The sequence below is a fragment of the Glaciecola sp. 33A genome, from assembly GCF_002836745.1.
Classification (GTDB): domain Bacteria; phylum Pseudomonadota; class Gammaproteobacteria; order Enterobacterales; family Alteromonadaceae; genus Glaciecola.
This window is the reverse complement of the sequence record NZ_PJAR01000041.1, coordinates 173015-263837: the sequence shown is the minus strand read 5'-3', so window position 1 is coordinate 263837 and position 90823 is coordinate 173015. Positions and strand designations below refer to the sequence as shown.

The following is a 90823-nucleotide window of genomic DNA, read 5'->3' as shown; positions in this document are numbered from 1 at the left end:
AATACCTCATAAAAACGAGAACTAATTTACCTGTTCTTGAGTTTGAAAAAGATGAACTTCCTTTTAAGATCGAACTCAAATTGGCGATTACCAAGTTGCAAATGCCTGAATTAGTTTTAAGGTGATTGTTACTTTATGGTGCGCCATTCGATAGCATTACACATGATGACAACGGCAATATGACCAATGATGGTTTAAGAACGTTTGCGTATGCTATTGAAAATCGAATGATATCATCTGACCTGGCAAGTCTCGGCTGCGACCCAGCAGGACGCCTAAATCGGTATTCTGCCTATCCAAACCCAACATAAACTCTGATTTATGATGGTGACGCACTTATAGCAGAATACTCAGGCAATGTGTTAACCAATCGATATGTGCATGCTGTGGGTGCAGATGTGCCATTGGTATCCTACGCGGGTAATACTGTTTCCAGCAGCAATAGGCGGTAGCTGCATACGAATCATCAAGGCTCGGTGATTGTGGCATCGGATAGTAATGGTAACCTTGATTATATTAACAGGTATGACAGTTACGGGGTGCCCAGTGCCAGTAATCAAGGACGCTTTGGCTACACTGGACAGCAATATCTCCCCGAGCTTTGTAATAAAATAATCGTAATGATAGACAACTGTAATCAAGGGTAGCTTGATACCTTCTAAATTTTTAACTTTTGAAAGACCCAGTTTAATATTTTAATAGACAGCATATACATTCCGACAACTGTCGAGAGAATGACAAAAAAACAATATAAAACTAAACTTTGGTCATACTCTCTTATCGGTACATTTGTATCGATACCGAACAACGGAATAATAATAACATGCGATAATACCATTGTAATACTGGTGACAATGCATCCATTTAAAATATGAAAAAAGGCTCTTGCATTTTTTTCTCGATTACCTCTACCATCGGAGATTTTTGCCGATTTCAATTTAACATCCTTTTGACGAAGATTTGTCACATACCTGTTCTGCTGCGGCCATTCCCGTTGCCGAACCGGCGCCGTAGCCTGCTCCCACTTGAAGTTTTGCCGCAGCTCCCTTTTGAGTAGCATTGGTCATCGATTGTGAAGCAGCCAAAACTCGTTGTGAAGTAGAAGATGTCATATTATGGGCAGCACTTGATACACTGTTATCAGGAAGACCTTTATTCAAAGCACTTACAACTTTGCCTGCGGCAAGTTTTCCAGCGGCTCCGCCTACAAGACCAGTTAAGCCTGCCGTTACTACTTTTGCTCCGTCGTAATCCCCAGTGGCTACTTGGTTTATCAGTTCACCGCTAGCATTAGCAGAGCCACCGAACAATGCAGCAGATAATACCCCTCCCCCCATAGAGGACACGAATCCCACTCCAGCACCGACAATTGTAGCTCTAGCAATGTCGCCCATTTTTGCATCTGGATTAGATAGATATTCTGCCGCTCCTCCAATAACACCACCAACCACAAGCGCCGCCAATTGTATCCATTTACCAGTTGGATCAACCATATTAACCGGATCATTACCTACATAAGCATAAAGATTCATCTGGTCTTCATAACCCACAGGGTCAGTTTGAAGGAATCGACCTAGCTTTGGATGATAAACCCGTGCTTTGTAATAATATATACCAAGCTCAGAGAGATATTGCTGTCCTGTGTAGCCAAAGCGTCCTTGATTACTGGCACTGGGCACCCCGTAACTGTCATACCTGTTAATATAATCGAGATTACCATTACTATCCGATGCCACAATCACCGAGCCTTGATGATTCGTATGAAGATACTGCCTATTGCTGCTGGAAACAGCATTACCTGCGTAAGATACCAATGGCACATCTGCACCCACAGCGTGCACATATCGATTGGTTAACACATTGCCTGAGTATTCTGCAATAAGTGCGTCGCCATCATAAATCATGGTTTTTGTTGGGTTTGGATAGGCAGAATACCGATTTAGGCGTCCTGCTGGGTCATAGCCAAGACTCGCCATATTAGATGATGTCATTCGATTTTCAACATCATACCCAAACGTTCTTAAACCATCACTGGTCATATTGCCGTTGTCGTCATGCGTAATGCTTTTGCCACCGCTACAATTTGTAGCACCCGTGTTGGCTCCTGCACAAGTATACTGGTTCAGGCCGTTAACCTCATAATCGCCAGTATGACCCACTACATTATCGTCTTCGCGATAACGGTCATTACTCAACGATAATTTAGTCATTTGGTTAGCGGGGTTATATTCGTAACCATAGGTTACTTTGTTCCCACTGTAGTTAAAGTCATGCTTTATTTCACTAAGGCGAGAGACGTTATCATAGTCATAAACGGTATCCACATTGTTTGCACGCTCAATACCAATTGGCCGCCCATAAAAATCATAGACATGCGTAGTCATAATGTTACTGGAAGAGTTAGAGTTTTCACCAATAGTGGTTAAGCGGTTTAGTCCATCAAAATCGTACAAGAAATATTTACCGTCTGGATGAGTCAACTTCGTGCGATTGCCATTTTGGTCGTAATCGCTTTTCACTACAAAACTTGTACCTGAGGTGGTATTGGTTTCTTCCTTTAGCTGTCCAAAACCATCATACTTGCGGGTTATACCTAATCCTGTGACAGAGCCATATCTAGCCTTAAGTTGTAGGCCACGCAAATCATTTTTGTAGACAACGTCCTTACTCGCAGTCCCCGGCCAGTCTTTTTTGATTTGTTGATTGATATCGTTATAGACATAGGTGATGATATTGACATCGTCGCGTTTTTTTAATGTCCGCAAGTTACCATTATTGTCATAGGTGTACTCTTCAAAGTCGCTTGTACTATATCCTCCCACATTAACCTTATCGGGAAAGTACCATCTTTTTAATCTGTTAAACTCGTCATATTCCATGTGAGCACGATTGCCGTTGGCATCGATCGTATCGGTTTTCAAACCACCATCGTAGATATTTTCGACATAGACCTGTTCGAGTGGCGTATCGACTGCTTTCTCAATCTTGACTACTTGGTCAAACTCGTTGTAGGTGTACCGCGTTATTCTGTCTGTGCCAGCACTATTACCTTGACATACATTGGTAATCGGATAAGAAAAGGCGGCCCAAAATCCCGCTTTGTTCATTTCAACAGATTTACATTTTACGCGACCATATTCGTCATGGCTGTATAGTGTTAACGTTTCCTTTACGTCAGAAAGAGACGTAGTGGATGCTAATACCTTCCAACCTAAATCGTTGTAACGATACCTCTGGACCGTAATCACCTTAAAATTGTAAGTTGACCAACTTTCTGGCTTTACATTCTCATTCTGCCAATATTGTAAAGTACCCTGTTCTACTTTTATCAGTAACCCTTGACTGTTATATGTGTTGCGCGTAGCGGGATGCTTTAAAGGACCTCCCTCATCGGGGTCGGAGTCAATAGTACCCGTTAATTGTCCGGCAAGGTTATAGCGCATCGCCGATGTATAAGACGCTGAATTTTGAGCACTTGTTGCGCTAAAGCTGATGGCAGTCATTAATATCAGAGACAGTATCCGGCATTGATGAGGTATAATGTTTAAAAATAATGGTTTCATTATGAGTGTCCTTTCTCTAATAAACGCAGGTAGATGGGTTTGCTCTGGGCTGCGTTACACCAATTTTATTGCCATAAATGTCGTATCGGTAGCAGGTTCGTCGTGTTGTACTTCCCGAAGTTACTGACTGCTCTATCAGAAATAGGTTGGCAGAATCATAAGCATAGGTAATTTCGACCTCGTCATTACCAGTACAACTATCGCCATTGGTGGCGCTATTAATGCAGGATTTTTCTGATGTTAATAGCCAAATGCCGTCCGGTGAAGTTGATGGACTAGCACTATTAATTTTGTAAGTGGCATAGTGCTTCGTGTATGCATAGCGCGTTACCTTAGATATGCCATCTTCATTGGGTGGTAATGTGACCTTCTTAATTTGACCCGATGGTTGGTGATACTGATAAAAACTAGTATTACCATTTCCATCGGTAATTGACGTCGCCTTGTTGCAGAATTTGCGATTATAAGGATAGCAATAGCTGGGGTAAACCGCCGTTTGCGTGATTGGCGACGATGAACCCGGCGCTTCCGTAATAGATATAACATTCCCACGCGGCGTGACATTCCCAAGTTCGTCGTCATACTCATATGCGAAACTGACTCCTGTCAATTTATCAGCGAACATAAACAGCCGGTTTTTATAATCAACACTAAGGTTAGCGTACGTTTCTCGTGTATCTACCGTTTCAGGCACTCCGAAATGAGCGTTAAACTTAGTATAATTAATGCCTTTGTAGCCACCACCACCGTTAACCATTCTCATTATTACATTGCCGTACGTGCGCTCAGCACTCCCTATGGTATAGTCTACTTTTACGTTATTATTATGCGCAGCAGTTAAAACCGCATATCCATATGACGTCCAAGTGGGTCTAAAGTCATTCACGCCGCCGCCGGGCACTCCTTTATTTTCATATTCATATTTCATCCTCGACACGTTAGCCGTTGCATCTTTGATTTCAACAATCCGCGGCACAAATCTTTCAGTTGTGGGGCCGTTAACCGACGAATCACCAATCCACACAGCCGCGTCTATTGCGCTATGTTTGTATTCAGTGACGCTACCCATTGCATCTGTTACTTGAAACACATTATCACCTACCCAAAAAGCCTTAGGCATCCCAGCTGGCCATTCGTATTCAACTGTCGGCCAGTCTTCAGTTAAATTGCAGCTAGCAGTGGTTGGCGTGCAGTATTCTATTGCATTATTAATACCCTTGATGTGACTCGGCATCAAAGCGTGCCAATTCACAGTATCAACATTTATTGGAACACCACCCACAGTTTGCGCAACTGCATTGACCACCGAACTTGGAACAGGTCGAGTGTCAGGCTCATAAAAATATTTCAATTGAAAGCCGGTGTTGGTATTGACGCTATAGACAGCACTGTCTATGCTCCCACCGCGCTTCGTAATGGTAATGGTAAATCCATTTGGGTAAACAACTTTCGTTAAACTCATTCTCACTGGGTATCTTGCGTTTGTTATTGGGTTGCCATCACCAGTACCATAATGATTTTCTACTCCGTCTGAGGTGGTAAATAAGTATCCCTGTCCAGGAATAAACGTTAGCGTGTTTCCAGCGACATTAACGTCCTCATATGAGCCATCAGGGTTAATTCTAAAATCTGCACCTCCACCTGGGCCAAATGCACGCAATACATAAAAGTGATTATTCAAGCCAGAGCCGGGGCTACGTATAGCATTATGGATGCCGCCTCGGAACTTTTCGACGGGGCCCCAATTGCCAGGGGCCTCAGTACCAAAATTCCCTGCGGTCGCTGAAATAGTGTGTGTAAGACCCATGCTTCCGCCGATACTAATATCAGTTAACGTTGGGGATACATGACCAGAGATAACGTTGACACCGTTATTATCCATCGTTTTATATGGTGCGGGGGACAATTGCTCGGCAAGGCCATAACCACTTACAAATACAATACATAACGATAATGCTTTAAAAAGATGTGTTGTTTGCATAATTAGATTTTCCATAATTTATATGCTTCAAGTTCACAGGCGTTTGCTTTGCTGCGCGATAATCCGTCATTCTGAGCGGGTTAATTGTTTGCGACCGCTTTCCTGTTGCCAACTGCGTCGTACTCATAAATGACTAAACCATTCTCATAGTCATCTACTGTGACTAAGCGGCCTAGAACATCATATCGATAGAGAGTTTCGCCTTGTTCTGCATCCTTAATAACGGTGACGGTTAGACTGTTGGAATTTGAAGAACAACCACCAGGGCTGCAATTCCTGAGGTAATATGAGTAAGTTCCTGCTGGCTTGTTAACAACGTCCAGTTTAGCGTTGGTTGTTAAACCAATGTACGTTCCGTTTTCATAGACACTTAATCTGCCAGTAATATAAACAGGGTCATTAGTTATATAAGATAATGTAAAATCACCACCGGATAGAGCAGCGCTGACAGATAGTACAGTGGTTCCGCTTTCTGTCACTGTTACAACTACGGAATTCGACAGCGTATATGAAGAGGGATATGCACACCCAAAACTATAACAGCCGTCTACCCGATAGGTATAGGTGCCAACATCCAGATTCGAAAGTGCATGAGAAGTTACCCCTCCCATAGACACCTTCACACCATTGCTATAGAGAAAAAATTGAGTATTACCATCCGCCGTCCAGGACAAAATAAAATTACCGTCATTATTTGCCGAGTTGGTGGTTAGGGTGATTGCGCTTTGCGCTATGGACGAAAATAGAGTGAATGTGAGTAGCAGGAATAATTGTTTAAATGGAGTAGAAAACCGAATGGTTAATCCGGCATATCTTCTGTGTATTGTCATATGTAATATCCTTATACCAAAAAAACTTTGCACGACGTCTTGTCTACAAAGATAATAACACGTATTTACATTTTTGCAACAAGTGGCCAAAGTATAGGAACATTAATGCTGTCGACGAGCCTTTGTGACAGCTGTTTTCGAGGTTTGTTTTGTGGTTAGTCATTTGTGGTATTAAAAAAATTTGAGGAATGTTTGGCGCTAAGGTAAGTGAGTAAGCTGGCCTTGGGTGCTGAAATCTGGATAATGAAATGCGTAGGGCCTTGCCTCAACAGATGGTATGTTCAAGCATCATTGCGTTGTTTCTGGTCAGTGGCGTTTATATTGCTCACTATGTTGTACTGTCGACACATTCATTCTTGAATTGTGTGCAGACTAGTGTTGCAAAAAGAGGCGTAATTAACGACTGGCTGAATGACTGGTTTGGAGGTTCAACAGCCCATCAAAATTTACAATCTCAAGGATTGCTTGTGACACAAACTTCTCACACAATTTTGAATGGCTTACGACCGCTTATGCCGTGCACTTGCCTCTCGCAAAATGGAGCATGAGCCCATTAGATTAGATGATCGCACTTCTGTGGAAGAGGTGCGACTTTCAAGCTTTTATTACGAATCAATTCCCTCCGATACCTCTAGTGCATCATCAACCTCTATACCTAGATATCTAACAGTACTTTCAAGTTTTGTATGACCGAGTAATAGTTGGCAAGCTCGCAGATTCTTTGTCTTTTTGTAAATTAGAGAAGGTTTTGTTCGTCTCATTGTATGCGTGCCGTATTGAGTCGCGTCTAAGTTTATCGATTCGACCCAATGGTCAACAATACGGCTATATTGTCGAGTTGATATATGATCAGATGCTTTCACTCTCGATTTGAACAAGTAATCACTTAACGTCAATTGGTCGTGTTGAATTAACTGTGAGATAGATTCACGTGTGTTTTTCGTAATTTCAAACTGTACCGGTTGCCCAGTCTTTTGTTGTACTACCATTGCTCTGGATTGCACACTTAGTCCATGAGCAATGTCACGTAGCCTCAGAGAAACTAGGTCACAACCTCTCAACTTACTGTCAATAGCTAGGTTAAATAGTGCTAGGTCTCTAACATTACCTGATAGCTCAAGTCGAATACGAATAGCCCAGATTTGCTGAAGTTTAAGTGGGAGCTTTTGACCAACAAGCTTATTTTTATTCCAAGGCTCCTTTTTCCTATAAACTGTAATTTGATACATGGTGTCACCTCTTTCATATTTAGTTGGTGTGGATGAATGACCACACATACTAAAGATGGGCTACATATCATGTTAAAGACAATTTTTCGCTCTACACATGGTTCCGAAAAAATAGCCAATAAGTCCATTTACCGAAAGCCGACTGTCGCCAGAGTTGTTCATCGGTCGGCTTAGAGCGATCAGCGGTCGTTGAAGTCAGATTTAATGCGATTGTTATGTTTTTTAAGTTCACCAACTCAGCTCTTCTTTGGATGCTTTATTTTGTTCGTTATACATCATTAGGATAGTGTTGTAATTGCACATACCTATATTGCAATATTGCTGAATCACACCGTCAAGTAGTTTTCGATTTTCAACTTTAGTTAGTTTCTTGAATGAATTTAGTTCTTCTTTTTCCATCATTCTCAATGTTGCTGGGTCGTCCATACCAATTTGACTATATGTTTGATTGACACTTACTTTGATCTGCTCGATAACTTCTGCTTTCTCTTTCTGTGCTCCCTTGAAATCCAGAGGGTGTATCAAGTCTGTTGCTGTGCTACTTAGCGGAAAAAGAATGACTATCAAAAAGACTATAATTATTCTCATTATCTACTCCTTAGTATGATTTAATATTTTCTTCTTTTCCAACTCAAATTCTTTTTGGGTAAGAACTCCGGTATTTAATAGCTCTCCCAGTTTTTTCAGCTCATCCAAATTACTTCCCTCTTTTGAGGTCGACTGGCTATTACCTTTGAGCGTGTTGAGCTGCTTCATGGCCTTTTCATACAGTGAATCGCACTCTGCGGATACTTTTTTATTGAATGATCTCAAAACAACTGTATTGGGGTCTTTAATGCTATCCACTGACGATCTCAGAAGCCCAACTTTCGCGTTCACCTCACTTGTGCCGCCAGCTATAATTTTGAAATATCCATTAGACATCATCGATGGGGTTTTATACTCGATAGCATTAATGTCGGAATAATAGAAACGCCTATTTCCTTTGGAACCCTGGAAAAAAAATCCCCCGAAAGATTTTCTGGAAATTTCAATATATTCTTCATAAATGATCAATATACCATTTTGCCCTTTAAACTCTGCTATCAACTCCATTGTTGCCTCCTGAAAACATAACTACTTAGTGATTATACGGCACGTAGTGTGTGACGAATAATCACCTTGTTGGACAAAGCCTAGACTCTGCCCGTAAATTTATTGATACTTTTTATGCTAATGGAATTTGCATTTGAAAGGAATAGCTGATGTCGTATGAAGGGCAAGTTTATTCGCGTACATATCTGCCATCATGGGCGATATAGTTATGTTAAACACGTTACAATCTGTGGGGGCAGAGACGCTTAAATATCGAATCGCGAACGTCCCTGAAGACACAAAGCGCCAATTGACTGAAGAGCCCTGACAGTCGGCTTAGAGCGAAAAACAGACACACAGAAAATTATCTGGTAGTGTGGGATTAGGTCAGTTTTCGACCCAAAGCGGACTAAATAATTTGACTACATTTGCGGAAAAAAATGAGTTACTCCATTTAATTTGGATCTGACCCCTTTTATACTTATTAGGTTCCCGAGTACTATGAATTACAGGAGTAGGAATGGCCATTAAAACAAGGGACTTACGATCAGCATCTAATCGCTCGGGAAAAGTTGTTGTAGCTAAATCGCTCAATGAAGCTTTAGCTAAAAATCAGCAAACGGCCTTTTTATGCCACAGCCACAAAGACCATGAGCTAGCTAAAGGTCTTCAAGTTCTAATGAAAGAAAATGGATGGGACTTGTACATTGACTGGGAGGATAGCGAAATGCATAGCACTCCCAACAAAGATACTGCAAACAGAATTAAGACAAAAATTAACACTACAGACTGGTTCTTGTTTTTAGCAACAGGCAATTCAACTCAATCACGTTGGTGTCCTTGGGAAATTGGTTTTGCAGATTCAGCTAAAGGCTATGATAAGATTTTAATTATTCCAACAGAAGATGATTACGGAACTTGGTATGGAAACGAATATCTTTAGCTGTATAAGAAGATGGATGAAGGAAACGATAAACAGACGGGCAAGACTGGTTATGCTGTGTTTGGTGCAGGTACGGATACTGGAACTTGGGTAGAAAATCTATAAAGGAAACTAAAAATGGCTAAAATTCCTGTTTTTTATAGCTTTCATTTTGACAACGACGTAATGAGAGTCCAACAAATACGTAATATTGGTAGCATTGAGGGTAATCCACCGACCACTCCAAATGAATGGGAAACACTAAAGCGAACTGGTAAGAAAGCTGTTGAGAATTGGATAAATCAAAATATGAAATACAAACGATGTATTATTGTTTTGATCGGTAGCGAAACCGCTTCAAGACCGTGGATAGAGCATGAAATCATCAAGGCATGGAATGATGGGAAAGCTCTGTTAGGTATTCATATTCATAACCTAAAGTGTCCAAGAAACGGGACTAGCAGGAAGGGAAAAAATCCGTTTGATCTGATAAAATTCGACGATGGTAGAGCATTATCAAGCGTTGTACCTTGTTATGATCCTAATTCCTTAAATGCTTACCAAGGCGTAGCAAATAATATCTCAAGCTGGATTGATCATGCCATTCGACATAAGGTAAATTGAGACAGCTAGTGAATGCATTGAAGTAACATCAATTTGAGCACATTCAGGTATCCTAGTGATTTCATCGGAGATTACTTGGGTATACTTATAAATCACCCAATGTCTGACAGGCTCGTATTATACGACGAGCACTGACAACATATTCCAAAGTGAACAGCAGTCGCTACGGAGAGAGGGGGTTGTCAACGAAACGAACTGGAGCAAGGGATGTCACGTAGAACGTTTTTTTCATTTCATTATACGGAAGACGTCTGGTGAGCATGGAATGTCAGGAACTGCTGGGTCGTAAACGACGATCAAAAGTCGGTCGGATTCTTCGATGGCAGCGTTTTCGAAGCCTCCAAGAACGAAGGCGATGTTGCACTTAAGGCCTTCCTTCGAAATGGGCTCAAGAATACTTCAGTGACGTGCGGGCTTTCTGGCGAGTACACAGCTTCTAGGCGATGGGTGCGTTACGAGATAGTGCACAGCGTGGTGAAGGGAAATGGGCTTCTCACGGTCGATATCCATGGCGTAAAAAATAATGCGGAGAAGCTTGGAGTGAAAGGCACAAACCCACTGGCTGAAGTGGGTGTCTATCTATCCAACGGCAAAGTTTATTTCGCGGAGCTCAAGGAGGGTAAATGGTTGAAATGCTCGGACTACACTTTAGACATCCCTGCCTCTCATCTGTGGTTTGAAGCCCCTACCAGCAACACGGTTGTTAAGCTATCCAAGTACTACAAGAGATACGACTTCGCAGCTCTAAATGGCCGAGAAAACATCGCAGGCTGGATTGAAACTGCAGCTAATTTGGCTGGTCGTTGAGAACGCGCCCGTAGACGTATTAGTCGGCTGAACTCGAAATTTCATATAATTTAGGTACTACACATGGCAACCATACAGCGTCTGTCCGGAGTCAGGGTTCACCTGTCTGGGTCAAACAAAGAACTGCAAGCTGACATTGCTGATTTCGTGCAGAAATTTGCAGTGAAAGTCTTCAGTGAAGGGGGCTCCATTGTCCATGGGAGCCATCCTTCGTTCATTGAGCCACTGCGCAAAGCTGCTGAGGGTTTCATCCAAGCAGGTGGTAGCAAGGGGGCACTTACACTAGTACGGGCAAAGAGCTACTCAACTGACGAGTACACTGCTGAAATTGACGAGCAAAGAGCATTTGCTTCCGTAGAGATTGTGCCTGCAGATAACAGCGATGGCTTGGCCGCAGAAGGCCTGACCCCAATGCGTGATTGGATGGCTGATCGTTCCGATGTAGTAGTCTGCGTAGGCGGTGCATGGTGGGACGTCAACAAAGTAAGCGCAGGCGTTCCCAATGAGTTGGGGACGATGCTTGATCTCGGAAAGCCAGGTTTTGTCGTCGCTGGCTTTGGTGGGGCTATCGCAGGCTATCTCAAAGAAGATCCTTCGTTGTTATCTCGTCTGCGAAACGGGCTATCTCACGAGGTGAATGAAACCATTGCCAACAGTACATCGGTTGAACAAGTCGTAGGTCTGATAGTCGATCAGCTGAAAAACCTACCGCTTACTCGCCGTAATATATCGCGAGGCCGTAATTTCCGTATCTTGGCGCTAGACGGAGGAGGGCTTAGAGGGACTTTCACTGCGGCAGTATTGGCTAAGTGGGACGACATGCTAAAGGCCGGTGGTGGGAACAACCTGATTTCTCACTTCGACTTGGTTGCTGGTACATCCACGGGGGCGATCTTGGCAATTGGGCTGGCCATGGGCTTGAAGCCTCATGAAATCCTTGAATTTTACGAGAAAAAGGGCTCTCAGATTTTTCCGAAGGATCGGAAACTGCGTCACTGGCTCAAATCCAAGCATGACTCAGCCACACTTCGAGACCTGTTGACAGAGGTGTATGGAGACAAAACGTTGGGAGCAAATTCCCTCTGCCGCCTAGTGATTCCAACTGTGAGAGCCAAGCAAGGTCAGGCAGAGGCGATCGTTACCCCGCATAGCCCAGACCGAACAGCTTACCGAGATATTTCAGCCGTCGACGCTGCACTGGCGTCCTCTGCTGCACCTACTTATTTTGATGAAGTTACCTTCGATGGAGCTATTGCATTAGAGAAATTCCTAGATGGTGGCGTCTGGGCCAATAACCCTATCCTCCCGGCTCTGGCGGAAGCGGTCCGACACCTTAAGATCCCTCTAGACAGAATCGATGTTCTGAGTATTGGCACACTCAGCAGCGAATGCGACTTCACCGAACAGCTCGGGAAGGGCAAGGTAGGTTGGGCTCCTCACAGCGTGGATCTCTTTTTTGCAGCCCAAGAGCATGGTGCTCTGGTACTAGCGGAGAGCTTCCTAGGTCCGACGCGTCACGTGCGAGTTAACCAGCAGACCTCTGACGAAATCAAAATGGATGACGCAGAGGCTATCCAAGATATGGTTCAGCGTGGGAACGAGGTTGGCAAAGATCACTTTGCGGAGGTACGTTCCAGATTCTTTGACGGTCAACACGTTGATCCGTGGGAGCGGTTTTGAGAATGCACGGGCGCTTGGGAGATAGTCTCGGGCCCCCATTTGGTTACTAGAGTTTTAGCGAAACTGATAACGAGGCTGTTATGTCATTCATTTATCATCTTACTGTCCTAGGGGCACCCTCGGCTGAGAAAATCTCTGAGCTTTAAACCAATCTGCGGGGCAGGTTAGTTGAAACGTATCATTTTTCATCAAGTTTGCCTTACTACTTATTAGGCTATTTGGTCCGCTATGGGCGTGAAGCCGAAGTAACCATCAAAGGTGCCCAATGACCGCAATTGGCACAAAGCTCGCACACGAATTTGAACGGCGAACGGCAGGTTTTGCCGTATTCAAGGCCGAGTTGATCAGGCAATAAATGGCAGTTTTATGCCCGTTGTCAAAATAGATTAAAGAGGTGCTTCGAGAGACCAAGCACCATCCAACAGAAGGTTATTGTATGCTTGCATTGGCGCGCAAGCAGATGATCAAAACTACATACTAATGACATTTTAGTCGATACTAGCCAATATTATCGTTAAATCCACAGCATTGACGAGTGCAAATTTACGCTTAAAAATTTTACCGCTTTTATCGAAGAACAAGAGCTCTGCACTTTCTGCCTTGTAATTTTGCATAAATTTATCTGTTGCAAGATAGCCTTTGCGTGATACTAAATAGTTCACGCTATCACCAAGCTCCGCCTTAGCATTATTAATTTCAATCGTCTGTTGATTACTGACTACTAAATTGAGATCGTAAATAAAAACCACCGACTTTTTGCCATTGCCAATTTGATTCAAATCGTTATCGATTGACGCCGGTAATGACCAGATAAATGCAGCAACGAAAACTGCAATGAATCCAAATATCAGGAGCGTCTTTTTCATAGCGTTTAACTTCTCATTATACTCTGCTTAGCATTATACCAAACACGAGCTATATTTTAGACAAATATAATATCACTTCTGCTGCAAGCAATTATGGCATGGAGCCGCCTGTCGTCAAAATTGATTAAAGACCGGCTTAGAGCTGTGAGCTCAATTGATCGACGCAACACATTGGCTAAATCTCTCTGCTTATGTCTCATAGTCTAACTTAACGCAATACCTCTTGTGAGCATTAAAAGTAATTCTTTTATTACCCTTTCTTTCCACTATTTTGCTATTTTTCTAATTTGGAAAATCTTATCAATAAAAAACAAAACCCGCTCAAACGCGGGTTTATCATAAAAGGGGCAGTTCCAAACTTTAATTAGATCGCACATAACTTTAAACCTTAAAGTGCAAATAGCCATTTGACGGAAGAAGGCAGATGTTCGGAGTAACATTCCGATGCTATGACTAATCGATCATAATCAAGATCAGCGTACATAATTCATCCAAAACACCTGCCGGCTTTTTTACCCTCAAAAAATCAACGCCGCTCTAGCCACTCATTTATTACATCCCGATGCCAACCAACAAACCTAGGCCCCAATTGCACCGGTTCCGGTAGATACCCCTGTCGCCTCCAATTCCATAACGTTACCACGCTAACACTCAAAGCTTCAGCAAGCTGATGCTGTCTCACAAACGGTTGTGTAAAATGCATAAATTAACCTCCATATTATTAAGTAAAACAAATTTAATGCCTGCTTAATATATCTCTTTGTGCTAGTTTATCCATTAGTATTCCACGCTTATCTATTTACTTTTTAACTGAGTAATAAAGAGTACTTCATGGTCACACAACCCTTAAATATAACCCTTCCAAGATACTGTCCTTGCTGTTGGCGACCGGTTACAGAAAAGAACAAAAAAGGCAGCCCAGCAAATTACTGCGCTATGCATAAGCCAGAAGGCAGCACCAAACACAACTATATGAGGGCTCGTAGAACAATCGAGAAAGTACTGGCAGATGAACTAGGCTTGACAGAAATCCTGAAAATGAAATTTGGGGACACTGATAAGTTAAATAAAATAATCTCGACTCTTGCAGCTGATCCAATCTCTTTAAGTTTCGCTGATATAAATAGTGGTAAGAGCCTTATTAAAGAGCTGCTTAATATTACAAGTAATCATTATAAAATTGCATTTGAGAAGCTAAAAGAACTAGGTGACTACGTCGAGCAATCAAACTTATCTGTTGAATTAGTGCTGTTGGCAATGCATGTTGCGATGGGCACCCATAAAGTGGACCAGGCAAGATCTGAAATTAGCGTTTACGACACCAAAAAAGTAAGCAAAATCTGGTTCATTCAGTTATTATTTACCATAGCCAGATACGAAGCTTTCGCTATCATCAATGAACGAGCTTCAGTAAGGCGCCCAAGAAAAGATAAAGACCTTAAGTTGCGGGCATCAATCAAGAAAGAGGTCGATTTAGCTAAAAGCAGCAATAAAAAGCCAAATCAGACTGCAATAGCGAAAAAACTGAACATCAGCAAACAAAGGGTTGGCAAGTTAATTAAAGAGTTGTACCCGGTTCCGAAAGGTGACAGAAAGTGTGACATACACACTGCTACAAACTAATAAACCATTTAATTTCAGAGACCTACAACGCTATCCGATAAGCAGATCCACAATATAGAATAAGGACCTTAAGGTATCTAGAACCAACTAAATCCCAATAGAAACCGCAGAAAGTGCATCCCAAGCTATCACAAGATACTTGGAGATATCACAAAAAGTGATTAAACCGCAGGTTGCAGTATCCACTTTTTTAATGGGCGCGTGGATTTAAACGATTCTTGTAACCTTATTGGATTGCCACATGCTGAAATTAAATACTAAATAGTTAAGCGCGCTGGCGAAAAAAGGCGAGCCTTGTCGTATGCCGCTGGGAGAAAGCCTCTATTTCAGGGTCAACAAATCAGGCGATACAAGTTTTGAGGTGCGTTACACTATTTTTGGTAAACGCAGGTTTATTGCGCTTGAAAACCCTTTCCCTCAGCTGTCCATTGCTGAAGCTCGGAGTAAAGCGGCTGCAATCAAACTACAGACTAGAAATGGCAAAGATCCCCTTGAGCAACCAAAGCTAGAAGAGTCAAAGCCATTTAATCAGTTTTGAGATCTGGCCGAAGACTGGCTGGCAGAAAGATCAGGTAACTCGTGATAACTACTTGGCTATCGAGCTATTGATATGTCTTGCGTGTCGCAAAATGGAATTACTCGCAGCTCAATGGACTGAATTCAAACTAGACGAACGTATCTGGAGCATTCCAGCTGAGAAGACCAAAACAGAAACAACAATAAATATTCCATTAGCCTCGCCGGTTGTTGAATGGTTAAATGAGCTGAAAGTAAGGTCTGCTGGATCTGCCTATGTTTCCCCAAGTAGGCGGCGTAGTAAACGAGAGTATGTGTCTCCTGATACGCTAAATGCGACTGTTTCTAAATTATTTTCGGAGGAAAAGTTAGTAATTACCCACTTTACCACACATGACTTAAGACGTTCAGCACGCACATTACTAGCTAGCCTAAAAGTTCCGCCTCATGTTAGCGAGCAATGTTTAAATCATAAATTAAAAGGTGTTGAAGAAGTTTATGATCAGTACGACTATTTTGACGAACGAAAAGACGCATTATCTCAACTCGCCAACTTAGTTGGTCCCTTGGTCAATTTTTAAGGAAATATAATGTCAGAACTTACTGTATTAAAACTCAAGCCAGAGGCACTGCAAAAATGGCAGCTACCAGAACAAGAATACTATCTGCCAACTGAAGCACTTTTCGCTAGTGTCGGTGAAAATACCAACATGCCACCAGAGTTATTACTACATGGTATGCAGTTAAAGTTATCAGAACCTAATGCTGATTTCAGATTAATTCACACTGCAATGTTTGCGTTATTCAACACGCTTTATGAAGTCAGCTTAGAAACCGAAACTAAGACAGAAGGTAATAACTGGAGTCTTAAATACGGTGACATAGATCTGGGCAACGATGAAATTGTGACCATACAGCGTCAAAATCGGCTGCTAGCAGCATTTCGTCAGGAAGGTCCTGATTTAATTATGTGTGCGTATGAGCCCTTGGATGATCAAGCATTGAGTAAAGTTAAAAGTATTTGCCAAGATGTTGATAAGATGGTTAATGAAACCATTGCAGAAAAAAAACTTCAATATGCAGCTCATCTTTCAAGCGGTTTTCGTCAAATGTACGCTGCAGATGCAGGTAGAAGTTATTTAAGTTATTGGCAACACGGTTTAGGTGTTTGCAATGACGGTACTTTGGCTGAAATTTGGCATCAACAAACCGGCTTAAAAACTGTACCTCACATGCACATAGGTACGCAGTTGCAAGTACATGAATTCTTCGATCATCTTGAATTTAACTATGCAGCTTATATGCGCCCTCTGCGTGACTCTGGATCTTGGCCTGCAATTCAAGACGAAAAATTGAATAGTGAAGAACGCAGTAAATTTATCGGTTGTTTGCTTGGTGGTGCAATAGGGGATGCTTTTGGAGCGCCAGTCGAATTTATGTCTCGTGCAAGCATACTGGCAAAACATGGTAAGAATGGTGTGACGTCGCTGCTACCTGCATACGACAAAATTGGTGCAATTACCGACGATACACAAATGACTTTATTCACCGCCGAAGGTCTTTTAAGAGCCTATGTCAGAGGGTGCCATAAAGGAATTACTTCATGGGTAAGCTGCATTGGCCATGCTTACCAACGTTGGTTACAAACTCAATCTTGTGATTCACCGCGACATCTCAATGTGTTTAACGACGGGTTACTTTGGAATGTTAAAGCATTGCATAGCCGGCGTGCACCAGGAAATACATGCTTAAATGCACTTTCTTGCGCTAATAGTTTTGAAGAGTATGCGTTGAACGATAGCAAAGGGTGTGGTGGTGTTATGCGTGTTGCTCCTGTCGGCTTAATGTGTTGGCGGCTAAAAAGTTCTTTTACTGTAGCTGATTGTTTTGACTTAGCGAGCGATGCAGCGCAATTGACTCATGGACATCCAACTGGCTATCTCGCAGCTGGCGCATTTGCCGCCATTGTATATCAGTTACTAGAAGGACAAACTTTAGTTGAGGCGACGCAACATATATTGCAGGTGTTAAAAGATAAACGAGACTCAAAAGAAACCATAGAAGCGCTTAAACAAGCTTTAGCGCTCTCAAAGACTAAGTTAGATACATCACTGGCCATTACAAAAATGGGTGAAGGCTGGATAGCTGAAGAAGCGCTAGCCATATCGATATATTCAGTATTAGTGGCGCGAGATTTTAATCAGTTAATGAGCATATCGGTAAGTCATGACGGTGATTCGGACTCCACCGGCGCAATTGCTGGAAATTTATGGGGCGTTATACACGGCTTGAACAGCATAGATAGAGAACTTATTGAACAAGTTGAGCTGGCGGATTTAATTACTGACGTTGCAAGTGATTTGTTTGATTTTCCAACTTGGGATATAGGGCTTTATTCGACTGACAAAGAATTTAATAGTCTTATTTCACAAAAATATCCTGGAGTTTAAATGTTCAGATCATATAGTAGTATGCATAATTACTTACCAATTCGCGATGTCAAATGGTTTGATGAAAATTTGGGGGTGCTTTTATACGAAAGTTATAGGAGCGTTGAGTTATCACATATCGCAGTACTCGACTATTTCATCTGTAAGACAGATAATAAAAGCGAAGTTCCTCCCCAAATATTAACTTACATATCAAAAGTGCTATCACTAGGTATAGAGGGAAATTTTGCGATGTAAAGGGAATAAGGCAAGAAAAAAAACCAGACTTTCGACTGATTTAATCTCTGCCGTAGCGCTCTTAAAAGGCGGAGTTGGTGATTTGAAGTCTTTTTACGAAAAACTCTCAAAACACCATGGACTTGTTGGTTACATCTCCCCTGATACGATTGAACAAGAACATAAGAAAGAAAGGAAAAGAGTCAAAAGATTGCTAGAAACAAAAAGACTACTTGACGAATTTATAGAAGTTTACATTATGCTAAATACTTTGAAGCCTTTAGTATTAATTTGCAAGAATTATTGCCCAACATTTGCACCCAAAATGTGACCCATTTAATTAAGCTTCATGGCAGTAAGCTAACGTGTTTCGCCAAGTCATACTAGGGTCAATATTCTGTGCAAATCTTAACTAATAATGGATCAATCTGGGTTGCAATTTAACATTCTTGGACGAGGTGTTTATCAAAATCAAGGGTGTTCAGCACTATCTTTGGCGGGCAGTCGACCAAGACAGCGATGAGTTGGACATTCTGATGCAGAAACGTCGCAACAAAAAGGCTGCCATGAAGTTCTTCAATAAGTTATTGAAGGGTCAGCGACAGCAACGTTGAAGATAGTCACCGATAAATTGCGCAGATAAGCCGAGCATTCTCTCAGTACTTAAGCAACATCGTAATGTTCTAGTCTATATTCGAAATAAATCCATTCGAAATACGTCTATTTAGCATAGTCTCTAACTAACTGATCCATAAATCGAACACCCCAACCTTGGCTGCCTTTTGGTGCAACATCAATGTCAGCTTCCAACCAATCGACACTAGCAATATCTAGATGCACCCACGGCAAGTCTTCATCAATAAAAGTAGCCACGACAGCAGCGCCGATGCTTGCACCCGGATTACCTGCGCCGGAATTTTTAATATCAGCAATGGGTGATTCTATTTGTTTAAAATGGTTGGCATGCAAAGGTAAGGGCCATACCAATTCTCCTGAGCGCTCACCAACATCCATCATTTGTTGGGATAACTCAAAATCTCTGGTAATGACCGCAGCGTATTCGTCACCCAATGCTCTGCCGGCTGAGCCTGTTAGTGTCGCTATATTCAACAACATTTTAGGCTTATATTTTTGTTGAGCATAATAAACCGCATCGGCGAGAATTAAACGTCCTTCTGCATCGGTACTGATAACTTCAATACTCACACCTTTCATGGTTTCTAGTACATCCCCAGGGCGAATTGCATCTTGGCTTGGCATATTTTCAGCCAGTGGCATAAACCCAATCAAGTTGATATTTTCACCACGTTGCGCACTAGCATAAAGGGTGCCTGCGACTGCTGCAGCGCCTGACAGATCTGACTTCATAGCCCACATGCCAGTATTCGGCTTTATACTGATGCCGCCTGTATCAAATGTAATTCCTTTACCAACAAGTGCGATGGGGGCGTCCGCCTTTTGTGAACCACGATAATTGATAACTAATAAACGCGGATCATTAATAGAGCCCAAGCCGACACCTTCTAGCGCGCCCATTTTTAACTTTTTAATATCACGCATATCAAGCACGTCGATATCTACATTTTTAATCCCTTTGAATTTAGCTTTCACTACGTCAACAAAGGCCTGGGGATACATGTTTTTACCCGGTTCAGTTGCCAAGTCACGAGTTAAATGTACACCTTGTGCTATGAACGCCAAATCAGAGTGATATAAATTTGCGGCATTCGCAGCATCATCAGCACTGCCAGTGACAAGTAACACGTCGGACTTACCTTCACTCTTTTTTGTTTTATAACGGTCAAAACTATAATGCCTTAGATGATAACCGTAAGCGATGTGCGCACTTGGAAGCGCTTCAGTGGTTTCCAAATTTTGAACATGTACAGCAATATCAAGCATGTCTTTAGTTGAATTTAACGAGCTGGCTATTTTACCCCCTAAATCTTGCAGCTCCGGTGCACTTAATCCGTCTTTGTCATACGTACCCACAAGTAACAGAGATTCTGCTGCACCGATCATCTGCAAATGCAGTGTATTACCTTTTTCCGCGCTAAATTTATTGAGCTCTATCAGTTTACTTAAGTGCTCAACTGAGCCTTGGTCTAAAATTTGTGATATGCCATCCAAATTGTTAACGTCATTGATAAAAACCACATGACTTTTTTTATCCGCAGAAGCTGAAGTGGCAAACTCAAAGGAAGAGGTTGCCAAGAGAGGAGTACTAAATCCTACCATGGCGATTGAAAGCAGTGCTAAGTGTTTAAATTTCATGTTACGTTGTATACCTATTTATCAAAACAAAATGAATCTTATAGGTTTATAGTCAGTAATTAAATACTGTTAAAGTTACACTAAGCATCGTTTTTCTCGATGATATTAAACATTATTTTTTATTTTATGCTAACTGCTGCTGTGAAACGATTTGAGACAGTCAGCTTAGTTAACAGGGGAGGGATCCATTCAATTGCTGACCTATTTTAGGCGCAGGGGCGAATCAGCATGTCTTTAACGACCAGCACTTATTCAAAGGTAAGGTAGACACAGTAATATAAGGGCGGCAATCCACAGCGTTTCAATGACGAGTAACAATATGGGTTTAATACCGACAACCAGTATCTTACGTAAATTCGATTTCATCCCAATCGCAGCGATAGAAATAACTAAAGAAAAACGTGAAATATCAGTCGCCGAGTCGGTGATCACTTGCGGCAAACTCACCAAGCTGTTGATAGCCATCAACACAGTAAACGCGAGTAAAAAAGCGGGGACTCCTGGCGGTTTTGCATTTCTATCACTGTCAAGATTGAGCTTGAGCACAAGTAAGATACACATTACCACCGGCATTAAAAATGCCACTCGCACTAGCTTTGTTAGGGTAGCTAGATCCCCTGTTTGTTCTGAAACAGAGTAGCCGGCACCGACCACTTGTGCAACGTCATGTATGGTTGCCCCCAGAAAAATGCTGGTTTGGGTTTCGGTTAGTTGCAAATATGCGGCGACAATGGGATATACCACCATGGCGATAGTAGAAAGTGAGGTTACGCCAATTATCGTTAACAGCGTATCGCGGTCGTTTTCTGGGCTTTGAGGAAGCACAGCGGAAATAGCCATGGCGGCAGACGCGCCACAAATGCCGACCGACCCACCCGTTAGTAAACCAAAACGTTTATTTAAGCCAAAAACCTTTGCAAGCAATATACCGACAAGAATAGTGCTTACCACTGCGACAACAAGCAACATTCCGGTTTTCCAGCCCATTGCAGCAAGGTCACCAAAAGCGATCCGCAAGCCTAATAGCGCTACGCCAATACGCAGTATGTGGCAGGCAGTAAATTCGATGCCTGCTTTGCAATTAGAGTCGTCATAAATAAAGGACATCGCGATACCCAGGAGCAAGGCAAACAGCATCGCTGGAGCACCATAATGGCTGCTTAAAAAAAGCGCTGCCAAACCGACAACGACAGAAATAGCGATACCCGGCAGAAGAACCGTTATCGCTTTACATTTACTGACTTTAATAGACAATTGACTAATTCATCGCAAGTGCAACAAGTACTTCTCGCTTACGCTCACCTGAATAAGGTTTACGGCCGTGCATGGCCATGTAATTATCGACCAAAGCGACATCACCATCCTGCCAAGGTAAGTCAAAAGTAAATTGGCCTGCGATACTCGTAACGAGCTCTAATGCTGCGACTGGAATATGACTACCATCGCCAAACGTTATGGCGCTCGCTGGGTTTTCTTTTACACCCTTCCACCCCATGTAAGCAGCAATAAGCTGGTTATAAAAGACCTTAACATCATTGCCTAAATCAACAACCGCTGGCAGCATCGGTGTGGTCGCTTGTAAACTGCCATCAGGCATCCATTTCCAGCTATATTTAAGTTCGGCGAGTTTGTGCTCAGCCTGCTCTTTTGATTCTACACTGAGCGTACTCATCCAACTCCGTCCTTGACCACTGCGAAGATCGTCTTCAGCAGGCATGTGTGTTGTATACTTTAGCCCTTTTGATGCGAATTCTTGAGCAACCTCGGGGGCTTGCTTGCGCAGTTCTGCAAATAACATGTCTGAACGACAAAGAGGCGTAGCACCGCCTTCATTGGCTGCACTTTTACAAAAGAAGAAGATCTTACTAGGCGATATGGGCGTTTGCGCCATTTCGTGATGTAAATATATTTCAACTTCCTTTGGCGCCTCATTAGCGGTAAAAACGCGTTCCGTAAAGTTGATCCTCACCGCATTTGACAAAGACTCTTTATACGTAAAATTAGGGTAAGCAAACGCATTTGAAAAAGTATCGAAGGTTTCTGCCGAATTTACTGGAAAACCACGAAACAGTATTGCGCCAGAACTTTTTAACGCATCCTCTAAAACGTCAATATTGTCATTAATCCAACGTTCACATTCACGTAAATTGGTGACACTACCATCGTTCACAATCACTCTTGGGAAAACAGAATCTCCGCACTGGAGTTGATGGGGTACTTCTACATAGTTTATTGCCGTTTTCATCAGTTTTCCTAATCGTAAATTGGATTAAAAGTATTAAAGGCTGCTTCGCAGAAGTCGCCAGGGTCATTAAAACGGCGATTAATATTCAATGCAGAAATAGCAGTCATTTCTTCTTCGTTTAGCTCAAAGTCAAAAATATCAATGTTTTCAACTAACCTTTCGGGCTGTGTGGTTTTTGAAATAATCGCTGTACCGCGCTGCACACCCCAGCGTAATACAACCTGCGCAGCTGTTTTCCCAGTGCGTAGGGCTGCTTTTTTCACAATTTCTTGCTCGATCACCGACTCTGCCGCACCCGCCATATCAAGTTCTAAATATGAAAGCGCACCTAAGGGTGAAAATGCGGTCACTGCCATATTGTATTGTTTGGCTAAACGGATCAGTTTTTCTTGGGTTAAATACGGGTGTGATTCAATCTGTAGCATGCTGGGTTTTATTGTCGCATACGACATTAGGTCATGCAGTAAGCCGCTATTGTAATTACAAACACCAATTTGTTTTGCTAACCCTTTCGCGTAAACAGCTTCCATTGCTTGCCAAGTTTCCATAAGAGGAACTGACGCCAATTCAAGTCGTGGATTTGGCCCATCTGGATCAGCTATCCACTCTGGGGGATAACGAGTTTCAATCGGTATGAACTTAGACGCAATAGGAAAATGAATTAAATAAAGGTCTAGATAATCTAGTTGTAAATCGTCCAAACTTTTTTGCAAGGCCAGCTCGACATGCTCTTTAGCATGAAACGAATTCCACAACTTAGACGTTACCCATAAATCTTCGCGTGAACATAAACCATCTTCAATAGCGAGCTTAATGCCCTCTCCTACTTGCTTTTCATTACCGTAGTCAGATGCGCTGTCTAAATGACGGTAACCCTCTTTTATGGCATTATAAACCGCTGTTGCGCAGTCCTCTTGAGAAATTTTCCACAACCCGAAACCCATACTTGGGATAACTTTATTGCCTGATATCATCTTAAATACCCCCTTACTTTCTTTTATTAGGTCTTATATAAGATATAAGTTAAGGTACTGTTTAAATTTTGTCAACACGAACGCTTAAATGAGTCATTAAATTTAATTTACTGACTTACGCCTAAAACAGTTTTCGCGTGACTAAACGACCGTGAAAATAGCGTCGATTTATAAAAGTGAGTATCTTACTGCTCGTCTATCAATGACTGATAAACCGTATTTTTAAAGTCGTGCCTAATAGGGTAGAAAGCAGAAGGAACGAACTGTGACATCATGATCACAATCATATTTTCTTTAGGATCTATTCTAAAATAAGTTGATGCTGCACCGCCCCATCCGTAATCACCGTCTGAACCCATAAGCAATGCGTCGCCGCTATCAACGGTAACCGACATAGCCAAAGCATAACCTTCTCCATGAGAAGTAGGTGAAAAGGGAATTAAGTTTGCAGGTAAATGATTAGAGGTTAAGTAGTCGACGGTTTTGCGGCCTAGTATTCTTTGCCCTTTATACTCGCCACCATTTAACAACATTTGGGTAAATATGTAATAGTCACCAATAGTCGACACCAAACCACCACCACCATTATGCACAGAAGGATCTGATAAAAAATCACCTACTGGAGGCGGATCAAGTACGCTTATTTCGCCATTTTTTCCGGGGCTGTATATTTGCGCGAGCCTGTCAACTTTATTGGAAGGAACATAAAAAGCTGTATCCGTCATTTCTAAGGGGGTAAAAATCACTTCCTGCATATAGTCGCCAAGCTTCATACCGCTAATACGCTCAACCAAAAAACCAATAATGTCGGTATTTATTCCATAGTGCCATTGAGTGCCGGGTTGATGATTTAACGGTAATGTGGCAATGCGTTTTAAGACAGTATCTAGGCTGTCTGCTTTGGACAACGGGGGTAACGCTTTGTATAGTTTGTCAACGGCACTATTTGTGAACCCGTATGAAAACCCCGCAGTGTGTAAAAATAAATCAATGATACGTATTGGACTTTTAGCGGCTTCTAGTTGAATGTTATCGGCCTCACCACCGGCATATACTTTCAGCCCAGCTAATTCTGGTAAGTATTTTTCAATCGGATCATACATGTGGAATTTACCTTGTTCCCATAAGGTAAGGGCCGCGACCGCAGTAATTGGCTTGGTCATAGAATATATGCGAAAGATAGTATCGGTGGTCATCTCTTCTGCACGTTCAAGGTCTCGCATACCATTTGCCGACAAATGGATAATTTTTTGGTCCCGAGCAACAAGCGTTACGGTGCCGGCGAGCTTGCCAGTGTCGGTATATTTTTGCATCGCGCTGTCAATTTTACCAAGACGCTGTTGCGAAAAACCGTGGATATTTACGTTTTTATCCATCGCAGAGGTTTGTTCTTTTTGCACCGCAGAACACGCGGTCAATAAAATGCTGCTTACTAGTAAGACATATAATTTCATTCTGATCTCTCTGCAACGACGATGTTGATAAGCTCAACAGTAGCGGATTTTTTACCTAATATTACAAAATATGGCATCATTACCTAGCTTGACAACTCACGTCGACTCTACTAAATAATGATAATTGTCACTTCTACAACGGCTAATTCTAAACTCAATGGCTTTTCCATCAAGCGAATGTGCTATGCGCTGCACTTCCAAAAGTGCATCGCCTTTTTTGACCCCCAGTAATCGTGCATCTTCCGCGCTAGCAATATCCGCTTTAATTCTGTCAGTCGTTGTTTGCACTGTGAGGTTAAATTGGGTTTGATAAAAATGATACAGAGTATGGGGCAGCTCTTGAGTTCCCTCTAATGCTTTAAAATAGGTGTATGGTAGGTAGATCTTTTCAAATATACAAAATTCATTATTTAGGATCCTGCGCCTCAACACCTCAAACACCTTCATATTCCCTTCAGTGCCAAATGCAGCAAGTACATTTTTAGGTACCTTTATCAATTCCAATGACAACAGCTCAGCTTTAGGAAGCTCTGGCGCTTTGCCGTCACCAATAATCGGATAATAACGATACAAACTGTCCTGATTTGTGTGCTCTGACACAAACGTTCCCACCCCTTGGCGTCTGCTGAGTATTTTTGCGCTAGTTAATCCATTTAACGCCTTACGCACAGTTCCTTGACTCACACCAAGTTCTTCCGCCAATTGAAATTCATTAGGCAGCATTTCACCGGGCTTCCAGCGCTGTTCAACAATTAACTGCTTAACGTGGTTTTCAACTTGCGTGTACAAAGGCTGAAATACGACCCCTGTTTGACTGAGCTTGTTATCAAATCTATTGTTTTTCATAAATTCACTAAAAAATGAAATTATTGATGAGAATAATATTAATAGTACATAAATATCAAGCTTTCTTATGTTAATACTGTCTTGAAGGGCATATTGTTTGGCCTAATATCGTCGCACCTTGTCGTTACAAAACCTCAACATTATCGCATCTAATAAATGTAATCGTAATTTTAAACACAGAACGTAATTGACAACAATTTAACATTATAATAACTTATGTCTTATATAAGACAGGAAAAGTTAACTCATTAGATAAGTAATGAGGCGACACAATCGCGTTTAAATATTCTATTTTCATGTCGCGTGACAACGGACTGATACTAAACTTACTTATTCATCATTTACTATAAAGGATTTGAACAACATGTTTGAACTTTCTACTCCCGACTGGAACAGTGTTGCACAAACTGAAATTACAGGTAAATGTCAATTATTACCCAGTGGAAAGGTATTGATCCCGACCAATCACGGTGAGCTAACATTAAGTATTACCGAAATGGGTGTCAGAATACAAAATGAACATCAATTTACGGTCAACGATTACGGCATACTGGTAAATCAGCCGTCGGTCTTTGCAGCCTCGATCACATCAAGTTCAACACACACTCAAATTATCGCTCAAAATCATAGCATTGATATACAGCATAGACCTTTCGCATTCGAATGGAAAAAATCGGGTGAAATCAAACAAAAAACACCTAACGACGGTCACTTTGTGCGCCAATTCAGATTACCCCCGATGGCAAAAACACCGCAAGGCTGGCTATTTAGTGTGGATTTGGGTGCGGAAGAAGCCGTGTATGGTTTGGGTGAAAAGTGGTCTGGATTAAATAAACGTGGGCAATTAATTAGGTCTTATAACCACGATGCTTTAGGAGTGAATGCTGAAATTTCTTATAAAAACACCCCGTTTGCATGGAGCCCTAAAGGCTGGGGTCTTTTTGTGCATACCCCCTCACCAGTAACGCATGCTGTTGGTTATGCTGCTTGGTCGCAGCGTGGTTACTGCGTGCTAATTGAAGATCAAGCCCTTGATATTTTTCTATTAGACGGCGAAAACGGGGCACAAATTATTGAGCAATATACCCATTTAACGGGTCGCTCCCCCGTGCCGCCATTATGGAGTCTGGGCCTGATCCTTTCTAAAGCCTATTACAAAGACGTTCCTGAATTATTGGCAACAGCGAAAGCGGTGCGCGACAATCATCTGCCTTGCGATGTGATCACGTTAGATGGCAGGGCTTGGCAAGACACCGACACTCGATTTGCATTTGAATGGGATCCTAAACGCTTTGATAATCCTGCCGCCGTTATAGAGGCATTAAAAGAACAAAACTTTAAGGTGTGTATTTGGGAATACCCATTGGTTTCTGTACAAAACAAGTTGTTTGATGAAATGGCACGTAAAGGTTGGTTACTGAAAGACAAGAGAACCGGCGAAGCTTATCGTTACCAATGGGATATGAGTGCCTTTGCGGAGGTGTTAACACCGCTCCCTGAATCAGGAATAGTTGATTTTACTCACCCTGAGGCGTATCAATTTTGGCTAACATCGCACAAGCCTTTGTTTGATTTAGGCGTTGATATGATAAAAGCCGATTTTGGAGAGCAAGTTGAAGACGACAACATGCTTGCGCATAATGGTGATAGTGGCAATAGACTGCACAATGTCTATAGTTTGCTTTACAACCGTTGTGTTTATGAGGCAGCAGAAAAATATAGTAAAACGGGTCCATTTTTATTCAGCCGCTCAGCATGGACCGGCTCACAACGTTTTCCCAGCCAATGGGGCGGAGACCCTCAGGCAGATTGGGGTGGGTTGATAGGCAGTATTCGAGGCGCGCTGTCATGGGGTATGTCTGGTGCACCTTTCTTTGCGACCGACGTCGGTGGATTTTACAAAGATACACGCGACTCGATCTTGTTCGCGCGATGGACTCAAGCTGCTGTGTTTTCAGCACACATAAGGTTACACGGTATTGGTCAGCGTGAGCCGTGGAGTTACGCCACCGATGCTGAGAATGCGGCCAATAAAGCAATCATACTACGCTACCAACTCATGCCGTATATTTATAACACGATGAAGCAGTCGAGCAAATCAGGCTTACCTGTTATGCGAGCAATGGCACTCGCATTTCCAGATCAACGCCTTGCCCATTCGTTCGAACTACAATTTATGTTTGGTGATAGCCTGTTGGTTGCCCCCTGCACTAATCCAGAGGGAAGAGTAACGGTTTATTTACCTCAAGGTAATTGGACTCGTTTTCCAAATAAACAAAAATACGCGGGCCATCAGTTGCTCGAACTGACACTAGAGCTGGATGAGATAGCGGTATTTGTTCCTGAGCATCATTCGATCCCGATTGGTGCAAGCGTAGAAAACGTCGAAATGCTTACCGGCGACTACGAACATACTGACAACCTACCGCATTGGCCAGATCATGATATTAACCAGTAGATCAGAATATATTAATAATACGATGCCAACAGGAATGAGCGTTTCATGATGTCATTTATCACACAGTTGAACACCGCTTTAGGAGTGCTTAATTTCCACATTGCAAGAAGTGCTAAGTACCTTGCCGGTTTTTTATTAGCGCTAATGGTAGTCATGATTTTGGCACAAGTTGTTTTTCGCTATGTGTTAAACGACTCATTAACCTGGACCGAAGAGCTTTCTAAATTTGCGATGGTATGGATTGCCTGTTTGGTCTCCCCTTGGGCATATAGAGAGCATTTAAATGTGTCGATTGAAATGTTCCACGATGCTTTACCCGTATTACCAAAACGAATTGCTGAAATAGTAATTACGATCCTGATTATGCTTATTAGCGGAATATTTTTTGTGCAGAGCATCAGTTTTGTTGCCGCTGGCATGACTATCACAGCCGCTTCTGTTCAGGTTAAGTTATGGTTTTTTTACCTTTGTATGCCGTTTGCTTTTGGCTCACTGTTTTTAGTAGGCATTGAAAGGATCATTCAACAACTCAGTTCACCACTGATCCCTCATCATGGCGGCACGCCCAAAAGTCCAGACTCAAAGCAGGGAGCACAATAGTATGTCGTTAAGTTATATTTGGATATTCATTCTCTTACTTACGGCCGGAACCCCCGTTGTGTTTGCTCTACTGGTAGGCCCCGGCGTAAGCTTAATGATTGATGGCAACGAGGTGTTTTTCTCTGCCCTCTTAAACCGATTATTTTCAGGAATGAATTCCTTTCCTCTAATGGCAGTGCCCTTTTTTATACTTGCTGGTGAGTTGATGAATCAAGGCGGGATCACGCAGTCTATTGTGCGCTTTTGCCAAAGTCTTATTGGACACTACCGCGGTGGTTTAGCGCAAGTTAATATACTCTCCTCAGTGCTGTTTGCGGGTTTGTCGGGCTCTGCAGTAGCAGATACATCAGCGCTAGGAAAAATGTTGATCCCCGCAATGGAACAAAATGGCTATAGCCGCCGGTTTGCCGCTGCAGTTACCGCAGCATCTTCCGTAATCGGACCTATTATTCCGCCCTCTGGAATTATGATTTTATATGCATTTATTATGAATGTATCGGTTGCAGGCATGTTCTTGGCAGGGATATTACCCGGATTAATGATATGTGTTGGCTTAATGATAGTAACCAATCGTATAGCCAAAAAACGTAATTACCCAATCGCTAACAAAAAAGCGTCATGGGCCGAGCGCGGTTCTGCTTTTAAGGTATCTTTTTTACCATTATTAACGCCTATTATTTTATTAGGTGGAATTATTGCTGGCGTATTTACACCCACCGAAGCTGCTGCTGTGGCGGTAGGCTATGCATTTATTGTTACTTTATTTATCACCAACACACTGCGCATTAGCCAGTTACCTACAATTTTAGTGAATGCCGCAGTTCAGTCCGGTACTATTTTATTATTGGTCGGCTCAGCTGTAACCTTTGCCTGGATCATCACAGTCTCAGGCTTAGCCGATTCATTAGCTGCCAATATAATAGGTATCACCTCAAACGTGTTGTTGCTGCTGCTAATTATCAATCTGTTCTTGTTCGCTATTGGCATGTTTCTCGATGCTGGCCCAGCCATTCTAATTTTAGGGCCTGTGCTTGCGCCTATCTTTATATCATTGGGCATCGATCCCCTGCATTTTGCGGTTATTATGTGCGTAAACTTAACGGTGGGCTTAGCCACACCACCAATGGGATTAGTGTTATTTGTAGCCGCTTCGGTGTCGGGCGAAAAAACCGAGAATATCGCCGTCGAAATGCTTCCATTTTTAGCGGTTGAGGCCCTCGTTATTTTCATTATCACGTATTTTCCTGCGGTCACTATGACCCTTCCTCGCCTATTTGGATTTGCCTAAGGATCTATCATTATGAACACTAAACGTAAGGTACTTTTGGGAATTTATGCACTGGTGTTTGTAATGAGTATTACTGGCATAATGCGCTCCACCAGCTCGCAAGCAGAATTCACCATAAAGGCAGCTATTCAAGCCTCAACACAAGATGAAGATTACGTCGGCTTGGTTGCCTTTAAAGAGTATGTTGAATCCAAGAGTGAGGGCCGCGTCAAGGTTGATATTTATACCTCAGGTCAGTTTTGTGGAAGTGTGCCTGAGTGCATTAGTAACTTGCAGCAAGGCGTACTAGAGATGTTTCCAAGCACCGCTGGCGGCACCGGTAATTTTTTCGCACCTGCTCAGGTGTTAGACTTACCTTATGTATTTACAAGCGATAAACAAGCGATATGTGTACTGAATGGTCCAATGCTAGACAAAATAAGACAAAGCGTATTGGAGCGCTCATTGAAAATTCGACTTATCGGTATTGCCAACACCGGTGGCTGGCGTAATTTTGCCACCACTAAAAAGCCGATACACACACCAGAGGATTTAAAAGGCCAGAAAATTAGGACCACACCAGCGGAGATCCAACAACAGCTGGTTAAACAATTGGGGGCAAATCCTACGCCAATTTCATGGGCTGAGCTTTATACTGCATTGGCAACAGGCGTAGTAGAGGGCAGCAAAAATGGAATACAAGATATCATCGGGGCCAAGCTGCAAGAGCATTTGAAGTACATTATACTCGATGGCCACTCATACATGGCGACGTTATGGTGGTTTTCAGAACCAGTTTGGCAAACGCTACCAAGGGATATTCAATCTATTATTCAAGAGGGCTTTAAGAAACAACAGGCTGCGGCAAATAATCTAGTTGCAACTGAGGAAGAGAATTCTTACAAAATCTTTGAACAGGCAGGCGGTACTATTTATCGCCCTTCGGTAGCTGAAAAACAAGCCTTTAAGAATGCGGCTAGTAACATGCGAGGCTGGTTCATCAGTGAATTCGGTAGTGAATGGCTTAACCTATTAGAAAGCTCTGTGGCAACCTGTGACGCTCAACAGTGATCCCGCTCACCTCGGCGCTCCTCTGCCCACCTTTGCTCACCTCTGCGCAACGCTGCTCACCTCTGCTCTCCTCTGCTCTCCGCAAGCCCTATTTCACAAATGTAACGATATAAACTTATATTTACATATTTAAATCACAATTTTATAACAAAACAGTTGCATCTAGTTTACTTATTGGGTAGTTTTAACTACATCTTCTATCTTATATAAGACAGACCTAAAATAGTCTTAATAAAAATAAGCCGTTTGCAGATAGAAGTTGCACAGTTGAGCCTCTCAACTTGCTACACATCACTAAATGTTGCGCCGAATTATCTGCTTAATTGCGTGAATAGTCTCCGGCAAAATAAGACATACTGTAAAATTGGAGAACACAATGAAATTTAAACCAAGCTCTTTGCAACAAAGCATTGCAAAAGCCTTAGCGCTGACAACCTGTTTGTCGTTAGGCATGACAGTTAACGCTCAAGAAGAATCGAAAGACACTGACAAAGGATTCGAAACTATTACCGTTACTTCACAAAAACGTGTTGAAAATTTAAATGAAGTTCCACTTGCTGTTACTGTTTTGCGTGAGAACCAAATCAACGCCGCGTTCTCGGCCAACATAGAAGGACTGCAAGCACTTGTCCCGTCCGTTAGCTTTAGAAAAGGTAACACCACCCGAAATTCTGCTATTACGATTCGTGGTATTGGGACTATATCCTTTAGTGTGGCTGCAGAACCAAGTGTTTCCACGGTAGTGGATGGCGTTGTGCTTGGCCGGTCAGGACAAGCCTTTGTCGACTTATATGACCTAGAAAGAATTGAAGTACTGCGTGGCCCGCAAGGTACGCTCTTTGGTAAAAATGCATCTGCCGGTGTTATCAACATGACCTCTAAACGCCCAAGTGAGGAATTTGAGGGTGTGTTTGAAACGACGCTTATGCAGGATAATGAGTATCGTCTTAAAGGCAGAGTATCAGGGGCACTCAATGACAATGTCAACGGCAGTCTAACGGTATTAAAATCGCAATTTGATGGCTATATAAAAAACGTATACAACAATGAAACTACCAGTGGATATGATAAAGAAGGCGTTCGCGCGATGCTGGATATTGACGCATCAGGTGACACCGACATTTTGTTTATTTTTGAAACTGTCAGTTCTAACGACTCCTGTTGTGCCGATCTTGAACTAACACCCAGTGGTCGACATAACTCTGAAGCATCACCGAATAGCACAGGTGTGGGAGACTTAGATTTAAATCAACGTCAAATTGATCATGACTTTGAAACTCGTACTATTGACGACCATACTGCGTTTTCGGTTCAAATCGATAAACCTATTGGCGATCATGAGTTCACCTCTATTACCGCTTATAGAAGCTGGAATAATACAGAGTTTCGAGAAGGTGACTTTACTTCAACAGCAGGCGATCTGCCTTTCCCAGTGTTTGGTGTGCCTTTTCAATTGCATGATATTGGACCACAAGAATGGGATCAAGTATCACAAGAGTTCAGAATAGCCTCACCTTTAGGCGGTGATTTTGATTACCAAGCTGGATTTTTCTGGTGGAATCAAACCTCTGAAAGAAACTTTACACGAGATGCTTCGTGTCAAGATAATAACGGTCAATTCCCTGCTGCTATTGGTGCATACCTGAGCGACACGCTAGGTGTTGCTAATCCCAGTGAGACAGATATTAACGACTTCATCGCGGCGCAGGGGCTTAGTTGTAATTCAAACGACATAGTAGGTGCCACTGCTTATATGGAAACTGAGTTTGATAACTGGGCTGTGTTTGCAGACGCTAAGTACCATATTAACGAAAATTTGCGCCTCCTCTTTGGCATTCGTTACACCGACGATGAAGTCAGCTTTTCACATAACAGAAAAAGCAATGACCCGTATAAGAGAACAGGTGTTGGTGTACGTGGATTCGAAACTGACTATAAAGGTGGTACTGATAAAAGTAATACGTCATCGAAGCTTGGCGTGCAGTATGATATCAATGATGACAGCATGGTGTATGCCACATTCTCACAGGGCTACAAAGGTCCTGCGTTCAACGTGTTCTACAATATGGCAGACAACGACACCTTACCCATTGGCCCCGAAACTTCGGACGCTTACGAACTCGGCTATAAATATGCGACAAACAATTTAATTGTTAATATTGCCGCATTTAGAACCGACATAGATGGATTTCAAGCAAACAACTCCGAACTTTTAGACAGCGTAGTTATCACTCGTTTAACTAACGCAGGTTCAGTTACCACTGAAGGGTTTGAAGTTGACTTTATGTGGCAAGCTACAGAGAACTTTGTGTTAACTGGAGGTGTTTCTAGCGTAGACGCCGTTGTTGACGAATTCAGTTGCCCGGTTGGATTAACCACTTGTGATGGGCGCTCAGGTGCCGATTTACCCTTCTCTCCAGACTTAAAGTATTCAGTTACCGGTGAATATGTGATGGAAATGGATGGTATGGATGTTTATTTTAACTCGTCTTACGTCTACACCGACGATATTTTTGCGGGCGCGCCGGGCAGCACAGCACAAACTAACCCAGAAGCGTTTTTACCTGAATACAGCATCGTCAATGCGAGTGTTGCATTTTCGTTTGATGACGACGCTTACAGAATTTCGCTTATTGCTAAAAACCTCACCGATGAGAAATTTGTGACTACCTACAGTGGTGATAACTTCCGTTATCAAATACCACGTGATGCAGACCGTCACTTTGGTATTCAGTTGCGAGTGAAATTCTAAAAAATCCACAAAACGTAACTCGTTTAGGCGCCTCTTAAGGCGCCTTTTTTATAAGATATTTTACTATGCGGATGTATTTTTTAATCCTAAATAATTAAGTGAATAGTCGTATCCAGCTAATTCAACTGCAGCAATCCCAGACCTATTCATCCTTTATTCATAAAGTAAGCAAGTTGAAATTTTTTTCTAACCTTGCGCCTTTTTGGGCCAGATTTTCTAACACACCACGCAGTACTAACTGAGTGCGGTAATTCATGTTTTTTTCTTCATGAGTGGCTAAGTAAACCGATTGTCCTTCATTGTGGTCTGAATCAACCGCGAGCATTAACTTACCTTGTTTAATATCATCTGCCACCTCTACAGTGTCAGCTAATGCGATACCCATGCCAAGTCGAGCGGCTTCGATGGCTTGATAAGCGTATTCAAAATAAGTATGTTGTGCTGCACTTTGTCCATCTAATTTGTGATGATTAAACCACTTAAACCATTGCGCCAATCCGTCGTGTAATAGTGGATAAGCAAGGAGTTCTTTAACTGTTTTTATCGCCTGTCCTTTCAGTAATGCAGGATGACACACGGGCACATAATATTCATTATACAGTTTAGTAATTGTTCTGCTTGGATCCTCAGGTAAGCCTAAGCATAAGGCGATGTCGAGATCAGGCGGCAAGGATTTTTGATGCGGTTCCAGCGTTTTTAACTTAAATGAAATTTCCGGAAATTGACGCTGTACATTCGCCAATACTGGCAATAACCAATTAAGCATGATGGTGGCTGTAGTGCCTATGACTATTTCGCCCGCGACTAAGGTGGGGTCAAGCATATGCAAACCTTTGTTCAATTCAGCGAAAGCAATTTGGATGGATGATAGTAATCGGCTGCCCGGCGCAGTCAATCGCAGCTTGTTATTTTTTCGCTCAAAAAGTTGTGTACCTAATCGTGCTTCTAGTAGTTTTATGTGTCGACTTAGTGCTGAATGTGACACGAACATTTCCTGCGCCGCTTGACGCATATGGCAATGTCGACCGGCAGCTTCAAAGGCATGTAAGGAATTTAGCGGAATTTGCCGTAAATCCAAATAAGGGCTTTGTTTCTGTTTCATTGATATCGCTTCCTTCAAAACCATGTGTTTTTGTAAAAAATAACAGCTGCGGTGCAATCACTCCTTTTCGGCTGTATTGCCGACACGGCTTGTTTCCGACGAGTTTTTATTTTTTATCTAGGGTTAGTGAATATAGTCAACAGCCAGCCTGGTCTCATTATGTGACCAATTTGGTCAATAACCTTTGCTTGATTATTAATTAGGTAACCATAAACTAAACGGATAAATTCTGATAGAGTAATTTACGCATGCAAGACCCTTTTTTCCGTCGTAACGCGCAAGGAGCCACATCTCGTCTAGATTATTGGAGCATGGACTCTGAATATGGTGAGCTGCAAGATGTATTGATTGGACCCATGGAGCATTATTCATGGCAAAAAGGTAATGCAATGTCGCTGCGTTCAATTCGATTGGGACGCGAGTTTGACAAGCATATAGCGCAACAGCAATACCAAGAAATGTTAGACGTTTATCAACATTGCGGAGTAAAAACTCATTTTCTTAAGGCGGATGAAAACTTGCCTTATCAAATATATGCTCGCGATTCTTCGGTATTAACGCCTTGGGGTCCTATGATCACCCAAATGTATAGCCCATGGCGACGCGGTGAGTGGGTAGCGGTATCTAAATTCTATCAAGAAAACAACATTCCGGTTTACGAGGCTGTTACCGCAGGTGCTTTTGAAGGCGGTGACTTCATGGTTTTAGAGCCAGGGGTTATATTGTGTGGTTATACTGGCGAACGTACAAGCGAAGCCGGACTTAAGCAAGTCCGTAGCTGGGTTGAAAAAGAAGGATGGGAGTTTAAATCTTATCAATTTGACCCGTACTTTTTACATTTAGATGTAAAATTTGCCATGTTGTCAGAGAAGTTAGCTGCCGTTTGTACTCAAGCCGTAGAAGATGAATTACTCGATTGGTTGAAAAGTAGAGGGATTGACATTATTGATATTTCTTATCGGTCGGTATTAGAGCTTGGGGTGAATGTTGTCGCTTTAGGTAATGATAGAGTATTAATACCCCAAGCGAGTAAAGAGCTAGTGGGCAAAGCAAAAGCCCATGGTTTGGAAGTGTATCAGCCAGATATGTCAATGTTCACTTCTGGTGGTGGCGGTGTGCACTGTATGTGCCAACCTTTAAGTCGAAAAGACGCGTAGGAGAATTAATATGACACTAAAAATCAATGGCGAAAGATTATGGTCTAGTTTAATGGTCATGGCTGAAATTGGCGCGACGCCAAAAGGCGGTTGTAATCGTCAAGCCTTAACTGACTTGGATAAAGCCGGTAGAGATTTATTTGTAAGCTGGTGTAAAGAAATAGGCTGTGAGCTTAGAGTCGATCAGATGGGCAATTTATTTCTGCGCCAAAAAGGGTCTGATAACAACTTGCCTCCCGTCATTATCGGGAGTCATTTAGACTCGCAACCGACAGGCGGCAGATTTGATGGCGTATATGGCGTTTTAGCTGGCTTAGAAGTATTACGCACCTTAAATGATGCCAATCAACAAACCTTGCATCCCATTGAAGTAGTGGTATGGACGAATGAGGAAGGAGCTCGTTTTTCTCCGGCCATGATTGGCTCGGGTGTTTGGAGTGGGGAGTTTTCTATTGATTATGGTTGGCAGCGTACCGATAAACAAGGAGCGACAATCAAACAGGAGCTCGAACGTATAGGTTATTTAGGCGAGACTCCCTGTGCACCATTCCCTATAAAAGCGGCATTCGAATTACATATAGAACAAGGGCCTATTCTGGAATTAATTAATAAACAGATAGGCGTGGTTAAAGGCGTACAGGGAATGCGCTGGTACGATTTAGTGATACACGGGCAACCGGTGCATGCAGGCCCGACCCCTATGGACCAACGCAAAGACCCAGTGAAAGCAGCAACGCAAATTATTGCTCAACTGTATGCGCTCGCAGATGAATATGCACCTCAAGCCAGGGCGACCTTTGGTGATATCAACGTCACTCCGGGTTCGCGTAACACAGTACCTGAAACATTAACGTTAACAGTCGATCTACGTCATCCTAATCAGGATATATTGCAACAAATGGATCAGAAATTTAAACAGATTTCTGAGCAAGTTTGTGCTGCTTGTGATGTCGATTTTGACATTTTGGATGAGTGGAATTCACCTGCAGTTGAGTTTGATAAAACCTGCATTGATGCAGTTCGAGAAGCTGTTGAAGAAATGGGCTTAGCCTACGAAGAAATGTTCTCTGGCGCGGGCCACGATTCTGTCTATGTCTCTCGAGTTGCCCCTACATCGATGATCTTTGTGCCGTGTGAAAAGGGAATTAGCCATAACGAAGCTGAAAACGCCAAACCCGAAGACATTGCTGCAGGTTGTCAGGTTTTATTAGGCGCGGTATTAAAATTAGCTGCTGAGTAACGGTAAATATGGTGTTAAATGAAAAAATTTGAACAGCTCTATATTGATGGTCACTGGGTAAATAGCCACAGTGACGCACGACTTGAAGTGATAAATCCGGCTAATGGTGAACTCTATGCGAGTGTGCCATCTGCCGATGTGCAAGACGTAGACAGTGCCATCCGAGCTGCAAGTAGGGCATTTAGCTCTTGGTCTGAACAACCTGCTGATTTCAGAGCTGCGATTATTAACGAAATAGCCGACGGCATGCAAGCACGTATCGATGAACTCACAGAAGTGATAGTAGCATCGATGGGTTGCCCCCTTTCTTTGGCTTCTGAAATACAAGTACAGGGCTCTATTGATGCATTCCGCAGCTTCGCACCGTTAGCTAGTGAAATGGATAAACAGCAGGTACACGCTAATCATATTGTTGTTACTGAGGCTGTTGGCGTTTGTGTATTAATCAATCCTTGGAATTACCCTTTATCGCAATTAGTAGGTAAGTTAGGTCCAGCACTAGCTGCAGGTTGCACTGTGGTAGTTAAGCCCGCTGAACAAACACCGTTGCAAGATTTGATTTTAGCTGAAATTATTCATCAAAGCAGTTTACCACAGGGTGTATTTAATTTATTGACCGGAGTAGGCAGTGAAATTGGTGAAGCGTTATGCAGCCATGCGTTAGTCGATATGGTGTCTTTTACCGGCTCAACCTTGGCGGGCGTAAAAGTGGCGCAAGCAGCCGCACCAACGGTAAAAAGAGTCTGCCAAGAGCTGGGTGGGAAATCACCTTATATCATCGCTCAAGGTGCCGATTTGCCTGCCGCTGTGCGTTATGGTGTAGAAGACGTGATGCTGAATTCGGGGCAAACATGTTGCGCGCTTACGAGAATGTTAGTGCCCGCTGAACAACTAGCTGAAGTTGAAGAGATAGCCAAATACGCTGCTGCAGAATGGCAGTTAGGCGATCCGATGTTAGCCGCCACCAATATGGGGCCACTTAGTTCCCGGCAACAGCAGCAACGGGTATTGAGCTATATCGAAAAAGGCATAGAAGAAGGCGCTAAATTACTCTGCGGTGGCACGCAACTACCTGCAGCATTGCGTAAAGGGGCTTATGTGCTGCCGACAATTTTTTCGGATGTCAGCAATGATATGATTATTGCTCAAGAAGAAATATTTGGTCCCGTGTTATGCATTATTCCTTACCAAAATATTCAACAGGCAATTGAACTAGCAAATGAGACGCCATTTGGCTTGTCGTCCGCCGTGTTTGCCGCCGATCAAGCTGCGGCAATTAAGATTGCCAGCAAATTACGAGCTGGTCAGTGTTATATACAAGGTGCCCTGTTCAATACCGATAGTCCTTTTGGTGGATATAAACAATCGGGTAACGGTCGAGAGTGGGGTATTGAAGGATTAAAAGAATACACAGAAACTAAAGCCATGCTTATTAATGCTGCCGATTAACCTCTATTAGCTTCTATTGGCCTTCATCAGCTTCTATTAGCTTCTATTGGCTTTTATTAGCTTCTTTTAGCCTCTATTGTCCTCTATTGGCCTTTATTAGCTTCTATTAGTTCATATTTATTGTTGTCGCTTCGCCTTAACAAAATCACTATTACTTGCGATAAACAGGAATACACATTATGCGTTATGCGCCACTCACTCTAGCTATTCAAGGCGACACTGTGGATGCTTGGGACATCCATTTTAAAGCAACTTCACTTAAAGAACGCGATCCAAGCGTTATTATTTTAAGCATTGGCGATCCCGATTTCGACACGCCTGTCTGTGTGGTCGACAGTGCAATAACTAGTTTACGCAGCGGCGATACACATTACGTTGAAATTGAGGGACGTGGCTGTTTACGTGAAAAAATTGCCGCTAATCATCAAGCGAGTTCTGGTCAAACAGTCACCAAAGACAATGTCATCATGTTGGCAGGAGCGCAAAACGCGCTGTTTGCTAGCTCTTTATGTATTTTAGAGCCGGGAGATGAAGCCATTGTATTGCAGCCCAATTATATTACATACGAAGCGTGTATTGAGTTAACTGGCGCCACATTAGTGCCGGTTGCTATGGATACGCAAAATCATTTTTGTTTAGACAAAGCTGGTTTGAGCGCAGCCATAACGACGCATTCCAAAGCTATTTATTTTGCAACGCCAAGTAATCCAAGTGGCATGATGTTGCGCAAAGATGAACTGAAATTTATTGCTGACCTTGCCATTAAGCATGATCTTTGGGTGGTATCTGATGAGGTATACAGCCACACTGTTTTCGAAGGTGAACATGTCAGTATCGCTGGCGTAGATGGCATGGCTGAACGTACAATCACCATAAACAGCCTATCTAAATCTCATGCAATGACCGGTTGGCGAGTGGGTTGGGCCATCGGACCAATAGAATTAATTAAACACTTAAGTAATTTGTCATTATGTATGTTGTATGGCCTACCGGGATTTGTCCAACAAGCCGCATATACTGCATTGACCGATCCCGACGCATTGGCAGAGTCTGAAAAAATGCGCTTAACTTACCAACGACGTCGAGACCGCTTAGTTAAGTGCTTTGCTAAACATCCACAGTTAAGTTGCGTACCACCACAGGCATCCATGTTTTTATTGGTCAATGTGAGCCAAACCGGGCTTAACGCACAGCAGTTTGCCGACGCTTTATTCGAACAGAAAAAAATTGGCGTTTTACCCGCCACCGCTTTTGGTAAGTGTACCTCTGACTTTATTCGCATTTCTTACGTTGTGGATGATGTTCAACTGGAAGATGCATGTAATCGAATTGACAGCTTCATGCAGCAATTTTTACATTTGCGGACTGTGCAGCGGTAATACGTTCATTAATGTCATAAAATATTCCAAAGCATTCAAAATACAAGATAACACAGTCATTTATGGTTTTTACAAAGTCAATAGGAGACTAATATGAGTCGTCATTTTGACCAAGCCCAGGGCTTAGTAGAGTATCACGATCCAGCTACGCACGAGTTTGTGTTTAATCAAACCATGTTTAGAATTAAAGATCCGGAACGCACGCTCACGTTTTATACTGACGTATTAGGCATGACGCTGACAACACGATTAGACTTTGATGAAATGAAGTTCACCCTATATTTTCTGGCTTGTATCCCACCAGAGCGTCACAGTGATTGGTCAGGGGATGACAATCAACGCATGGTGCAAACCTTTGGTCGCCCGGCTATGTTAGAACTTACTCACAATTGGGGTGATGAGAGCGACGACAGTGTGTCTTATCATAATGGTAATGAGCAACCGAAAGGCTTTGGCCACATTGGTTTTGCAGTACCTGATGTTGATGCCTCCTGCGAACGATTTGAATCTTTAGGAGTCGAATTTCAGAAGAAACCGAACAGTGGTAGTCTAAAAGGAATTGCCTTTATTAAAGATCCTGATGGTTATTGGATTGAGATTTTCACACCAGACCGTCTGCCCAATTTATTACGTAAGAGTTCGTAATTTAGATGCCGTTTTTGGCTCTAATTTAGAGCCAAAATTAACGTAATTGAAGAAAATATGAATGCCGAGCACTGCCACTTTTTAGACTGTCAGTCCACGCTTAAAATCGAATAAAAATGCGCGTTTATTTACTTTCTATTGGTGTTGAATAAGCTGTTACTGTTGGTCTGAATATTACGGGGGGAAGACACATGTAGTGGATCGGCAATAGTAAAACTACATGTTATTACCAACTACTTTCTGGCACGTGCACCACTAGTCCATCATGTTCTTTGTTTAAAAATATCTGACAAGCCAGGCGGCTGTTTTCTTGCATATTATCAATAGCACCTTCTAATAGCTCTGTTTCCATATCATCAGCAGCCATCATTTTAGCTTTCCACTTATCATCGATAAAACAATGGCAAGTTGCGCATGAGCAACAACCACCACAATCGCCACTGATTTGTTCTATGTCGTTGTCTACGGCGGTTTGCATCAAACTGTCACCTTCATTGGCAACGACGGTAATTTCATTTTTATCGGGTAATACAAAGGTTATATTAAGCATAGTCATACTCCTGCTATTTCAGTGAAAGCACTATTAAGATCTTGGTTTTTGTCGGCCAGTATTACTTTGTTAACTTTAGGCAAATTGTGGATATACTTACGACTGATCATAAATGATTTTGGTTGATTAATCGTGTCCACGGCAATTAGCTGGTTTTGGGCTAAATAGAAAACGGCCAGGCTTTTTTCGGTTTCTTGACGTATCACGATTTCGTCATAGCCCTCAGATAAACCAGCAGTTTGTAACTTGTCATCATACTGATCAGACCAAAACCAAGCCGTTGCAGAATAAGGCACGAACTGCCCACAAATAGCGGTGCTTGCGGTTTTTGCTTGATCCGTCGCATTTTGTACCGATTCAATACGTAATTGTTTTTGATAGACCGGATGGTAAAAGCTACTGCAGTCACCAATCGCATAGATATTATGGTCTGAGGTCTGCATATACTCATTTACTCGAATACCGTTATTAACGTCCAGTCCGCATTGTTCTGCAAGCTGTTGTTCTGGAACAACACCAATACCCGCTATGACCATGTCAGCTGGGTAACGTTGACCATTTTCGGTCTCTACCGCGAGCACTTTATCAACACCTATAATTTCTGTCACGACCACATTTAGTTGTATATTGACCCCATGTGTAGTGTGTAGTTGAGTCAAATAATCACTCACCACATTATTGCTTATATGACTCAGAGGGCGGTCATGTTTCAGCAACAAGGTCACATTTTTACCTAATTTTTGCAGTGACGCTGCCACTTCTAAACCAATATAACCACCACCAATAACCACTACATTATGGGCCTTTTTTAAAGAATCCCTAATACCCATAGTATCTTGATAATCACGTAAATAATGCACTCCAGATAAATCACTTCCCGGCACAGTTAAGCGACGAATAGACGCCCCCGTGGCAAGAATTAACTTATCGTAAGATAAGCACTGCATGTCATCTAATGAAACGGTTCGCTGCTCTCGGTCAATATTAGTAACCCGCTTACCTAGCATCAAATCAATGTCTTTTTGTTGATAAAAGGTTTCGGGTCGCAGCCATAATTTTTGTTCAGGCAACACATTTTGTAAAAACGCTTTTGATAAAGGTGGACGTTGATAGGGCAAGACAGTGTCAGCACTTATCAGTATGACTTTACCTGCATATCCCTGACGACGTAAATTAGCCGCTGCTTGCACTCCAGCATGGCTGGCTCCAATAATAATACAACTCATGGCGTTCAGATTTCTCCAACTGTATCTAACAATGTCGCTAACGTTTTTCAGTCATCGGGTGCTTTCTAATCGAGTCATTGCAATACCCATTAAACTGAAGGTTGAGCGCGCATTTTTTTCAACCACATTTGATGAAATGTCATATTCACTTGGTCCCAAGCTGCATTAAGATTGCCTTGGTTGGCTATCTCATTACTGCGAGTGACTTGTAATTTGTCAAGTAATTCAATATCTTGCTGATTCACCTCATTTAGTACCTCATGTAAGGTGGTCTGTTCTGCTGCATATTCGTCACTTGCCGCCTCATCATTCACTACATAAATACTTAATGATTCGGCTGTAGTCGTTTCGCCCATAGGTCTAATTATTATGGTTTGCACCCAACAAGGATCAACAAAGAATAATGTATTCGGGAAAATACCAAACCATTGCTGTGTTCCGCGCTTTTCTGGCTGTAAACCAGTAAAGTGTGGCAGTTGCTTAGCTGTTTTGGCCTGCTTAGCACTGGCACCATTGGCTAGGCGTAAACCCACAATATTCTCGGATAGCAGCAGATCATCTTGCTCCAGGACCGATGCTAAAGAACATGCTTGAGAATGAACGAAAGGAACATGATAACCATCAAGGAAGTTATCTACTGCTAATTTCCAGTTGACTTCACCGGAATAGTCGGTGGTGCTGATCTTGCGGATATCATTTTGAGGATAAGAGGCTAATAACTCATCGAGTGGTTGGATAAAATCGTCAAACAGTTCTGCTTGACCGTCAATATTGACAAAAATAATGTCCCACCAAATGGCAAAACGAACGCTAATCAGGCTTTTGTCCGCTTTATCTTCTGCAGACATGACTTTATTTTCATTGCCAAAGTAACTAGGAGCACTGAGCAGGTTACCGTCAATTTTGTACGTCCACTTATGATATGGACATACAAGGCTGCGCTTATTGCAAGGTTCATCAACTAATGGGGCTCCTTTATGGCGACATATATTGTGAAAAACGCCAATTTCACCACTTTTATTACGTACAGCAATTAACGATTGACCGGCTATTTTAACCGGCAGAATATCACCAGGCTTACTTATTTGTTGACCGCAACCAATACTGGTCCAGCCATTGGTAAATAACTTTTCACACTCTAGTTGATAAGTGTCTTTGTCTTTAAATGCGGCAGCAGGAAGTCCGTGTGCAGTAATATGCTCGCTTGTAATTTGTGTTATGTCGATCATGTTTGACTCCAAATCATTGGTACTCATCTAACTACCGGGTATCTAACCACAGCTAAGCAATGCGTAACATACGAAGAATGTTATGTTATTGAGCTTATTACGTCTAAAAAAGCATATGTGCAATAACTACCAGTATCGGAAAGGCGATAACAGTGCGAATAATAAATATGGTTACTAACTGCGTAATGGTAATTGGGATTGCCGAGCGCATAATCAAAATGGCGGTTTCGGCGAAGAATATCAATTGTGTAAGTGACAGTCCGGCGAGCACAAATTTAGTGATAGGCGAGGTTAAATTACCCGCGATGATAGTGGGTATAAACTGATCCATTAAACCGATAAATAGGCCCGGAGCAGCGAGCTCAGCTTCTGGAATATGCAACAGCTCTAACAACAACGACAGTGGATAACTGAGTGTTTGCAATATGCTTGTATTGTAATAAACCGCTAAGGTCAAAAACTCAATGGTCATGGCTGCGGGCATCATCATCAAGTAAATATCAATCATTGACCAAAAGCCTTTTTTCATCGATTTAGCAGGCGATGGAGAACTCGTTGCTGTGGTTATTGCTCTGTGAGCAGCCCATTTTAAGCGACTCTCACCACTGACAACATCTTCGTTAAGTTGTTTGCCTTTGCCGTCGTAATATTCATCTTTAAATGACGATAATGGGGGGAGTTTAGGGGTAATGACCGCGCATAAAATGCAGATAAACAACATACTGGCATACAGTTGTAAAAAATAATCTTCTAAGCCCGCTATTTGTGCTGTCAGCAATACAAAAGGAATCGATACCACTGAAAAGTTGGTCGCAATAACTGCGGACTCCCGTGTGCTGTAAAAACCTTGTTTATATTGATAGTTAGTCATCACTATCGCAATACTTGACGACCCAACCCAAGACGTTAATGTATCAATGGTGGCTCGACCTGGTAAGTTAAAGATTTTTTGAAAACCTTTTTGTAACAAGGTGCCGATAAAGTCTAATAAACCGTAGTCGGTCAAAAAAGGCAAAAATAGGCAGCCAAGACCTATTAATAAAAAAATCGCGCCAGCAACATCAATATACGCCGTGACGCCAGTTTCTTTAGCTATCACCCATGCTGGACCTATTTGGAAAAAAGTCATCACTGAGGTCACTCCCCCAATAATGGCGAGTACGGTCCACAACCAATGGGAAGCGATAAACTTTTCGCTCCAAGGGAGTTTCTGAGCAAATGATTTAGGGGTTAAATTATAAATAATAGCGACTACTGCTCCGATAAAAAATATACCGCAGGTGAATATTTTCATATCGTCATCAATCAGCTGAGTGAGCAGTTTTGATACCAAACCAAGACTAATTGTCCAAGTGCCTTCGTGTACAAAAGGCACAAGAAAAAAGGCGATACCGAATAGCGAACAGCCGACTAATTTTAGCCATGTTACTAGGGTAGTAGATTGTATTTTTTGTATGCCGTAGTCGTTTTCTATCATGATGAAATACCTCGTGGCGAGTTCACAGGAGTTACTGGTTTGTTATTGTTCAAAAAACCAATAATATTGTCTGCAACGAGATTGGTCATTGCGGTGTAGGCTTCTCTTTCAAAGTTGGCGAAATGCGACGTTAAGGCTACATTTTTAGCGGTAATGTTATTGACTTTATCTGTATACACATCGAGTCCAGCACCATGCAATTGGCCCGCGTTTAAACGGCAGATCAAGGCTTCCTCATTGACTAGACCGGCGCGGGCAGTGTTGACTAATACTGCGTCGGGTTTCATTAGAGCCAGCATTTTTGGGCTGACTAAATCATAAGTCTGCTCTGACAACGGCATGTTAACGCAGATAAAATCGGCGTTACTCATTAATTCTGCAAGTTCTACTTTTTTCGCGTTAACGGCTTGCCCCATTGCTTCATTTAGCGATAGGTCGTAATAGATAATGGTGTTGTTAAAGCCATGGTGCATCATTTGCGCGACTCGAGAACCGATTCGACCTAAACCAATTATACCGGTAATTTTATTGCGGATAGAGACGGCTGTCGGGCGTTGAAAAGATGGCGCAGGGTCGGCTTTCATCGCCCTACGTTCTGCACTTAATGCTGGGATTTGACGAGCAATAGAGACGAGTAAAGCGACTGTCGCTTCAGCCGTCGCATGAAAAGCTTCCTCGGTAGGGGTGTTTGTTACTTGGATCCCTTTTTCTGCCGCTGCGACAGCGTCAATATTAGAAAAACCGATACCATAGTTGGCAATCAATTTAACTGTTGAAGGCATTTTTGCGATTAAGTCTGCGTCAATATCATCTTCTGTATGGGTTAATATCGCTGCAACATTTTGCATTTTTTCGAGCAACTCAGCTCGGTCACAAATATCATCTGAATCTGCAACGATTAATGTGATGCCGGCCTCACTCAGGCGAGCTTCTAACAGTGATGAGTTGAACAAGGGACGAGTAAGAAAAACATTCATAGTACAGTCCTCTAAAAGGCGTACCCGCAATCAAGTGCAGATTCATCTAATTCAATTAAAAAGGGAGCGCCGTGCGATTTTGCTTTAGTCAGGGCCGCCTTCAATTCTGCCAAGGTATTGGCATGAGTGGCTTGACAACCCATTGCTATGGCTAAGGCAACATAATTGGGAGGAATAATATCGACGCCCGTTTTCTCAACCTTTGCATCATCCATAAAACGTCGAATTTCGGCATGGCCTTGGTTATTCCAGACGAGATAAATAACCGGGATATTGGCATCTACTGCACTAATAATTTCATTTAAACTGAATTGGCCACCACCGTCACCCGTTAAGCCGATAACCGGTAAGTGAGGAGCACCAATAGCCGCTCCAATCGCCGCCGGAAATGCGTAACCTAATGTTCCATAGCCAGTTGTTGAATGAAAATAGCGGGCTGTATGACTGGTTTCGTAATACGCTTGAGCGTAGTAAGCAGGCTGTGTTGAATCCCCTACAATTATACAATCACCTAAGGTTTCGGTAATGGTTTTGAAAAAGTCGCTATAAGCAGATTTTTTCATGTCTTGGGTGTCGGCGCGTAATTTGCTGCAGCGTGCGTAAACTGCATCGCTGTTGCGGTGACTGTTTATTGGCAATTGTTTGTTTATTGCGTCTAATGCTTGCTGGGCTTCCGATATAATTGGTAGCGTTGGTTTGTGATTACGCATCAACTGTGCGCTATCAATGTCGATGCGGATCAGCTTACCTTGTATGTTCAAATCGCCCAAGAAGAAAAAGTCATAGTCTGTTTCGGCAAGTTCAGTGCCCACTGCTAATACGACATCAGCCTGTCTTTCAATTTCTTCACGGATTGCTGGATGCGATGGCGTTGACCCTATCGCTAGTGGATGACCAGGAGGCATTATACCTTTACCATTACAGGTGTTTACTACTGGCATATTTAGTTTTTCAGCTAATGTTTGAGCCACTGAATCCACATTTTTAGCACCGCCACCTAAAATCATTATAGGTCGTTTAGCTTGGCTTAATAATGTAGCTGCTTGCTGGATACTGCTGGCTTCTGGCGCAGGTGGTTTAGGCATTGGCCATGGTTGCATGTCTAAGTGACTGGCATCTTGCGCCAATATGTCAATCGGGATTTCTATGTGCACTGGACCCGGGCGTTGACTGCTAAATATGGTAAATGCTTGTGCTAACACTTTGGGTAGATTGTCTACACTTAACAAAGTATGACTGAATTTAGACACTTGCGAGGTAATGGCTAATTGATTAGGAAGTTCATGTAATCGCCCTTCACCCATTGCCAATTGTTGAGTACGATTAACCGATGAAATAACCAGCATCGGGATCGAATCCTGCATTGCTTGGCCCATAGCGGTAATAATATTCGTCATGCCCGGCCCGGTGATGATAAAACACACCCCAGGTTTTCCCGTTACGCGTGCATAACCATCAGCCATAAATCCAGCGCCCTGTTCATGACGCGGCGTAATATGTTTAAGTGTTGCACCTTTTAGTCCCCGATATAACTCTATGGTATGCACACCTGGAATGCCAAAAACTGTATCGACAGCATATGCCTGTAATAATCGAGTCAGTGCTTCACCACATGTTTGTTGTAACATAAAAATTGTTTACCTTTGTATTTCGTAATAATGTAAATTTTCGTTTGCATCAATCAGTCTTATAACAATTTATTGTTAATAAGGGAGCCTAAGTTTACTGAATCGCTCGCTGCCAGAGCTGCTCTGCAGTTTCTTTCATCACCAGTGCTTCTTGCCAACGATCACTCAACTCTTCTCCGTCGGCCGCGGTAATAGCGTAAACAGGAGGACCCAGTTCACACACGAAAACGCATGCATCTTGGCTTTCTTTACCATGTCGACTAATCCAATTGTCGAAACCTTCTGACCACCACTGTTGAAATAATTCAAACCAAGGTTTGTTTTGTGGAAACAAAAATGGAATTTGCACTTGCTCTCTTGAACCAACACGGCCATGGAATGCTTCTGCACGGGTAAGAAACTCAGAGATACGTTGATTAGCGAGATCATGTAAAGGTAAATAATACTCTTGGTTGACTAAGGTATGCGATAAGTCTGCGACCATCAATAATTCAGGTACTTGCTCCATTAACTGCAGCGTAAATAACAAGTCGTTGGTCATACAATTACGGTGGATCTCTACTAGAGAAGTGATGTCTGCTTTCGCACTTATTGCCATCCATTCCTTGGTTATGGCAGATATTTGCTCAACATTCCAAGCTTCAACTTGACCTATGATGGCAATGAAGCGTGGTTTGATTGGCTGACTAGAGGCAAATTCGATAATTTCTACATAATGCGCAGAATTTTTTACAAACGCATTATAAACTAAGTCTAAGCCATGTTCCTGCATTAGGGGCATAGCTTCACTGATGACGTCAAAAGTGTGATAACCAATATCAAAACTCACGCCTTTAAATCCGGCCGCTGAAATTTTTTGAATTTTCTCTTCAAGGCTCAATTCAAAACCATCGGGTCTCTTATATTCCATTGCCCACATAGATTGGAAAACATCTAGTTTTGGCATAATCAATCCTTATTGTCGTTCGGCTTGATGCCGTGTTTTGCAAAGATATCCATTAACGGCGTTAGTTGTGTTTCGAATTTACGCCATAAATCAACGGAGCGGCTATAAATAGGCTCCCGTACTTGGCTCGCACTCGCTGTTTGGCTAACACTGTTATTTTGGTGAAAATTAAGACACTCTGGGTCCCAATCTAATTGGCAAAACGCCAGTAATTCGCGAGTTTGCTGTTCTTGGGAAGACACCAAGTGCTCATATTCTATGCTGTATATTTGCTCTGGAAAACGTGACTTCCATTGCAGCATTAATTGACTGTATGCTGCGATGAAATCAGCGGTATCTTTTAGGCAGTATGAATACTCATAGCCACGGTCGAATAACATCTTAAAATTACTCAAGGCTGCATCGAAGGGGTTACGATTAACATGCACAATTTTCGCATGGGGGAAAGCGTGAAGAATTAGGCCGCAATACAAAAAGTTGTAGGGTAGTTTATCCACAAAAATTGGTGCTTCATTGACATAATTATTAGCTAATTGCAGATAGCGTGATGCCAGATCTTTTAATGTTTTAGGCGTTAAACTTTTTACTAAATTTTGGTCGAGTCCTTCTAACCCGGCAGCAATGGGTTTACCTCCAGCTTCAAGCAATGCCATTGGAAAAGCGTTAAGCTCGCCGCCGCTGACTACTTTAGAATGACTTGCCAGAATACGTTCCACTAGGGTGGTGCCGGTCCTTGGTAAGCCTACGATAAAGATAGGTGTTTGCTCATGAGTTTCAGTAGGGGATGGATTTAATGCTGGCTGAGCATCAGAAAACTCAAGCACTGTTTTCATTAATCCCACGTCTTGGGAAATATTATAAGGCCGTTGTTGACGTTTTATTGCTGCGCCTTGGCTATAGTGATCGAAAGCTTGGTGATAATTGCCGATGTCTTCATATATTTTGCCAATCGCATAGTGCAGCATGATGTGACCATTGTCCCCAGGCTCTAATTGTTGCTGACATCTTTCGAGTAATTTTATTGGCGCGTCCGACGTCTTAAATCGACGTAATTGGGACAGGCTATAACATGCTTGGTAATTATTGGGTTCCAGTTCGATGACTTCGCGATGAAGCTTTTCGGCACCGCTAATGTCCCCCTTAAAACGCAACAAAGCGGCTAATTGATTACGACTACTTAAACTGTCGGGCTCAATTTTTAACGCGTTTGAATGTGCCAATACAGCAAGATCAAGTTGATTGGCCATGTAACGCAGCTCGCCGTATTTATTCCATTGTTGGGCATTGCTATGCACGTTTAATAAATCGCTGGCGCTATCAAGTGCTCTGATCGCAGGTCGAAAAACCTGTAGTTGCAGATAACAGCCAGCTAACTGAAAAACATGCCAAACATTGTTTGGTTCACAGTCAATGGCCTTCAATATTGCATTGATGGCCATTTTATTTTGCCCCGTGCGGATGCTTATCTGAGACAGGTCTGACCATAGCTGGGCATCGCTTGGATATTTTGTTAATCCATCAGTACAAATACTAGCCGCTTTATCAATATTATTTGCGGCTAGACTTGTCTGCACCATTTGATGATAATCTGAGCTGTTCTGATTCAAAATATCCATTCTCATCTATGCTTAAACTTGATTAAAAAACGGTTATTACCTTAGAACTTATAACTAATAGAGGCACCGATAGTGCGCGGACGAACGCGGTACAATTGGTCACCCAGCTGCGTTGTGCTGTATTGTTCCCCAGCCTTCACTTCACCTGCAGCAGTATCGATAATATATTTGCCATCACCGTCAGAAGCCGTGGCGTCATCTGCATTAAATAGATTTTCTGCGAATAGCGCAAAGGTCCAGCTATCAACGTCAAATTTAACGCTGGCGTTCCATAAAGTTGAAGCTGGTATCTCGTCATATCCTTGCTCATAAAAAATTGAGGGTTCAAGAAAACCAGTGGTAAATTCCGCTTTGTATGAAACACCCAGTTGAGCGCTCATCACAACGTCTGCAAACTCTTGTCGATAATGCAGTGAGCTAACAAGGGTAGACTCAGGGACACCGGGTAAAGCTTCACCATCTGCAGCGCCAAAGGCACCGTCAGGTATAATGAAATCTTCTGTTAACTCTGCGTTGGTATAGGTGTAGCCAACGTTGAGTTTTAGGTTATCGGTTAGCTTTGTGTTTAGTTCAAGCTCAATTCCTTTAGACGCTGCGCTTTGCGCATTAATCATAGCTGGAAAACCGCCCGCCGGTGATTGTACTAACAGAATTGGGTTTTCCCAGTCAATGTAATAAGCCGTTGCGCTGTAGTAAAGCGAACTATCGAGTAGGTTACCTTTGATCCCAAGCTCATAGTTAGTGGTTTTATCGGGTTCAAAAAATAGGTAATCGTCACTTTCGCCAAAGATGCCGGTGGTTGGTAAGCCATTAGCGCCACCATGGCGAAAACCTTGAGAAATATTTAAATAAACCTTGGTATCAAGATCGATATCGTAAGCGGCATTGAAACGATACAATAAATCACTGAATTCTTTTTCGTCTTCACCCGCGGCATACCCTCGAGGGTCAATACCGGATGACTCGGTATCACCACAAGCAAAGAAACCCAACGTGGTATTCCAAAACGTTTCACATGCAGGTAACAGTACTTCTTGTTTGGCATAAAAGTCTTGCTCAAAATAACGCAGGCCCGCAGTGATGCTGAGTTTATCTGTAGGATAATAAGTGACTTCACCAAATATCGCGTAGTCTTCAAATTCAGTTTCTTGTATGTTGGCATAACCAACATCTGTGCCCACAGGGTTGGTGATATTAAAAGCAGCATCCAAACCATATACATAATCGTAAGCATCAGCGGAAAAATCCACCGAGTTGTAATACACGCCTAACAACCAATCAATATCATTATTAGTTGAACCGGTTAAACGAAATTCTTGAGTAATTGTGTCAGTTTTATAATTTTTCTTACCGACGATGACTTCTGAGGCCGGAGATATACCGCCGGTATAGCCGTAGTAAGAGACATAATAAGGTCCCCACCAAGTTGAGTGACCATAGTTATAGCTTTGGTCGTAGGTACTTTTTGCTTCGTTGCTGGTAATCGACGTAGCGGACGATAAGTCAGCAAAACCTAGATCGTGTTCTATTACCAAAGAAGTGACACTTGTTTCGCGTTCAAATTGTTCAATGATTTTAGCGGCAGACTGATAGCCTTCTAACCCTTCTGACGTAGCTGAGGAGCCTTTTACATCGTCTTTCTGCATATTGTAAGTAAGCAACACTTCGGTTTTGTCGGTAGGTAACCAACGAGCAGACAAGCGAGCCATAGAGACGTCTTCATCATTAATATCTTCAGCACGTAAATAGTCGCCTGTTGGTTGCAGATTTGCATCTAACCCAGCGATATAATCGCTATCGATGTAACCTGCATTTTCAAGCTGTGTAACCACAGCACGAACCGCAAAATTTTCACTAATAGGTACATTTAAGGTGAACTCAAGGTCATGGTTCAGACTTCCAGCTTCATCAGTGGAGGACATTTTTGCTTTCGCTTTACCTGATACTTTGTCGAATTCTGGTTTATTAGGGATGTAACGCAAGGTGCCACCCAACGAACCAGAACCGTACAAGGTTGATTGTGGGCCTTTTAATACTTCAACACGATTCATATCGCGTAATTCAAGATTAGCAAAAATAGGGGTTTCACCAAAATAAACTGAAACGACAGGGTCCGTTGTCATGGCAAAATCTTCTTGAGCACCGCCAGTAAGATTCAGGCCACGCATGATAATTCCTGAAGATATACCATTTTTGCCACGGCCAACGTCCGTTAACGTTAGACCTGGTATAGATCTGGCTAAGCTTGAAAAATCTGTAATTCCGGCATCTGACAACGCTGTGCCACTATAGGCTGAAATACTGTAAGGTACTTCCTGAATGCTGGTTTCGCGACGGGTAGCTGTGACAGATATTTTTTCAATGTCATTTATTTGAGGCTTTTGAGCTTCAGTAGACTCCGTTTGAGCCAAGCTGTATAGCGGAGAACCGAAACAGGCGCAGCACACTGCAACTTTTAATTTGCTTAGTTTGAACATCACAATACTCCGTAGGATTAAATCTTATAGTCACTATAATAAGTGTGTATTTTGTTTAGCCGACCCGCATACTATTAATTTGTGTTTTAACCCGCAAACGACCAAAATTACTGGCGGCATTCCAAAATGTAATGGTTTGTGAAATAATCTCCCGACTGAAGGAAAAAATGTTTTTATGTTCTGATGGTAAGTCTTGATGTATTTATCAAGGGGCGTTGTTTATGCTGCAATCAGCAAGTGACTCTACTGAAATTGAGCTCGTAGAACAAGTTCGTGTTAATGGCTAAGGTGCGTTGAGTGAAAGGAAAACTTCCTAGTATTATTTCTTTACAGTGTTTTGATGCGGTTTGCCATCATTTGAATATGACTTACGCTGGTGAGGCTTTGTTCTTGACACAAAGTGCAGTTAGTCGACAGGTTAAAAACCTTGAAAGCTTAATTGGCAGAAAGCTTTTTTATCGACAGGACAATCAATTAACGTTAACTCCTATCGGCGAGCAATATGCTGAAGAGGTACACAAGATATTAAGCAGTCTTCGTGCGGTCACTCAAAAAATATCCTCTAACACTAAAGATACCAAAACTATAAAATTAAAAGTGGTAACCGAGCCCACTTTTGCAATTGCTTGGCTAATGCCGAAGTTACACGAGTTTTATATTAATTATCCTGATATTGAAATTGATTTAGGCACAGATTTCGAAGCCGTCACCCGCAATACTCGCCGTTGTGATTTCGCTATTTTATGGGGAAATGGTAGCTGGCCTCATTATTACGCTGAACCATTACGCCACGATACATTTTTGGCTGTTTGTACTCCTAGGTATTTAAGAGGCAGAAAACCAGTCAAAACAATGCGAGAGGTAGCGAATTTTGATTTCATTCATCAAAGTAGTGCTATGTCGACCACCGATGAGTGGTTTTTAAAAGCAGGCATGACTGAAAAAGAAATTTCTATGATCGGTGGGCAACACTTTGACTATTTCATTTATTTATTACAGGCAGTCAAAAACAATATTGGAGTATCAATACTCCCTGAATATTTAGTAAAAGATGCAATTATAGAAGGTGAATTAATTGTAGCCTGCGAAGAGAGTTTAAAACCGAGTCAACGATTCCATATACTTTATGATAAAGAAAGACAGGATGATTATGCCATTCGTCAATTCAGAAAATGGTTGTTGAGTCATAAAAATGATATGTAATTTACACGCAGGACAATTACCTCATGTCTGCTAATAGTTTAACTCATCAGGTGGCCTTAATAGATGCTTTGGGCACCAACAATTTTTTTTCAGTATTGATCAAGCTGTTTGAATCCCAGCTATCGGTAGATAGTAGCTCTGTTATTTTTTATAACAAAAATATGCCACCTGAGTTGCTGTTTGCAAACTTACTTGAACATGAAGACAAGATTTTTTACGCCCGTTTTCTCGATGGCGCATATGTTGCTAGCCCCGCTTATCAAGGCTTCATGAATAACTATGCTGATGGCGTTTATTCTTGGTCTGAGTTGATGCCAGACGGCTTTAAAAATTCACAAATGTACGCGTCTTATTACCAGCCAAGCGGTATCGAAGATCTCGTTTATTTTTTCATTAATAATGGTGACTTAGGTTTTATTCAATTTTGTCTTGGTCGACATTCTCCCAACCCAAAATTTAGCCCCGTTGAGTTAAGCCTATTTGCAACGATGGGTCTGTTGGTTACTTCATTAATCCGCAAGCATGTGGCATTCACATTGCAGCAACAGGCACAACAAGTGCTTCCGCTGTCTGCGGTAGTGTCAGAACGAGTAACCTATTTACTGGATAACTTTGAAGCAGAAGTATTGACCCGTAGAGAAAGACAAATTGCTAAATTAGTGATTACTGGACATTCGTCACAGTCAGCCGCAGACAATTTAAATATTTCTCCCGGCACAGAACGAGTGCACCGCGCAAAGCTATATGCCAAATTGAAATTACGCTCAAACTCAGAACTTTTTTCCTATTTTTTGGATCAGCTCACTCGACTATACTAAAAACGTTTAGTATCGACTAAATGATAAATCGATATATTTTGTAAAGGTCTAATGCGTCATTAGTAGCGCGAATACCAGAGTCAGTAATTAATATTTTGTTTTCATCTGAATTAATCAAATGCAGACACATTGTACATCCGGCGTAAATCTAACGAGCAACCGCTTCGGAGGGCGCTAACGAGTCTGTTTGCTCGCCAAAAGGGCTAGAGCGCTGAGTCCAAAGATATCCCACAAGTCAATCTGATATCGTATTAGCTGTCCCAATATCAGTCAGCGGAAACAATGCACGAATTAAAATCTAGCGCCTGCGCAGCAAAGCTTCTGAGTTCAGTATTAAAGCGGGTCGGCTGTTCATAAAAAACTGAGTGGCCAGCTCCGGTATAAACAGATAAGCACACGTTAGGAATAGTCTGTGATAGAAGTTTAGCATCTTTTAGCATGCCAGCATTGTCATCTGCACCCATCGCTAATAAAACCGGCAACTTAGTAACCGTATTAAGCAGATCTTGATTATCCAACGTTCGGCTGTACATAGCGCGACGCGCGTAAACTGGAAACATGGCAGCAATAGCTTTGAATACGTTTTGCTCTGATTGTGGTGCAGGGGTGGTCGTAAGCCAACCCACCATGCGTTCAATTGCAGCTACCTGATCACGCGGATCTGAGCTCAACTGCAGCTGTCTAATATGCAAAAACTCAGCAGTGTTAGGATCATCCTCAGTTGGCAGGGTATATGGACGTAATGCTCCCAAGGAACCACTAAAAACTACGCCAGCGATTTTCGACGTGTCATGTTGACGTATATAGTCAAGCAACACTAAGGTTCCGTAAGACCAAGCAACAATCACCGGTTTGCGTGCTTGGGTTGCAGAGATAACTGCCTCTAGGTCCTGCGCCCACGTCTCTGAGTGAATATAAGCTTCTGTATCCCAGGGCTTGCCAGACGCGCCATGCCCGCGTAAATCGAAAGCAACCAAATAGAAATCGTCAGCCAGCCCGGATTCAAGCTGTTTATGAAAACTGTAATGACTCTGGCCAATGCCGTGTATAAATATAATAGCGGGCCGCTGCGAACTACCCGCAGTGACGACCGTTAAAGGAACATCACCGGCCCCTTTCACCGTGCTGTAATTAAGTTTCGTTTCGGCCTGACAAGTCGTTCCAAAGAAAAAACTCAACAAGATTAATAAGCGGATCATATATCACCCCTAGATTGAAAAAAATTCGGATCCTCACGGCGCAGTCTTTGCAATAACTGCGATGGATAGTCAGAAGCACGATCAAGTTTAACGCCAGAAACTTGCCACCAGAGTGTTCCCGCAGGATCTTCCCCCGCCACCATATTCATCCAGTCGCGCCATGCTTCCACTGCTGAAAAATTCAAACGCGATGGAATTCTTTTTAACTTGGGGTTAGCTAACTGCTGCCAGTCACTAGAGTAGGTCATGAGATCAGCTTTAGGGAATAACGGCATTTCAGGCGCCGACGATATAACTTCTCGCTGCATATGAGCAACATTTCCCAGTTTAAACCAAGGACGCTTTGCGCCAGGCATTTGGGTCTCAGCTGCAGTCGCAGCCGCTTGCACAATTTTATTACCTAATATGCTGACCTCACTCGGGCCATAGCGCGTGACCGGCACGTCGCACACTTTGCCTGTATATGGGTTAGTCCACTTATCAAGGGGTTGTTCTGTATTCCAATCTAGAAACATGCCTATGTAGCGTGACTCAGCCCGGTATTCAAAACGGGAACGGCGAGAATAGTGAGAGCAGCCTGCACCCACTGTTTTAAATAGTGGTCTCGCTGGCTGCCCAGCAACGAGACCGTAAACACTGCCTTGCACTAAGTCGTAAACAGGTTCGTTATCTAAGCTACCCGTTAGCTTGATAAAAGCCTTCAGATTAGCTTGAGGATCGTCTAGGTTTAGGTCATATCTTTTTGCATGCGGGCCAGCAGCTGGAGCGATCGCGCAACTCGATGCAGCGAGGCCAGCGATGCCCGCCATGCCCCTAAGAAATTCACGTCGATGTATTACTTTCACTACAGTTTAAACGATAAAGGATTGTCAAAATCTTCCCAACGCGGGCGCAGTAGATCCGGATACTCTCGTCGAGTTCGGTCTAGGAGCTCGTCCGGAAGCTCTTCAACAGAGTTAATCTTTTTGCCATCAAACATCGCACTTAAGTGACCTGGACGGCCCTTCATGTTCATCCAACGCGGATAGTCGTAGAGGTAATTACCGACGAAATGCGACGGTAGCGACGTGATTGAAGATTTGGTGAACTCATCGAATGGACACCACTGAACGGAGTTTTCCTGATGGGTTGTTGGGATCTCGGGAGGTGCACCGCGCACGCATTCCATTTTAATTAACTCGTCTTCACGCCGAAACATCGAGTAACGCTTCTGGTAAGTCCCATCACCGTTTACGTTGCGAAAACCATCCGGACTTTGCACCGTGCCGGGATCATTGAGTATTAAAGAAGGTGATACTTGCAGTGTCTCGCCTGTCACTGGATTTAAAACAGTATTGGTAAACTTGCCTGTCTCTAAGTCACGGGGATACGAGAGATTATGCGCATGTAGGCGAAAATTATTATTACCCAAATGTCGTAGATAACTAAACTCTATTCCTTCGTAGCGCATCAGGGGCACAGGTGCACTTTTCACAGGCACCATAAAAACAATCCAATGATACCAAGTCAAAGTGTGACTTTGTTCGGCGAGGTCCCGCTCCATCCTTAAATGATGATGCAGCTTAGCAACCGGATCATCGAAAAATAGAAACTCAGACTTTACCTTCGCTACACCGTGTTCTTTGGGCGTGGGCGGGATCGGGATTATGGGTCTTGTACCTGCGTGCGCTATTGGCACTATTGCAGCTCCTAAACCAACGCCTAGACCAGCCAAACTGGCAGTTAAAAACTTACGACGGCTATTTAATGGGCTTAATGGTACCTGCGTGGTTCTGTTCATGTCTTCTCCGTAAATTGACTTAAATGGTTTCACGTCGACTTAGATGTTAGCCGCTTATTTTTGAGTTTTTATGTGGCCAGCTAAGCTTCCTCTTACGAAATATTAAGGCCCAATTGAGGCTTCACTGATTTATTCGAGATCCACTCACGCTATCACTTACAGAACCTATCAGAGCAATACGTCAGTATCTATTGCATAATTTTAACCGTTGTATAAGTAAAAATTATAGCAAGGAGTCAAGTATTGCGCCCGGATCCGCCACCACATCTGGATGAATCTTCCGAGTATGTTCTAAAAAATCCTCTGGCAGATCATTAACTGAGTTCGCCCTGCGACCAAAACCGTTGGATGATGTATGCCCCGGCAGGTCGCCCATTTTCATCCAAGGACGCCAGCTTGTCATTGCTGAATAGGCTACGGTCGAATTTACCTTATTTAGTTTCGGATCTAGCACTTCAGCCAAAGGTGACGACCAAATGGTCGATTCTTTATAAAACATGGAGGGCAACTTCGCGTCTGTCGGATAAACCCGACCATATTCCTCGTGGCGTAAGAATAAGTCACCGGCGTCCACCTTACCGATTTCAATCGACTTGCTCATAGACACCTCACTGGCCGGAGCGAACTCATCCTCATTAGTATTTGCAGCCGGTGCAAATGTCTCTTTTTCATCTAGGTTAACCGCAAATCGAGTTTTTACGGGCCCAAAGCGATAGGGGGGAACACGCACAGTCTGATTAGAGAAAGGCATAACGAGCGTATCGAGCAACGCGCCCGTCTCAAAATCAGTGTAGTGTGTAATTTCGAAAGCAACAATCTCAAACACTTTGTCGGTTACTCTGTGGCGGCGGGAGAAAGTAGCTGATACAAAACCACAAACCGGCTCAATGCGCCCCTGCGATACGGCAAAACGTTTAGCCCGCACCCAGCCGATAGACATTTCGGGTCCAAGAGAAAAACGCATTTTCATACAGGCACGTAACAAGTCGGGATCTCTGTTAAGAACCAGACCTTGGGCCTGAGTGTGCCTGCTAGGCAAAACACCTAAGCCAAGTAGAGCCGCCCCAGTGGTGGCACCTAGCAAAAGATTACGGCGATCATGATTAATATTATTGGTAGGTTTATTCATTCTGTTATTTCCTCAGGCTCTACAGCATTGTCGATTTTTCGTAGGCCGGGTAATATCAAATTAGGTAATGTAGAGGTCTTCCAGTTAGCGTCATAATATCCAAGCCTTAAAATAACCAGTTCATGCTCTGGCAAAACATACATCGTCCGATAGCCACCCCCCTCCAAGAAAAAAACGCCTTCACTTGCTATTGGTTCACCGTGGGGAGCAACCAAATCGCCACCTTGCACGTAAATTCGGCCTAGTGAGGGATCTGGATTACCGACCCATATCTGATAACCGTAATTTGGACTAAATTGCGAGGGTGTTGTCATCTCGTCAACCCAACCTTTGGGCCATAACTGCTTTTCCCCTACTCGGCCATCATTTAAAAGTGCAGCACCGTAACGCAACCAGTCACGCGGAGTAGCGCGAAAGCAGCAGTAAACCGCCGGCATGCCGTTCTCACTATCCGTGTAAAGATACGACGGGCCAGCTCCAAGAGGTTGCCATAGCCGAGTATTGAAATAACTCTCATACTCTTCACCAGTAGCCGATTCAAGCACAGCGCCAAGCAATTGGGCATTGGCGTTAGACAGGGCAAAAAACTCACCGGGTTGGTTAGCCAGATCAAAGCGTAAAGCCGCCGCACGAAAGTCGCCGCCAAGAGCAAGTCGAGTGTTTTTATTGTCTGGGTCCGGGTCGCCAGCGAGCATTGGATTTTCCAGTCCACTTAAATTATGCAGTAGATTACGGATAGTGATCTGACCGCGTGGGTCATCGCCCCATTCTGGTAAATATAGCGCGACTGGATCATCGACACTATTAATCGAGCCTTCTTGGATCGCCTTAGCGATTAAGGGGGATATGAACGAACGGGTCATGGCGCGTCCGGAAAATAGAGAGTCAGCCTGTATGTCTTGCCAGTAACGTTCCAGTTGAACAACACCGCGGTGCAAAACTATCAGCGCCGCGCTGTTATGCGCCTCAGCCCAAACAGCAGCGGCGTTTAGCGCCTCACTCTCAATACTGGCATTGTTTGCGTCAGCCAATGGAAAAAAAGGTTGTTTGTCGCCAGTGACCTCGACTACAGGTTGATAATAGCTGGCCGGCCACTCACCTGCGTTTTCAGGTAAAGTGTGCCAGCGGTACCAGAATCGCCAATCAAGAAAAGCAGCAGTTATCACCAAAATAGTGATAACTGCTGCTGCGGTAATTAAGGCTGCAATATTACGAGTCAAAAGACTATCTCCTATATTAAAAAAAAGTAAAACTGAAAACGTTGGCAGAGGTTTTATTTAAGTCAGTTTTACTAGCAAAAATATCAATGACACAGAATAGATTTAAAATAACATACAATGATATTAGTATATATCATTATAACTTTCAATCATTTCCTTATAGATGATATGCTCAAAAATTAACAAGTCTTTGCAGGAGCCAATAGCTTGCGGTTGTTCCGCAACCGTAACTAACAAGATAACGTATTCTACGTAAACTGAAGCTTGGTATGAGCTGTTTTAGTGAAGCAAAACATAATAATAAAATGGCGACAAATAGTAATTGTCCAATCTCAACACCGATATTAAAACTCAACAATGCGGTTACTTTTTCTTCCCCTGGCAATCCTATATCCGCGAGCACTGAGGCAAATCCAAATCCATGTAAAAGACCGAAAGAGGATGACACTACCACTGGGTACCGAAGTGTCAGACTATGTTCTCGCTGTTTGGTAATCTCCACAGACAGAAAGATAATACTTAGCGCGATGACTGCTTCAACCGGAGCAATTGGAATAGTCAATACACCGGTTGCTGCCATGATTAAGGTAATAGAGTGTGCTATCGTAAAGCCCGTAATTGTCCACAATAATTTACCAAACGTACTGCATAGATATATCAAACAACCTACGAACAACAAATGGTCAAGACCAATCAGGATATGCTCTACACCTAAAAACAGGTACGTTAAAATTGTGTTTTGGAGCGTCTCATGAAAGTCACTTCTAAGGGTAAATGAAGGCTTATCAATATTCAGTACTTCAGTAATAACGGTATTGTTTTTGTCAATAATCCTTACCAGCACATCGCTACTATTGCCGATAAATCCTTCAATATTTACACTAAGACCTTGCAAGCCATTTGTGCGACTTATTGTCCATTCCTGCAGATGGGCATTATTGGTAAATTGAGAACGAGGCTGAGAAACAACGTTTACATTCTCATCAAAAAAAACCTCCAAACTTAACCGTTGACTTGCCGTAACAGGTACTTTCCATTTGACTAAAAATTCTGTGTCCGTTAGTTGTTCCACACTCAAGGATGCCGGCCGCATATCATCAGCATGAGCGGACGGAAAAATCAGGATACAAAGGAGAATCAAAATATAAAGAGCTAACATTTTATTTTTCATACGTTATCGATCTTCCTGCATTAAACCTTCAATGTGAATTTCATAACGTTCAAATAGGGTTGCTTCAAAGTTAATTTTGGCTTCGCGCTTTTGCTGATATTTCATATCATCAATTACTTTGTCATAAACTAGGGCAAGTTCAGGTAACACAGCTTTTTCGACCCTTGTGATATTAACAAAATGCCAACCTAGACTCGACTGAAGAGGCCCCTGCCATTGGCCAGTTTCAAGCTTTATAAAAATGTTAATAAAAGCGGTGCCGAACTGGCGTTCGATATCTGACTCTGAACTCGAGACGAGTAAACTTGGCAGCAAGGTATTGTCTCCGGAAGGTTTATGTCCTGAAGCGATGTGAATTTTTTGTTTTTCAATAATTGTATTTAGGTCTTCTTTATTTCGTTCACGTGATATAAATATTTGTTCAAAACTGTAACGAGATCCCTCTAAATACTTTTCCTTATTCTTTTGATAGAAGTTATTTATTTCACTTTGTGTCACGTTTTTCAGCATAGTATTTTGTAGCATAAACTCCATTTTTTGACGTAAACGGCGCTTTATTACTGCATCATTTTTGTCCAAGTTAAGTGCTCTGGCTTCTTGATTATAAATTTCATCAAGAGCATATTCTCGGATCAGTAGTGTTAGTTCTTCATCGTTTGGGGAGCGTAGCCATATTTTCTGGAAACCAACGTTCAGTTGTTCAACTCGCCCCTTAGATATATTGATGACATTATTGCGGTCTGTAGGTGGATTTAGTACATCAAATATCACAAAAAATAGTATTGCTATAAGCAAAAAATGCAGCAGGGGTTCTTTGACTATATTTTTCCACATAATTATTGTTTTCTTAAAATAGTAAAAAGGCAATATAACAATGTTGCTGAACAATCATCTGCACCTATTTGTCCTTCTCAGCATTGAATCGTTTAGCATCATCAGCGGTTTAGCTTGAGCTTAGAGTTTGAGCAGCTAAACAGTCATTGCTTGATGTTGGCTTAACCCAGTCATCGATAACCCCTTACCTTCAAGTAAATATTATTTGTTATAATGATATGCCATTATATGATATCATATGCCGGAACTGTGCAAATAGTCAAATAAGCTTTATCAGCATGACGGCCACATGTCTTCATTAGGACATATCGTCGCAACTAAGCGAACATTATAAAAACGACTATATTTTTCGTTACACACTGTGACAATTGGCCCTGGTGCTATGGAGGAACTAGCTGTTCCGCTTTCAAAACAAAACAACGCAGGTAACTTCATGAAACATAATAATACGCATTTAGCAGCTCTGGGACTTCTTCTTGCAATGCCCTTCACTTTACCTGCAAATACCGCGTCATCTTCAGACGACCTCGTTAACTACAGCGAAGTGAGGGAGGTATGCGCCTCTCGCAACGCGAACCGTAACGCCTACTTTGGTGATCTGCATATTCATACTGGGTATTCCTACGATGCCATACAGCTTGGTATTAAAAATACGCCAGCCGATGCCTATCGTTTTGCACAGGGTGAATCGATACCGATCCCACCGTTCGACCAGAACGGAGTTCCGCTCTCAATGGCACAGCTTAAAACGCCACTGGATTTTGCCGCCGTCACAGACCATGCGGAGTTCTTCGGAGAGTTTTCTATATGCACGGATACGACTAATAAGCTATATCACACGAGTACGTGCAGTGGACTTCGTGGTGAAAATTTTTCAGGCTATTTTGAGTTCATAAAAGTGGTTCTCGATGAAGACCCTAAGCGTATCGCTGAAATCTGCGGCGCAGACGGCGCAGCATGTCTTGAGGCTGCAAAGTCTCCCTGGAAGGCTACGCAAGAAATGGCAGAGGCGGCGTACGACCGGTCTTCTGCATGTAAATTTACCACTTTCATCGCTTACGAATATACGGGTACAACCAACTCCAACAACATTCATCGCAATGTCATCTTTCGCAATGCGATTGTGCCGGAACAGGCCATATCCTATATCGAGGCACCCACAGCGCCTGCACTTTGGGCCCAGCTCGCCGAGCGCTGCCATAAGGACTTACCTAATTGTGACGTGCTTGCCATTCCACATAACTCGAACATTAGCGCTGGAGCGATGTTCGCTTCTTTTGCCGCTGAGCGCGAGAAAGCAAAATCCGCTGCCGAACGCGCTGCCATCAGAAATGCCATGGAGCCGATAATGGAGATTTTTCAACACAAAGGTAATTCCGAATGCTTCAACGGCCTACCCGGGATACTTGGCCAGCCCGATGAACTTTGTAATATGGAACAGGTGCGAACACTCGGTGAAAAGATAGATCGCAGCGGTACCAAACAGGTAGTTGAGTTTTGCACAGAGGACGAGGTTGGCCGTCGCGGATTTTCTCGCTTTGGTTGTATCTCTAAAAATGACTTTTTTCGCAGTGTACTGCTTACAGGCTTGCAGGACGAAGCTTCCATCGGCTTAAACTCATATCGTCTAGGCATAATCGCATCGACGGATACACACTTAGGTACATCCGGTGCTACCGATGAGAAAACCTACCCCGGACATCTGGTAACAGAAAGTACGCTGGAAGAACGATTGGTCCCGCCAATAAGTTCACCGCAGCTCCTTGATGGCAACCCCGGAGGTCTCGCTGGAATATGGGCTGTCGAAAATTCTCGTGATGCGCTTTTCAATGCCATGGAGAACCGAGAGGTTTTCGGTACCTCAGGTACACGCATTCGACCTCGTTTTTTCGCGGGCTGGGATATAGCCGACAACGCGTGTGAGCTTTCTGACTCAGCTGCTCATGGCTACGAACATGGCGTCCCAATGGGTGCTGAACTTGGTTCTGCGCCACAAAACAGCAAGGCAAAATTCCTGATAACGGCAATACAAGACCCCAACGCCGCTCCACTACAGAAACTCCAAATCATCAAAGGTTGGGTAGATGCAGCGGGTAATTCTCGAAATAAGGTTATCGATGTTGTGGGTGTTGAAAATACCAAAGGCGCCGTTGATCTGGATACTGGCGTGTGGAGTGGAAGCGGCGCAAGCACCTTGTGTGCAGTTTATGAAGATAGCGAGTTTGACGTGTCACAATCGGCTTACTATTACTTGCGCGCCTTAGAAGTACCTACTCTTCGTTGGAGCTGGGCACAATGTGCGGCGCTTCCCGCTAAGAAGCGTCCTGTCGCTTGTGATAACGATGCACCAAAAACTCTTCAAGAGATGGCATGGACCTCACCTATTTGGTATTCATCTTTGAAGGAAAGTGCGAAATAAAAAAGCAGTTACCATTCAATAATGATAACTGCTAATAGTGTAACAAAGCCCAACATAGTTGGGGTCAACAGACTATCTCTTATATTAAAAAGAGTAAGAGACGGCTAATCCCACAGTGCGCTTTTGTCCTCTAATCGGCACATAAGCGGTGCCAAACGGTGTCGCAATAAAGAAAGAACTCGCTGCATACTCTTTATCAAACACGTTCTTGGCCCAAAGTGACACATCGAATCCGCCCATCTGCACATTTGCGCGCAAGTTGACCAACGTTCTGTCTGGAAGCCATGCTAAGTTTAGCTCGTCTATGAACTGCTTGGATTGGTAGTTGACATCGCTGCGCACCGACCAATAATAGCCGCCGCTTAACTCACCCGCCAGCTCTGCGCCCACAGATGCCTGAAATTCTGGTTGGCGTTGCAATTGATTACCACCAATTGAGCCGTCAGCCGGGCACACGATACCGTCACAACCTCCGATCAAACCAATACGTGAGCTTTTCGAGCCATCCTTGTATTCTGTTTTGCTTTTGGAAATGGCGAAATCAATAGACAAGTTGTCGCTAGCAGTCCAAGCACCATCTAGTTCAAAGCCGATGATGCTTGCACCACCGGTGTTGTCAACGATAGCTGGTGGCGTGACACCGGCTGGAATGCCAACGGGTGAGCTGGCAATCTGTAGGTCATTCCAATTGGTGTAAAATAGAGCACCATTGAGGCGTAACTTACCGTTCAGCAGATCATTCTTCGAGCCCACTTCAGTAGTCCAATTCTCATCCGGCTCAAACGATCGTTGTGACTCGTCAAATACCGTGTTGTTAAACCCGCCAGACTTAGCTCCCCTGGCAAGACTCGCGTAAACCATGCGGTCCTCATCTAGCTCATAATCCACACTAAAACGCGGGGTGAATTCAGTCCAACTGGCTCTAAATATAGTGTCAGTTTCTATTGTGGTATTGCTGTCGAGTATTTTTTCCTCATCCGAGTAACGACCCTCTGCAGTGATGCGTAAGCTCCCGTCCTCAGTGGTCCACGAAATCTGACCAAAAACTGCATCTGTCAACACGTCGGTAGCCGCATTGGTTAAGCTTATATTAAAGGTCGTCCCTGATAGTATGCCATCTGTTGGGTCAACTATGATTGGCTCGGTGCCACGAAGCGGCGCAATCCCTAAATCAAATTTGTCAAAGTCATCAATTTCGGAGGTAAACACACCGACAAATCCACTCCATTGCTGGTGTGAGTATTGCAATTGTAGTTCGTGTGAGAAAAACTTAACTGTTCCCACTGGGGTACCGTTAATAATATTGGCGCCAAAGGAGGTGTTACCCAATAATGGGTCGCGATCGCCACCGCCAGCCGAGGTTGTTTCCGAATCTGAGTTACCATATTGGTACATAACGCCCCAGGCATCAGAAATGTCATAATCGACTCGCGCGCGCAAGAAGTCAGAGACAACATCCAGACTGTAACTGCGCGGGTCCCTAACAATGATAGAGCCCTCAGGGCTACCGCCAGGTAAGGGCGAAAAAGTAGCGGGGATTTCACCACAATAGAAGCGGTTGCCGCCGAAAAAGGTCGGTGAACAATTGGTGTCTCCCGGCGCCTCAATACGATTGTTTGCGCCCGTTTCTGCAAAGCGCTCAACGCGATAATAATCAAGCTCTATATTGAGTTTTTCATTTGGCGTAATATCGAAGTTAAGGCCATAGGTTAACTTTTCATGGCCGCCAACGTTGCCCTTAGTGCTTTTACTACCAAAGTCAAGGTTGGCATCAGGGTGGTCGTTCTGCCATGTCCCATCAAACTCTGAGTACGCCACCACAGCACGTGCGCTTAACAAGTCTTCTATGATTGGAGTGCTAACCTCACCAGTGAACTCACGCAGTTTATCTGAGCCTAAGGTTACAGACACATCTGACGATAATTCATAACCTGGTCGCTTACTGACATAGTTTACCGCACCCAAGAACGCATTTTTCCCGTACAGCGCGCTCTGTGGTCCTTTAACCACTTCAATACGATCAAATCCTACCGTCCCGATATCAAACATGTACTGACGTGGCAAGTAGATCCCGTCAAGAAAGACCGAAGTTGTCATGTCTAGGTCTTGGATACGTGTCTGCGCACCCCCCCGTATGACCGGCACACCGAAGCCTCCGCCAAAATCTTCAAATGAAAACGCTGAGGTAGCTAGGGCTACATCTTCGAGTTCCCGTATATTGCGTTTGCGCATGTCCTCAGAGGTAAGCGCACTAACTGACAAAGGTACTTTTTGCAGTGACTCTTGTGTTTTTTGATATATAACTTCGATTCTTTCAACCATATCATCTGTGCTGTTCACAGGTTCTTCTTGCGCCATAACAGCGCCTGTAAAAGTTATGCTGAGTGCAGAGGTAATTGCTAAAGCTAGTACTTTTTTCTTATAATGTGTTCTCATTAGTGTTCCCTTTATAGTAGTGTTTTCAAAAAGCTAAATTAATCTGAGCGTCACTTCTGGCCTACACTTAAGAGCATCTGCAGAGATTCTGATAAGATCACATTTAACGAATTACTAGCCTCTTACATTAATGTACATAAAACTATACAACCAATTACTTATGCGCTTAATCATATGCATTATTGACATATCATTAGGTTAAATACAAGTAAAATGCAGTTCAAAGCAGCATAGACTCTACTTCTACTTACACTTAGAGCAACCGTTATTGGTAGCTAAAGGCCTAATAAAATTGACAGTTCCTAACGATTCTTCAACTCAAAAATTAGTACACAGCACGTGTTTCATATTACCCTAGTAACTCTGCTTCCTAGATTCTTGCCTAGCGACTAGCAGCCTTCACACCGTGTGTTTCTGCCTTTGACCAAATAGCAGGAGAGGGCATCTTTTCTGCCTCAAGTGCAACAATAAACGCCAACACTCTCTGGTTAAGAATTTGTATTTCAGAATTATCGACGAATCCGTTCTCTGTAGGCCGCCCAAACGCACCATTAAAGTAATGGTCAATGTCATCAAACACTAATAGGAAGGCGCTACCTTTAGGCGCAGCCTCATACGAAGCTTTATGCAGGCGCCAGTCGGGCATAAATTGGGGAAAAGAATCCGCAGTGCCGGTCACCACAAGGACAGGCTTAAGCATCTTATTCCAGTTTTCTTTGGCGATGTAGTTATCAATAGGTCCGGGAGGCGAAATAGCAACCGCACCGAGGGGGAGCAATGCATTTTTTGACAGCGTTACACCTAAATCAGAATGCATTGTTGCACCAATTGCGATTTGCGCGATCAGCGCACCAAACGAATGACCAGTGGCAATTAGCGCGCCAGAGAAGCTCACATCGTGTATCTGAATGTCTTTGTTTAAAAGGGCTTCGGTAATCAGCTCAAAGTCTTCAACTCGCGTTGTAACCCAGTCTAAACTGCTGTAATCCTGGCGTTGGGGGTGTGTTTGGGCATCTACGTGAAGTGGAGAGGCGACGACATATCCGGCAAGTGTCCATGCGTTTAATAAAGCGGCGTAATTTTCAGGCCCAATATTGGCCCCGTGGGAAAAAAACAGTAAGGTGCATTTATTACAGCCACCCTCAGGAGAGTAAACAATGACGTCTACTTCACGTTCATTGCTAGCCATGAGCATCAGCGTTTGTACCTTAATGCCAATTGGGTCGCTGCTAACACGCCAACTTATGAGAATAAGCACGCAGCATATCGAAGCCATCATTTTCCCATATATTGTCATATATCGAGTCCTTGCGGTTGCGATCCCAACATTAATGTTTTTGGTTCAAGGTAAGGCATTAATCCTACTGTGCCCCCTTCGCGACCAATACCAGATTGTTTGAAGCCACCAAAGGCAATACCAAAACTGGCCTTCATTCCATTATGACCGACGGTCCCCGTTCGAAATCGTCGTGCGACTCGATAGGCAGCATTGGTGTCATTCGTATAAACCGCGCCGCCTAGACCGAAGGGCGAGTCATTCGCAATCCGGATAGCGTCGCTTTCGCCGTCACATGGGATTACACATAATACTGGGCCAAAGATTTCCTCTTGGGCAATGCTCATATTGTTGTCTACATTGGCAAACAAGGTCGGCTCAAAGTAATACCCACACTTAAGCTTTGCAGGTCGTCTACCTCCGGTCACCAAAATTGCACCTTCAGCGATTCCCTTAGCTATGTATGCTTCTATCTTTTCAAGCTGTGATTTCATGCTGATTGGACCTAGCTTGATTTCTGGGTCGTAGGGATTGCCAATGGTGATCATCTGCATGGCACTGGCTAGATGTTCAACCAACTCGTCATGCCGCTTTCTGGATACTATAACCCGTGTAAGAGCGGCGCAATTTTGGCCGTTGAGAACGCATATTGCGTCAACCAAGTTTTTAGCTGCTTTTTCTAGGTCGTAATCGTCTAGCACAATAGCAGCTGATTTACCGCCGAGTTCTAGCGTCACCCTTGCAATTCGATCTGCGCATACTAAGGCAACTCGGCGCCCGGTCGCCAAACTGCCGGTGAAGCTCACCTTGTCGACATAACGGTGACGAACTAAATAATCAGACGCTTCACGATCAGCCGTAATTAGGTTCAACACGCCGGGAGGAAAACCTGCTTCGTCGGCGCACTCAGCCACAATATAAGCTTCAATAGGGGTTTGTGGTGCCGGCTTCATAATTAATGTGCAGCCCGCGATCAACGCTGGCCCAACCTTCATCAGCATAGATGCCAATGGTGCATTCCATGGCGCAATCGCCGCAACCACGCCCACGGGTTCATGGACCAATATATTGCATCCATTCTGCGCAGGATGTTTTTCAATAAACGGGAAAGATGAAGCCTGCGCAATTGAGCGGTCAATGGCAGAGACCGCATATTCTAGGGACCCATTTGACATTGCAGCAAGAACACCCGTAGATTCTGTCCAGGCTATTGCAAAATCATCAGCCCGACGTCGGAGTGCTGCAGCGAAAGCTTGTAGAATAGTTGCACGTTCAGGTGCTGACATATGCGGCCAAGGTCCGCTCTCAAATGCCTTATACGCGGCCTCTACAGCGAGATCAACATCGGCAATATCTGCTTCGGCTACCTGAAACACTTGCTCTTCTGTAAATGGAGAAATCACGTTCAAAACACGAACTGTCGATGGTTTAACCCATTCCCCTGCAATGTAAAGCTTGCGGAAATTAGCACTGTCTATTGTGTCGGCAAGGGTTGTCGTCGTCATAATTTACTCTAGGAGAGGGTTTGAAGCCATCATGTAATCGCATCGGCTTCAGCCAAACTGGTATACATAGCTTGGCGACGAAGGAATTCGAGACGCTTTTGTGGGTCATTACTAATGGCGTGCATCTCAGCGTAGCGCTGAGCGTGGTTTGATGCGTCACCGTGCTCAAGTAATTTCTTGTTTTGCATTGTTTGCGCTTGTATGAAGCTGTGCGTAACAGCGCGCCTTTGGCGGTCAAATAGTTCAAGACTGTTTTCATTGTGACCATGTTTGAGATTATAGCTAATTTTGTCGCACAAATTCCACGCATCGTGGATACCGCTATTCATGCCAAATCCGCCTAATGGGTTATTTAAATGAGCGGCATCACCGACTAAACAAACTCGGCCAAAATTGAATTTTTTAGCCACTCGTTGATGCACCCTATAGATAGTTCGATGACCTGTCTCAACCCCAGTTTCGCCAATTAGATTCTGAAAGACCTGATCTTTCTTTTCATCGGACAATATCCACTCGTCAGGCTGGTTCTCCTTCACTGGCACCAAAATGCGCCAAACGCTAGGCACCCGCAATAACACCATCCACTCTTTCGGATCAGACACATAACTTACCAAAGCCAGATTATCGATGTAATCTGCTAATTCGACAGTCGTAGAAAGCGTAAGAAAACGTTCTGGATAAGTGAAACCTTCAAATTCAACACCTAACCATTTACGAATAATAGAATTGCCACCATCAGCTGCAATAAGATAATCGGCGCTAATTTTCTCGATGCTGAAGGCCGTTTCTAAAGCCACTTCAACCCCGTTTTCTGTCTGCTCAAACGCAACGACTTTATTATTGAAACGCACATCCGCCTTAGGATGCGCCTTAAGCTTATCGGCAATCAACCCAGCCATTACATGCTGTTCACACTGAACCCTAAAAGGAAATTTTGTTTTACCCGCTAGTTCTGATAAATCAAATTCGACTACTTCACCAGTTTGACGCTCCCTAAAGTGGTAAATAGGTGCTTTTAAACCATGCTTTATAATCGTGTCGGCCATGCCCAATTCGTCGAGCATTTCTAGCGTCGGTGGATGAAAAGTAGAGGCTCTCAAATCCTGAGCGCAATTTGGCCCAGCTTCGCAAAGGATGACATCATAACCCTGCTGTGCCAAGCGATAGGCTGCCATGGTGCCGACTGGCCCTGCGCCTGCAACGATAACTTGCGTTCTAGTCATAGTGAATTTCCGTTAGTTACGTATTAAAAGCTTTGTAAAATGGGCCAATGAAGGAGACTGTTACGCTTTTGCTGGAACAGAAAAGTCTCGATATTTACCCAATAATAATAGCGGTAATGACCCAGCCAGAAACGCAATACCAACGTAAAAAAGTACGTTGTCATAAGTACCACTAGCGGTATATTCTCTGCCGAGTAACCAAGGCCCAGAACCCGCGCCTAAAGCAAAGCAACTGTAAAGTACGCCATAAACTACGCCGTAGCTTTTCATACCAAAGTAGCGCGCAATCATAAAGGCCATGAGGTCTTGTTCAGCACCTGCAGCCAAGCCTATTAATAGTACCGCTATTGCGGCAATCATAAACGTCAGCTCAGGTTGGACTAAGATGTAGCAAGATGCAGCGGGGACAACTAGCATGCAGACCGCCACGCCTGGCGCCCAAAAAAAGTCAATCATATAGCCGCCAACTAAGCGGCCAACGACGACAGAAACGCCAATTAAGCTGGCTAATATTATGGCATCATCTTTATCAAAACCCTTGGTAGCAAATAGGTTTTCAAGATTTGGAATTAGGCCGCCAACACCGAAGGAAATTAACACAAAACATCCTGCCATTAGCCAAAAGCGCCAGTCTTTGAATGTTTCGCTTGCTAGCATGCCCGTGACGATTTGACCGGACTTTTCTGCTATCGCGTTTCTTTGTTCCTCAGGTACTTTGGGATCGTCAACGTCGCGGAATAGAAAATATACTAAAGGCAAAGAAGTGATTAATGGTAATACCCCTAAGCCTATAAATGCCATTCTCCAGCCCACAGCGTCAATTAAAAACGCCACGTAAAACTTAATAAATATACCGAAGATACCAGTAGCGACTAAAGCGCAGCCCAATGCGAGCCCCTTGCAGTCACTAAACCAATTATTGATTACACGAGTCCACGTGATGGGTAATGTACCCACGCCTAAAATGGCAACTAGCCCCCACAAAGCTAAGTAAAGTGTTAGCGAACCTTGATTTAGCGAAAGCAACATTAACGCCGCACTAAAGCCAATAACTGAGCCTATTACTACTCGCCGGGCACCTATTTTATCACTCAGTAAACCCACCAACGGGCTAAGGATCAGTGCGAATAAGGTCAATACAGGTAAAGCTAAGAAAACTTTATCAATCCCCCAGTCAAACTCAGCGGCTAATGGCGCCGCAAACACGCCCAGAGTATAAATAGGAACGGGCGCCATTCCCAAGCCAATGCCGACCGCCGAAGCGAGGACGACTCGCCAAGCGTATCTAAATTCTTTGTATCTGGACTGCATAAGCGCCTCTTTTTTATTTTTAAGAACTGGTACATATGACATAATAGTATATCATTATGGCTACATTACTAGTATTATATTAATCAGTTTTTAAATTAAGAGAAAAATCATGCATGATCAGCTTGCTTGGCGTAAAACTTTTGGCGTATTGGGTCCGTCTACCAATACCATCGTGCAACCGGATTTTGACGATATGCGTGTGCCCGGAGTGACGAATCACTATAGCCGTATTATTGTTGAAGATGCACAAGCATTGAGTGATGAAAGCTTCATGGCAGGCACCTTAGAAATTTCTGAAAATACCTTAGAAGCTGTCCGGGGTGTAATGACCTGCAATCCTGATCATTTGGTAATGGGTATGTCTGCGGTAACTTTCTATGGCGGTGCTGAAGGGAGTACAAAGTGGAAAAGAAATGTTGAGCAGGCCGCAGGCATTGGTTTGACCATGGGTTCTGAGTCTCTGGTGGCAGCAATTGCTGCCTACGGTAATATAAAAAAAGTGGCATTTTTGTCGCCCTATTTTCCAATAGCAAATAAGCACGTGCGACATTATTTAGCTGATCATGGCATTGAAACAGTTGCCGATCATTGTCTACGCTGCCCATCTTGGACCGCTATATCTCAAGTAAGCGAAAAAACGCTAATTGATACGCTTAAATCTTTAGATGACGATAATGTAGACGCACTTCTGCAGGTCGGTACTAATTTGTCAATGGTACGCGTAGCTGCTGCTGCAGAGAGATGGCTAAACAAACCTGTTATCGCTATTAATACTGCTACATACTGGAATGCGCTGCGCAACAATGGCATTCAAGACAAAATTGTCGGCCTCGGTCGCTTACTAGAGCGTTATTAAATAATTTACACCGGCAATACAACACGGTAATCAGCTTATATGAACCAGATTATTTGAGTGGCTATTGCCCAAAGGCCGTGTTGCTTAGAGACAGCCAACTAAGAGACAATGTTACCCTCAAATAATGAATCAATTTGCTCACCAGTAAGGCCCAGTTGAGCCAATACTTCACGCGAATGCTGTCCGGCCTTGGGTACATTTCGACGTAAACCAAGTCGTTTTCCTGCCATACTAATTGGCAACGCGGGTAATGATGCGGTTCTACCGTTAGGCAATTCAACCTGTAATAAGCCGCCGGAATTATTCAGATGCACGTCTTCGAGTAGTTGCTCCGGTTTATTTATTGGCGCGTAGGGCAAGCCACTTTTCTCTAGCTTCTCCGTGAGTTCGGTCATCGATAAAGAAGCAAATTTGTCCGCAACCAGCGGTATGATGTGGTCGCGCTGCTCGACTCGACCAGCGTTACTATCTAGACTTGGGTTAGCACTGAACTGTATAAAGTCGAATTCTTGGCAAAAGATTTTCCACTGTGAGTCACTGACCACGCCCACAAAAAGCTTTTCATCCTGTGCGGTACTAAAAACGTCATATACCGCCCAAGCCGATATTCGAGAAGGCATGGGAGCCGCAGGTTGGCCCGTCACGGCATATTGTGCCATATGTTGTCCGACTAAAAATACCGTACTTTCAAACAATGAACTACTAATGCATTGCCCTTTACCCGTGCGATGACGCATCTCCAAAGCAGACAGTATTCCAATGACGCCAAACATGCCGCCCATTACATCAATCACCGACGCACCTGCGCGCAACGGCCTTCCAACTGGACCTGTCATGTATGCAAGACCACCCATCATTTGTGCAACTTCATCTAACGCTGTGCGATGCTCGTAAGGCCCTTGCAAAAAACCGCGCGCTGAACAATAAATTAATTCAGGGTTCAGCTTTGATAATTCAGCATAACCATAACCGATTTTTTCTAAGGCACCAGGACGAAAATTTTCTATCACCACGTCGGCTTTAGCAACTAGGTCATGCACTATTTCTCGACCTCTTTGAGACTTCATATCGATACAAACGCTACGCTTATTTCGATTGTACATAGCGAAGTAGCCAGCACCTGAGCCCCTTAAATTTCTAGTTTTATCTCCTGCAATGGGTTCGATTTTTATTATGTCCGCTCCCAAATCAGCCAAAATAAGCCCCATTGAAGGACCCATTACCATATGTGAAAACTCGACGACTTGAATGCCGCTCAGCGGCGCTTGTTGAATAGACTCCATTAGTCCTCCGGCAAATATTTATAAGCTTGATATCACATCGCTGCTAGTTTAGAATTAGCAATTAAATGATATATTAGTATATCATTAGTTTTTAATCTACATAAAAATTGTTAACAGCTTAAAATGTTGGATAAGGACAAATGAAAATGGCCGTAAAAGAAATCTTAGTTAGCGAAGTGGGCCCCCGAGACGGCTTACAAAGTATTAAGGCAATCATGCCAACTGAGTATAAAAAGAATTGGATAAGTGCCATGGCTAAAGCGGGTATTGCAGAAATAGAGGTTGGTTCATTTGTACCTGCCAGCGTGTTTCCACAGCTTGCAGATACGGCCCAAATCGTACGTTATGCAAAAACTATCAAGGGTCTACAAGTGGCCGCCTTGGTGCCAAATCTAAAAGGCGCGATCGCAGCAATTAACGCCGGCGTAGATAAATTATCGATTCCTTTTTCCGTTAGCGAAACACATAGCTTGCGTAACCTAAAGCGTAACCATCAACAAGTTATTGACGAAGTTAGACAAATCAGCCGCTATATTAGCCAACTACCAAAAGCCCAGCGGCCCCATTTTGAAGCCAGTTTGTCTACTGCGTTTGGTTGCACAATCGAAGGGACGATAGCCGAATCTGCAGTGCTTGCCAGCGCCGAAAAGCTAATCGAAGCCGGCGCTGCGGAAGTGGGTTTATCCGACACTACCGGTTATGGGAATCCTCAGCAAGTCAAACGTTTGGTCGAGCAAATCAAAGCTTGCGTGGGCAACGAGAAACTGACCAGCGTACATTTACATAACACCCGAGGCCTAGGTTTAGCCAACGCATTGGCCGCTATTGAAGCGGGTATTGAAACCATCGACAGCTCTATGGCTGGAATAGGTGGGTGTCCTTTTGCACCCGGTGCCAGCGGCAATATTGTGACTGAAGACTTAGTTTTCATGCTTCAGTCTATGGGCATACAGACGGGTATAGACTTACCCCAGTTATTAGAAGTCAGACATATTTTGCGTGCCGCATTTCCCTCTGAGCCCTTATACGGTTTTACACCAGATGCAGGCATTCCAAAGGGCTTTGTCGCCCCTTAGGCTGCATACCAAGTAATTTAACATCGCTTAAACTGTATTAATTAGCATGACAGGCTAGCCAAACTAAAATTATAAAGATATAATATTATATCTTTAATCTTAAAGCTGATTATTTGGTAACCGATGGAAGCCACAATATGCAACGTACCTTATTTGAAAAACTCTGGGATCAGCATTCAGTAAGTCGCCTACCAGACGGCTCTGAGCTAATCTATATAGACCGAATATTCTTGCATGAACGAACCGGATGCATAGCCTTAAATGGGCTACAAGACAGTGGCCGAGAACTAAGAAATCCACGGCAGGTTTTCTGCACTATGGATCATATTATCGACACATTTCCAGGTCGAACAGATAAGACCCTGATGCCCGGTGGCACTGAATTTATAACAAAAACACGCGAAGCCGCCAAATTCTTTAATATTAAGTTATTTGACATAAATGATCACGACCAAGGTATTTCTCACATGGTGTCTGCTGAACAGGGCATAACGCTGCCGGGATTAACGGTTGTATGTCCAGATAGCCACACATGCACGCTTGGCGCACTTGGCGCACTCGCATGGGGGATCGGTACAAGTGATTGCGAACACGCGATGGCGACAGAAACCCTGCGGGTCGAAAAACCTAAGCAAATGCGAGTGCGCTTTGAGGGCACTCTCAACCCGGGTGTTAGTAGCAAAGATATAATCATGTACCTTATAAAAAGCTATGGTGCGTCGGGCGGGCAAGGTATGGCAATTGAATTCTGCGGGCCGGTCATCCAGCAGCTCAGCATGGAAGCCCGTTTTACGCTATGTAATATGACCACTGAATTTTCAGGCTTTACAGCGCTAATTGCGCCCGACACTACAACGTTTGACTATTTATCCGGCAAAACCTACGCTCCAAAAAAACAACATTGGGAGCAAGCAATTAAAGACTGGAAGATGCTTTTTAGCGATGAAGATGCCGTCTTTGATGCCGAATTAAGTATAAATTGCTCTGAAATAATACCAATGATTTCTTGGGGCACAAGCCCGGCACAATCTGTATTCATATCTGACCGTATTCCGATTTTACAAGATGACGCAAAGAAAAGCGCAGCACAATATATGAACGTCACTAACGAACAATCACTAATAAACATGCCGATACAAGGAGCATTCATTGGCTCATGCACCAATGGCCGATTATCCGATTTGCAAGCCGCTGCAGAAATTCTTAAAGGACATAAAGTCAGTCCAAATGTTAAGGCAGTATGTACCCCAGGGTCAGCACAAGTAAAACTTGAAGCAGAGCAAATGGGTTTACACAAAATTTTCATTGCTGCAGGATTTGAATGGCGAGAGCCCGGTTGTTCACTCTGTTTTTATGCAGGCGGCGAGGGCTTTAGTGACGGCCAACGAATAATTAGTACTACCAACCGAAACTTCGAAGGTCGACAAGGTCGTGGTGCAAGAACACATATTGCCAGTCCTATGATGGTCGCCGCCGCGGCAATTGAAGGAAAAATAGTCGATTGTAGAAGGTATCTGGAAACATGAAAAAATTTATTCAACACCAAGGTATCGTTGTGCCTTTGCTTAGCGATAATATCGATACCGATCAAATTATTCCCTCAAGGGAAATGAAAAAGGTGTCTAAATTAGGCTTAGGAGAAGGCTTATTTTCAGGACAACGATACCGCTACATAGGCGAAGAAAAAGAGGGTCCCAATCCGGATTTTATATTGAATCAGGCTCCTTATGATAAAGCGACAGTGTTACTCAGCGGCCGCAACTTTGGATGTGGCTCATCGCGTGAGCATGCAGTTTGGGCATTAGTCGAATATGGTTTTAGGGCGATCATCGCAGAGAGTTTTGGCACTATTTTTCAGAATAATTGTTTACGCAACGGTTTGTTACCAGTTGTGTTGTCTGCTGCGCAGATTCAGTCTATTGCGGATGAGATAGGCAACACCGCAGATGCATTTAGCTTGAAAATAGATTTACAAAAACGTCAAGTGAGCTCGTCAAAAACGCCAAGCTATGGTTTTGTATTAGACGATTATAGCCAACAGATGCTGCTCAACGGTTGGGACTTTATTGAGCTTACGCTGCAGTTTCGTCAACAGATTGACCAATTCATACATCACGACCGCAAATTACGCGCGTGGGCTTACCTCTAAAACAACACTGCAACTGGCAAGCTATTTCAAAAATTACATAGTAGAAACATCATAAAATCCTACTATGAATGTAATAGCTCGGTGACAATTTGGCAAAACAATGTTGACTGCATCAATCATTGCATTTGTGCTTCGCAAGCAATCGATTACTGCTAAAACCTGATTCTATACACATATCGAAGAAGTGTTGATACCCACAGAATTGGACGGCTGTCGCTCAATTCTGTGGGATTGTAGTAATACAGCTAAAAACGAATGCATGAAACTAGATACTATCGTTTCGCTAAAAACCCCAATCCTATTTTGATGATATGTATTCGAGATAATCAATTACCTGATTCAATTTTACTGGATCAGACAGATCGCTTTGTTGGTTCATTAGATTACCTGGGATAAACTCCTTACCATGAGTCAGGAACTCAGACAAATTTGGTCGATTCCAAAACGTGCCTTGAATACCTTTTGCGACCATAGCACTAGAATAACGACCATAACCTTCAGCTGTTCCAGCTTGACGATTGTAAACGCCAACTAAATTGGGTCCAAGTATGTGGCTGTCGCTTGGCGCTGCGTTATGGCACTGCGTACACCAAAGAACTAATTTCTCTGCTCTAGCTAAACTTTCAGGTGTGCTAAATATCTCAGCTTGCGGCCTAGCTGGCACAAGCGGCTCAGCCGACTCTACAAACACAGTTTCTTCAGCGGATTTTTGATGCCACGGCGGTAAAACTTTGAAAGCGATGTAGGGTAAATACAAGAAAAACACAATAAATACCATAAAGACTGGAACGTAAACTGCTCTGCGTTCTTTTGCCCAACAATATAGTGCAAGTGCCGTCAGGTAAAAGATGGGGATCATAACGTAGGAGCCAAACGCTGCGATGGGATGAAGAGAAGGTGGCTTAGGTAAGTTTACGACTAAATGTAGAATTATTAGTAGGCCTACAGCTATACCCGGCTTTACATATTTACGCAGGTGAGTAAATAGATAAACAAATACGATGCCGGAAAACAGTGCCGACGCGATAGTCGACAGAGCTGCATGATTATAACCTGCAGTACTCCATGACCAATCCAGAAACTGGGGTAAATTGAACACCCCTAAAAAAGGTGTCTCTTCGCCTTTTGACCAAGCTTGGGCCAAGCCACATAACATCGAAAAAAACATAAATATGAAAAATAACGAAATGGCGGTATTGGCCACATTGGAGAAGGCTTTCTTTATCCGACCCATAATACTTTGACCAGGCCGTAATAACCAGATAACAGCAATTAGCAGTAATAATACAAACAAAGTCGCCCCAATGCTCAAGTGAGCATGGTGAATTGCCTCACGTTCAGCACTGCCTCTTATTAGCCGCGGCGATACTCCCGACCACCACTGATACCAAGCGAACAATACGTAAAATAAGACGGCTAAGAACAGACCAACCTGCTCTAAAAAGCCACCGAGTTTTTGTTTTATTTGCGTCATTATTATACTCCTATTGCACTTCAATTATTGATACTGAAATTCAATGCAGCTTAGTCGGCGCATTGGTGAATAATTTTATCAAGTCTATTGCCCAGCCTGCGGTTTCAACTGCGCCCCGGTTGCCTCACTGAACTCACGCAGTATTCGGTTAGGGAGCCGACTGTTATCCCATGGCGTATCCTTCGGCGGAGCAACACCCACCCGCAGTATAATCAAGTCATGCCGGGGTATAACGTAGATCACTTGATTGCCATTACCATCAAAAAGATACAAATCTCGGTCAAGATAAACCTCACCGTGTTTTGTCTTTCCATAATTGAACTCAGGGTTAGCTGCGCCGCGTCCTTCAACATAAGTGCCTGCCAAATACACACCCATGCCGCTATGTGGATTGGTCTCTGTCGGTGTGATTATTTCTTGCACATAACCTTCTGGCAAAAGTCGCTCACCCTGCCAAATGCCATCCTGTAATTGCAGGAGAGCTAAACGCAAATAAGTTTCTGCGGGCAGCCGGGCGCAACATCCTGAGTGAGCTGTACCGCCAATTCGATTTACCCATATATCTCCACCCGCAGCGCCCAATGGAACAAGCACCGACTCCGTTAACCATTGCGCATAGCGACGACCCGTCGCACGTTCAATGATAGGCGCAATGATTTCGCTATTCGCGTTTGAATAGTCATAGCGAGTGCCGGGTTCGCTTACTAAGGGATACTCATGAAGGATTACTTCTATATGATAAGGATGTAAGTAGGCTCGGTTCATGACATCCTTTGGATCGGGCGTATATCCCTGCGGTGCTAAACCTGAACGCATTTGTAACAGATGTCTTAGCGTGATCTGGGCCTTATCCGTGCCGCGCCATTCTTTTAGGTACACTGAAGCGGGCACATCGAGATCCCGAATAAAGCCTTGCTGAATTGCCCTACCCACCGCAATCACAGACATTGGCTTGGAAAGGGAGCGAGAAATAACCAGAGTTGTTGCGTCGGCTTCATTGAAGTACTCTTCAAAAACTACGTGTCCTTTATGCCACAGCATAATAGCTTTGGAGTTGCTTTCAACGCCCAGCCCACTCAGCCAACTGCGAGTTTGCGTATTGAGCCATGTCGCTTTGTTACGCGGTAACGCCAGTATTTTTTTGGCACCTTGCAATAAGGCAAGCGGATCGTAGGCGGTCAAAGATGAACCCTTGCGGGCTTCGCTCAATAACACCTCAAAGCGTTGATTATAAACATCGTCGGAAGCCTTATTTTCATAAGCCTCGCGATTATTCTTTACATCGCTGTCGAGTAAGCCGCGCAACAAAGTATTGACGATAATAGAATCATCATACGTCACATTCACCTCGCCAAATCGAGCAACGACTAGACCCGCGGAGGGCACCACATAAAGGCGCTGCCCACCAAAGCCATCAAAGAACAGCACATCCGGGGCCAGATAAGGCTCAACATGCGGTATAACCATTGGCGTAGTCGGACCGTAATGACGCTTAGGGTGCCAGTTCCCGCCAAGCCAAACATTTAAGCCATAACCCTTGTTCAGATCACTCGGAGTGCTGAACGCCATTAAACTTTCTGTAGAAAGTACCTGCTGATCCCTATCTGTCAGCATCACACCGATGCGTAACCAGTCAGCAAGGCCTGCGTGCAGACCCATAAAGAAACGTGGGCTCCCGCCTTCGTCTTCTAACCAGAGTCGAGCTTCGTTATTACCTAAGGGATCCCAAATACGTTCAGTCAGATACTCAGCATAAGTTTTACCTGAGTCCTTTAGCGCCTGCTCCAAGACCATGCCAGCAAGCTGCGCGTTCACATTATTGTAGTTAAAAAGTGTGCCGGGAAGGTCCACCAGCGGATACTGCAGCGCAGTCTTATTAATGGCCGAAGACAGCACTAATGCATTACCTTTCGGGTCGGCTGAACCGAAGGCGTAATGCGCAAGCCCACTGCTTTGCTGTAGAAGCTGTCTGAGTGTGATTTTTCCTCGAAGGTCGTCTTTCCAAGGGCTCAAGTAGCTACCTATTGAGTCGTCTAGATCACCAATAATGCCATCTTCAATCGCCGCCAGCACTGCCAATGCAATGAGACTCTTATGCATCGAGAATCCAGCGAAAAGAGTTTTGTCACTTATGTTTTCGGCAAAATGTTGAGCGACTAGTTGACCGTCATACCAGATCAGAAGGCCCTTACCATCGTGCGCATCGGAGTAGTCTTGTACCGCTTTTATAGAAGCCGTGGAGGGGAAATGTTTTTGCTTAACTTCGGCTAATAGCGCAGCGTTTCCACCAACTGTAGCTGTCGGCTTACGCCAGTCTAATGAAGTTATAGAGGGCATAGTCGCTATTGCTTTCATGTTGCGTGCCATCACCGGATCTGTGGTCGGCGTCGGCACCGCCTGCACGTTGGCATTTGAAGGCAGAACAAACAAAGTCAACACAATTCCGGTAACAATTCGGGCGTGTTTAATCATCGAGAACACCACTTTTGTCATTGAAAACACTCCTATCTAGCATGAATTCTTTAAGATGGACCCCTTATCACTACCTCTGTGTTCAGATTTACCATCGTGATACGAACTAGTCCAGACCCAATGAACCTGGGTTTATTCTACCCGTCGGGTCCAAAACCTTCTTCAAAGATTGTATTAACTCCCACGCACCTGGCTTGAGGCCCTCGCGGTATCTGTAGGACTTGCCAATCTGCGTGTGAACAGCCCCAAGTTCACTGAGTAATTCAATCAATTCGCCACGCAACAACGCAACCATTTCACGGGCTTTAGGGTTGGCATTAAAGCCCTTCAATTTGGCTAAATGCTTGGGCTCAACGCTAGCTTTGTGGATTGCATCAATTTCGTCAGGCCAAAAAAATACGGGCTCTAATATAAAACCGTTAGTGCCAACGGTAGCAAACAAATAACCAGTACCAATGCCTAATTTGTCGCTACGCTCGCGGTGTCGATCAAATAATGCTTCAATTGCGAGGTAAGCTTTCTGAATCTTCGAATGAGGAAACATGCCGTGTATCGGTAACCATCGCTCCCCCTCAGGTCCGAGCATACTATTCAGCGGTCCAAACGGATTGGCTCGAGTGATCTTCGGAATGCTGTTTTCAATTTCCTTGCACGCATAAGCAGTACAAAGTTTACGAATGCCCGCGGCGCGGTCAGCGCTTGCAGGTTCGTTTCTGTCTTCCACAATAAACTGCACTGAAAAGTCAACATCGTCCATATATCCGCGACCTGCTAATGCCACCCGAGCACCATCGACAATCGCGCCTAGCATCGATCCAGAAGATTTCATGACGCCGGCCAAGGACTTCACATCTGCACTAAGACTCTGTCGCTTCATCCGTTGGCGTTGAAGGAAAGGGTCAAAAGCGAAGCATTCCATAGCCAGTTTGTGCCGCGCAACATCGCTCATTGCCGCAAGCGCTGAGGCAGCATCTTTGAAATCAAATGCGAGATATTCTTTGGCTGGCAAATCCGGAATGAGTGGCAGTGTGGCCGTTGCCTTAAAGCCAAGTGCCCCCGTGTCACTGGTGAAAAGCCCCGTCAAGTCTGGCCCAAAGTGGCGAAAAAATGGACTGCTATTTCGCTGAGATGCGCTTCCCGTGTTGAGCACAGAGCCATCTGCTAGAACGACATCTAAGCTCAGTACAGAGTCTGCTGCTGAACCGAACTGGCCTGAGCCCCAGAACAAGGAATTTTGCGAAAGTCCACCCCCTACTGTCGCCTTAAGGCCCGATAAGGTACCCCAAAAAGGAGTCCGCAAACCTGTATTTAGCAGAGTCTTATAGAGCTTTTCCCAAGTACAGCCGCACTCTACCGTAACGAACATATCCTCACTATTAACTTCAAGGACCCGGTTCATTCGCAGCATATCAACGACCACGGTATCTTTGTGTACCGGCAAATAGCCTCCAGTATACGACATACCACCACCGCGCGGCACTACCGCACACCCAGCGGCAACTGTTAGTCCAACCAAGGCCGCAAGTTCTTGAGTATTAGCTGGTTGAGCAACGGCCAGAGCCTGAACACCTCGGCTGTAAATATCTTGTGAGTACAAGAGACAACTAGCAGAATCGGTGAGCAAGTACTTGCTACCGACAATAACGCTCAACTCATCACACAGGTTAATGAGTAAAGACTGGTCTTGGGCGCTATCTTTATTATTCATAAGTTTCTAATGATCATTTGTGTATTTAAGGAATAGCGACATTTAGCTAAAGATGCGGTTATCACTGTTCGTATTTTTTTAAGTATTAGCAACTTGAGCCATGCCTTGAAGTTCAAAACGGTGGCGTAAATGTCCATTTAAGTCAGTTTTATTAGCAAAAAACTGGTTTTGATACATGTCAAAACCCTAAGAACAATAATGATATTAATATATATCATTATAACATTCAATCTTTTAGTTTGATCGGAAAAACTCACTTAATAGTTAATGAATAGTTATTTTTATCATGAACTTAAACTAAAAATTTGGATTTTTTCAGATCTACTAGTGAATTAACTTATAGTTTTTGTAATATTTTTTACTCAAACATACCGTTATGCGAAATTATTTAGACCTTGTATTTACAAATTTTAAAGTCATCTTCGTAAACATAATGGTATTAGAAATTTGACTGACAACTCAGGTACAAACTGAGATTAGATGAGGATTAAATCTGGCGGACAACAAAAGGTATTTTAGAATGCGCCTATGGAGAAATAGTTAGAATTACTTAAGCTAGACTGCAGTAGTTCAAAACAATAGTCCTAGCAAACTTTATTATTACAGTGTTCCCGATTTAATGTTAATACAAGCGTTCCTCATGCCTGATAAAAAAGGTTGCATAGCAGCCCTGCCAGCAATATCTTCACGGTACATGAGACCAAACTTTCGGGTAATCATAGGGGTCTCTACCTTCAGTTCAACCAACCCCCCATGCATGAAGGATTCACGCACCAAATGCCGAGGAAGAATACTAACAAAACCACCTTTTTTCAGAATAGAAGTGATTAAACCTAAGGAATTAGTGCGTAACAAATTGACCGGCGTTGCCATTCCTCGGGAAAGAAAAAACTGCTTAAACATTTCCATAGAATGCGGTTGATCAACAATTACCCAGCGAGCCTTCTCAAGATCTTTTAACTCACAGAGTTCTTTTTGTGCCAGAGGATGGTCTTTCTTGGTAACAAACACCGCGGTTAATTCGCCTAGGGGCTCAACAATAAGATAATCAGGCATTTCGACCGCTGGTAGATTCGTAATTAGGACATCCAAAGTACCCTCTACTAAATCGTTCAGCAGGCCCTCAAAAGTGCCAACCGTAATCTCCATGTTCAACTCTGATTGACTAGTAGCCAATTGCCAAATTACATCGTCTACTATGTGCTGCGCAAATAATGCTCCTACGCCCATTTTTAAATTACCCGTAATACCTTTGCCAAGCAAAGACACATCAGCTTTTATTGTGCTGATTTCCTTGAGTACCAAATTAGCATGACGATAGACTGTTTCACCCGCTTCTGTTGCCACTACTCCTCGAGGCAAACGTTTTAGTAACTCTACGCCGAGTTCATGCTCAAGATTTTGCAGGCTTCTAGTCAGCGCCGGTTGTGTTATGAATACAGACTCGGCGGCGCGTATCAAGGACTTTTCATCTATTGCGGCAACCAAATGGCGAAGTTGACGAATTTCCATTTTAAATTAACCTCTTGTAGTGCTGTTAAACCGTTTATAAGTAGTGCGTAAATTATTTGCGTATATCGTTAAAAAAGAGAAATTAGTAAAGTTGATGTTCAAAAAACACCCTGACTAAGAATATACATTAGCATATTGATATAATATACAGTCTTTTAATTTTTTTAAATATAATTCAAATATATATGACAGAGCTATACCTTATCTGCATGACAAAGAGTGTATATTTCATTATTTCAGAAAATCATAACGTGCGATATTAGGTAGAGTTGGGATAGCCTTGTTGCATAAGAGGTCGCTCGATACATGAGCAGATCCTTATTGTTAATAAATTATTCATTGAAGGAAGCTCACTTATGTCTAACGATATGATAAAACAAGCGTGGTGGTCTGTAGTTGGTCCAGAGGAAGGCGAATCAATCTGGCAGCCCCAGCCCTCAAATGGCTATGTCACATTAAAGCTCACAACAGAAACCATGCCCTATGATAATTTCACATCTGGGATTCAGGTTATGCCGCCAGGATGCCACGTACGTAAGCATGCTCACACTCATAATCACGAGCTCATTTTCGTGTATGAAGGCACTGGGCGTTGCCAAATTGAAGGTAAAACCTATGAATTATCGCCCGAAACAACCGTTTTGTTTGGTCGCTATGCTGAGCACACTATCGAAAACACAGGCGATACCGATTTACGCATGTTTTGGGTGTTTTTCCCGCCCGCCCTGGAGCACTTCTTCCGCGCTATTGGTAAACCTCGTCAGCCAAATGAAGTCGCACCTGAGCCGTTTCCTCGGCCACAAAGCGCTATAAATGTTATGCAGCAGCTTGGGATAATTCCCCCAAAACCCGATATAAAAACAAATAAGTAGTCGCGTAGAGGATACCCCATTACGAAAAACTATTTACAGCATCCCTTTCCTTTACCAGTGGAACTAAAATCACTATGCTTTTATTAAATAAAACCGCTGTTATGGAGAGTTTAAGTCACGCTCAATGTATAGATGCACTCAGCGATACCATGCAAAGCGTGTCTTGTGGCGATGTTATTATGCCACTTAGGCAGTTTATACAAATTCCAAATACTGCAGGCAAGTTTACTCTGATGCCTGGTTATGTGGGTAAACCTGCTAGTTTTGGTGTTAAAATTGTGAGTAGATTTCCTCGCGAAGCCAACAGCCCTTATGGCACACATGTGGGCGCGGTGATGATTTTTGACGCTGAGCATGGTATTCCACTGGCGATGTTGCATGGCGGCGAGCTAACGGCAATTAGAACCGCTGCCGCTAGTGGCCTCGCAACGCGTCAGTTGGCACGTGAGAACGCAGAAACTTTAACTTTACTGGGCTGCGGCGAAGAGGCGCAGCATCACCTAAAAGCCATGCTTGCGGTACGACCATTGAAAAAAATTATTGTGTGGGGTCGTTCAGTTGAGCGCGCGCAAGCTTTTGTTGACGCACAAAATTTACCTGATTCGATCCAAATACAGGTTGCAGAAGACGCTGAAACTGCGGTGACTGCCGCGGATATTGTATGCACGGTGACCTCTGCGACGAGTCCAATATTAAAGGGTGAATGGCTTACCCCTGGTACGCATGTCAATCTGGTTGGCGCGGCATTGCGCACTTCCGCTGAAGCCGATACTGAGGTGGTTAAACGCTCGCGTTTTTATATTGACTATCGCATATCCGCAATGGCTCAGGCTGGCGAGCTACTCAATGCTATTGAACAAGGCGCGATTACCCAAGAGCATATTATAGGTGAAATTGGTGAAGTGTTGGCAGGGCAAAAACCCGGTCGTCAATCAGCTACTGACATTACAGTTTACAAGTCATTAGGTGTTGCCGCACAGGATCTCGCCGCAGCCAGTTGCGCGTTAAATAACGCACTGCAACTCAATAAGGGAGTCAGCATTGATTGGTAGTAAGCTGAAATTTACGTTAACTAATAACCTAACTATAAAAACCTGACTTGGTAAATCATTTACCATCCGCTACTAAAGCTTGTTCATCTAAAAGCGCTTTGTAATGTCTTACTCCTGAAGCAACCACCCCTGCTCCACATAACAGCATTATTGGCAACACTGTGGCAAGAGAGTATCGAATTAGCATTGGATCTTGATAAACAATATCGGTCATCAAAGCAATGATTGTTGGCCCTACGGTGAAGCCAAACAGGTTGGCAAAAAGCAAATATATAGCGACTACCTGAGCACGCATTCTGTTCGGTGCAATCTGCGGTAATGTTGAGGTACCCGCGCCAAACGGCATCGCACCAAAAAACAGCACAGGACCTAAGAAAGCAAGAGAGTAGGCCGCTTCGCTTTGCAGTGGAAAGGCAATCGCGAATGGAATACACGCCAACGCCGCTCCAATCGACACTAAGAAATTAGAACCACCAACCCCCGCTCTGGTTAAAAAGCCACTAAACCAACCACCAAAAAGTACCCCACTGGTACTACAAAATGTAGTTAACAAACCCAGCGCGGTGCCAATTTCAGTTGGCGTCCAAGCAAAAGTACGAATAAAGAAAGAAGGCGTCCATGCGCCAATACCAAATTGCGCTGAGGCCATTAAAGTAAAGCCGACAAATATTGCTATATACACGCGACGGTTCTCACCAATATAAACAAAAACTTGTTTAAACGTAGTCTCAGCAGCGGTTTTACCAGCCACATTGATACGCGTCGGTTCTTTAACTAAGCGCATAAGCAGTAGTAGTAAAATACTAGGAAGTGACACCAGCATGAAAATTAGCTGCCAAGATTCTAATTCACCCAGTATGGGTAAGTTGACCACACCAAAGCTTTCTACAAGACTGATCACATAAGCACCAGCAAGTAACGCTACACCAGAACCTATAAAAGACGCACTCACAAACACACTGATTGCCAATGGCAAACGGTCTTTGCGAAAGTAATCACCAATAATGGAATAGCTAGACGGCGTCAAGGTTGCTTCACCAGCTCCTACAAATACACGGGCTAAAAATAACGTCCAAAAGCCGATGGCAAGACCGCAAGAAAAAGTGGCCAGAGTCCACGTTATAATACCAAAATTAATTAGCCTAGTGCGCTTGCCAGTATCAGCAAGCCTAGCAATGGGCAGCGCCAATACGGCATAAAAAATCGCGAACGAAAAGCCCTGTAACAGGCTTATTTCAGTGTCACTGATACTTAGGCTCGCTTTGATTGGTTCAACCAACAGATTAATTACTTGTCTATCGATATAGCTAACAATAGTCGCGAAACTCAGCACAACGACAACAAACCAAGCATAACCTTCACCCGGTTTCTTTATGGGAAGCATCGTATTTGGGGATGTGTCTAACGTATTTTGAGTCATGGTCAGCCTTTATGTGCAATCAAGCGATGCGCATCTTATTGTTATACCCTATCATTCGTTATGGGCAATTAGCGTTTACTATCTTCAATAATAAGATCGGCAGCTCTTTCGCCAATCATAATCGTAGCGGCATTAGTATTACCCGATATGGGCATTGGCATAATTGACGCATCAACGACGCGAAGTCGCTCAATTCCGCGTACGCGTAGACGTTCATCGACCACACCGTTGGGTCCCATTGCACAGGTCCCACATGGGTGATAGCCAAGAAATGTGGACGTGCGTAGATAGTCTGCCCATTCAACATCGCTATTGATATTTGAGCCTGGCAAGCGCTCACCAATCACGTCATTTGCTAATGCTGGACGTTCAAAAATGCTTCGTACAAATCGGCATGCATTTGTTAGGCGCCGTATATCTTCCTCTTCGGCCAACAGCTCATGTTCAATAATGGTGGGCGCATTCACAGAGGCTGAACTTAATTTTAATCGGCCCCTGGCGTTAGGATAATTCAGGGTCGCCACTACCGTTACCGCTGGCAGTTTATAGGGCACAACACCTTCAGGTGAAAAGGCAAATGCAAATGGCCCAAACATTAGCTGTATGTCTGGAGATTCTAATTCTGGAGAAGATTTTATAAAGGCTACTGAATGTGGATACGGACTCGTTAGTGGACCGCGGCGACGAAATAGCCAGTTGAGCGCATGAAAAGGGGCTCGCCAACTGCGCACCTCAACGTTGTAAGTGCGTGGTTTGACGTCCCAGCTCATATTGGCATTCGGATGATCCATCAGATTACTGCCAACACCTGGGGCATCAATTATCACCTCAATACCATGTTCTTTAAGATCCGCAGCTGGGCCTATGCCCGAAAGCATTAAGATCTTAGGTGATGCAAGTGCGCCGGCTGACAAAATAATCTCTTGTCCCGCGCGTACTTCTATTTCACTCTTGCCATGTCGGTAGACGACACCAACCGCACGCTTGCCTTCAATCACAATATTCTGGACTTCTGCGCGCGTTACGATGGTTAGATTGTCACGTTTATTAGATAAATACGCGCGTTTTGCACTCCAACGCATACCTGTTCGTTGAGTAACTTGCGGCGGTCCAACACCATCTTGTGCCTGACCGTTATAATCATCGTTATAAGTAAGCCCGGCTTCACAGGCTGCAGACTCAAAGCGCTCGCTCATAACATGCCGAGTGCGCAAGGGTTCTACATGAAGGGGGCCATTGCGACCCCGAATCTCTTCATCACCAAATTCAGTTGACTCCATTTTGCGAAAATATGGCAGCACTTCGGCGTAAGACCAACCCGGATTGCCATTGGCCGCCCAGTCGTCAAAATCACGTGGGTTACCGCGAACAAAGAGCATGCCATTGATGGATGAGGATCCCCCCATAACCTTTCCTGCGGGCCAAAGATCGACTAAGTTGCCACGCGAAGCATCCGGCTGTGCAAGGTGCGCCCAATCATAAGATTTGTTGCCAATGAGGCTCACAACACCAGCGGGAATATGGATTGCTGGATTCCAGTCAGTGCCGCCTGCTTCTAGCAGTAAAACAGTGTGTTTTTGATTTTCAGCGAGACGCGCGGCCAACGCACAGCCTGCAGAGCCCGCACCAACAACAATATAATCGTAATGTGACATTAGTAGCAGTGCTCTTGTAAATTAATAAAGCGGGTGGTTGCACTTATTTTGCAGTGCCATACATAAGTAAACTTCATTGTGCAACATCCAGCTAACATTTGCGTTGAATATTACTTTACACAGGAATGATAATCGCTACCAATTACAATTGAGTATTAACCTATGCATTTCAGGCTAATTCAAACAAAGCTCGAATTATCATCATACTAAGTAACTAAATCCATAGGTAGTATCGTGCAAAATTCATACGCTCTGTTTACAGTGCCATGCATCCTATCTATATAGTCTGCCTAAACATTCATTGGATATTATTGGTATAAGCCAATAATGTAGAGCGTACAAAGTAATTG

At 43.4% G+C, this 90823-nt stretch carries 72 protein-coding genes and 1 pseudogene; 29 read left to right on the top strand and 44 right to left on the bottom strand.

Annotation, left to right across the window (positions count from 1 at the left end; genetic code table 11):
- Positions 1–658: 658 nt before the first annotated feature.
- The 7 genes from CXF81_RS12745 to CXF81_RS12710 all read right to left on the bottom strand — a co-directional run bounded on the left by CXF81_RS12745 (position 659) and on the right by CXF81_RS12710 (position 8698).
- Positions 659–937: a hypothetical protein gene (locus CXF81_RS12745; protein WP_101181723.1), complete on the bottom strand. Its 279-nt coding sequence runs from the start codon at positions 935–937 to the stop codon at positions 659–661.
- A 1-nt stretch (position 938) separates the two neighbouring features.
- On the bottom strand, positions 939–3563 hold the full coding sequence (locus CXF81_RS12740; protein ID WP_101181722.1) for an RHS repeat-associated core domain-containing protein: 2625 nt from the start codon (positions 3561–3563) through the stop codon (positions 939–941).
- 16 nt (positions 3564–3579) lie between these two features.
- A complete protein-coding gene (locus tag CXF81_RS12735; RefSeq protein ID WP_101181721.1) occupies positions 3580–5544 on the bottom strand; it encodes a hypothetical protein in 1965 nt (654 codons plus the stop codon).
- A gap of 80 nt (positions 5545–5624) precedes the next feature.
- Positions 5625–6374 (bottom strand): hypothetical protein, encoded by a 750-nt coding sequence (locus tag CXF81_RS12730; protein WP_101181720.1) that lies wholly within the window; start codon positions 6372–6374, stop codon positions 5625–5627.
- Between the two features lie 605 nt (positions 6375–6979).
- Positions 6980–7603 carry a tyrosine-type recombinase/integrase gene (locus tag CXF81_RS12720; protein ID WP_101181718.1) on the bottom strand — a complete coding sequence of 208 codons (624 nt, stop codon included), beginning with the start codon at positions 7601–7603 and terminating at the stop codon, positions 6980–6982.
- A gap of 228 nt (positions 7604–7831) precedes the next feature.
- Positions 7832–8191: a hypothetical protein gene (locus tag CXF81_RS12715; RefSeq protein WP_101181717.1), complete on the bottom strand. Its 360-nt coding sequence runs from the start codon at positions 8189–8191 to the stop codon at positions 7832–7834.
- 3 nt (positions 8192–8194) lie between these two features.
- On the bottom strand, positions 8195–8698 hold the full coding sequence (locus CXF81_RS12710) for an SHOCT domain-containing protein (RefSeq protein WP_101181716.1): 504 nt from the start codon (positions 8696–8698) through the stop codon (positions 8195–8197).
- A gap of 499 nt (positions 8699–9197) precedes the next feature.
- On the opposite strand from CXF81_RS12710, the gene CXF81_RS12705 reads away from it, so the two are divergent.
- From CXF81_RS12705 to CXF81_RS12690, 5 genes and pseudogenes are all read left to right on the top strand, one after another.
- Positions 9198–9620, top strand: a complete 423-nt coding sequence (locus tag CXF81_RS12705; protein ID WP_101181715.1) for a toll/interleukin-1 receptor domain-containing protein — start codon at positions 9198–9200, stop codon at positions 9618–9620.
- 117 nt (positions 9621–9737) lie between these two features.
- Complete coding sequence (locus CXF81_RS12700) at positions 9738–10223, top strand: TIR domain-containing protein (RefSeq protein WP_101181714.1); 486 nt, start codon at positions 9738–9740, stop codon at positions 10221–10223.
- A gap of 273 nt (positions 10224–10496) precedes the next feature.
- Positions 10497–10754, top strand: a pseudogene (locus CXF81_RS20715) (TIR domain-containing protein); the annotation flags it as partial.
- A 9-nt stretch (positions 10755–10763) separates the two neighbouring features.
- Positions 10764–11030 (top strand): hypothetical protein, encoded by a 267-nt coding sequence (locus CXF81_RS20350; protein ID WP_232771912.1) that lies wholly within the window; start codon positions 10764–10766, stop codon positions 11028–11030.
- A 63-nt stretch (positions 11031–11093) separates the two neighbouring features.
- Positions 11094–12710, top strand: coding sequence for a CBASS cGAMP-activated phospholipase (locus tag CXF81_RS12690; RefSeq protein ID WP_101181713.1), 1617 nt, complete (start codon positions 11094–11096; stop codon positions 12708–12710).
- Positions 12711–13198: 488 nt separating this feature from the next.
- Here the strand turns inward: CXF81_RS12690 and CXF81_RS12685 are convergent, their stop codons facing one another.
- Entirely contained in the window at positions 13199–13576 is a 378-nt protein-coding gene (locus CXF81_RS12685) for a hypothetical protein (RefSeq protein WP_101181712.1), read from the bottom strand.
- Positions 13577–14102: 526 nt separating this feature from the next.
- Positions 14103–14279, bottom strand: a complete 177-nt coding sequence (locus tag CXF81_RS20710; protein WP_101181711.1) for an AlpA family transcriptional regulator — start codon at positions 14277–14279, stop codon at positions 14103–14105.
- A gap of 128 nt (positions 14280–14407) precedes the next feature.
- On the opposite strand from CXF81_RS20710, the gene CXF81_RS12675 reads away from it, so the two are divergent.
- From CXF81_RS12675 to CXF81_RS12650, 5 genes are all read left to right on the top strand, one after another.
- Complete coding sequence (locus CXF81_RS12675; RefSeq protein ID WP_101181710.1) at positions 14408–15199, top strand: hypothetical protein; 792 nt, start codon at positions 14408–14410, stop codon at positions 15197–15199.
- A gap of 301 nt (positions 15200–15500) precedes the next feature.
- Entirely contained in the window at positions 15501–15737 is a 237-nt protein-coding gene (locus CXF81_RS20115; RefSeq protein ID WP_198556403.1) for an Arm DNA-binding domain-containing protein, read from the top strand.
- A gap of 91 nt (positions 15738–15828) precedes the next feature.
- A complete protein-coding gene (locus CXF81_RS20110; protein WP_232771911.1) occupies positions 15829–16296 on the top strand; it encodes a site-specific integrase in 468 nt (155 codons plus the stop codon).
- Positions 16297–16305: 9 nt separating this feature from the next.
- Complete coding sequence (locus CXF81_RS20105; protein ID WP_198556401.1) at positions 16306–18165, top strand: ADP-ribosylglycohydrolase family protein; 1860 nt, start codon at positions 16306–16308, stop codon at positions 18163–18165.
- Between the two features lie 674 nt (positions 18166–18839).
- Entirely contained in the window at positions 18840–18995 is a 156-nt protein-coding gene (locus CXF81_RS12650) for a DDE-type integrase/transposase/recombinase (RefSeq protein WP_232771910.1), read from the top strand.
- A 106-nt stretch (positions 18996–19101) separates the two neighbouring features.
- On the opposite strand, the gene CXF81_RS12645 is transcribed toward CXF81_RS12650, so the two are convergent.
- The 6 genes from CXF81_RS12645 to CXF81_RS12620 all read right to left on the bottom strand — a co-directional run bounded on the left by CXF81_RS12645 (position 19102) and on the right by CXF81_RS12620 (position 26174).
- The gene (locus CXF81_RS12645; protein ID WP_101181707.1) at positions 19102–20655 is read right to left on the bottom strand and encodes a M17 family metallopeptidase; all 1554 of its coding nucleotides are present in this window, start codon (positions 20653–20655) and stop codon (positions 19102–19104) included.
- 252 nt (positions 20656–20907) lie between these two features.
- A complete protein-coding gene (locus tag CXF81_RS12640; protein ID WP_198556400.1) occupies positions 20908–21909 on the bottom strand; it encodes a YeiH family protein in 1002 nt (333 codons plus the stop codon).
- A gap of 4 nt (positions 21910–21913) precedes the next feature.
- Positions 21914–22903: a TauD/TfdA family dioxygenase gene (locus CXF81_RS12635; protein WP_101181706.1), complete on the bottom strand. Its 990-nt coding sequence runs from the start codon at positions 22901–22903 to the stop codon at positions 21914–21916.
- Positions 22904–22908: 5 nt separating this feature from the next.
- Positions 22909–23874, bottom strand: coding sequence for an aldo/keto reductase (locus CXF81_RS12630; RefSeq protein ID WP_101181705.1), 966 nt, complete (start codon positions 23872–23874; stop codon positions 22909–22911).
- A 185-nt stretch (positions 23875–24059) separates the two neighbouring features.
- On the bottom strand, positions 24060–25328 hold the full coding sequence (locus CXF81_RS12625) for a serine hydrolase domain-containing protein (RefSeq protein ID WP_198556399.1): 1269 nt from the start codon (positions 25326–25328) through the stop codon (positions 24060–24062).
- 96 nt (positions 25329–25424) lie between these two features.
- The gene (locus tag CXF81_RS12620) at positions 25425–26174 is read right to left on the bottom strand and encodes a GntR family transcriptional regulator (protein ID WP_101181704.1); all 750 of its coding nucleotides are present in this window, start codon (positions 26172–26174) and stop codon (positions 25425–25427) included.
- A gap of 364 nt (positions 26175–26538) precedes the next feature.
- Between CXF81_RS12620 and CXF81_RS12615 the strand changes: the two genes are divergently transcribed.
- From CXF81_RS12615 to CXF81_RS12595, 5 genes are all read left to right on the top strand, one after another.
- A complete protein-coding gene (locus CXF81_RS12615; protein WP_101181703.1) occupies positions 26539–28632 on the top strand; it encodes an alpha-xylosidase in 2094 nt (697 codons plus the stop codon).
- Between the two features lie 45 nt (positions 28633–28677).
- Positions 28678–29232, top strand: coding sequence for a TRAP transporter small permease (locus CXF81_RS12610; RefSeq protein ID WP_101181702.1), 555 nt, complete (start codon positions 28678–28680; stop codon positions 29230–29232).
- 1 nt (position 29233) lies between these two features.
- A complete protein-coding gene (locus CXF81_RS12605) occupies positions 29234–30520 on the top strand; it encodes a TRAP transporter large permease (protein WP_101181701.1) in 1287 nt (428 codons plus the stop codon).
- Between the two features lie 12 nt (positions 30521–30532).
- On the top strand, positions 30533–31570 hold the full coding sequence (gene dctP, locus CXF81_RS12600; protein WP_101181700.1) for a TRAP transporter substrate-binding protein DctP: 1038 nt from the start codon (positions 30533–30535) through the stop codon (positions 31568–31570).
- Positions 31571–31946: 376 nt separating this feature from the next.
- Positions 31947–34322, top strand: coding sequence for a TonB-dependent receptor (locus CXF81_RS12595; RefSeq protein ID WP_101181699.1), 2376 nt, complete (start codon positions 31947–31949; stop codon positions 34320–34322).
- Positions 34323–34479: 157 nt separating this feature from the next.
- Here CXF81_RS12595 and CXF81_RS12590 read toward each other — a convergent pair whose 3' ends face one another.
- A complete protein-coding gene (locus CXF81_RS12590; protein ID WP_198556398.1) occupies positions 34480–35424 on the bottom strand; it encodes a LysR substrate-binding domain-containing protein in 945 nt (314 codons plus the stop codon).
- A 248-nt stretch (positions 35425–35672) separates the two neighbouring features.
- Here CXF81_RS12590 and CXF81_RS12585 point away from each other — a divergent pair, with 248 nt between their 5' ends.
- The 5 genes from CXF81_RS12585 (at position 35673) to gloA (ending at position 41294) form a co-directional block, all read left to right on the top strand.
- The gene (locus tag CXF81_RS12585; RefSeq protein WP_101181697.1) at positions 35673–36581 is read left to right on the top strand and encodes a dimethylarginine dimethylaminohydrolase family protein; all 909 of its coding nucleotides are present in this window, start codon (positions 35673–35675) and stop codon (positions 36579–36581) included.
- 10 nt (positions 36582–36591) lie between these two features.
- Positions 36592–37821, top strand: a complete 1230-nt coding sequence (locus CXF81_RS12580; RefSeq protein ID WP_101181696.1) for a Zn-dependent hydrolase — start codon at positions 36592–36594, stop codon at positions 37819–37821.
- Positions 37822–37839: 18 nt separating this feature from the next.
- Positions 37840–39270: an aldehyde dehydrogenase family protein gene (locus CXF81_RS12575; protein WP_101181695.1), complete on the top strand. Its 1431-nt coding sequence runs from the start codon at positions 37840–37842 to the stop codon at positions 39268–39270.
- A gap of 179 nt (positions 39271–39449) precedes the next feature.
- Entirely contained in the window at positions 39450–40649 is a 1200-nt protein-coding gene (locus CXF81_RS12570; protein WP_101181694.1) for a pyridoxal phosphate-dependent aminotransferase, read from the top strand.
- A 93-nt stretch (positions 40650–40742) separates the two neighbouring features.
- On the top strand, positions 40743–41294 hold the full coding sequence (gene gloA, locus CXF81_RS12565; protein ID WP_101181693.1) for a lactoylglutathione lyase: 552 nt from the start codon (positions 40743–40745) through the stop codon (positions 41292–41294).
- A gap of 226 nt (positions 41295–41520) precedes the next feature.
- Here gloA and CXF81_RS12560 read toward each other — a convergent pair whose 3' ends face one another.
- The 9 genes from CXF81_RS12560 to CXF81_RS12520 form a co-directional block, all read right to left on the bottom strand.
- A complete protein-coding gene (locus CXF81_RS12560; protein ID WP_101181692.1) occupies positions 41521–41844 on the bottom strand; it encodes a 2Fe-2S iron-sulfur cluster-binding protein in 324 nt (107 codons plus the stop codon).
- Positions 41845–41846: 2 nt separating this feature from the next.
- Positions 41847–43070: an NAD(P)/FAD-dependent oxidoreductase gene (locus tag CXF81_RS12555; RefSeq protein WP_101181691.1), complete on the bottom strand. Its 1224-nt coding sequence runs from the start codon at positions 43068–43070 to the stop codon at positions 41847–41849.
- Positions 43071–43159: 89 nt separating this feature from the next.
- Complete coding sequence (locus CXF81_RS12550) at positions 43160–44299, bottom strand: aromatic ring-hydroxylating dioxygenase subunit alpha (protein WP_198556397.1); 1140 nt, start codon at positions 44297–44299, stop codon at positions 43160–43162.
- Between the two features lie 103 nt (positions 44300–44402).
- Entirely contained in the window at positions 44403–45776 is a 1374-nt protein-coding gene (locus tag CXF81_RS12545) for a YjiH family protein (RefSeq protein ID WP_101181689.1), read from the bottom strand.
- On the bottom strand, positions 45773–46753 hold the full coding sequence (locus CXF81_RS12540; RefSeq protein ID WP_101181688.1) for a 2-hydroxyacid dehydrogenase: 981 nt from the start codon (positions 46751–46753) through the stop codon (positions 45773–45775). Before CXF81_RS12540 ends, CXF81_RS12545 begins: the two co-directional genes overlap by 4 nt.
- 11 nt (positions 46754–46764) lie before the next feature.
- Complete coding sequence (locus tag CXF81_RS12535; protein WP_101181687.1) at positions 46765–48381, bottom strand: 5-guanidino-2-oxopentanoate decarboxylase; 1617 nt, start codon at positions 48379–48381, stop codon at positions 46765–46767.
- 94 nt (positions 48382–48475) lie between these two features.
- On the bottom strand, positions 48476–49327 hold the full coding sequence (locus CXF81_RS12530) for a xylose isomerase (protein ID WP_101181686.1): 852 nt from the start codon (positions 49325–49327) through the stop codon (positions 48476–48478).
- 2 nt (positions 49328–49329) lie between these two features.
- Positions 49330–50943, bottom strand: coding sequence for a sulfotransferase (locus CXF81_RS12525; protein WP_157825559.1), 1614 nt, complete (start codon positions 50941–50943; stop codon positions 49330–49332).
- A gap of 41 nt (positions 50944–50984) precedes the next feature.
- Positions 50985–53420 carry a TonB-dependent receptor gene (locus tag CXF81_RS12520; RefSeq protein ID WP_101181684.1) on the bottom strand — a complete coding sequence of 812 codons (2436 nt, stop codon included), beginning with the start codon at positions 53418–53420 and terminating at the stop codon, positions 50985–50987.
- 297 nt (positions 53421–53717) lie between these two features.
- On the opposite strand from CXF81_RS12520, the gene CXF81_RS12515 reads away from it, so the two are divergent.
- Positions 53718–54623: a LysR substrate-binding domain-containing protein gene (locus CXF81_RS12515; RefSeq protein ID WP_006014115.1), complete on the top strand. Its 906-nt coding sequence runs from the start codon at positions 53718–53720 to the stop codon at positions 54621–54623.
- A gap of 23 nt (positions 54624–54646) precedes the next feature.
- Positions 54647–55441 carry a helix-turn-helix transcriptional regulator gene (locus CXF81_RS12510; RefSeq protein WP_101181683.1) on the top strand — a complete coding sequence of 265 codons (795 nt, stop codon included), beginning with the start codon at positions 54647–54649 and terminating at the stop codon, positions 55439–55441.
- Between the two features lie 266 nt (positions 55442–55707).
- Here the strand turns inward: CXF81_RS12510 and CXF81_RS12505 are convergent, their stop codons facing one another.
- The 7 genes from CXF81_RS12505 to CXF81_RS12475 all read right to left on the bottom strand — a co-directional run bounded on the left by CXF81_RS12505 (position 55708) and on the right by CXF81_RS12475 (position 62774).
- Entirely contained in the window at positions 55708–56640 is a 933-nt protein-coding gene (locus CXF81_RS12505) for an alpha/beta fold hydrolase (RefSeq protein ID WP_101181682.1), read from the bottom strand.
- Positions 56637–57485, bottom strand: coding sequence for a DUF1838 family protein (locus CXF81_RS12500; RefSeq protein ID WP_157825558.1), 849 nt, complete (start codon positions 57483–57485; stop codon positions 56637–56639). The genes CXF81_RS12505 and CXF81_RS12500 overlap by 4 nt, the downstream gene beginning before the upstream one ends.
- A complete protein-coding gene (locus tag CXF81_RS12495) occupies positions 57485–58420 on the bottom strand; it encodes a DUF1838 family protein (RefSeq protein WP_101181680.1) in 936 nt (311 codons plus the stop codon). The genes CXF81_RS12500 and CXF81_RS12495 overlap by 1 nt, the downstream gene beginning before the upstream one ends.
- 223 nt (positions 58421–58643) lie before the next feature.
- The gene (locus CXF81_RS12490; RefSeq protein ID WP_101181679.1) at positions 58644–59549 is read right to left on the bottom strand and encodes a DUF1838 family protein; all 906 of its coding nucleotides are present in this window, start codon (positions 59547–59549) and stop codon (positions 58644–58646) included.
- Positions 59546–60769, bottom strand: coding sequence for a serine hydrolase (locus CXF81_RS12485; protein ID WP_157825557.1), 1224 nt, complete (start codon positions 60767–60769; stop codon positions 59546–59548). Before CXF81_RS12485 ends, CXF81_RS12490 begins: the two co-directional genes overlap by 4 nt.
- A 172-nt stretch (positions 60770–60941) precedes the next feature.
- The gene (locus CXF81_RS12480; protein WP_101181677.1) at positions 60942–61940 is read right to left on the bottom strand and encodes a HupE/UreJ family protein; all 999 of its coding nucleotides are present in this window, start codon (positions 61938–61940) and stop codon (positions 60942–60944) included.
- Positions 61941–61943: 3 nt separating this feature from the next.
- Positions 61944–62774, bottom strand: a complete 831-nt coding sequence (locus tag CXF81_RS12475; RefSeq protein ID WP_101181676.1) for a peptidyl-prolyl cis-trans isomerase — start codon at positions 62772–62774, stop codon at positions 61944–61946.
- A gap of 433 nt (positions 62775–63207) precedes the next feature.
- Between CXF81_RS12475 and CXF81_RS12470 the strand changes: the two genes are divergently transcribed.
- Positions 63208–65193 (top strand): DUF3604 domain-containing protein, encoded by a 1986-nt coding sequence (locus CXF81_RS12470; RefSeq protein WP_157825556.1) that lies wholly within the window; start codon positions 63208–63210, stop codon positions 65191–65193.
- 84 nt (positions 65194–65277) lie between these two features.
- On the opposite strand, the gene CXF81_RS12465 is transcribed toward CXF81_RS12470, so the two are convergent.
- The 5 genes from CXF81_RS12465 to CXF81_RS12445 all read right to left on the bottom strand — a co-directional run bounded on the left by CXF81_RS12465 (position 65278) and on the right by CXF81_RS12445 (position 72944).
- A complete protein-coding gene (locus CXF81_RS12465; protein WP_101181674.1) occupies positions 65278–67629 on the bottom strand; it encodes a TonB-dependent siderophore receptor in 2352 nt (783 codons plus the stop codon).
- Between the two features lie 382 nt (positions 67630–68011).
- Positions 68012–68926: an alpha/beta fold hydrolase gene (locus CXF81_RS12460; protein WP_101181673.1), complete on the bottom strand. Its 915-nt coding sequence runs from the start codon at positions 68924–68926 to the stop codon at positions 68012–68014.
- Positions 68923–70410 (bottom strand): aldehyde dehydrogenase, encoded by a 1488-nt coding sequence (locus CXF81_RS12455; RefSeq protein ID WP_101181672.1) that lies wholly within the window; start codon positions 70408–70410, stop codon positions 68923–68925. The genes CXF81_RS12460 and CXF81_RS12455 overlap by 4 nt, the downstream gene beginning before the upstream one ends.
- 29 nt (positions 70411–70439) lie before the next feature.
- On the bottom strand, positions 70440–71633 hold the full coding sequence (locus CXF81_RS12450; protein ID WP_101181671.1) for an NAD(P)/FAD-dependent oxidoreductase: 1194 nt from the start codon (positions 71631–71633) through the stop codon (positions 70440–70442).
- A gap of 60 nt (positions 71634–71693) precedes the next feature.
- Positions 71694–72944 (bottom strand): MFS transporter, encoded by a 1251-nt coding sequence (locus tag CXF81_RS12445; RefSeq protein WP_157825555.1) that lies wholly within the window; start codon positions 72942–72944, stop codon positions 71694–71696.
- 109 nt (positions 72945–73053) lie between these two features.
- Here CXF81_RS12445 and CXF81_RS12440 point away from each other — a divergent pair, with 109 nt between their 5' ends.
- On the top strand, positions 73054–73800 hold the full coding sequence (locus CXF81_RS12440; protein ID WP_101181669.1) for an arylmalonate decarboxylase: 747 nt from the start codon (positions 73054–73056) through the stop codon (positions 73798–73800).
- 98 nt (positions 73801–73898) lie between these two features.
- Here CXF81_RS12440 and CXF81_RS12435 read toward each other — a convergent pair whose 3' ends face one another.
- Positions 73899–75083: a CaiB/BaiF CoA-transferase family protein gene (locus tag CXF81_RS12435; protein ID WP_101181668.1), complete on the bottom strand. Its 1185-nt coding sequence runs from the start codon at positions 75081–75083 to the stop codon at positions 73899–73901.
- A gap of 146 nt (positions 75084–75229) precedes the next feature.
- Here CXF81_RS12435 and CXF81_RS12430 point away from each other — a divergent pair, with 146 nt between their 5' ends.
- The 3 genes from CXF81_RS12430 to leuD all read left to right on the top strand — a co-directional run bounded on the left by CXF81_RS12430 (position 75230) and on the right by leuD (position 78308).
- Positions 75230–76159, top strand: a complete 930-nt coding sequence (locus tag CXF81_RS12430; protein WP_101181667.1) for a hydroxymethylglutaryl-CoA lyase — start codon at positions 75230–75232, stop codon at positions 76157–76159.
- 137 nt (positions 76160–76296) lie between these two features.
- On the top strand, positions 76297–77685 hold the full coding sequence (locus tag CXF81_RS12425) for a 3-isopropylmalate dehydratase large subunit (protein ID WP_101181666.1): 1389 nt from the start codon (positions 76297–76299) through the stop codon (positions 77683–77685).
- Positions 77682–78308, top strand: a complete 627-nt coding sequence (leuD, locus tag CXF81_RS12420) for a 3-isopropylmalate dehydratase small subunit (protein WP_101181665.1) — start codon at positions 77682–77684, stop codon at positions 78306–78308. Before CXF81_RS12425 ends, leuD begins: the two co-directional genes overlap by 4 nt.
- A 298-nt stretch (positions 78309–78606) precedes the next feature.
- On the opposite strand, the gene CXF81_RS12415 is transcribed toward leuD, so the two are convergent.
- The 4 genes from CXF81_RS12415 to CXF81_RS12400 all read right to left on the bottom strand — a co-directional run bounded on the left by CXF81_RS12415 (position 78607) and on the right by CXF81_RS12400 (position 85474).
- Entirely contained in the window at positions 78607–79782 is a 1176-nt protein-coding gene (locus CXF81_RS12415; RefSeq protein WP_101181664.1) for a cytochrome c family protein, read from the bottom strand.
- An 84-nt stretch (positions 79783–79866) separates the two neighbouring features.
- Entirely contained in the window at positions 79867–82254 is a 2388-nt protein-coding gene (locus tag CXF81_RS12410) for a serine hydrolase (protein ID WP_198556396.1), read from the bottom strand.
- A 106-nt stretch (positions 82255–82360) separates the two neighbouring features.
- Entirely contained in the window at positions 82361–83962 is a 1602-nt protein-coding gene (locus tag CXF81_RS12405; protein ID WP_101181662.1) for an FAD-binding oxidoreductase, read from the bottom strand.
- A gap of 600 nt (positions 83963–84562) precedes the next feature.
- Positions 84563–85474, bottom strand: coding sequence for a LysR family transcriptional regulator (locus CXF81_RS12400; RefSeq protein WP_101181661.1), 912 nt, complete (start codon positions 85472–85474; stop codon positions 84563–84565).
- A 356-nt stretch (positions 85475–85830) separates the two neighbouring features.
- On the opposite strand from CXF81_RS12400, the gene CXF81_RS12395 reads away from it, so the two are divergent.
- Both CXF81_RS12395 and CXF81_RS12390 read left to right on the top strand, forming a co-directional pair.
- The gene (locus tag CXF81_RS12395; protein WP_101181660.1) at positions 85831–86346 is read left to right on the top strand and encodes a cupin domain-containing protein; all 516 of its coding nucleotides are present in this window, start codon (positions 85831–85833) and stop codon (positions 86344–86346) included.
- 74 nt (positions 86347–86420) lie between these two features.
- Positions 86421–87398, top strand: coding sequence for an ornithine cyclodeaminase family protein (locus CXF81_RS12390; RefSeq protein ID WP_101181659.1), 978 nt, complete (start codon positions 86421–86423; stop codon positions 87396–87398).
- Positions 87399–87453: 55 nt separating this feature from the next.
- Here CXF81_RS12390 and CXF81_RS12385 read toward each other — a convergent pair whose 3' ends face one another.
- A complete protein-coding gene (locus tag CXF81_RS12385) occupies positions 87454–88818 on the bottom strand; it encodes an MFS transporter (protein WP_101181658.1) in 1365 nt (454 codons plus the stop codon).
- A gap of 68 nt (positions 88819–88886) precedes the next feature.
- Entirely contained in the window at positions 88887–90473 is a 1587-nt protein-coding gene (locus CXF81_RS12380) for a GMC family oxidoreductase (protein ID WP_101181657.1), read from the bottom strand.
- Positions 90474–90823 lie beyond the last annotated feature (350 nt).

Coding starts and splice junctions, on each gene's coding strand:
- CXF81_RS12740 (WP_101181722.1), bottom strand. CDS start 3,563: ATGAAACCATTATTTTTAAACATTATACCTCATCAATGCCGGATACTG.
- CXF81_RS12735 (WP_101181721.1), bottom strand. CDS start 5,544: ATGCAAACAACACATCTTTTTAAAGCATTATCGTTATGTATTGTATTT.
- CXF81_RS12730 (WP_101181720.1), bottom strand. CDS start 6,374: ATGACAATACACAGAAGATATGCCGGATTAACCATTCGGTTTTCTACT.
- CXF81_RS12720 (WP_101181718.1), bottom strand. CDS start 7,603: ATGTATCAAATTACAGTTTATAGGAAAAAGGAGCCTTGGAATAAAAAT.
- CXF81_RS12715 (WP_101181717.1), bottom strand. CDS start 8,191: ATGAGAATAATTATAGTCTTTTTGATAGTCATTCTTTTTCCGCTAAGT.
- CXF81_RS12710 (WP_101181716.1), bottom strand. CDS start 8,698: ATGGAGTTGATAGCAGAGTTTAAAGGGCAAAATGGTATATTGATCATT.
- CXF81_RS12705 (WP_101181715.1), top strand. CDS start 9,198: ATGGCCATTAAAACAAGGGACTTACGATCAGCATCTAATCGCTCGGGA.
- CXF81_RS12700 (WP_101181714.1), top strand. CDS start 9,738: ATGGCTAAAATTCCTGTTTTTTATAGCTTTCATTTTGACAACGACGTA.
- CXF81_RS12690 (WP_101181713.1), top strand. CDS start 11,094: ATGGCAACCATACAGCGTCTGTCCGGAGTCAGGGTTCACCTGTCTGGG.
- CXF81_RS12685 (WP_101181712.1), bottom strand. CDS start 13,576: ATGAAAAAGACGCTCCTGATATTTGGATTCATTGCAGTTTTCGTTGCT.
- CXF81_RS20710 (WP_101181711.1), bottom strand. CDS start 14,279: ATGCATTTTACACAACCGTTTGTGAGACAGCATCAGCTTGCTGAAGCT.
- CXF81_RS12675 (WP_101181710.1), top strand. CDS start 14,408: ATGGTCACACAACCCTTAAATATAACCCTTCCAAGATACTGTCCTTGC.
- CXF81_RS20115 (WP_198556403.1), top strand. CDS start 15,501: ATGCCGCTGGGAGAAAGCCTCTATTTCAGGGTCAACAAATCAGGCGAT.
- CXF81_RS20110 (WP_232771911.1), top strand. CDS start 15,829: ATGGAATTACTCGCAGCTCAATGGACTGAATTCAAACTAGACGAACGT.
- CXF81_RS20105 (WP_198556401.1), top strand. CDS start 16,306: ATGTCAGAACTTACTGTATTAAAACTCAAGCCAGAGGCACTGCAAAAA.
- CXF81_RS12645 (WP_101181707.1), bottom strand. CDS start 20,655: ATGAAATTTAAACACTTAGCACTGCTTTCAATCGCCATGGTAGGATTT.
- CXF81_RS12630 (WP_101181705.1), bottom strand. CDS start 23,874: ATGATATCAGGCAATAAAGTTATCCCAAGTATGGGTTTCGGGTTGTGG.
- CXF81_RS12625 (WP_198556399.1), bottom strand. CDS start 25,328: ATGAAATTATATGTCTTACTAGTAAGCAGCATTTTATTGACCGCGTGT.
- CXF81_RS12620 (WP_101181704.1), bottom strand. CDS start 26,174: ATGAAAAACAATAGATTTGATAACAAGCTCAGTCAAACAGGGGTCGTA.
- CXF81_RS12615 (WP_101181703.1), top strand. CDS start 26,539: ATGTTTGAACTTTCTACTCCCGACTGGAACAGTGTTGCACAAACTGAA.
- CXF81_RS12610 (WP_101181702.1), top strand. CDS start 28,678: ATGATGTCATTTATCACACAGTTGAACACCGCTTTAGGAGTGCTTAAT.
- CXF81_RS12605 (WP_101181701.1), top strand. CDS start 29,234: ATGTCGTTAAGTTATATTTGGATATTCATTCTCTTACTTACGGCCGGA.
- dctP (WP_101181700.1), top strand. CDS start 30,533: ATGAACACTAAACGTAAGGTACTTTTGGGAATTTATGCACTGGTGTTT.
- CXF81_RS12595 (WP_101181699.1), top strand. CDS start 31,947: ATGAAATTTAAACCAAGCTCTTTGCAACAAAGCATTGCAAAAGCCTTA.
- CXF81_RS12590 (WP_198556398.1), bottom strand. CDS start 35,424: ATGAAACAGAAACAAAGCCCTTATTTGGATTTACGGCAAATTCCGCTA.
- CXF81_RS12585 (WP_101181697.1), top strand. CDS start 35,673: ATGCAAGACCCTTTTTTCCGTCGTAACGCGCAAGGAGCCACATCTCGT.
- CXF81_RS12580 (WP_101181696.1), top strand. CDS start 36,592: ATGACACTAAAAATCAATGGCGAAAGATTATGGTCTAGTTTAATGGTC.
- CXF81_RS12575 (WP_101181695.1), top strand. CDS start 37,840: ATGAAAAAATTTGAACAGCTCTATATTGATGGTCACTGGGTAAATAGC.
- CXF81_RS12570 (WP_101181694.1), top strand. CDS start 39,450: ATGCGTTATGCGCCACTCACTCTAGCTATTCAAGGCGACACTGTGGAT.
- gloA (WP_101181693.1), top strand. CDS start 40,743: ATGAGTCGTCATTTTGACCAAGCCCAGGGCTTAGTAGAGTATCACGAT.
- CXF81_RS12560 (WP_101181692.1), bottom strand. CDS start 41,844: ATGCTTAATATAACCTTTGTATTACCCGATAAAAATGAAATTACCGTC.
- CXF81_RS12555 (WP_101181691.1), bottom strand. CDS start 43,070: ATGAGTTGTATTATTATTGGAGCCAGCCATGCTGGAGTGCAAGCAGCG.
- CXF81_RS12550 (WP_198556397.1), bottom strand. CDS start 44,299: ATGATCGACATAACACAAATTACAAGCGAGCATATTACTGCACACGGA.
- CXF81_RS12545 (WP_101181689.1), bottom strand. CDS start 45,776: ATGATAGAAAACGACTACGGCATACAAAAAATACAATCTACTACCCTA.
- CXF81_RS12540 (WP_101181688.1), bottom strand. CDS start 46,753: ATGAATGTTTTTCTTACTCGTCCCTTGTTCAACTCATCACTGTTAGAA.
- CXF81_RS12535 (WP_101181687.1), bottom strand. CDS start 48,381: ATGTTACAACAAACATGTGGTGAAGCACTGACTCGATTATTACAGGCA.
- CXF81_RS12530 (WP_101181686.1), bottom strand. CDS start 49,327: ATGCCAAAACTAGATGTTTTCCAATCTATGTGGGCAATGGAATATAAG.
- CXF81_RS12525 (WP_157825559.1), bottom strand. CDS start 50,943: ATGGATATTTTGAATCAGAACAGCTCAGATTATCATCAAATGGTGCAG.
- CXF81_RS12520 (WP_101181684.1), bottom strand. CDS start 53,420: ATGTTCAAACTAAGCAAATTAAAAGTTGCAGTGTGCTGCGCCTGTTTC.
- CXF81_RS12510 (WP_101181683.1), top strand. CDS start 54,647: ATGTCTGCTAATAGTTTAACTCATCAGGTGGCCTTAATAGATGCTTTG.
- CXF81_RS12505 (WP_101181682.1), bottom strand. CDS start 56,640: ATGATCCGCTTATTAATCTTGTTGAGTTTTTTCTTTGGAACGACTTGT.
- CXF81_RS12495 (WP_101181680.1), bottom strand. CDS start 58,420: ATGAACAGAACCACGCAGGTACCATTAAGCCCATTAAATAGCCGTCGT.
- CXF81_RS12490 (WP_101181679.1), bottom strand. CDS start 59,549: ATGAATAAACCTACCAATAATATTAATCATGATCGCCGTAATCTTTTG.
- CXF81_RS12480 (WP_101181677.1), bottom strand. CDS start 61,940: ATGAAAAATAAAATGTTAGCTCTTTATATTTTGATTCTCCTTTGTATC.
- CXF81_RS12475 (WP_101181676.1), bottom strand. CDS start 62,774: ATGTGGAAAAATATAGTCAAAGAACCCCTGCTGCATTTTTTGCTTATA.
- CXF81_RS12470 (WP_157825556.1), top strand. CDS start 63,208: ATGAAACATAATAATACGCATTTAGCAGCTCTGGGACTTCTTCTTGCA.
- CXF81_RS12465 (WP_101181674.1), bottom strand. CDS start 67,629: ATGAGAACACATTATAAGAAAAAAGTACTAGCTTTAGCAATTACCTCT.
- CXF81_RS12460 (WP_101181673.1), bottom strand. CDS start 68,926: ATGACAATATATGGGAAAATGATGGCTTCGATATGCTGCGTGCTTATT.
- CXF81_RS12455 (WP_101181672.1), bottom strand. CDS start 70,410: ATGACGACGACAACCCTTGCCGACACAATAGACAGTGCTAATTTCCGC.
- CXF81_RS12450 (WP_101181671.1), bottom strand. CDS start 71,633: ATGACTAGAACGCAAGTTATCGTTGCAGGCGCAGGGCCAGTCGGCACC.
- CXF81_RS12445 (WP_157825555.1), bottom strand. CDS start 72,944: ATGCAGTCCAGATACAAAGAATTTAGATACGCTTGGCGAGTCGTCCTC.
- CXF81_RS12440 (WP_101181669.1), top strand. CDS start 73,054: ATGCATGATCAGCTTGCTTGGCGTAAAACTTTTGGCGTATTGGGTCCG.
- CXF81_RS12435 (WP_101181668.1), bottom strand. CDS start 75,083: ATGGAGTCTATTCAACAAGCGCCGCTGAGCGGCATTCAAGTCGTCGAG.
- CXF81_RS12430 (WP_101181667.1), top strand. CDS start 75,230: ATGGCCGTAAAAGAAATCTTAGTTAGCGAAGTGGGCCCCCGAGACGGC.
- CXF81_RS12425 (WP_101181666.1), top strand. CDS start 76,297: ATGCAACGTACCTTATTTGAAAAACTCTGGGATCAGCATTCAGTAAGT.
- leuD (WP_101181665.1), top strand. CDS start 77,682: ATGAAAAAATTTATTCAACACCAAGGTATCGTTGTGCCTTTGCTTAGC.
- CXF81_RS12415 (WP_101181664.1), bottom strand. CDS start 79,782: ATGACGCAAATAAAACAAAAACTCGGTGGCTTTTTAGAGCAGGTTGGT.
- CXF81_RS12410 (WP_198556396.1), bottom strand. CDS start 82,254: ATGATTAAACACGCCCGAATTGTTACCGGAATTGTGTTGACTTTGTTT.
- CXF81_RS12405 (WP_101181662.1), bottom strand. CDS start 83,962: ATGAATAATAAAGATAGCGCCCAAGACCAGTCTTTACTCATTAACCTG.
- CXF81_RS12400 (WP_101181661.1), bottom strand. CDS start 85,474: ATGGAAATTCGTCAACTTCGCCATTTGGTTGCCGCAATAGATGAAAAG.
- CXF81_RS12395 (WP_101181660.1), top strand. CDS start 85,831: ATGTCTAACGATATGATAAAACAAGCGTGGTGGTCTGTAGTTGGTCCA.
- CXF81_RS12390 (WP_101181659.1), top strand. CDS start 86,421: ATGCTTTTATTAAATAAAACCGCTGTTATGGAGAGTTTAAGTCACGCT.
- CXF81_RS12385 (WP_101181658.1), bottom strand. CDS start 88,818: ATGACTCAAAATACGTTAGACACATCCCCAAATACGATGCTTCCCATA.
- CXF81_RS12380 (WP_101181657.1), bottom strand. CDS start 90,473: ATGTCACATTACGATTATATTGTTGTTGGTGCGGGCTCTGCAGGCTGT.